Below are 115,343 nucleotides of genomic sequence, written 5' to 3'. Positions count from 1 at the left end.
CCCCGAAAAGGAAAAGGACTTTGTCCGTAAGACTATCGCCTTCACCAAGGCATGGCAGCTGCTTAGCCGTTTGCCGATCAAGATTCGCCGCGTGACCCCGGGTAAGGGCGTTTCTATCGAAGCGAACGACGATAACCCGCTGACTCGCATCACCTGGAACGGCCGCCTCGAAGACAAGTTCATCTTCCGTAGCGCCGTGAAGGACCTGGTGGTCGCTCTCGCCCTGAAGCACTGGCTCATCTACGGTGATCCGATCCAGGATTTCGAATGGCTCGTGGAAAACGAACTCAATTTCAACGATTCTATCCTCAAGTACGCGGCCCGCATTTACACCGACGACTTGAAGGGAATCCTGATTTCCGAGTTCAAGGACAATCCGGCTTATTACGACACCATCACCACTATCGACAAGGATAGCGGCGAATCGGTGGAACGCCGCCTGTGGAAGGGCTTCAGCAATACCGCCACTTACGACAAGATGATGGATCTCCTGTGCAAGAAGAACCCCACTTGGGAAAAGTGCCGCGGCGGAATCGAAGCTTTCATCTAATCGATTCCTACAAACTTCTTCCATCTTTATTATTTAAACAAAAAGAAACAAAAGCCGTTGACTAGCTCAACGGCTTTTTCTAATTTTGGCTACGAAAATCTTACAGTACAGGAGTTCTTTACAAAATGTGGAACGAAAAGTATATCGCTAAGCTGGATAGCTACCTGGCTCAGGCCCAGGCGGCAGGTGGGGCTGCCCGTGTCGATAAGCAGCACCAGTCCGGAAAGTGCACGGCCCGCGAACGCATGGAGATGCTGTTCGACGAAGGTACGTTTGTTGAAGTCGGTGCGCTCCGCAAGTCGAGCAACCGCGTGCTCAAGGAAAGCAAGGTCGTCCTGGGTGACGGCGTCGTAACCGGTTACGGCAAGGTGAATGGCCGTCTGGTGTTTGCATCCTCCCAGGACTTTACGGTGGGTGGTGGCTCCTTGGGCCAGTGCCACGCCGAAAAGATTTGCCGCGTGATGGACATGGCTGTCGAAGCCGGTGCCCCGTTTGTCGCCATGAACGATAGCGGTGGAGCCCGTATTGACGAAGGCGTGTTCTCGCTCGCAGGCTATAGCGCCATCATGGCCCGTAACGTTTGGGCTTCTGGCGTGATTCCGCAGATTGCTGTGATCATGGGCCCCTGCGCTGGTGGCGCCTGCTATTCTCCGGCTCTTAGCGACTTCATTTTCATGACCCAGAACACGAGCCAGATGTTCCTCACGGGCCCGGCTGTTGTGAAGCAGGTGATGGGTGAAAACATCACCGCCGCTGAACTTGGTGGCGCTCCGGTGCATACTTCCAAGTCCGGCGTGGCTCACTTCATGTACGAAGACGACAAGAAGTGCCTCGAAGGTGTCCGCAAGCTCCTCAGCTACTTGCCGCAGAGCAACCGCAAGGAATCTGCCGAATGCAACTGCAAGATTGCCGAAGCCGCCAAGAACGACGAAGGTTTCTTCAAGAAGCTGTTCTCCAAGTCCGAATCGACCGAAGTTGCCGCATCCTTCGACAACAGCGCCTCTATCCAGGACATCGTTCCGGATAACTACAAGCAGGCTTACGACGTGAAGTCCGTGATTGCCGCCTTTGCCGATGCCGACAGCTTCTTTGAAGTGCAGAGCGACTGGGGCAAGAACGTGGTGATCGGCTTTGCTCGCCTGAACGGTGAAGCCATCGGTATCGTGGCTAACCAGCCGAAGGTGCTCGCTGGTTCCTTGGACGTGGACGGTTCCGACAAGGCAGGCCGCTTTGTTCGCTTCTGCGACGCGTTCAACATTCCGCTCCTCGCCCTCGCTGATGTTCCGGGTTACATGCCGGGTTCCAAGCAGGAATACTCGGGCATTATCCGCCACGGTGCAAAGCTCCTTTACGCCTTTGCCGAAGCGACCGTGCCGAAGGTGACGCTCATTCTGCGTAAGGCTTTCGGTGGCGCCTACATTGCCATGAACAGCAAGGACGTGGGTGCCGACTACGTGTTCGCCCTTCCGATTGCTCAGGTGGCCGTGATGGGTGCCGAAGGTGCTGTGGAAATCATCAACAAGAAGGAAATCGCCGCTGCCCCGGATCCGGTGGCCGCTCGCGCCCAGTGCATTGCCAAGTACGAAGAAGAGCTGATGAACCCCTACGTTGCCGCTTCTATGGGCGTGGTCGACGAAGTGATTCACCCGGCCGATGTTCGCAAGCGCCTGATTGCCGCTTTTGACGCCTTGAAGACCAAGGAACAGAAGCGCCATTGGAAGAAGCACGCGAACATTCCGCTGTAGTAAATATCGTGAGTCGTTTGTGGCTCACTATACAGACCGCGCGAGCTGCAAATAAGTCGGTTCTTACGATTGGCTCGCGCTCTCGCCACCACGACTCGTTAAGACGAGTCGTTTGTGGCTCACTATACAGACCGCGCGAACTGCAAATAAGTCGGTTCTTACGATTGGCTCGCGCTCTCGCCACCACGACTCGTTAAGACGAGTCGTTTGTGGCTCACTATACAGACTGCGCGAGCTGCAAATAAGTCGGTTCTTACGATTGGCTCGCACTCTCGCCACCACGACTCGTTAAGACGAGTCGTTTGTGGCTCACAGTACAGACTGCGCAAAAAAAATTATTTCTGATTTTTACCCTCGACTTTGTCGGGGGTTTTTCTGTTAGCGGATTCGCTGAAGGGAAATACGAATCGTCCGCGCAGTACGCAGCCGGGGGCACCGGGGTCGCATTCCTTTTTGCGCTTGTTGCAGAAGGTGTTTCGCAGATGTCTACATTCGTAACTCATGTTTGTAAGTATAATAAAATATTTTGAAAATCATCATTCTGCATTTTCGCAAATAATTGAAATGGACTGTTGAAAAATAATTCTGAATTTGAAAATCCGAATTCCGAATTAACTAAATTTGTGCCATGCGTTACGGTGACATTTCTAATTTCCAGAGCGGCGTAGCCGTTCCCCTCTTTAGCCTTTACAGCAAGCAGAGCATCGGTATCGGTGAATTTTTGGACCTGATTCCGTTTGCACGCTGGACGGCCTACTGCGACTTCAATATTATTCAACTTTTGCCGGTGAATGACACGGGCGCTGAGTCCAGCCCCTACAGTGCGAGGAGCGCCTTTGCCCTGAATCCGGTGTTTATCAATGTGCAGTCGGTGGAAGGTTCTTCGGAGTACGAAGAGGAAATTCAGGACGCCAAGGCTGATTTTGAAAAGCTGGGTAAGATTGACTATTACCATATTTCGACGTGGAAGCGCTTTATCCTCCGCAAGATTTTTGATAATCGTTATGACGATTTGAAAAAGGACAAGGTGTTGCAGCGCTGGATTGATGACAATGCCTGGGCGAAGTCGTACTGCGTGTATTGCACCCTGAAGTCGCTGAATAACGAATGCAGCTGGAAGGACTGGAATGACTACCGCGATCCTTCTGCAAAGGATATTGAAAAGCTCTGGAAGAAGTTCGAAAAGGATAATCTCTTCCAGGCATGGATGCAGTTCGAAGCCGAAAAGCAGTTCGGTACTGCCGTTGCAGAAATCTCCAAGATGGGGATTCGCCTGAAGGGCGATATCCCGATTCTTATCAACGAGGATAGTGCGGATGTCTGGGCCGACCGCAAGTATTTTTCGCTCGACGACCGTGCCGGCGCACCTCCTGACATGTTCAGCTACAGCGGTCAGAACTGGGGTTTCCCGACTTACCGCTGGGATGTAATCGAAAAAGATGACTTTGTATGGTGGCGCCGTCGCCTTGCTCAGGCAAGCAAGTTCTACCACGCCTACCGCATTGACCACGTGCTCGGCTTCTTCCGTATCTGGTCGATTCCGCAGAAAGAAGTGACTGGCATTTTGGGATATTTCAATCCGTGTGTTCCGCTTACTTGGGACAAGCTTTCTCAGTCCGGGTTCATTCGTGAAACGCTTGAATACCTGCGCCGTCCGAATTACGGCATAGACCAGCTGCGTGAGTTCCTGGGCGACGATACCGAACGACTGGTTCCTGTTTGCTTTACGCAGCTGGAAGGTCATCCGGATCGCTTGATCTTGAAAGAGGAATATTCTTCGGAAAAGGCGATTCTTGGAATGCCTGAACCGCAGGAAGTCAAGGACAAGCTGCTCAAGGTGTATTGGAACCGCGTGTTCGTGCCGTCGGGTGACGAAAACACGTTCTACCCCTACTGGTACTGGTACAATGCTCCGGTGTTCTTTACCTTGCCTGAATACGAACAGGATAGGCTGCGCAACATTATCAAGGATAACGAAAATGCGCAGAACAGCCTGTGGGAGGCGAACGCGACGAAGCTTTTGACGGTGCTTTCGCAGGAAACCGACATGCTGGTTTGTGCCGAAGACCTGGGTGCCGTGCCGCCTTGCGTACCGTCCGTTCTCAAGAAACTCAACATTCTTTCGCTGCGTATTGAACGCTGGGCTCGCAACTGGAATGCTCCGTATTCTCCGTACTACGAAATGGACGAATACCCGCGCTTGTCCGTGTGCGCCACGAGCTGCCACGATACCTCGAACCTGCGTGGACTGTGGCAGGAAAGCGATTTCGACCGCGACCTGTACTGGTCCCATGCGCACCTGCCGGGAAATGCTCCTGCCGAGATTACGCCCTCAGTCGCCCGTGCCATTTTGACGCATGTGTTCACGGCGAATAGCTTGTTCTGCATCTTGCCGGTGCAGGATTACTTTGCTCTTTCGGCAAGCCTTTCCAAGTGCTCTCCGGAATCGGAACGCGTGAACGTGCCGGGTACGGTGGGTGGTGCCAACTGGTGCTACCGCATGCCTTGCTCGGTCGACGAACTGATGGACTATGCTTCGCTTAGCTCCGATATCCGAATGCTCGTGGATGTGCGCAAGCGCCGCCCGATGTGGAAGATCTAGGATGTTCGCTCCTGCTTGGGTTAAAGACGCCATTTTCTATCAGATTTTTCCGGACCGCTTTTGCCGTTCGGAGCGTTACCATGCCGTAGGCAAGTTCGTGGAGTGGGGAAGTAAGCCCACTCGCGAAAACATGTTTGGCGGAAACCTTGCGGGTATTGAAGATAAACTAGAGTACATTGCGGGCCTCGGCGTAAACGCGATTTACCTTTGCCCGATTTTCAAGAGCAATTCGAATCATCGTTACCACACGGTGGACTACTTCGAGATTGACCCGGTGCTCGGTACGCTCGAAGATTTTGACCGGCTTGTGAAGAAGGCGCACAAGCTGAAAATTCGCGTGATTCTGGATGGCGTATTCAACCATTGCTCGCGAGGATTCTTCCAGTTCAATAGCCTTATGGAACTGGGGCCGAATTCGCCGTATGTGGACTGGTTCCATGTAAAGGGTTGGCCGTTGAACGCCTATTCGGGGAAACCCAATTACGAATGTTGGTGGAATTTCCCGGCACTTCCGAAGTTCAACACGGACTGCCCCGATGTGCGCGAATACCTGTTCTCGGTGGGCGAGTACTGGATGAAACGTGGCATTGACGGTTGGCGCCTCGATGTTCCGAACGAAATTGACGATGACAGTTTCTGGCAGGAGTTCCGCCGTCGCGTGAAGGCGGTGAACCCTGATGCCTATATTGTCGGTGAAATCTGGGACGACCCTCTGCGTTGGCTGAAAGGCGACCTGTTCGACGGTGTGATGAACTACGTTTTCCGCAAGGCGGTGATGCAGTTCCTTTTCGACGAGAATCCGATTGATGTTGCGGAATTCTGTGAACGGGTGCGCGGGGCCTTCGTGGAAGGCCGTGGCGACATCCCCATGAACTTGCTCGGAAGCCACGATACGACCCGTCTCGGGTCGCAGCCGCGCACCAGCATCGAACGCATCAAGCTCGCCTATGCGCTCCTCTTCTTTATGCCGGGCGCCCCTTGCATTTACTACGGCGAGGAACTTTCGATGAAAGGCGGCAAGGACCCCGATAATCGCCGTAGCGTTCCCTGGGAAAATCTGGGCGAAATGCAGAAGAAGCCGATGTATGAATTTATTCGGCAGATGGTCGATATGCGCAAGAAAAATTCTGTCCTTCGCGACGGGAGCCTGGATATCCGTTGCGAGGATAATCGCCTTGTCGTGGAGCGCAGGGGCAAGGGCGTCTCGATGACGCTCACCGTGGATGTCGAAACTTTTGCCGGCGATCTGCCCTTTACGATCGAAACAAAAAAGATCTGAAGCTTTCTTTCCCAAAATTTGGTAAAAAAAAGTTCTAAATAGAGTTTTTTTTTGTTAAATACGCAAAAATTGTTTATTTTTAGACCAAAAATAAGAAAAAACCTCTTTTGGAGTAGATTTTTATGAAAAAGCAGTTGTTGGCTCTTTGTGCGGCCGCTTTGATGATGTCCGTTACCGGCTGTAACGATAAGATGGATCCGAACGATCCGCAGTCCGTGCGTAAGTACCTGACCAAGCAGCAGATTCCCTTTACGCCGAACCAGTTCGTGTCGTTTGCCGCAAGTGGCGACACTGCCAAGATGACTCTTTTCCTGCAGGCTTCTTTTGAAATCGACGCTCCGGCAGACAATGGCAACAACGCCGTGGCTATTGCCGCCAATAAGGGCAACATGGTGGTTCTCGATTATTTGTTCAGTCATGGAGCCAAGGCCGATGTTAAGAATGGCAACGGCGAAGCCGTGATCGACAATGCCGTGATGATGGGCAACAAGGAAGTCGTGAACCGTCTTCTGACTCAGCTCAAGTCCGAAGGTGCTGAAATGCAGTCTCTCGGTACCGCTGTGCTTCTCGCCGCAAAGACCGGTAAGGTCGATATGCTCGAAGTTCTGGCCGATGCCGGTGCTCCGCTCGACTCCCGCAGTGCAGACGGTTACTTGCCGATCCACTGGACCGTAAAGAACGGCCAGTACGACGCCATGATGTTCCTCATCAACAAGGGTGTAGACGTGAACGCCAAGTGCGGTCAGGGCTACTCTGTGCTTGACTGGGCTACCAATGAAGGTTATACCCGCTTGATCAAGGCTCTTAAGAAGGCCGGCGCCAAGAACACTCCGCAGTACTTCAAGGATTCCAAGAAGTAATTTCGCTTGCGTCATTCCCGCGAAGGCGGGCGGACAGCACTTAGCAACTTGTTGCTTAGTGCGCATGGCCACCTTGGTGGGAATCTCCTGTTTTTAGCGGATTTTCGCATTTATCTCACATGGAACCGTGGTCTAGTGGCTGCGGTTCTTTGTATTTTTAGCCCTATGAAATTACACTTGTTGACTAGGATTTTCCTTTGTCTGTGCCTTGCGGGAGCCGTATCGCAGGCCCAGGAGACTGTGGAAAGCGTTCGTCGCCAAATCAAGGCGGTGGAGGCGGAAACCGCTCGCGAGAAGTCGCTTCACGACGCCGAAAAGAAACGCCATTCCGAGTTTGTCGAGGTCGGGCGCAAGAAGGTGCAGGCCCTTGCTTCGCAGAACAAGACCTTGAAGGCCGAAATCGATTCCCTGAAGGCTGAACTCAAGAACCTTGCCGATGCCCGTCAGAAGGCTATGGGAACGGTCAAGTACTTTGAAAACCGTAAGGCCAAGTATGGTGAATCGCTTGCGAAGGTGATCGATTCGCTGGTGCCGGTGTTCGAGTCGGATTTTCCTTACCGCAATGAAGAAACGGTCAAGAGCGTCCAGGAAATTGCGAACCAGCTGCATAAGGGGCTCATCGAAGCGGATGACGGCCTGAACCGTGCGCTCGAAGTCTTTTATGACCGCATCCGTCTCGGTTACACGACCGAAGTCTACAAGGGATTCCTGCAGGTGGATGCCCGCAGCGTTCCGGGAACTTATTTGCGCTATGGTGCAGTCGCGTCGGTGTTTGTGAGTAACGACGGTAACGACGTGCTGTGGCTTAATCGGACAGGCGATGGCGGTTATGCCTGGAAAAACGTGTCCGAAGATTTAGCGATGCGTTCGATACTTAAGGATGTGATGAAAGTTGCCGAAGGAAAGACCGCTCCGAGGCTTGTGACGATTCCTGTCGCCATTCCGAAGGAGGCCCAGTAGATGAAAAGCGCACTTAAGCCTTTATTAATCGCTGCATTCGCAATGCTCGCGCCTCTTTCTTTTGCGCAGCAGAATGCCGATATCGATGCGGTGAAGAAGCGTGCCGCGCTCAACAGTGCTAAGGCGGACCTCGAAGAAGCCCGCAAGAAACGTGACATGGCTGTCGCTGCTCGCTGGAAGGACCGCGAAACGGCGAACCAGGAACGCGAACTCTTTAACGAAAAGTATAACGAAAGCAAGGAAAAGGTCGACGCCCTGATGTCGGATCGTGCGCGTCTGTTCGAGGACGTGCGTGTGGCCCGCGAGGACTTGGCGCAGGTCAAGTTGCAGGCGGAAAAGGCCCGTGCCGAATATCTGTCGCTTGCGGCAGGCCCCGAACGCCTGGAAACGCTTTCGAAGTTTGCGGAACAGGGAATCCCCTTCAAGATTGCGGAGCGCGTCGAAGCGCAGAACAAGGTGAAGAAGGAAATGGGCCTCTACCGCGACGACCCGGTACGTATTGCGACGGCGCTCTTGAACGTGGCGAAAGGCGAACTTGCCTTTACCCGTGAAATCCAGCTGGAAAATGCGGAACTCGTTTTCGGATCTGCCGTGGCAAAGGGAAACCGCTTGCGACTGGGTGGCCTCTATGCGATGCAGATGGCAAATGCTGTCGATATCAACGGCTTGCATCCGGCGGCGCTGATGCTCCCGGTGGCGGGCGAAAAGAAGCGTGCCTTTAGCTGGCAAGAAAATTTGACTCCCGATACGAAGTCCGAAATCAGCAAGGCCTTTACAAGCTCGAAGGATTCCGCTTATTCGATGGTGCCTGTCGATGTGCTCTTGAGTACGGAGCTTTCTTCGGAAATGGCGAACCATCAGGAAAAGACATGGAAGGATGAACTCCGCGAATTCTTCAAGAATGGCGGCATCCTGATGTATCCGATTGTGACGCTGTTTGCACTTGGCTTGTTGGTTGCCTTGTGGCGTTTCGTGTGGCTCATGGTGGTGGGCTTCGGTGGACTTTCGACAAGGCGCTGCATCAAGGCCTTGAAGAAGGGCGATATCGATACGGCCCGTCAGCTGTCGGCAAAGGTTCACGGCAAGGTGGGCAAGGTGCTCAAGACGGTGCTTGCCAAGAATTACGCGGGCCGCGAAGGAGCCGAGAAGGCACTCGAAGAATTGTTTAGCGCCGATGTCCCGAAACTGGAATCAGGCCTCACCTGGATTTCCGTGTTTGCGGCGACCGCTCCGTTGCTCGGTCTCTTGGGTACGGTGATGGGTATGATCGAACTTTTCGACGTGATTACGATGCATGGTACTTCTGACCCGAAGCTTTTGGCGGGCGGTATCTCGATTGCTCTTGTCACGACGGAAGCGGGCCTTATCGTTGCAATTCCGCTGCAGCTGATTCATACCTTCTTGATGAACCGCGCCGATGCCCTGCGCACCCGCATGGAAAGTGCCGGTCTCACCGTGCTGAACGCCCTCTGGATCAAGGAAAAGTAGTTGGAAGCCGTCAATCAAATATCGGTCATCGAAGCGGCCATGGCTATCGTGTTTCGCGGTGGCTGGGTGCTTGCCCCTATATTTATTCTGGGGTGGTTCGGCTGGTTTCTGATGATTGAACGCTACGGTTATTACTTTATGCTGAGAGGCGGAAACATAAACGGCCTCGGCGGATTCTGGCGTACATTAAAAAAGAACGGTGAAGAGGCCGCCTTCAAGAAACTGGAACGCCGCCGCTACGGATATTTCTATGCGCTAGCTTCGGATGTTCGCAACTTCCGCGATCAGGGGCCTGTTGCGGTTCGCAATGCGATGGAAGAAACGCGCCACCGCATTTCGGTGAGCCTGTCCCGGTCGTTACGGACGATTTCTACTTGTGCGGCGATTGCCCCGATGCTTGGCCTTTTGGGTACGGTGTCCGGCATGGTGCATACTTTCGAGACGATTCAGCTTTTCGGTTTCGGAAACCCGGTGCTGTTGGCCGACGGTATTTCCGAAGCTTTGCTCACGACGCAGGCGGGTCTTTTGGTGGCTTTTCCGCTGATGCTTGCCTACAATTTCTTGGCGAGCCGCGTTGAAAACGTCGAAAAACAGGCGTGGAGCGAAGCCCTTAAGTACGAGTCTTATGTGTTTTCCGCTGATGAAGGTCATCCTGGAGTGAGCGAAGCGAACGACGGGATCCATAGTGAAATTTCTGAGGTGAATTAATGAGTTTTATTCGTAAACGTTCGCAGGATGCAGGCAAGATAGATGTGTCGCCGATGCTCGACATGGTGTTTATCCTGCTCATCTTCTTTATCGTAACCTCGACTTTTACCCGCGAGACGGGCGTTGACGTGACTAAGCCCAAGGCCAGTTCGGCGAAGGACTTGGCGAAGGAAAGCATCTTGATTGGCGTGACGCGTCAGGGCACGATTCACATTAACGAAACTCAGGTGAACTTGACGACGCTCAACACGGTGCTGCGCCAGATGATGGCCGAGGCGCCTGACCGTCCGGTGATTATCGTGAGTGACCGCGATGCTCCTAATGGGGTAGTGGTGGACATTCTTGATGAATGTAATTTGGCCAAGGTACGCAAGGTCTCCATCTCGGCAAATAAGGAGGAGTAAGAGGAACTTAGTACGCTCGTTTCACTCGCTTTGAGCGATGAGGTCGCCTTGCAAGCAAGGCTCTGGGCTAAAGATGGTGCCAATGGCGCGATACTGAAAGCTCAAAGGACCGTAGGTCCGTGCTCATACCTCAAAGGGCGATGCCCGACCCCATACCTCGTAGTCTTATGCTTGATTTTTTCGCTAAATATTTCCGCTTCCCGCTGGCATTGGTGCTTTCCTTTGTGGTGAGCGCGGTGTTCTTCCTTGCGATTCCGGTCATCAATACGTTGTTCTTCGATAAGGGCGTCAAGACGGAAAAGGAACTGGAATCGGTGACGGAAGTCGAGGTTTTAGTGAGCGAAAAGAAGCCCGAAGTCAAGCAGAAGGTGCTGCGGACCGTGATGAACCCGAACCCGTTCAAGATCTCGGCGAACATGGGCGTGTCCCGTAGTCAGAATTTCCAGATGGATCTCTCGCTTGCGCGCGGTGCTGCAGGTGACGGCGTGGCTGTGGGAACGGGCTCGATGGAGAATGTCGTTTACGAAGCTGGCGAGGTGGATGAACAGGCGCAGGTGTTGCGTGAAATCCAGCCGAAGTTTCCCGAAAAGGCGAAACGTATGGGCGTTTCGGGTTACGTGAAGGTCTTGATTGTGATTGACGTGTATGGCGACGTGGCGCAGGCTCAGGTGCTTACGCAGGAGCCGCCCGGATATGGATTTGACAACGAAGCCCTGAAGGCCGTAAGACAGTGGAAGTTTAGCCCCGCGCAGCTGGGCGGTTTCCCCGTGGCGCAGAAAGCCACAAAGGAGTTCCGCTTTGTCAACTAGATTAGACGAAAGAACGGGCTTCGCCCTACAGACGAAAGACGAAAGAAGTTTGAGACGGAATTCTCTCGTCTCTCGTCTCTTGTCTCTCGTCTTGATTTTATTTTATGCGATTCCTCTTTTCGCTGCTGAAGATTATTTCTTCAAGGCTAATGAGTTGTACGATCAGGGAAAATTCAAGGAAGCGGTGCCGCTGTATCGTGCCGCGATTGATGAGGGCCGCTACGAACCTTTCGCCTGGTTCAACCTGGGAAACGCCTTGGTGCAACTCGACCGCAAGCAGGTTGCAATGGTGGCCTACAAGCGCACCGTGGAACTGCTGCCGACATTTGAAAAGGCTTGGATGCTCCTGGGTGACCTCTATTATTTGGGGGGCGACGTAGGCGAGGCCATTGCTGCTTACAACCGTGCTGTCGAACTTGGCGTGGAATCGGACCATGTGCATTTTGCTTTGGCGGAATGTTACTTGAAGGGGCGCGACTGGACGCTTGCGCAGAAAAATTTTGAACGAGCCCTGCAGCTGAATCCGGACCGAATGGATGCGTGGTACGGCCTTGCCGAAGTCTACGAAAAACTCGGCGACTATGAATATGCCATCAAGACGCTTCAGAATGCTCTCCAGATGACGGCTACCGCAGGCGCCGATGTGCACTTTACCATGGCCTACTATTACCGCAGCATGGATTCTACGCGGCAGTCCCTGAACGAGATGGAAAACGGAATTTTGATGGATCCGGAAAATGTTTCTGCCCGCCGCTACCTCGCGCAAATGTATGTGCAGAATAATTCTCCGTGGATGGCGATCTTCACGCTCGAAGAAGGCCTCCGGCATAGCAAGGGAAAGGCTGATTTGAATCTTGATTTAGGACAAATTTACTTTACCCAAAAACGCTACGACGAAGCTTTTGAATGTTATATGAAAGCGTGGCTTGCGGGAAATTCCCAAGGACGTATCGGAGCCGAAAATGTAGGTCACGTTTTCTCGAACGCCGGCGATACCGAAAAGGCCGAAAGTCTGTACAAGCGTATTCGCGAAAAAAAATGATTTTTCCGGTGTAGCGCTTGCTTTTACTTGTTGTCATCTATGCGGCCTTTATTGGCCTAGGACTCCCGGATACGGTGCTGGGGGTGGCTTGGCCCTTAATGCAGTTGGATTTGAAGGCTCCGCTTTCGGCGGCAGGGCTTTTGTCGATTATCGTGAGTGCCGGGACGATTATTTCGAGTTTGCATACACCGGGGCTGATGCGGATTCTCGGGACGGGTAAGCTAGTCTTTGTGAGTATCGCCCTTACCGCGGTAGCATCGGTCGGTTATGGCTTTTCGAGTGCTTTTTGGGTGATGTGCCTGTGGGCGGTACCCATGGGAATCGGTGCCGGGGCAATTGATGTATCGCTGAACAATTTTGCGGCCATTTATCTTGAGTCGAAACATACGAGTTGGCTGCATGCGAGTTGGGGTGTGGGCGCTTGCCTAGGGCCTGCGCTGCTGTCTTTGTCGGTGGTGACGGAACATGGATGGCGGGGCGCTTATTACCTTGTCGCCTTGCTGCTTGCACTCATTGCCGTGATGATGCTCTTGACGCTTCCGGTTTGGAAAAAGACGGAAGCACGCGATTCGTCACCGCAGGAATCCGGTGCTGCTGATGTTTCGTTACGCGCGGCTTTGAAGGTTCCTGGAATGAAACTTTCGTTCTGGGTGTTCTTCTTTTATTCGTCGCTTGAAATTTCCACAAGCCTTTGGTGCGGTACTTATTTGGTTGCGCGAGGCTTTGAACCTGAAATTGGAGCGCTTGCGGTTTCGCTTATGTTTGCAAGTGTCATGGTCGGGCGTATTCTGAGTGGATTTTTTGCGATCAAGTTTACGGACTTGCGCCTGATTCATGCGGGCATTGCGCTTGTGGTGCTTGGCTGTTTTGTGCTTGTGTTGCCGCTTCCGCTCTGGTTTACTCCGGTTTGCATTTGCTTACTTGGTTTTGGGTGCGCTCCTGTGTATCCGTCGCTGATTCATGCGACGCCTGCGCGTTTTGGAGAAAAGCTTTCGGGGCGTGCCATTAGTATTCAGATGGCGGGTTCTTATGTGGGGTCTATTCTGATGCCTGCGGCCTTTGGGTTTGTGGCGAGCAAGACTTCTGTAACGGTGTGGCCCGTTGCTTTGGCTTTGTTTGTAGGCTGCCTGCTGCTTTGTGTTTGCTTGCTGGATTATGTGACGCGTAAGAAGTTGCATAATGCCTTTGCGACGGAGCGGATTAAGGATATTCTGCAGCAGGTGGAGAAAATGGCGGAACTTCGTCGGAAACTTCGCAGGGAAAGACGTCGAGCGAAAAAGAAGAAGCTGGCGGTGGCTCGGGTGAAGAGACGGGGAAAAAATTTGTAGATTGCCGCGGAAAATTGGGTTTGTACAGGCTAAAATAGTGGAACGGAGTGAGGCCGCCTGTACTGGGGTGAAAAACGGTGGTGGATGCGTGGAGCGAGATAAGACAAAAACCTCGCATGGCTTCGGCTTTTACCTTCCTCAGCAAAGCGAGATAAGACAAAATGTTCATTTCATTTCACATTTTGCCCTTCGGGTTACGCCTGCGGCGTAATCTCTAACTTGCCCAAAATTCGCTACGCTCATGGGGCAAGTTAGTCGAACTCACGACTTCGTCGCTCGTTCTCAATCCCGCCAAATTCATATAAGACAAAAAAGACACCCTAGAAGGTGTCTTTTTGTCTTATCGGAATAGCGAGATTGCCGAAACGGTCTTGTTATTCCCGTTTCGCCCTTCGGGCTTGCCGGCAACGTTGTTGCCGGTCAAGGCTTCCGCTCTGCGTTTCACTTCATTCACTTAGAGCGTAATCGAACTCACGACTTCGTCGTTCGTTCTCAATCCCGCCAAATTCATATAAGACAAAAAAGACACCCTAGAAGGTGTCTTTTTGTCTTATCGGAATAGCGAGATTCGAACTCACGACCTCTTGCTCCCGAAGCAAGCGCTCTACCAGGCTGAGCTATATTCCGGTTCGGTGGTCCAATTATAGCTAAAAGTGCGGAAATTTTAAAGGGTAACGGAGCAAAAAAAGTGAAAAAAGGTTCTTTTTTTACTTTTTGCGTGCCTTTTGGGGGCGTCCTTCGGGGGCTGGACGGGGTTTTCCGAGTATCATGATGCTCGAACCCGCGTTGTCGGGTTCGACTTTGTAGAGTTGGATGCGGTTGCTCCATTCGGAACGGACCTTGCGGTCGATGATCCGCTTGACGTTCCCGTAGCTGGGGTTTCCGCCGCCGTGGATGACCCGGAGTACCTTGAGGCCTGCAATCATCAGGTCATCGATGCGCCGTTCGACGGCTTCTGCCGCCTCGTCGGATGTCATGCCGTGGAGGTCGATTTCATCTTCGGGGATGGGGAGTTCCCAGGCGCTGGGATTACGGCGCATCTTGCGCCCGCGCGGGGACCGCGCGGGACGTTCGGCGGCGGCATCTGCAGCCTCCTTCTGCATTTGGGCGTCCTTGTCTTCCATGTGGTGGTTCTTGATCCACTCGAGCTGAAATTCTTCTTCTTGATTCAACGACATAATTTATAATCCCGCGCGAGCTGCAAATAAGTCGGTTCTTACTCTGGGCTCGCGCTCTCGCGACCATGCCCGGCTTTCGCCCGAGCACTTGTCGCTCACATAGCTCCGCGCGAACAGCAAATAAGTCGGTACTTACTCTGGGTTCGCGCTCTCACGACCGTGCCCGGCTTTCGCCCATGCACATCATAAAGATAGTTTTTTTCGGAAATTCTGTAAAATTCAGCGTTTTGACGGGGGTGTTGGTTGTTTTACATAGATTTTACTTTAAATCTTTAAAAATCTTTCTAATATTGTAATAAAATAATGAGGTTATTGTGGTAAAAACGTTTTTTTTAACTCTTTGTGCGCTTTTAGTGACATTGGCGCTTGTGGGGTGTGGAAAAAACGATGTTTTAGAAAACAAGGTGTTTTCGGTTAATGACCTTGGAAACAAGAGGGTTGGTGTCATTAAGGGGACCACGGCCGAGGCTTATGCGTCTAATTTTGGCGGAGATTCTGCCAAAATGCAATTGCAGTCCTTCTCGACGCTTTCGGAAATGGTGGAGGCCCTGGAGCAGGGTTCGCTCGATGCCGCTCTGAGTGACGATGTCCCTGCCAAGGTCGTCGCTAGTAAGGACCCGTCGATTCAGATATTGGACGAATCCTTTATGGAGGAATCGTATGCGGGGGTTGTTGCGAAAGAAAATCTGGGGTTGCTTGATTCGGTCAATCTTGCCCTGATCCAGTTGCGTGCCATGGGTGTTTACGACTCTATTTTTGCATCTTATGTTGGTGGAAATAAGAAATACCGCGTCAAGCAGGAATCCGTCAAGGGGCCTGTTCTGAAGGTGGCGACCTGTGCGAAATTTCCGCCGTTCGTATTTTACGATGACAAGAAGCAAATGATGGGCATCGATGTTGAAATCATTCGTTATGTCGCAAAGCATTTGGAACGCCCGGTAGAAATTATCGATATGGACTTCGAGAATATTATTGGAGCTGTTCGGGATGGCAAGGTGGACTTGGGCTTTTCAGCGCTTTCGGTGTCCGAGGAACGTCGGCAGATTATCAACTTTACGGATTACTATGCAACGTCTAGGATAATTGTGGTTGTGCGTAGTGGCCAGGAAAAATCATTTTTTTCGCGCATAAAGGAAATGCTGTTTGGGTATTAGGAGAGAACATGAAAGCTAAAAATCTAACAATGAAGAGTCTTTTGATTTCTGCAGCCCTCCTTGTAATTGGGGTTCTGGTGGGTTGCAACAAGTCAGAAATTCCCGCGAATCGAGTGTTCTCGATAAACGACCTGAGCCATAAGAAGGTCGGGGTTCTCGAAGGGACAACGGGAGAGGTGTATGCGGCGGAATACGGTGACGATTCTAGCCGAATTCACGCTCAAGTTTTTACGACGCTTGCAGAAGCCGTAGAGGCTTTGCGCCGTGGTGAACTCGATGCCGTGCTGAGTGACGACGCTCCAGCGAAGGTTTTTGTCGACAAGAATCCGTCCTTGCGGATTTTGAACGAAACCTTTAAGGAGGAATCGTATGCAGGGGTTGTGGCTAAGGAAAAATGGGGCCTGCTCGATACGGTGAATGTCGCCCTAATCCAGATGCGAGCAATGGGTGTCTTTGATTCGATTTTTAATTCCTATATCGGTGGCTCGGGCAATTTCCGTGTCCAGGCGGATTCTACAACGGGGCCTGTTTTGAAGGTGGCAACGAATGCGGAGTTTCCTCCGTTTGAGTACCGTCGCGACGGCCATGTTGTGGGAATCGACATTGAAATAGCACGTTACATTGCCGACTATATGGAACGTCCGCTCGAAATTCTGGATATGGATTTCGATGATATTATAGAATCGGTTCGTTCGGGCAAGGCGGATATTGGACTTGCTGCGTTGTCGGTGACCGAGGAACGCGAAAAGGTAATCAACTTTACGGACCATTATGCAACGTCTAAAGTTGTCGTCATGGTGCGCAATGACGAAGACGAAGAATCGACTTTCCAGCGCATCAAGGACACTCTGTTCGGTAGTTAGGGTTCCCTGAATTCCTTTACGGAATTTATTTTTGAATTACCGAAAGTTTCCGTGGTAGTTCCAGCTCCATTGTTCGGGGTGCTCGGAAATCCACTTTTCAGTTTCTTTAGCAATGCTTGAAACGAGTGCGCTGCGCTCGTTTTTTTGCGATTCGCTAGGCGCCTGGTGCATCTGGATGGAATCGAATCTTGGCGGATAGTAGCTTTCGAACCGGATGACGATACGTCCCTTTGGGGAGTGTTCGGTCCAGGTGCGGAAAGTCACGACGCCTGCCCCCATCTGATTCACTTTCTGTATCAGCCGCAGGTAGAGAGTGCTACTTTGTCCAAAAAGTTCGACGGAATTTCCCTTGGTGTTCTTGCCTTGGTCGAATACCATCGCAAGAATTCCTTTGGTGTTGAACAGGTCGCGAATGAGCTTGCCGGTTTCTTCGGGGTGGTATTCGGTGAGGTGCGGGTCGCTGCGGAGGTCTTTGAGCACTTCGCGGAAGGCTTCGTCGCCTACGGAGTCGGTAATCAGGTGAACGTGTTCGCTGTAGCGGCAGAGGCTACGGTGCAAAAGTTCGAATGCGCCCTGGTGAATGCTGATGCCTGCAATCGGCTTGCCCGCCTTTGTGCATTCCGCAACGGCGTTGCGGATAATGTCTTCGTTCTCGTAGACAATGCGACGTTCGACGCTTTTGAAACGGGCGAGTCCCCGGTAGGAATCGAGGGCATTCCAGAAGATTCCCTTGAAAACGTCTCGTGCGGTTACGTTCGCTTTTAAATAGGCCTTCGCGTTTGCGAGGTGCTTTTCGGTGCGCCCGTACGCCCGTTTGGTGTGGAGCGCCTTGTAGACAGGAAATGCAACTGCAAAAAGTGCCGAATAGAATATGTTCGGCACTCTCAACAAAACGTTCACCAGAATCTTGTATGTTTTACTCTTCGTCAAATTCCAGAATGTTTCTTCCGAGTTCGCGTTCGAATACGCGGCGGCTGAGTCCTTCGCCGGCGTAGCTCAACGTGGGCGAAACTTCGTACAACTTGTTCGGATTTACTTCGACGTGCGCCTTGCGAAGCCATTCGCGGTGGAGTCGGCCGATCATTTCGCGGGCCGTTTTCGGGGAATCGTTTCCTTCGGCGTTCTTCACCGGGCTGAATTCTTCTTCGCGTACCACGCCAAAGGGCATCATCGTGCCCAGCTGCGGAAAGGCATCGAACAGGAACTGCTCGAACTTCCAGCACTTTTCGATACCGCAAACGGTCTTGCGGGCCGTGTGCCACGGGAGTTTGCTTGTCTGCAACTTGCGGAGACCGTCAATTTTGAACAAGTGAATGGCGATGTTGCCTCCGTCAAAAGTGAGGCTCCCGTCGGCGTTCGTCATGTCGCGGTAGTTTTCGGGCAGGTCGCTGTATTCCACCACGCCGGGCTTGTTGTTTTGCAGGGCGAAAATGCCCACCTTTTCGTTCGGACCGGCCTTGTGCACCACCTTGGATGCCGACATGCTGCGTCCTTCGCTAGCGAGCGCTCCGATAAAAGCCGGGTCGCAAATGCGGCAGAGGGCGTTATCGACGCTGTAGAGGAATACGTAGCGGACACCCTTTTCAATTAACCAGGCGAGTGTGCCGCTCTGGGCGAGCGCCCTGAAGCATCCACCGTTTCCATCGGGAACGAGAGCCAGTCGGTCGTTATCGATAACGGCCTTACCTTCGGGGGTCAAGGCGCAGATTGTGCCCTGCTCAAAGAAACGAATGTTTTCGCGGGCGTACCCGAAAAAGTTGTGATCGGTAAAGAAGTTGACCGTAGCTTCGTGATTCAGCGGACTTGTCATGATGCACCACGGAATCGCGTGGCCTACCTGGGCGGCCAAGTTCTGCAAGCGTTCTGCCTGCAACTGGAACAGGCTCTTGTGACTCGGAAGGCCGATATCGAACATGCCCTTCGGACCGTCAAATCCGAGGCGGGAACCCTGTCCGCCTGCAACGAGGAATGCTGCCACCTGACCCTTGCCGAGGAGTATTTCTCCGGTTTCTTTCCAAAAGTCGTAACGCAAGTCGTCGGTTGCAATCTTGAACGGCATCGGCTTCAAGTCGCCCGACACGTTATCGTCGAGCGAGGCGTTCGATTTTTCGGTGTAAAGCGCCTTCAGTTCTTCCCAGTCCTGGCTTGCAATGTCGCGCTCCAGGGCCTTGCGGGCATCACCGCTCAAAGATTCCAATTTCGCAGCAAGTTCTTGCTGCCCCGCTGCATTCAAAGTTTCGATCACGTTGTTCATGTTGTATAATATAGAAATGTATTGTTGGCTTTCGTTTACACAAAAGCTATATTTCTTTATATGAGGATTTTCCTATTTATTATTATATGCTTTATGCTAGTTGCTGAAGCATTTGCAACTCATGTGGCAGTCCTTGAAACGGGGGCCGATGGCATCGCAAAAGAATCGGTATCTTTAACAGACCGTCAGTATTTGACGAATGTGTTGCGAGAACAAGCCGTCAAGGAACTTCCTGCAACCCAGAATTATACAATTATGACTCGAGAAAACATCCAACAGATGTTGCCTCCGGGTAAAGCGATTGAAGATTGCGAAGGTAGTTGCCTTGTAGAAACGGGAAAGAATATTTCTGCGGATTTTGTTTGCCAAATGCGGGTTGGTAACTTTGATGGTGAACTCACGCTGTCTGCGGAACTATATGAAACGGCTGGCAATAAACTTGTTGCAAGTTTTAATGGTCAGGGAACCAACTTGAAAGAACTGTTGGAATTGATAAAAAAACAGTCGCCTGAATTTTTCAGAATCGTCAAAGAAATGTCTCAACCTGTTCCTGTAGTACAGGAAATTCCTGAGAAAAGAGATACTGTCGAGACGATTGTTCGTGAACCGGAAGACAATCCTTACACATTGATTGCTCAAGCGAATGAACCGAATAAAAGCGATTCTGTGCGGGTTCTTGCACAAGATGCTTATGATGAACTCGATGAAAAAGATAAAGTGGGCGAAAGCGTTCCTGCTAATGTAGATGCTGCCGAAACAAGCGAAATCCATTGGCTTCCGCTGGGTATTAGCGCTGTAGCGACAGTGACTGGCGTGGTACTTGCCGTTGTTGGGAATAGCCAGGCAAAAAAGGCTGCTGATAAGGGTGGCGATACTGTCGGTGAACTTGAGAAAAATCGAGATGATGCTGAATCGGGGCAGAATCTTCGCACGGTGGGTGTAGGGCTTGCTATTGTCGGTGCTATTGGTGTTTGCCTAAGCGTTGCGTTCTAGGAGGCGGAGGAATGATGAAGTCGAAATTTGGAATTAAGAATTGGGCGAAATTGTCATTCGTCTTTGGTCTATCGTCTTTCGCCTTGCTTGCTGCTTGCACCGATTACGTTGATGAGATCGACGATCAGATCGATGAATTGAAAGAATTGCAGGCTTTGAATACGGGTTTGTTCAAGTCTTCTTCTTCGTCTCGCGGTAATTTCATTGTTGAAGGGTCGTCATCGTCTTCTCATATTGACTTAGCTTCTTCGGAATCATTGGTGAATAGTAGCAGTGAAATAGCGATTCCCAAGAGTAGTGCCGGTTGGGTGATTAAAAGTTCCTCGTCTTCGGTAGGAAGAACTGACCCGGTAAGTTCTTCTTCTGCAGCTGTGGTTGTGACGGGTCTTGGTAGTTGTGCTCCGGCTAAGGCAACGATAGAGAAGAACGGTTCTGTTGCGTGGAACTTTACCCCGAATTTGTCGGAAGGTTCGATGCAGGATTTCCTTGGCGCATCCTATTCATGGAATTTCGGTAGCGACGGTGATGGTACGGGCATGACCTCTTCTCCGGTCACCTATGCAACATCGGGTAAGCACCTAGCGTTGTTGACCGTGACAATGGGCTTGAAACAATCAGTGATAGAATGTTCTCCGCTGCTGGTGAACGGTGATCCAATCTCATATTGTGAATGCTCGACTTCTGCTGCGGAGATTGACTATGCCGCACAACCGAATGCGGTTTGGACGGTGTCGGGGTGTACATCTGCATCAAAAATTACCGACTATGTTTGGAATGACTCTGAAACAGGCATGTCTTTTACCCACACCTTCACAGCAAAGGGTGAGACGCAAACGCCGACTCTTAAAGTTATGAATGCCGACAGCACTGTTGTTGATGTGATATGTCCGACTGTAACTGCGACGGCCTCGGGGCCATCTACCTGTCCAAATATCACTGTGAAAAAAAATGGTGCGAGAGGTAGTGGCTTTGCTAGCCGTTATTGGGACTGCTGCAAACCTACTTGCTCTTGGCCAGAAGTAACTAGCTACAATTCAAAACAATGTACTGACAAGGGTAGGACTCCAAATACGAATTGGAATGAACTTAGTGTTTGTGAAGGTGGCAATCAAATGACTTGCATGAGCCAAAGCCCGTTTACGATTGATGGCTGTGAAGGAATTGGATTTGCTTTTGCCGCTGTTTCTGAAATCGATGGAGGTGCCTGCGGTAAATGCTATCAGCTTACTTTTAATGGTGCGGGTAAATACTCCACTGATGCTAATCATAAAGCCATTGCAGATAAGAAACTTATCGTCATGACAACAGACTTTAGCATTACTCAAGGCCAATTTGATATCAAGATTCCAGGAGGAGGAATGGGGGAGTTCTTCGAAGGTTGCTCTAGCATGGGTTGGGGGGCTCAGGGGATGAAATATGGCGGTCTTCTAGGCGATTGTGAAAAGGACTCTGGTTACGATCCAACAAAAACGCTCTCTTGCCTTAAGGAAAAATGCAAGGGCTCCTTTGAAAACGATACTGAGGCTATGCAGGGGTGCTTATTCCTCGCCGATTTCATGCATGCAGCGAGCTCTCCGTTACTCAATTATGTCGAAGTGGAATGCCCTGATGTGCTAATAGAGAGATATTGATGTGATGCTTGCTTTTCGCGAGCCGTGTCAAAATTTACCCAATGCTAAAACCATAGACATTTGAAAATCGAAATAAATAAAAAGCTGCAAACAATTTTTTGCAGCTTTTAACATTTTTAATCAAACTGTTGTTATCACTAATTTAAGGGGTTTTAGGGGTGTTCCCTAGGAGAGGGGGTGATGTAAGACTCGGCGAAAGCCTAACCGCTAAGCGAACTTTCCGCAGCCGAAGGCGAGGACCTGTGAGCGTGCGGCTTAGGCTGAGTCGAGGCTGGAATCAGGGGGATTCTTCCCCTACCTTATCCCGAAGAATACCACCATGCTGAAGATGAGGGCAAAGATGCTCACCAGGTGCATACGCCAGACGATCTTGGAATTCATCAGCGGCTTGCTCGGGAAACGGCCTTCCCACTTCTTTTGGTAATGATGGTGGAGTGGTGCGCAAAGGAAAATGCGCTTGCCTTCGCCGGATGTTTTCTTGGTGATTTTGAACCAAGTAATCTGGAGCAAAACGGAGCAAGCTTCGGCAATGATGATGATGCACACGATGGGGAGGAAAAGCCCTGCCTGAACCAGGATGAACATAATGCCGATCGCAGCGCCGAAGCCCACGGAACCGGCATCGCCCATATAGATTTCGGCGGGAGGACTGTTAAACCACAGGTAAGCGAGTAGGGAACCTGCAATGGCGGTTGCAAGGGGGAACAGTTCGTCGCAGCCGGGCAGGTACGGAACGCTCAGGTACTGGCTGAAGATGAAGTTGCCGCTCACGTAAGCGACAAGACCAACAAACACCATGCTCGTGAGAATCGGAACCGAAACGAGGCTGTCGAGACCGTCGGTAAAGTTTGTGCCGTTGGCAGAGGCCGCAATCACGAACGTCATGAAGGCAACGAAAATCCAGTTGGGGAGATGCAGTTGGAAAACGTCGATGGGGAGGAACGGTATCGTGAGGTCACCCTTGAGTTCGGGGATGAACTTGTAGCAGAATATGGCGACCACGAGGCTGAACAGGAAATAGAGGAACAGGCGCAGGCTGCTGGAAATGCCGTCGGCCTTGTCCATATAGTCGGCGGCCTTGATTTTTCCGAGCTTGACTAGGCGCTTGGCCTTGACCTTTGCGATATCGTCGATGGCGCCCACCGCCGAGAACGCGGCGAGAATCACCAGGGTGGATATCGTGTAGCCATTCATTTTGCAGACCAGGAGCGAAACGATTTCGACGACAACAACGAGCAAGAGGCCTCCCATAATCGGAGGGGATTTTGATTTGCCGTCCTTGTCGAAGTCGCTGGTAGCGTCAAGGCTTTGGAGCTTACGGATGTAAATCGGCATAAAGCACATGACTAAGATAATGGAAAGCATGGCGGCTGCACCTGCACGGAACAGACGACCGTCGAAAAGATCAATGCTGGTTAAATGATAAAGCCACTGGCAAAGCATAGTGAGTTAGAAGTAGGAAATAGACAGTCGGAAAATGTTGTGTCATCCTGAGCTAAATAAACAAAAAACGTAAAAGTACACAAAGCGCGATGGACGGCGTAAAGATAAAATATTGTGGTATGCTTGGCTTTGGGTAGTCAAATTTTTCTACATTATAGGGTATGAGTGAATTCCATATCGATTGCCCGCACTGCGGTACATCTTTTGATGCGCAAATCCAGGGAGATGGCGCGAACATGATGGTGTTTTGCTGCGCCCGCTGCAAGACGCCCTTGATGTACTATCATGGAGAGGTCGCGGAACTCGATCGTGAAGAATTTGCCGGACTCCGCAAGAAACTCAGCCGTGCCATTGACGCCGTTGTCAGCAATGGCGGTGCGATGGGTGCCGTGGCAGAGGCTCTCAAGAAAATGGTCGATGCGTCGGAATCCTTGGCGGAAGAACGCGCCCTGGAAAAAAGCGACAGTCTGCCTAGTCCGCGCGAAGGTTCTGCTCCCTCGGAATTTGAAAGCGCTGCAGAAAACCTCTCGGCGAATATGGCGGAAGGTATACCTCAGCGACCCAGTGGCGATGCTGAATCGAGAAAGGATGCCGAGTCGATTTCTGACGATGCGCTTGCCGATTTGCAGAAAGACCTTGACGAACTTGACGTCGACAGTTTCTTAGAGAAATTGTAGTTTAAAACAGACACACGGTGTCATCCTGAGCGGAGCCCCGTAGGGGCGTAGTCGAAGGATCTCTAGGCTCAGCCAACTGATTACTATGCTTGAATTCTTTATAGCGGCGCTGGTGGTGGGCGTTGCTCCCGGTCCAGATAATTTGTTTGTGCTTGCGCAAAGTGCGACGCATGGGGTGCGGGCTGGCTTTTGCATCATTTTAGGGCTTTGCTCGGGAATTGTCGTGCAGATTTGTCTGTTGGTTGCTGGCGTGTCTGCCCTGATTGCCGCGAGTCCGAGGGCCTTTTTCGTGATGCAGTGCCTTGGTGCGGCGTACCTGCTTTACCTAGCCTACAAGAGTTTTCGGGTACGTACGGGGGTGGTGAAATTGGACGAGGAAATTTGTCATTCTGGAACGAGCCAGAATGGCGAAGTGACGGAATCCAGGGATGCGATTGCGAATGAAATTAGCTTTAAAAAGCTCTACCTTCGCGGCATTGTCATGAATCTCACGAATCCGAAAGCGGTGCTTTTCTTGCTGTCGTTCATTCCGCCTGCCGTCAAGACGGAACGTCCGATTCATCCGAGCCTGCAGACGGCCATTTTGGGGGCGGAATTCATTTTGGCAACGTTGATTGTTTTTGGCACGGTGGCGGTGTTGGCGGGTTCCGTCAAGAAATTCCTGCGAAATTCACCAAAGGCGAACCGCAACATCAACTGGTTTAGCGGCTGCGTGTTTATTGCCCTCGCTATTGCGCTGTTCTTGTTTTAATAACGTCATCGCGAGGGGTGAAACCCCGAAGCGATCTAAAGTTGCTTTTCGATTAGCCCAAGAATCTTTTCAATCGCCGCTTCGGGGGTGTCGTTGGTGTCACCGCCGGCGGCACGGGTGTGGCCGCCTCCGCCGAATTCACGTGCGATGGCGTTCACGTCCACGATGTAGTTGCTGCGCAGGCTAATCTTATACTTGCCGTTGACGGGGTAGAGGAACAAGGCCACTTCGGTGCCGCCGACTTCGCGGATGGTGTCGATGACGTTGGACAGTTCCACCGGCGTCACGTCGAAACGCTGCATGTCTTCGGGGGTGATGTGGGCGTAGACCACTTTACCGCCGAGCCCGAGCTTGCAGTTTTCCATTACGAATCCGGTCACGAGCGTCTGCTTGTAGGTGCGCGTGTAGTACGTCTCGTTGACGATTTTCGCAAAGTCGATTCCCTTTTCGATCAAGTCGCCGACCACCTGCATGGTGCGCTTGCCGGTACAGCTGAACTTGAAGGCGCCCGTGTCGTGCACAATCCCGAGGTACAGGGAATTGGCGGTCTCGCGGCTGACTTTTTCCTTGTCGAGGTTCACGTACAGGACTTCGCTTGCGGAACTTGCCTCGGGTTCTACTAGGTTCAGGGTGCAGAGGTTCAGCGGGTTAGAAATGTGGTGGTCGATATTGATGCTCTTCTTGGCGGTCTGCAGGCATTCGGCTCCGTTTGCACCCACGCGCTCGAAACTCGGCGTATCCATTAGGAATACGAGGTCATAGGGGAGGCCTGCGTTATTTTCGGAGGTGTAGAGAGGCTTGGCGTCGCTTGCCCCGCGTAAAATCTTGTAACTTTCGGGAAAGTTTTCGAGGTACAGGTCCGCATGAATGCTCGGATAGTTGTCCTGGATGTAGTTGTAGATTCCCGTAGTGGAACCTACGCAGTCGCCGTCCGGGCGAACATGTCCGAAAATAGCTACGGTTTTGGCTTCTTTCAAAAAATCTTCGATTGTCATGTAAGGGAATATAGTAAACTAAACTCCGCGCGGCGATCTCTATGCTCGATCATTTTTTGTATTTTATACGGTGATGAAACGTTTTTCCCTATTTGCTCTTGTCTCGGCTTTTAGCCTGTTTGCGACGTCGCTTGCGTTTGCGTTTCCCGCTCCGCAGGCACGTAATGGTTTTAGCAACATGACCGTAACCACGGAATATTCCGAACTCCTCAAGGAAAAGAATGCCCGCAACGATTCCTTGCTCCCTGCGCTCGATGGCGACAAGGCCTTTGCCGAAGTACTTCGCCTGAATCCGAACTTCTGGAGCTTGGGGGGCGTCATCGATAAAGAAGAATCGCTTGTGACGAAACTCAATGCGAAGGTCGTGTTTATCGACGGTATCCGCGAAGATCCCTTCTGCGAAATCGACAAGAATGTCGGCAACACCGCTGGCGAATGGAATGTGCGCTTTGGCGTGGACTTTGTGTCGGGCGGATCCAATACGGTGCATATTCACGTGCAGCAGTGCTTGGATTACGTGCGCGACCAGCTCGGTTATGCCATCAAGAAAGGCGACAAGGTAGTCTTTGTCCCGCCCAAGAAGGTGCTCGACAAGATTAAGGAAAGCGAAATTCCCGATGCCATTGACATAGACCTGCAGCAGACACTCCTGAAAGCCCACGAGGACGTGAACCTGACGGGAAAATGCCCCAAGGATATCGAAGCGTACATCATCTTGATGAATGTCTACGAACAGGTGAAAAATCAGAAGATGGACTACGTGGTTATCAACGACCAGCTGAACAAGCAACGCAACGGGGCGGGCCGCGTGCAGAGCTGCGCCTTTAGCCGCGAATGGAACAAACGCTACCACGAAAGTGCAAGTTTCGAATGTGACATCGACAATGACCGCTGCACCTACCGTCAGGAAAACGACGGCAATTCTGACTGGGCGATTAACTACGAAAACGACCGCTTCGAGTACATTAACAAGAAGTTCCTTTTCTTTAACCTGAATCCGAAAAGCATCCACAAGGGCGGCACTATGCTCGACCTGCGCTTGCTCCGCCTTTCCACGAACTTGTGGCTCGAAGCCTACTTGAACATGAAGGGCGACCCCGTGACGCTCGGCCTTATCATCGTCCCCGGCGGCGACAAGTCTATGGATGACTACGACGACGGCGAAAGCGATGAAGACGAAGGCATGATGTTCGAGTAACGCTGCTCGCTCGGCTGCGTGTCATCCCCGCGCTCTTTAAATGTCATCACCGTATTCTTGAATGTCATCCCCTCTTTTCTTGTTTGTCATCCCCGCGCAGGCGGGGATCTCCCTTCTTGCGAAAAAGTTGCATTTATTCTAGAATTCGGTTCCCGAATTTCTTCTCAAAATCGATCACGAGCTTGTGCGGCTCCGGGAAGTAATGCTTTAAAATATTCATCCCGATGGTATACAATTTTTTCGGAACGCCGAACACGGGTTCTGCGATTCCCCCTGCGATGCAGGCGAGAGTGTCGCTGTCCCCGCCGAGTGAAACGGCGTTGCGGATGGCGTCTTCGTAGTCCGTGGCTTCGAGTACGCAGCGGATCGCCTGCGGGACTGTTCCTTGGCAAAGGGCCGCTCCGGGGTAAGCCCAACTGTATTCTGGACGCAGCTCGTCTAGCGTAAAATTCAAATCGTAGCCGAATTCGCTTTCCATGGTCGTCTTGATTTCGTCTTTGCTAGCTCCCTTGCGTGCCATAAAAATGGCAAGTGCCGTCGCCTGCGCACCCTTGATGCCTTCGGGGTGATTGTGCGTACATTCCGCGGATTCCTTCGCCTTGGCAAGAATTTCTTCTTTAGTGTTGAATGCCCAACCCACCGGCGAGATGCGCATCGCAGAACCGTTACCGCAACTGTCGTAGGGCTTGCCCTGTCCCGTAGCGCGGGCATCGATGACATACCTGGTGAAACTGCCGCCGTATCCGCCAACCGGACAATCGTACTTGCTCGCGTATGCCACATAGTATTTCCATGCTTCGCCCCCGCGCATAATCCAATCCGCCGTCGCGAATGTCAAAATGCTGTCGTCTGTGGGCGAAATGCCGTCCTTGATCAGCTCAAAATCTTTCGTCTTGATGTTGTCAAACTCGTAAATCGACCCCACCGTATCACCGATAATTGCACCTATCATAAATTCTCCTATTTTTTTACTCCTATAATATCGCTTTTTATGGGGATTTTGTAAAGGGGAGGGGGATGAGTGCATTACTTTTTGACTAAACTCGCTTTTTTTGCGATATAAAAGAAGGCTTTTAGGGGAAGAAAAAGAATTTTTATTGTTTTTGTAAAAAAAATGTATATTAGTGAAGGAATTTATAACCATAGGAGATAAAATGGAAAAAATTGGCAAACTAGTTCAAAATGATTTAATTCCGGCAGTTGCAAAGTTGGATGATGCTGAGTTTGCAAAACTGCTTGACGCAGAGAATGCGAGAAGAATTTTTGGGCTTAGAAGTGAGGCTGACACAATTCCTTTTCTGAAATTGCAGTCAGAAGTTAATGAAGATAATCAAAAAATTAGGTATTATCAATCTGCACCAATAAAACGCCCTGATGGGAAGGTTTACTTGATGACATCCCAGTGGTATGACGGCTCATTGAGTAATGTAAAAGCATGGTTGAAAAATAATGAAGCGCGAATAAAGCAGAAAAATGCTGATAAGTTTGTTCACGAAACAGCGAAGACTTCTTCTGATATTGACTGGGAACCTGCAGTAGAAGGCAAACCCCAGTTTGGCATGTTTACGGACATTCGCGATGGACAAAAATACAAATGCTTTAAAATCGGCAACCAAGTTTGGATGGCTGAAAATTTGCGATTTGAAGGAGGATGGGCTACAGTAGAAGGGAACCTTGAAAATTTGGATGATGGTCTTCCTGAAAGATTCCTAAAAGAGGGTGAATCCTTGAAATACACATGGGCAGCTGTGATGAATATGCCTAGTTGCATGAACAAGATTGCATTGCCGCTTTATGATAAAATGGTAACTGAAGGATACGAATCTTCCTGGAACTCCAATGATCCGTTCAAGGGGACTAAATATCAGGGCATCGCCCCGATAGGGTGGCATATTCCATCTGTTTCGGAATTTATGGTGTTAAAAGAAAATATAAAGAATAAGATGGCGAAGCTCGAAGAAGATGCTGAAAAATTGATGGGCGGCTTGTTTGAGGATGGTGTTCCATATGAAGAAGACGATTCAGTCTCACGTCCAGTGTGGTTGTGGACTGTGAATGAAACCGGCTCTGATTCTGCAGTTGTTTTTATTACGACTGGTTGGGAAAATCGTCCCTCGTTGGAAAACAAGTCGAATCACTATTTCCTCCGTTGTATCAAGAACGCTGATTAATATCTGCCAAGATATAGGGGCGATAAATTCGCCCCTTCTTTATAAGTTTTCTAAGGATGAAGGTTATTTGCTATGAGTGATTTTTCGGGGCCTGTTGAGGCGATTGTGGCTTTGTATGAAGCTGGCAAGGATATTTCGAGTATTTACAAAGTGCTTTGGAAAGAGCTAAAAACATACTGGTCGGAATCTAAAATAAAGGATCACCTCAAAATATACAAGTATCTTAAGGCAACAGGCCAGTATCATGCTCCGGCCGATGTTGAACTGTTCGAAGGCGACATCGACGCTCTGTTGGCAGAAATGTCTTCGCAAAAGAATGGTAGAACTAAATCATCTACGCATGCCGGAGAATACGAACCGGAAGATGACTCTGACGAAGAAACGGAGACCTCCGAAGATGTTGGGGATGTAGTAGAACAACCTCGGCCAGTTCGCAGGCTACCCCGTGTTCTAATGACCGAAACTTCATTGCAAAAGAAATTCTTCAAGTGGCTTACCAAGCAGGTTAAGCCGAATGTACTTAACAGTTATAAGACGGGCTTACGCAAGGTTCTCAATGAGGCTCGAATGGAATTTGACGATTTTGCGCCTCTCGCCGAAACTGTGCTACCTGACTATTATGCGGGTGGTGCGAAAGCGAATGTAGGGGATCAGTCGTCTGGTGCGGCCCGTGCATCCGTTCGTAAGTTGGCCGAATTCATGAAAACCCAGGAACCGAAAAAAGAGGTCCCGAAAAAAGCTGTAGCAGAGAAACCTGCTCGAAAGGTGAAGAAAGAGGAGCCGAAGGCGGCTGTTCCTGTAAAAAAGACAAGTTCGAGCAAGTCAAAAAAGGCAAAGGTTCAGGAAGTCACTGAGGTTGAGGAACCGCCCAAGAAGATTTCTCTGGAGAAGAATCCTGCTCGTGAGAAAGTCCTTCCCAAATTGGACAAAAAGGCGGAACAGGAAATCTTTGCCGATCCTTCAAAGTCCTTTAACGCCATGAAAAAAGCGGTATCCGTCATTGCTAAGGGTATTGGAAAGGCTTTGTTTATTTCGGGAAATGGCGGAATCGGCAAGACCTATGCGGTCAGCAGTGTGCTGGAGGCCTATGGCCATAAGCGCCCGGTGGATTACAATATCCTGAAGACGAAGTGTACGCCGATTAATGTCTATAAGTTTCTTTACAAGAATCAGAACAAAATTTGCGTATTTGACGACTGTGATTCCGTTTTGCAGAATGTGGAGGGGCGTTCCGTGCTCAAGAGCGCCTTGGATTCCGACGACGTCCGCGAAGTGTTTTGGGGTTCCGATAGCAAGGATGTTGTAGATACGACAGATTGCATGGATAATGATGAAGTTGCCGAATGCTTGGAACGTTGGTCTAAGAAGCATGATGGTCGCATGGGAATGCCAAACCATTTCTTCTTCAATGGCTCGGTAATCATTATCTCGAATATGAAAAAGAGTGAAATCAAGAAATTGGATGAAGCTCTTGTAACCCGAGCTACGTCAATAGAGGTCCTGCTCACAAATTCCGAAATTTTGGATAGGCTAAAAGGCCTTTTGAATAATTTCAAGATAACCGATGCTGCTGGGCGCGACATCTCCGACAAAGCAAAGAAAAAGAAGGTTTTTGACTGGATTAGTTCCAAGGAATTCCTGAACGACCCGCGGATGGAAGGCAAATCACTCAACTTTAGGCTGTTCATCAACACGTACAAGGCTCTGTATGCCGGTGATGATGAATCTGACGACTGGAAACAGGCTGCTTTCCAGGGATAAATTTTGAATATGATTTAGAATTATAAAACAAAAAGGAAAATACCATGCAGGAAAATCAGTTTAAAAAGTGGCTTGAAAGCAAAGGACATAACAGTCGAGTTGTCTCTAGTGTCTTGTCTCGCTGTGGAAAGATTGAGAGTGAGTTAAAGCTTGATCTGGATAAAGAATTTATAACTGATCAGGGAACAAGTCTGTTGGAAAAACTGAAGTATTCTGCAGATGATGAGCGGCATTCTCGTCCGGCGCCTCGAGGATTAATTGTGAATGGAAGTATTCGCAAAATTTTGGCTTCTTTAAAAAGTGCAGCGAAGTCGTATATGGATTTTAAGAAGGGCTCATCAAATAAGGTGACTTCCAATCCCAAATCAAAGTCTTCCGCGACCGTTAAGGCAATTGATAAGAATGATGTAGTTGACTTTGAGTATTTGAAGAAAGCCTTTGGCGTCTGGCTTGATGAAAAAGAAATCCTGTCAACTGCGGCTTCTATAGCATCGTATCGCTCCTATATAAATCAGTTGCACGATGGCTATAATGAAAAAAATGGATCGGGTTCTTTTGAAAATGTTATTTCCGCATACAAAAGTAAGTCGAAAAAGGATATATCAAAAGCATATGTTGATGTTATTGTTTTTATAAATGAGCAAAAACAGGTAAATCGTAAAAAGTGGACTGATATTGGCAGCGGTTTTAATCAGTTCGATTCGTTCTTGAATGAAGAATTTGATGTCGAAGGATATGAAACTGATGAGAAACGAACGAAAAGTGTAAAGGAAATAACATATCCTGAAGTTACTCCGCAAAAGATTACTAAAGAAAAGAAAGTACGTGTTTCAAGAGAGATAAGCACGGCAGATGGTGTCCTTGAAGAGTTCTCTCAGAAAGAACTGTTTAATATTTTTAAGAACCGTTTGAAAACGCAGAGTCGTTATTACCCAGCAAGTGTTGATTTGCTGTTTCCAGTTAGATTGATTACGGCCATATTCCATAAGGCGAAAGACAAAGCGTTTAATGAATGGATGGTGTCTGGATTGCGTGATATGGTCGTATTGGGAAAAGACGAAGCCTATCGTTTTGAAGATGTTGAGAAAATGTGCTTCTTGAACGATAAACGCGTAATGGTTGTCTTGAAAAATTCAAAAGTATTTGAATTGTATACTTATAATGCGGATGGAAAAAAGGTTGTTCCTCTTCGTACTCAATATAAGGGTGATATTTCTATAGATCATATAGTCTCTTTGGCAGAAAAAATGAAAAAACATAAGAATGAATTGCCTGCCTTTAGAGAAATGACGCAAATCTATCATGAATTTGAAAGGGCTACTGCAACAAAGTTGAATCCTAGGGCCGAACGAACTTGGAAAAACGACTTGCTGAAAAAGTATTCTAGTGAATTGTGTTCGAAAAAAATGCGTAATGCAATTCTGAATGATTTGAATACTTTGGATTTGCATTACGTTTTGATGGATCAGCGCGAAAATTCTAAGAAAGGAAAGAACTAGTAAGGGACTGAACAACGGAAAGAAGGGCAAAAATGAATCAAAATTACCTAGAACAATTAACCAGGGATTATATTCAGAACTATCTGCGCAACGAGTACATGGACGATCTCCGCTTCATATTCCAGAAGGATTATGAATATGAAAATGGACGCTGCCCTTGGCTGCGTGATTTTAATGCCGCTGATGCGAAATCTAAAATTGATAATCGTGCTGAAACTGATCCGCTGAGGCATTTCGTCTTTTCAAGCATTTTCCTGTATCAGTTGATGGCCTACATCACGATTAAGGACGATATGAACCACAACGGTTATAAATCTCCCAATGAAGCCGCATATGAAGAGTTCATGGACTCTGACAAATTTCAAGAATTTCTTGACCATTCAGGATGGCCTGATTTTGGTTTGGATATATGGCAAGAATTTTCGGCAAAATATTCACAGAAAAAGCTCGATGGCTTGAATGAACTCTTGGATCGTTATGGTCTGGTGATCCCTTTTCTTAATTACCGGTTTCAACTCGCAAGTATCTTTGATGTGTTGCAGAGATTGCTACAAGAAGAACTGTTCCGCCTAGACATTTCCAATGATGTAAAATCACGTATCGTCGACTGTGCAAATGAAAATACTCAAAAAATGCTGTCTATTTTGTTAAATACAAAGACCCCCGTTATTGAGGATTATTTGCAGCATGAATACAAAGAAGATATTAAGAATATCTTTGAGGATAGGGAAAAAGGGTGGTTCGGCATCGATGATTATGAACGGACTGAAAAGTGGCCTGATGCCGAAAAAAGGAACTTGGCTTTGTCCGAAGCAAAGCCCGGTCGTCACTTTGTTCTATCTAGTGTTCTTTTGTTCCATTTCGCAGTTGGTGTTGCGATTAATGATGAAAGGTATTATAAGCATACCTTCTCCGAAGGGATTGATGAATTCTATGGAACGTTGACGGGGTGGCCTCGGATAGGGTTGAACTATTGGAAAATACTTTCCAAAAGAGACCCCGAAGTGGGATTCCAAGCAAAAGACGTCCATTATATCTTAAACCTTCTTGGTTTGATGCGTAATGTTTTTCCCGATAGGTCAAGTGAATTCGTTTTGTCATGTATCTTCGATGCAATGCAGGGGCTGTTGGACGATGCCTTGCTCAAATGGAATATCCCGGATGAGGCTAAGTCGGGTATTTCAACTAGGGTTCAGTCCCATCTGAACGGAATCATGGCTGTTTTGAAGGTTGGGTACAATTCAGATGAACAGAAATAAGATAATAATGATGTAGGCAATCCGGCTTCGAGAAAATCTAAATTTGAAATTTTTTCTGATGTAGAATTTATGGATGTTTAATTGAATTCAATTTGGCAACCTTTAGCCCCCTCTCTGAGGGGGCTTTTCTAATGTCAAATTCTGACTTTACAAATATGGCTTTTTTTACTATATTTGCTCGGCTTTTATGAGTTTGATTTTTTAATTGTTTAATATAAATTGTTGGTTTTTGTTAGAGAAAAATTTTAGGATTTTTCGAGTTTTTCACTGTATCCCCCAAATTTCAATCTTTTTTCCAAAAAAAATTCAAAAAAAGGAGTCGCACTATGGTTAAGGTTATCGCTCGCGATAGAAAGCATCTCATTCAACTCATCGACAAGGCTGTTGAAGAAAATGGTCCCGAATGCGATTTGAATTTTATTGACGTATCGCAGGTGACGGACATGAGCGGGTTGTTCGATCCTGTGCTCGGTTGTTATGACCGTGATGAAGATGTTGGCCCAGTTGATTTTGCTGAGCTAAATAGAAAGGCGGAAAAGAGGAGCATGTTCAATGGTGACATTAGCCGGTGGGACGTGTCCAACGTGGAGAATATGTTCGGATTGTTCAGCCATTCTCGATTCAATGGCGATATTAGCAAGTGGGATGTATCCAGTGTACAAAGTATGAACGGCATGTTCTGCAGTTCTATGTTTGATGGTGACGTTAGCCAATGGAATGTGTCAAACGTGTTGGTTATGGATAGAATGTTTATGTACACCAGGTTCCATGGAGACATTAGCAAGTGGGATGTGTCGAATGTAATGTACATGGCGTCAATGTTTGAAAGTTCGCGTTTTAACGGTGATATCAGTCAGTGGAATGTATCTAAGGTGACGGATATGAATCTGATGTTTTCTGAATCTATTTTCAACGGCGATATCAGTAAGTGGGATGTGTCGAATGTGGAGAATATGAAGGAAATGTTTGGTACGTCCGCGTTCAATGGCGACATCAGCAAGTGGGATGTATCTAAGGTAACGGATATGAGTTTGATGTTTTATGACTCTGTATTTGAAGGCGACATCAGCCAGTGGGATGTGTCGAACGTGACAAGTATGAGATCTATGTTCTATAATTCACATTACAAGGGTGACATCAGCAAGTGGAATATGTCGAAAGTGGTTAGTAAAGAGTATATGTTCGGCAGTGATTATGATTTTTAACTAACATTATATATAATACTAAAAAACCGCTGGCGTTCATTCCAGCGGGCTTTTTTTATTCCGGCTGTTCAGGCCGGAATGTTGCAGGGGAGTTTTACCCCAAGTATGTCAGTCCCTTGTAATTAAACTTCACGATATCGATGTTCATATCGGCCTGTTCGATCAGTTTGTCCTTCCATTCGCCCATGGGAGTGTCGCTTGCGATGAGTTGGTTCAGACGCTGGCCGAACAGAATTTCTTCGCGGGTGATGGTTGCCGCATCGGAGCGGGTGCAACCATTGATGTGCGCCTCGATGGGGTTGCTGATGAACATCGACGAGAAAAATCCGTTCAGGTTGACACTCTTGGCGAACGACGATGCGTAACACCAGATTCCGATGACGTGTTTCGCCTTGATGTAGCGCACGTTCCTTTCGGAAACGAGAAACTGTTCGCCGTGCATTTGCGGCGACAGGAGTCCGCTGGGGTAGCCGTGGCCGCATAATATAAGTGTGTCTTTTTCGGCGAGAATGGCGGAATCCACTTTTTTGGCCCAGGGACCATTGTGGTTGTTGACCTCAATGACTTTCACATTCGGGAGCCCTTCCCAGATGTGCTTGAGAACCAGAGTGTCTGTGTCGCCCATGTTAGAAAAGATGACTGTACAGGAATTCATAATAATCTCCATTTTTTTTCTATATCGTTATAAATGGAGATTTTGTCTAAATGACAATTCCTGACAATTAGCCCCCTTTACAAATATGGCAATTTTTACTATATTTATCTAGCTTATGGGTTTGGTATTTTAATTTTTTAATAAAAATCGCCGCTTTTTAATTTGTCTGAAATTTGAAAATTTCGGGGTTTTACCACTATATCTACTCAAAACCCCTTATAACTCTCAAAAATTTTTTCAAAAAAAGTTTTTTTAATAGGAGATCCATTATGGAAACAACAAACACCAACAACATCCGTTCTTTTCAGCGCTTCTTCGACGAAGACAGGGAAGTCGTCTACAACCTGTTCGATGCGTTTATCGCAAAGACCATTCTCGAAGGTAAGGCGATTGATTTCTCGAAATACGCTGTTGACTACTATGGTCAGGTAGAGTTCGCGACGCTTGAAGACGAAAACGGTCAGCCGGTTTTGTTTTCGAAACTGCTCTGCGGTAAAAAGGGTGACGAAGCATATAAAAAGAGCGTTGAGTTTATCATCAATGCTCCAGCAGCCGTTCTGCGGGAATTTCTCAAGAATGCCGATTGGAAGGCTGCTCATAAGGGTGAGCTCGTTTTGATTGCTCATCTGCACTGGCTGTGGTCTCTGGGTATGTCCGGGGTCAAGACGTCGTGCGGCAAGTTCGGCAAACTTGCCGGTATCAAGGAAGACTGGATGGGCGTTCTGAATGGCTATAATCCGGAAGAGGGGCTGTGGGATGCCTACATTTCTGCGATGGGTCTGAAAAAGGAGCTGCTGCTGGTCTATTCCATTCTGCATCGTTTTATGACTTGGCCGAACAAGCCTGAATTCAAGAATGTAGACGAAATCAAGTCCGCTATGGTTGACTTCGTCTTTAAAACGCGAATTGATTTGAATGCTCCGGTTCGAAACGGCATGCTGCATCTGTGCGATCCTGATAAGTATATCAATATCTATGATTACGAAATGAAAATGGAATGGATTGAGCATCATTCATCGTTGCTGCGCTATTATAAGTCAAGCAGTTTCAGTACGCTGCAGGAACAAGATAGTGTCTACTATTCTAAGCGCATTGGCCGTGTGGAAGACAATATTGTCTATCGTGCAGACCGTACCGAGGACAGGATCCGCTATATCATGGATCGGCTCTGTGGTGTGGAAATGGGGTAGCCACCCCCTTTTTTCCTTGCTTTTTTTTTGAAAATTTTATATATGTTTCAAATGAGAGGTCAAAATGGGCGAATCCAACAATGTTAATGCTAAAGTGTCGGGACGTTTTGCTGTTCCGGGGCAGGAAACGGTTTATAAGTTGTTCGACGCTTTTTTGTCGAAGACCGTTTTGGAAGATCGTCTAGTCGATTTCTCGAAACCGCCCGTTGAGCGTGAAGATGGTTCTGTTGAATTTGAAACTTTGAATGCTGCCGATGGTACTCCAGTTCCGTCTTTTTTGGAGCTGATCTTGGGGCAGACATTCGTCCGGTTTAGTTTCTCTGCAAGATCGATCAAGAACAGTGGGATGTCGCAGGAGGAATACAAGCGTTATTTCGATGGCTACAATACAAAGTGTGTACAGTATAGGGACGATGTTTGCAAATTTTTAGATGAAAATTTGCTTGAAAAGCCGGAGGAACCGATCGAACCTATGTTCAATCCGCCAGTAAGACCGGGGGACTATAAGGAAATAGTGGTCCCCAAGCGCAAAAAGAAGGATACCGACGAAGAATACCAGGCGAAAATGCTCAAATATGAGCAGGATGTCAAAGAACGCGATGAAAAGAATCGGGTTCGCATGGAAAATTTCGAAAAGAGGTATAACGAATACATGGAGCGCTACGACTCCCGTTTGAAGGAATATGAGGAGCGAAAGACATTGTATTCGGAGGAACTGAAGGCTTATCAGGAATGGCGAGATTCGTTCATTGAAAAGAACAAGGTCTATTTGATGATTGCGTGCCATCTTTATTGGCTTTGGTCCTTGGGGGCGAACAATGTTGCTCTCGGTTGTGGCGCGTATGGACAATTGATGGATCTTGAAACTCCGGCTTATCCTGATATGGGGGTGTGGAATGTCCAGGTGCTTGGAATGCGAAGGGACCTGAAGTTGATTTATTCCATTTTTGAACGCTTCTTGTCCTGGCCGAGGCGCCCGAAGTTCAACACGGTGGCCGAAGTGAAAGCCGCTCTGGTGGATTATATCTTGAAAGTCAGAAAGGATTCTTCGGCACAGGTCCGCAACGGGCTTCTGCACCTATGTGATCCGGACAAGTTCACGAACATGTACACTTATCAGGAAAAGGTGGAGTATGTGTTGATGCATGATTCAGCCCTTCAGGGGTTTCGTGCGGGCGATATGTTCGAAATGAACCGAAACGATTCTGTCTGCTTTTCTAAAAAGAATGTGGGTGGCAATAGGTTCGAAGGTGATTATCAGGGGCTTAGAACCGAAGATAAAATCCGCTATATTAAAGGATGATGCCTGCCTAATTTGCGGGTAAAATTGAATTATGAAAAAAGCCGTCGGCGAAAATGCCGGCGGCTTTTGTGCTATGTCCGAACATTTTAGAATCCCATCCTTCTTTTATTTTCAACTCCTTCTTTCGCCTCGATTTCACGTTCGAGCGCTTTTGCGATGCAGTCGGCGGAGAGCCTGTGTGCGGGCATGTAACGCAGCTGGTTGTAGACGGCGCCGAAGTCGCCCGGAGCGAGATTCGTCATGCGCTTGACGTACTCGGGACATTCGAGCTTCGGGAAGAACGAATCCCAAACAGTTTCGATGCCTTCGCGGGTGAGATAGTCGAACTTGACCTTGATGGCGAACCGGCGACGGGATGCATTGTCGAGACGTCCGTTGAAATTTGTTGCGGCAATGAAAATGCCGTTGAAATTTTCCATCTGCGTCAGCAGTTCGTTGACCTGCTGCACTTCGAAATTGCGCTCGGCATTGTTGCGGTCGCTGAGAAAACTGTCCGCTTCGTCGAAGAAGAGTATTGCCTTGCTCTCTTCGGCTTCGCTGAATGCCGCCTTGATGTTTGCTTCAGTTTCGCCGACGTACTTTCCGAGCAAATCGCTTGCTCGCTTGATGACCAGATTCCTGTTCAGACTGCGGGCGAGATACCGTACGAATTCGGTCTTGCCGGTACCCGGAGCGCCATACAGGAGAATGTTTAGCGACTGTGCGGCGGAACTCCCGTCGAGATGGTCCCAGATTCCGTTGAAATTTGTGGCGATTTCCAAAATGTCGGTGATATTCTGGTCTATGTTGAGTCCGGAGAGTGTGTACGCAGGGGAGTGTGTCGTCTTGTCGCGAGTGTTGTCGCAGGAGATGTTCAGCAGATTGGCGTGGGCGTCGAGCGTCCTGCGGATAATGTCTACGGGATTGACTTTTTTCTGCTTTGCCGCGGGAATGGCGTTCTGGACGGCTTTGGTGTAGCCGCCTACTGTCACGGGGTATTCCGCGGCAATGGACTTCACTTCTTCTTCGCTGATCAGATGCGGAACGTGGAATGTTTCCAGCACAGACTGCAACTGCACGGCGCGTTTTTCTGCCGTGAAATTCTGGAATTCCATCGAATAGTCGAACCGGCGACAGGTGCTTTCTTCGACATGGTCCATGGAGTTAGATATCCAGATGATCGGGGTGTGGACGTCTTCCATGAGCATGTTGAGCGCGCCCTTTTCAAAACTGTTCAGCATCTGGTCCGCTTCGTCGACCAAAATGATGGTTTTCGCATTTTCGTTGTTGATGGCAATGAAACGGATAGCGCGCACACGGCGACGGAGTATGGTGTCGGAAAGATTGGTGAGATCGTTTCCGTAACGTTCGCTCTTGTCGCTTGTCTTGGTGACATACATCGGAAGCCCGACTTCCTGGGCGAGCGCCTTCGCGAGTTCCGATTTTCCTGTACCTGCACGACCGTAGAATAGAATGTTGAGTGGCTTCTTGTAATCGTGATTCTTGAGCAGATACACGAGTGTTTCTGCTTCGGGGCGGTCCTTGGCGAGTGTCTTGAACGGAATTTTGGGGGCTTCGGCCATTTCGACGTTGCTAATCCTAGTGATTTCGCTTTGTCCATTCAAATGGAAAATGATGTCGCGTTCGAGATCGACTTCTTCGTTAATGAGACCGAGCTTTGCGAGGAGCGATTCGCCGTTGAGCAAATCGGACACTCTCTGCTTGGAGAGTCCGGTCGCGACAGAAATCAAATCGAAGTCCTTTTCCATATAGCGGCTTCGATTTCCCGTGGAGGGGCCCTTCTTTTTAGCCGTGACTTCCATTTCGTCGTATTCCTGCAGCCAGAGATACAAGATGATTTCGATTTCGTCATCTTGCAGGTGGGACAGATTTTGCAATTTTTCGATTCGTTCCATGGTGGTGTCGTTTTCGGCGACACCCTTGTTGAGCTCGTTCCATGCGAACTTCAGGAACAGCGGAATGACAGTGTTCTTGAACTTTTTCCATTCTTCTTCGGTGAATACGTCGCGGGTGAGATGCTTGATGTTGTTGATGCAGTGCTTCACCTCGAAGTGGTAGTCTGCGCTCGGGTACTTCTTTAGAAACTGGCGACCGTGAGGCCCGCAGTAATTTACCTTAGACGCGACGGAGGCGGGAAGCCGCAGATTTTGCTCTTCGATCTTAGCGAGTGCGTAGACGAGTTCGGTCTGCGTTTCAAAGTTCATCAGAGCGACGATCGGCTCGATGTTCAGGTAGTCGGAGTCCGTCTGCAGAAAACGGACCCAGTACTCCATGATTTTGAGCAGAGCGAAGCTCGGACCTGCATTTTCGGCGGGAGCTGCTTTGCAGTTGAGTTGTTGGGCGATGTTTTGGAAATAGTTTTTCTTATTCATGAGTTACCTTTTTTTGAAAAAAATTTTGGAAACTCATACCCGGTTTCGAGAGGGTACAATATCCCCAAAAATTTTTTCATGGGGTCTCAAAGAATTTTATGGAAAATTTTTTATTGAAAATTGATAAATGCGCGATTTTGGTGCGCAACCATAGCCCATATATAGTAAATTTTGGCGTTTTTGTCAAGGGTTCGGCATTTTGGAATGTTTTCTTGACAAATTCAGTTGCCGAAACGATTAAATATTATATATTTAGGTCGAATGGATTTACAAGGAGAATTTATGAACAAGTTTATCAAGGCTTCTCTTGTTGCTGCAATGCTTGCTGCTCCGATCATGGCCGACGAAGAATTCGGCGGTATCGGCGTGACGATTTACCAGACCCGCGACGGCGTCAAGGTGGCGGAAGTCATTCCGGGTACTCCTGCAGCGGAAACCAAGCTCCAGGCTGGCGATGTGATTATCGCCGTCGACGGGGTGAGCCTCAAGGGTAACGACATTGAAAAGTCCAAGGAACAGCTCCGTGGCCAGGTGAACAAGCCGCTCGAACTCACCTTTGTAAGCGGAGTCGATACGATGACGGCAACGCTTCGCCGTGCCCAGATTACCGTGAAGGATCTGCAGAGCGAAAGTGTCGAAGCTTGGTACGGTGACAAGAAGGAATTCAACTCCCAGGAACTTGAAACTTACGCAAGCGCGACCGAAGGTGCCAAACAGCTGGTGGCGGTCCTCAAGCGTGGCTCTCTCGTTGCTGAAGACGAAAAGGTGAACGCCAAGGAACTGAACGGCATTTATGTGGAACGTGCCGATGAATTTGCTCCCAAGGCATCCAAGAATGTGAACAAGCCTGCTTCGGCAATGCTCAAGGGCTTTAGCCGTAAGGCAGTGAGCTTTGATGCCAAGTCTGCCGGTACTGCTATCGTCACCATCTTGAACTCCGATGGTGCTGAAGTGGCAAATCTCCGTGCCGACAACGCCCAGCCGGGCTTCAACACGGTACGTTGGAATGGCGAAAATGTTCCGAGTGGCCGTTACCTGGTCCGCATCGACCTCAACGGTTCTGTCTCTGGCAAGAACGCCGTGCTCAAGTAATTGGCCGCCTTTAGTTGCGGATTGATCGCTAATATTGCAGATGCCACCCTCGATTAAATCGGGGGTGACGTTTTTTATAGAAAAACATTTTGTACAACGTAAAATAGGGCGTATAAAAGTGACCTTTGGAACGTTTTTATATGCCCCGTCTTAAAAATCGGCTAGAGATCCTGCTCCTACGAACCTAACTCTACTAAGGCAACAAGTTGCCAAGTATCGTATATCGACTACGGGCAAAGCCCGGAGTTTACCCTGAGTTTACCGAAGGGCCTGGATGCCACGTTCGTGCCTCTTTCTACTATTTCCTATATTTGCCGCAACGTGATTTTATCTGGAACCCATCGTAATCTGTGGGCATTTTTGGCATTATGGCTTGTTGCCTTAGCCGCTCCGACCGCTTTCGGTCAGGAGATGACCCGCTTTGAACTCGAAGAGCGCGAGCAGGTCGAAGAGGATACCACCGAAGTCGACTGGATGAACGATACGACTGGGGTGGACACGATTGAATACCGTGCGGTGGACCTCGTTTACGATGTGGACAAGTCGACTTTCAACTTGAATAACAGCGCACAGCTCAAGTACCGCACGGCGACCCTGGATGCCGACACCATCTTGTTCGACCAGGAAAACAGTATCCTGGCTGCAAGTGGCGATCCGATTTTGCGTGAGTCCAAGAATCCGTCGCTTTCGGGAATGCGGCTCAAATACAACATGAAAAGCCGGATCGGCGAAATCTATTATGCGACCACGTATCAGGACAACCAGCAGTTGAATGGTATGGAGGTTCGTAGACTCCCGGATCAGCGAATTCAGATTGCGCGCGGTGACTTTAGTACCTGTAACGACTCGACGCACCAGCACTTCTACTTTTACGGACGCCGCATGGTGGTGAAGCCCAAGGAGACCATTACCGCGCGCCCGGTGGTGCTGAATATTGCCGATGTGCCGGTGGCGGTGCTTCCGATGATTGTTGCTCCCCTGAAGAGCGGACGTAAGTCGGGTCTTTTGACTCCCAAGTTCGGCGGTGACCAGAAGCAGGGCTACTACATGAGCAATATCGGCTTCTACTACGCACCGAATGATTACTGGGATGCAACGGTCAAGGGCGACATTATCGAAGGTGACGAGGCCCGTTTTGAACGTTCGACTCTCACGGGCGAAGTCCGCTACAAGAAACGTTACGTGCTCGACGGAAACCTTTCCTATACGGCGTACCTCGAAGAGTTTGACATGGCGAACAGTGGCTACGATATCCGCTTTGCGCATAACCAGAACTTGACTCCCGACGGAAAGCAGACGTTGAGCGGCTCGGGTTCGTTTGTTTCTAGCCAGAGCATTCGTAAGGACAAGGCCCTCGATGCCGAAACCATCTTGAACCAGCAGGCGAATGCCCAGCTCACTTATTCGGGCAAGTTCGGTACCAACAAGAGCTTGACCGTGAAGGCGCGCCAGAGCCACAACCTGGTGACCGACATGATGGAACGCGAAATTCCCGATATCCAGTACCGTATGAGCGGACAGCTTTTTACGTTCGAGTACGACGAGGACGAAGAAGCTTACGAAGACGGTTCGTTTATCAGCTACATGGAAAAGTTCAACTATAGCTTCAATAACCGTTTCAACTATTACACGCGTCGTGCCCGCGATACGGTGAACGTGAAAGATACGACGGCGGAATACGTGGGTTACACGGGTACCTATTCCGTAGATTATTCGGGATCGATTTTCGATGTCATCAACCTCACGCCGCGTGCGACCTTCACGGGTTACTGGACGGGAACGGGCTGGATCAATCCCGAGGATTCCCTCAAGTACCGTAGGCGTTACATGAGCCTGGACCCTGAACATGACGAATACGGTCAGGTCGCCTATAACCACAATTACAGCATTACGGCGGACACCAAGCTTTACGGCATTTGGGTGCCTGAAATTGGACGCTTCACGGGTGCAAGGCATGTGCTTTCGCCGAGCGTGTCCTATACGTATGCGCCCGAAATCGATACGGTGAAAAAGTTTGCTCCGCACCCTCTCCTGGGGCAGACTCCTTATCAGATAGAGCAGAAAACGGTCGGCTTCGGACTGAACAACGACTTCGATATCAAGTACCTCAAGGTGGTGGGCCATGCTGCCGATACCACCAAGGGCGATACGGCGAAGGCGGTCGAGGATCAGTACGGTACACGCCGCCTCCTGACGACGCGTCATAATGTTTCGTATAACTTTGCGGCGGACTCGTTGCAGTTCTCGGACATTACGTCTTCGTTCGGTTTCCAGATCTTGCCGGACTACTTGTTCACTATCTATACGCGGCATAGCGTTTACCACAAGTTCAGCGATGACCCGAACAAGGTGCAGGTGCCGGAACTCACTTACTGGGGTTACGATTTTTCGAAGCGCTTTAGCTGGAGCGGCGAATTCAATGGGGGCCTCCCTTCGCAGATGGGCAAGTACGAAATGCTCAAGTGGACTTTTGGCTTCGACTACAGCTACAGTTTTAGCAGTACGCGTGTAGCGAAGGACTTGTTCCAGGATCAGGTGTCGCATTCTACGGGAATCAGCGCGAGCCTGCAACCGACGCGCAACTGGGAAATGACTTACAGTACGCGCTACAACTATAACGAAGGCCGTTTCGTGACGCATAGCTTTACGTTCAACCGAGTGTTGCATTGCTGGCAACTTGACTTTAGCTGGACCCCGACGGGACCTGCCGCGGGCTGGAGTTTCTCGATTTACGTGAGGGATCTGCCGGACATCAAGCTGAACGCGGGTAGCACGGAAACGAATTAGCGATGAGGGCGCACCTGTGGTGCTTTGAGCAGTGAGGGCGGTCGCAGAAAGCTCCCTCTGAGTAAAAAAGGATGCTATGATGGGAAAAACGAAAGTGATTTTAGCGAGTGGTTCGCCTCGGCGCAGAGAGATTCTGCAACTGATCGGCGTGGATTTTGAAGTGGTTGTCTCGAACGAAGAAGAAAAGCCTGCTTCGACGAACCCGCTGGATTTCCCGAAGGAAATCGCCTCGATCAAGGCGCTCTCGGTTTCGCGGAAGCGCCCGTCCGAAATTGTTCTGGGTTTCGATACGCTTGTGTTCCTGGATAACCGCCCCCTGGGAAAGCCGCACGATGAAGCGGAAGCCTTAGAAATGCTTCAGGAGCTGAACGGCCGGTCGCACAAAGTAATGACCGGGGTGGCGGTCGCCCACGGTGGCAAGGTGCTTTCGGTCGGATGCGAGGAAACGGAGGTCATTTTTAGAAATTGCTCCTTACAGGAACTCGAAAATTATGTAAATTCTAGGGACCCGATGGACAAGGCTGGCGCCTACGGAATTCAGACCGCAGGGGCGAGGCTTATCAAGGAGATTCGGGGGTGCTATTACAACGTTGTGGGGCTGCCCGTTGCGCGTATGCTCCAGATGCTGAGTGATTTGAAGGTAGAGGTATAATGTCGATTCCGGCAGAAGAAAAACGTCCCGATGAAAAGTTGGGCGAATTTATTGCAAGGGTCCGCGAATCTCGCGGAATGACTGTTGAGGAACTTTCGGATGCGACCAAGGTTGCCGTGTCCTATATCAGGTCTATCGAGGCGGGTCAGTGGAAGGCTTTCCCGGTGGCTGCCTACGTGCGCGGATATTTGCGTTCCATCAGCAACAAGCTCAACTTGAACGCGGATCAGGTTCTCAAGGCCTTTGGTTCTGAGATTGGCGCTCCGGTTGAAAATGACTATGAGAATGTTTCGGGCGAACAAAAGATTGCTCCGCTGAAAGAAGGCGAAACCAAGAAAAAGAGCATGGCGGTTCCTGTCGTAATCGTCGTTCTTATACTGGCGTTCCTTGTTGTTTCCCACTTCCTGGACTTGGAATCGCTCGCCCTCAAGCAGACGGCTGAACAGCAGCCCGAAGAAAAGGTGCCCGCGGTAGTCGAAGATACGATGACTCAGGAAATTCCCGACGGAGCCGAGGCTGTTCCGGTCGATTCCCTTGTGGCAGATTCTACGGCAAAGGACTCTTCGGCGGATCAGTTCTCTTTGAAGACTACCGTGATGAGCCAGGCGGAAGTCGATTCTGCGGTCAAAAAATCCGACCTGCCCGCTTCTGCGACGATTTTCATTTCTTCGGATTCCAAGAAGAATGCTGAAAAAGCCGAAGCCCCGAAAACGAACAAGACGAACTTTGTGCTGGTGGGTTCGGGCGAAGCCCTTTCGTGGGTAGGACTCAAGCGCCGTGAAGATTCCAGTTCTTTCTTGAAAGAAGCGAATATCTCCCGTGCCGGCGTGAAAATGGTCTACAATACGAACGACACCTTGTGCGTGACGATTGGCGACCCGAAGGCGATTGCGAAGATGCTGCTGAACGGCGAGGAAACTCCGCTTCCCGAAATGAAGTCTGGCCGCGTCACCCGTTTCCGCGTGTTCGGTGGAATGATTGTAAAGTAAGGATTTATTATGCGTAGCACGACGATTACCCGAAAAACTTCAGAAACCGATATTTCCCTGTCCTTGAACCTGGACGATTCCACTCCGGGTCAAATCAGCTCCGGTAACGGTTTTCTGGACCACATGCTGAACCTGTTCCAGGTCCATGGCGGAATTCACCTGGATTTGACCTGCAAGGGCGATGTCCACGTGGATATGCACCACAGCATGGAAGACATTGCGATTGTGCTCGGCCAGGCTCTGGTGGAATGCCTTGGCGACAAGAAAGGAATCGAACGCTACGGCTTCTACTTTGTTCCGATGGACGAGGCCTTGAGCCGCGTGTGCATCGACTTCAGCAACCGTATCGGTTTTGTCTGGAACGTGAAACTCCCGGCTGCGATGGCGGGTGGCATCGAGGCTTCGATGTTCGAACACTTCTTCAAGAGCCTCTGTGAAAATGCCCGTATGAACCTGCACGTGGAACTCTTTTACGGTAACGACAACCATCACTGCCTCGAATCGATTTTCAAGGCCTTTGCCCGTGCCGTTGCGATGGCCGTTTCTCCGAGCCGTAACGTGAAGGGAATCCCCAGCAGCAAGGGTGTCCTGTAGAAATTCATGAAGGCCCAGCCGTAGATTTCGGTTGGGCTTTTTTATGTCCGCTGGATATGAAAACGGCTCCCCAATGGGGAGCCGTTTTAAATGTCCTGGAATAATTCCTGAAACTTACTTGATGGTGCTCGTCAGGCGGAAGGCGAGACCCACGTCGCTCATTTCGTTTTCGCTATAGACGCTGAACTGGAGCTTGGACTTGCCGATGCTTTTCACCCAGGCAACGGTCCATGCCCAATCGTCATAGGTGTGTTCCGTGGCGGCGTAGAGGTTGTCGCGCTTGTTGATGTATTCCCATTCCACCATGAGGTGGCTCATGAGGGTGTTGGCGATTCCGCTCTTGGGGGCAAGATCAAGGCCCAGGTAGAACGGCTGGTAGTAAATGCCCGGCTGGAAATACTTGGATTCGGGAGCGACGTAGTTGTCGGCCTGTGTATTGATATCGTCGTCTTGCGTGTAGATGCAGGCGTATTCACCGTAGGCGCGCAGGAAAGAAAGCAGGTCGTAGCTTGCGTAGGCGGCCATGCGGTGGGTCACGTAGGCGGTGTTCTGTACCACGTCAACCAGGTTGGAACGGTAGGCGACCTTGACTTCCAGGGGGAACGTGAACTTCATGTCGTCTTCGACGCGGATGTAGCCTTGGTTTGCGGTGCCGTTCTTGGCGGCGACCATGGCGTTCAGCTGGTTCAGGCCGTGCTTCCAGCCGAGTTCCAGTGCGTTGTGGCTATAGTCGCGCATCCAGAGGCCGCGCTTGGTGAGGTCCTTGTCTACGTAGGTACCGAAGTTGGTGGATTGCGACCAGTCGGTTTTCCAGCGACCGATTTTCAGGTTCACGAGGTCGTTTTCGCTGACGTTCCACTTGTAGTTCACCCAATAGAGATCCGCGAGAATCTTGTCGTAGCTGCTTGTTTTGCCGTCGCCGTCCTTAATCTTGTTGCCGAATTCGGGAGCGAAGATGCGGAGCATGATGGTTCCGTCCAGGTTTTCGCTCTTGTACTGTCCGCCGATGTTGGCGCGGATCCAGCCGCTGCTGAAGTTGTTGTCATCGTCCGCGATGGACTTGGTGACCTGGGTCTGCACGTTGCCCTTGAGGGTCATGTTGTCGGTGACATCGGCTGCGAAGGCCGTCGTGGCAAGTCCTGCGATGAGTGTCATCGCCGCGAATTTCTTGAATTTCATGATAACTCCTTGGAGTGATGCAATTTTCGCGCAAAATTTAGAATTTTGAATGCTTTTTGCAAGGACGTTTTATCGAACGTTTTTCTATTTTTAGCCGCGTTTTTGAACATTTCCCTTTTTTGAAGGTTGATTTATTCTATGAAAAATATTGTGGTGCTGCTTGCGGCGTTCTTTTTGCTTTCGATGCCCGTTATGGCGCGCGATCTTCTGCCGAACAAGACTCATGCCGTGTTGACCGTGACCTATACCAATTTTGACGATGTTCCCCAGGCAAAGAAAAGACTCGTCTTCATTGGACAGAAAAATCCGAAGAACAAGGTGTCCGTTGTAACCGACGAAGAAGGCGAAGTGACCTTCCATATTCCCCGCGAAGAGACGTACACCATTTTTTGCGAAAGCATTACGGGACTGTTCGAATGTGGCAATACGCCCTATGTTTCGCCCACGGCGAGTACGGGTGGCATAACGGTCGCCTTCGATGATACCCGCGTGGAACTGAAGGGCGTGAATTTCAAGGCCGGGAGCGCTGAGCTGGAACCGGAATCGATGGAAATCCTGGATGCCGCGGTGGCGGGAATCAAGCGTAACCCCAAGGCAAGAATCGAAATCCAGGGGCATACCAGTTCCGAGGGTGACGAAAACATGAACCAGACCCTTTCGGAACAGCGTGCATACGCCGTGTTCCTCTACATGACTTCCAAGGGAATCGACAGGGGACGTCTTTCGGCAAGTGGCTATGGCTCTTCTCAGCCCAAGGCAGACAACAGCACCGAGGCGGGCCGCATCAAGAACCGTCGCATTGAACTTCGCGTGCTGAATGACGACGAAGTCGAAGTGGAAGTGAAGTAGAATTCTACTGATTACCGGTAGACTCGGATGTAGTCGACTAGCATCTCGTTCGGAAATTGCGAGTCGTCTACTTCGAAGCCTGGCCAGTTGCCTGCAACGGCAACGTTCAAGATAAAGAAGAAAGGCTTATGGAAAGCGTCGGTTCCGCCGGCGCTTTTTCCGTTGGCGTCTAGTTCGATGCTCATTTCGTGGTACTTGAAATCGTCTACGTACATGGCGATCTTCTTCTCGTTCCAGATGAGTTTGTAGGTGTGGAACTGAGTGATATCGAGCGTTAGGCTTGTTCCGTAATAGTCTTTGGTTTTGTTGCCATATTCGACATGGTTTCCTTCGTAAGCCCAGTGGTTCGTGCCGTAGACGATGTTTTCGTCGTTTACTGTTTCGATGATGTCCGTTTCGCCGCAGGCGGGCCAGCTGACGTCATCGATGTTTTCGCCAAGCATCCAGAAGGCGGGCCAGATTCCCTTGCCTACGGGGAGCGCGATGCGGGCTTCTACGGTGCCGTAGGTGAAGCTGAACTTTCCTTTGGTGATGATGCGGGCCGAGGTGTAGTCGGAACTTTCGTAGCGTTCCTTGCTTGCGCGGATGTGGAGAATGCCGTCTTGCACGTAGGCGTTTTCGCTACGGGCGGTGTAGTTTTGCCATTCGTTGTTGCCCCAGCCGGTGGCGCCTGTTTCGAAAGTCCATTTGCTTGCGTCAATGGCGGCTCCGTCGAATTCGTCGTTCCAGAGGTTTGGGGAAGAACTTGATTCAACGTTTTCGAGTGAACTCGAAGAGTTCGTGGCCGTCCAGGATGAATAGCTGGATTCGGGACTTGCCTTGCTGCTAGACGATTCGGAAAGCTCGATGGCTGAAGACGGTGACGCTGGGCGAGCATCGGAAGACGATTCCGATTCGGTAAAGGAACTGCTCGAATCGGAAGAATTTTTGTCGGCGGGTTTGGAGCCTTCGTCGGAACTACTGGATAATTGAGTTTCGGCAAAATTTGCCGGTTCTGTGGCCGAGCTGTCGTCGGATGAACACGCGGCAAGGAATGCCGTAGCGGCAATCGCCGAAAGAGAAACGAGCATTCCTTTGCGCATGGGATTAGTCCTCGGGGGCTTCGGGAGGAACTCTCGCGATAACGCCCACAGTCGCGCGAGTCGCCTTGACAAGGTCAGCGGGCGCGACTTTCAGCTGCAAGCCACGTTCGCCTGCACTCACGTAGATGTAGGGGAACTGCATCGCGGTTTCGTGAATGAAAATGGGAAAGTTCTTCTTGAGTCCAAGCGGACTGCAACCGCCGCGGATGTAGCCGGTCAGCGGTGTCAAATCCTTGAGCGGAACGGTGTCGATTTTCTTGTTGCCGCTCACCTTGGCGGCTCCCTTCAAGTCCACTTCGAGGTTCCCCGGCACCACGCAAATCAGGTAGCCGATCTTGTCGCCGTGCACAAGAATCGTCTTGAAAACCTGGTTGATGTCTTCGCCGAGGCTGTCGGCAACGTGCTGTGCGCCCAGGTCGTTTTCGTCGACCTTGTAGGGGATAAGCTCGTAAGAAATTTTCTGGCGGTCTAGAATTCTCGCCGCGTTCGTCTTCTTGATTTCCATAAAAATGTCCTTTGGCCCAAATATAATATCGTGAGCCATAAGCGGCACGGCGTAAGCGTGCCGTGATGGCGAGAGCGAGGCGATATCACATTTTATAATTGCAATAGAGCCGAGCGGTCATATAAGAAAGGTCGCGATAGAAATCGCGACCTAATCTTTCGTCTGTAGCGAACGCAGTGAGCGTTCTCTAGTCTCCCGTCTAAACTACAGCTTGATGCTGCAGCCCTTGGCGTTCCAGATTTCTTCGGCGTACTGCTTGATGGTACGGTCGGAGCTGAACTTGCCCATGCGAGCGACGTTCAGGATAGCCTTTTCTGCCCAGGTCTTCTTGTCCATGTATTCCTCGGCGACCTTCTTCTGCATGTCCACGTAGCTGCGGAAGTCTGCGCAGAGCAGGTAGTTGTCGTTGGTGAGGAGCTTGTCTGCAATGTGCTTGAAGAGGTCCGGACGGTCGGGGCTGAAGAAGCCGGAACCAATCAGGTCGATCACGCGGCGGAGATCGTCGTCCTTTTCGTAGAAGTCGCGCGGACGGTAGCCCTTGGCGAGGAGGTCGGTCACTTCTTCAACGGTGAGACCGAAGATGAAGATGTTTTCGTCACCGACTTCTTCCTTCATTTCGACGTTGGCGCCGTCGAGCGTACCGATGGTGAGTGCGCCGTTGAGGGCGAACTTCATGTTACCGGTACCAGAGGCTTCGGTGCCTGCGGTGGAAATCTGTTCGGAGAGGTCTGCCGCCGGAATGATCTTTTCGGCGAAAGACACGCGGTAGTTCTCGAGGAACACCATCTTGAGCTTGCCCTTGCAAACCGGATCGGCATCGATGATGGCTGCCACGGCGTTGGCAAGACGGATGATCTGCTTGGCCATCCAGTAACCCGGAGCGGACTTACCACCGATCATGATGGTACGCGGCATGATTTCCTTGCCGTCTTTCAGCTGGATGTACAGGTGAATGGCGTGCAGAATGTTCAGGAGCTGGCGCTTGTATTCGTGGATACGCTTGACCTGCACGTCGAAGAACGTGTTCACGTCGACATCCACGCCCTGCGTTGCCTTGAGGTACTTGGCGAGGCGTTCCTTGTTCTGCTTCTTGACCGCCATGAATTCCTTCTGGAATTGGGCGTCCTTCGCGAACTTTTCGAGCTTCTTCAGGTCGTCCAAATCCTTGACCCAGGATTCGCCAATCTTGGAAGAGATGAGCTCGGACATAGCCGGGTTTGCCTTGCGGACCCAGCGACGCGGCGTCACGCCGTTCGTCTTGTTGTTGAACTTTTCAGGCCACAGTTCGTAGAAGTCCTTGAAGAGGGTGGTCTTCAGGAGGTCGGAGTGGAGAGCAGCCACGCCGTTCACGGCGAACGAACCCACGATGGAGAGGTAAGCCATGCGGACCATCTTGCAGCCGCCTTCTTCGATGAGGCTCATGCGGGCGAGGCGAGCATTGTCGCCGGGCCACTTGAGGGACACCTGACGCAGGAAGCGAGCGTTGATTTCATAAATGATCTGGAGATGACGCGGCAGGAGCTTTTCGAAGAGGCTGACCGGCCACTTTTCGAGAGCTTCGGGCATCAAGGTGTGGTTCGTGTAGGCAAACGTGTGCGTCACGATTTCCCAAGCTTCGTCCCATTCCAGGTTTTCTTCGTCGAGGAGGATACGCATCATTTCGGCGATAGAGATTGCCGGGTGCGTGTCGTTCAACTGGATGGCGACCTTTTCAGGGAACACCTTCCATTCGCCTTCGTGGAGCTTCTTGAAGCGGCGGATGATGTCCTGCAGAGATGCAGAGCAGAGGAAGTACTGCTGCTTGAGGCGCAGTTCCTTACCGTTCATGGAGGCGTCGTTCGGATAGAGAACCTTGGAGATGGTTTCGGAAAGTTCCATGTCCTGCACAGCGGCGATGTAGTCACCGTTGTTGAAGTAGGAGAGGCCGAAGTCGTCGGTGGACTTGGCGCTCCAGAGGCGCAGGTTGTTCACGGTGTTGTTCTTGTAACCCGGAATCGGAGTGTCGTAGGGGAGAGCGAGCACGTAGTCCTTGGTTTCCCAACGGTTACGGAGTCTGCCCTTTTCGTCCATCCAGCTTACCACGTAGCCGTACATCGGAACCTTGACTTCGTTCGACGGACGGGCGATTTCCCACGGGTTGGTGAGGCGCAGCCAGTTATCCGGCTGTTCTTCCTGTTCGCCGTTCACGATCTTCTGGCTGAACATACCGTATTCGTAGCGGATGCCCATACCGGTGGCCGGGAGTTCGAGCGTGGCCATGGAGTCGAGGAAGCAAGCGGCGAGGCGGCCGAGGCCACCGTTGCCGAGGCCGGCATCGACTTCCTGTTCGCGGAGTTCTTCGAGCGTCATGCCGAGTTCATCGAGAGCTTCGGAAACGGCGCTTTCGACGTCGAGGTTCAGAACGGAGTTACCGAGGGTACGGCCAATCAAAAATTCGAGGGACAGGTAGTAGACGCGCTTCACGTCTTTCTGGTAATAGGTTTCCTGCGTCTTGATCCAGCGGTCTACGAGGCGGTCGCGCACGGCGTATGCCACGGCGAGGAACTTTTCGTGGTCGGTCACGGTCGCGCTGTTACGGGCGAGCGTGTGGTGGATGTGGTCGGTAAAGGCTTTGCGGAACGATTCCGCGTCGTTGCCGAGCACGGTCACTTCTTCTGCTTTCTTGAATGATTTTGCCATAAGAGGGTCCTATGGGTTTAGGGTTAAAATTTTTCTAATTCAAGTTTAGAAATTTTTACGGGTGTTGTGCAGATTGTAGCGTTTTTTTTGAGCCTTTTTCTATATTCAAAGTATGAAAGTTGCTGTTCTTGGCTCTACCGGCTTAATTGGAAAAAATGTCCTGAAATTGCTATCTCGCCTTCCGCAAGTGGTACGCGTCTATTGTCCCGTTCGCGAGTGTCCAAACATTGCTAGTTTCGGCATAATGGAAGGGGCTTCCAAGTTTGATTTCGAACAAGTTGACTTTGAACAAGCTAATGGGGATGCCCGTGAAAAGTTCTATGCCGGTTTTGTAGGGTGTGATTCTGTAGTCTGTTGTCTAGGAACGACGCGGAAACAAGCGGGTGGCAAGGCCGCGCAAGAAAAAATAGACTTGAGACTTCCGCTTACGTTGGCTGCCATTGCCAAGAAAGCGGGAGTGAAGCATTTCCTGTGTGTGAGCGCGCAAGGGGCCGACAGTCATTCATTCTTCTTTTACAATAAACTAAAGGGAATGCTCGAAGAGGGACTGACCTTGATCAATTTTGAGGCGCTTACGCTCGTGCGTCCGTCGCTATTGCTCGGTAAACACAAGGATAAACGCTTTGGTGAAGAACTGCTTCAAAAAACAATCGGCGCACACCCTGAATGGATTCCCGTCTATGTGCGCCCGGTGCATGCCGAGACGGTGGCGGCACATCTGGTGGCGTCCCTGTTGAGACCACCTACGGATCATATCTGCGCAACCGACGGCGTGAAAGGCAAGCGGATTATCTACAACCGCGTACTCGCCCAGACGAAAGTGGATGATTTGTTCTAGCGACTACTTGAACTTCCAGAATTTGTACAGGTATTTTGTAGTCTGCACGGGCGTCTTGAGGAAGGCGCTCTTCTTGTATCCGCTCAGGGCGAATCCCTGCAGAACCTTGTAAAGTCCGATTTGCTCTTCGCGGTTGATGGCTAGCAGGAACCTGCGGAACTTGTATTCAAAGTCATGCATCTTGCCGAAGTAGTCGTAGCAGCGTTTTTCATACTGCTTTAGGAACGGCTTCGAAAGGTCGCCTGCTTTGAGGCCCTGGTCCACGTATTCGGCGCAGAAGCGGCCGGCGCGCATCGCGGCAGCGATGCCACCACCCGTAAGCGGGTTGGTGTGGTGGGCGGCGTCGCCGACAAGGGCAAAACGGTCGAGCGTGTAGTTCTTGAGAACGCTCGAAACGGGGATGAGTCCGCCGACAGTGTGGTTGACCTTAGAACCGGGGAAAAGTTTTTCGAGCCATTCGAGAGTCACTTCCAGAATGTTCGGACGGTTCGCTCCATTCACGAGGAATCCTGCGCCGAAGTTCGTGACGTTCGACTTCTGCTTCGGGAAACTCCAGATGTATCCGTCGTTGATAAAGTCGTGACCTTGCCAGAAGGTCAGGTAATCGGGCTTGGTCAAGATTCCTTGCACTTCAATATCGACACCGGTGCAGGTCGTATTGGGCTTCTGTCCGCAGTCAAGTCCGACTATGCGGCCAATGCGGCTTTCGACACCATCTGCCGCGATAACCATCTTCGCAAAGATTTCCTGCGTGGCGGTTTCGGTGACAGAGCCGTTACCATCGCCTTTACCGAGAACAACGCGAACCATGCGAGTATCGCCTTCGACATCGCTCACGTAGTCGGCGCGAGCGCAGGTCTCCACCTGGGCTCCATCGTCGGCCGCTAGCTTTGCAAGCCACGGGTCAAAAATTTCACGGTTCAGCATGATGCCCGTTTCCGGCTGCGGAGCTTCGATGTTCACGCCGGCGGGGCCGTAAATGTAGAGACCGTTGATAATGCTTTCGATGCAACTGTCGTCAATTGGACCGTAGGTCTGCAAATCCGAAAGCTTGGTGCTCGCTTCGCCACAACGCACCGGGTAGCCAATCTTTTCGCGTTTTTCGAGGAGCAGAACCTTGTGGCCTGCACGGGCGAGGTTTCTTGCGGCAACAGATCCGCCGGGGCCTGCGCCAATCACGACGACATCGTAACGGGAATCAAGCATCGTTCACCTCCGTGAGTTTCAGTGCGCCTACAGGACAGGCCCTGGTGCAAATGCCGCACCGGATGCATTTTTCGGAATTAATCTGCAAGTCAAGGCCGTACATGTCGAGGGCCATTTTGGGGCAAATGCCTACGCATCCCGCACAGGCGAGACAAACCTTTCTGTCGTGAACAAGCTTCTTCATTAGAGACGAATATAGAAAAGTTACTAAGACGAGAGACAAAAGACGAGAGACGAGAGAGGCTCTGTAGAAGAAAAATGAAGAAATCTTTCGTCTTTCGTCTGTAGGCCCGTAGGGCCGTTCTTTAGTCTAGTACACCACTTCGCCGGTCAGGCGCTTCTGGAATTCGTCGTGAATAAGCGGCTTGTCGAACAGGAATCCCTGAACATTGTTGCATTGAATGCTCTTGAGGTATTTAGCCTGCTTTTCCGTTTCGACTCCTTCGGCGATCACTTCTTTCTTGAGCTCGTTTGCCATTTTCACCACGTTGCGGATAATGACTTCGTCCTTCGAATTGGGAATGCCGATGTTGTTGAGGAGCGACTTGTCCAGCTTGATGGTGCTGATGTTGAAGTCCTTGAGAACGTTGAGCGTCGAGTAACCAGTTCCAAAATCGTCAATAGATACGGCGATGCCATTTTCGTACATCGCGTTCACGAATTTCTGCATGGCGACGGTGTCGTCGAAATCGGAAACTTCGGTCAATTCCACTTCGACATACTTGCTTTCGATATCGTACTTGCGCATAATGCTCAGCACATGGTCGGCAAGTTCCGGATTTTGCAGGTGGAGCTTTGAAAAGTTGGTCGAAATACGTTTGGGCTCGATGCCTGCGTCAAGCCATTGACGGATATCGGAGCAGGCTGTTTCGAAAACGTAAAAGTCGAGGTCGCAAATGGTGCCTTCGCGTTCCAACACGGGAATAAAATCCATGGGGGGGACAATGGTCCTGTGGCGGATCCAACGTACCAGCGCTTCCGCGCCGCAAACACGTTTGGAAAGCAGGTCTACCTTCGGCTGGTAGAAAACGACGAATTCCTTGTTGCGGATGGCGTTGTGGAATTCGCTGGAAATTTCTTTCTGATGCATCGAGCGGATGAGCATGTCCTTGGTAAAGTACATGACGTCGCGCGTTTTGATGGTCCTTGCCGCTTGCAATGCTGTGGCGGCGTTGTTCAGCACGTCCCCGATTTCCACCTTTTCTTCGACGGGGTAGACGCCCATGCGTGCCTGGATGCGAATATTCATGGGCTTGGGGCCCTGGCTAAGGGACAGCTCGCAGATGCTGAACTTGGAAATGAAGCTTTCCTGGCGTTCTTTTTTGACTAATGCGAAAAAGTTGTCGCCGCCGAGTCGGGCGATAATTTCCGTTTTGTCCATGAATAAGAGAATTTGTTGTACATACATCTTGAGGGCGAGGTCGCCCATCTGGCTGCCCATGGACTTGTTGATGTACTTGAAATTCTTGAGGTTGATAAAGTAGGCGGTGTAGTCCTTCAGGTTTTCGCCGATCGTCATCTGGCAGAACATAAAGATGCCTGCCTGATTGTAGGCCCCGGTCATGGGGTCGGAAATGGCGGCCTTGCGGGTGTTGCCCATGAGGCGTGCGCGGCCGGAGAGGATAAAGGAGTCCCAGCTAAGAATCTGGATGAACTGTTTTTCGATGTCGTTAAAGGTGTGCCCTGCGATTGGGTGGGCCTGGAAGGTGAACGACCCGTGTTCCCCCGTACTCATGGTTTCGGAAAAATCCGTGGCTTCTGGAATCTCTGGAAGCCTTTCCTTGTCGTGGTAGACCGTGAACTGGCCAGAAATGCCGTTGGGCGCGAACTGGCTTGCCGGTATATAGTATATGCAGTTGATGTAACCGACGTTTGTTCTTTGGGTAAGGGTGGAAATGTGTTTTGACAGCATGGCAAAAAGTTCATCGGTAGTAAATACGGGCCCCAGGAATTTGGACCTGAAGTCAAGGTACATGCTGTTTAGAATAGAATAATCCATTACATCCTCAATAGACCGAAACGGCGTGAAATTTACAAAAAAACTACATCCATAGCAAGTTGAATGTAAAATAAATAGGTCCGTTTTTTTTGGTGTTGGGGTGCATTTCCCGTATTCAGGAGGGGGCTCCGCTTCGTGGCAGGCTTTTATTTTGTTAGATTTATCTAATTTTCATTCTCTTGAAAATCTACCACGGCCTACAGTCTGCGGCCTACGGTCTACTTCTTAAAATTCTATCTTTTAGCCCGCATTTTATGAGGTAACCTCCTATGAGTAATGAGGCAGAAAAGCCGAATTTCATCACGACCTCGCTTGACTTCCTAGTCAATTGGGGCCGAACGAACTCCCTGTGGCCGTTCCCTTATGGTACGGCATGTTGTGCAATCGAATTCATGAGTACCGAAGTGGGCCGTTACGACTTGTCCCGTATCGGGTCGGAATACGTGCGCTTTACGCCGCGTCAGTCCGATGTGCTGCTGGTCGCGGGAACCATTTCCTATAAGCAGGCGCCGATTCTCAAGCGCATGTACGAACAGATGGCTGAACCCCGCTGGGTCATCGCCATGGGTGCCTGTGCAAGTTCGGGCGGATTCTACGACTGCTACTGCACCGTGCCGGGTATCGACCATATTATCCCGGTAGACGTGTATATCGGTGGTTGCCCCTCCCGTCCGGAAGCGTTCTTCGAGGCGATGTTTGACCTCCAGAAGAAGATCAAGGACGAGTCCTACATGAAACAGCGTGCCGAACGCGTCAAGGACCAGCTCGAAATGATCAAGGCGAAGACCGAACAGGCTAAGGCGGAAGCCCGTGAGTTTGCTCGTGAAAAGCGCGAGGAAATCAAGGAATTTGTGGCCGAAAAAGAACAGAAACTTGTGAAGAAGGCCCAGTTCTGGAAGGAGTAATGATGGAAGCCAATGAAATGACTTTTGCAGAAACGGTCGTTTCTGTCCTCACCTCCAAGTTTGGTGGTAAGAAGGACGATGCGGCCAAGTGGGATGCCTGCGTGGTGGTCCCCAAGGAATACCTGCACAATGCGGTTGAATTTTTGAAGAACGACAGCTCCACCCAGATGGATATGCTTCTGGACCTTGCGGGTATCGACTACCTCACTTACCCGAACCATGAGGGCCCTCGTTTTGCGGTCTCGTATGCTTTCAAGAGCACCAAGAATCCGGGACACCGCGTCCGTCTTAAGGTGCTGGTCAGCGAAGCCGACCTGAAGGTGCCGACCGTTACTGATTTGTATGCAAGCGCGAACTGGCTCGAACGCGAAGTTTATGACCAATACGGTGTCAAATTCGAAGGCCACCCCGACCTGCGTCGCATTCTGAACCATGTTGAATTTGTGGGCCATCCGCTTCGCAAGGATTATCCTGCCCAGAAGCGTCAGTGGCTCTCGACGACCGATTTCTTGATTCCGGAACTCGAAAAGCGTCTGGAAGACAAGGGCTACAGGGTTATCCAGCGCTCCAAGGAAATCATGCCTGTCGAAGAAGAATATCTTGAAGGGAGTATCAGAGAATGATCGTACTTGACCCGAATGGCGAAAAGATGAACCTGATGGCCCTGAACGTGGGCCCGACGCATCCGGCGACTCACCACTGCGTGCGCCTGCTGGCTGCTCTCGATGGCGAAACCATCGTGGCCGGTGTCCATGAAATTGGCTTTATGCACCGCGGCTTTGAAAAGATGGTCGAACGCGGCACCTGGCAGCAGGTGATTCCGTACACCGACCGCCTCAACTACTGCTCTGCAATGATGAACAACATTGCGTTCTGCCGCGCAGTCGAAAACATGTACGGTATCGAAATCCCGGAACGTACCAAGGTGCTCCGCGTGATTGTGAACGAACTCTCCCGTATCAACGACCACTTTATTTGCGTCGCTGCAGCTTTCCAGGACTTGGGCGGTACGACTCCGTTCATGTACGCCTTCAACCCGCGTGAAGAAATCATGCTGATTTGGGAAAAGCTCACGGGAGCACGCCTCACCAACAGCTTTGCCCGCATCGGCGGCCTCTACCGCGACAGCTACGACGGCTTCGAAAACGACGTACTCGCAGCTTGCAAATCGGTGGAAAAGGCCCTCAAGGACCTGCATGCCTGCTTGGACCGTAACCGTATCTTCCTCGACCGTACCGTGGGTGTCGGCAAGATTTCTGCCGAACGCGCCATCAGCTACGGCTGGACCGGTCCGTGTCTCCGTGCCACGGGTGTCGAAAGCGACCTCCGCAAGGATGAACCTTACTACGACTACGAAACCTACGACTGGGAAGTCGTGGTCGGCACACAGGGCGACGCCAACGACCGTCTGCAGGTGCGCCTTGCCGAAATCGAAGAATCTGTGAAGATTGTGCGCCAGGCCCTGAAGCGCCTCGCTCCGGGCCCGGTCGACATCGTCGACCCACGCATCCGCGTGCCCGCGCACAAGCTTGCCTACCAGGACATGGAAGCCCTTATCGGCCGCTTCAAGAGCGTGTACGAAGGTATCCGCGTGCCCGAAGGCGAATACTACTGCGCAAGCGAATGCGCGAACGGCGAACTTGGCTTTACCATCGTGAGCGATGGTTCTGGCCACCCATACCGCATCAAGGTGCGTTCACCTTCGTTTGCCCATGTGTCTGCATTTAACGAACTCGTCGAAGGCCTTACCCTTGCCGACTCTATGGCAACACTGCCTGGCCTCAACATGATTGCTGGAGAACTTGACCGATGACACAACATATTCAAGGTGCAGTTCAGTTTGTATCGAATAACCACTTGAAGTTCGACGGTCCGAGCGAAGCGATTCCCGCTCTCCCGGATCCGGGTCAGACTTTTGGCTACGTGAACAAGGCTGTTCCGCAGCCCGCCCCGAAGGAAGTGCTTGCAAAGCTTGACACTCCTGAAATCAAGGAACGTTGCGCCGACTTGCTCAGCCGTTACCCGGTGGGCCAGGGCGCTCTCCTCGAAGTCCTTTGGCTGGTGCAGGGCGTGTTCGGTTGGGTTCCGACCGAAGGTATCCGCTGGGCTGCAAACGTCTGCGGTTGCGCTCCGGCTCATGCTCTCGGCGTCGCTACTTTCTATACCATGTATAACCATGCCCCGAAGGGCAAGTTCCTGTTGCAGTTCTGCCGCAACATCAGCTGCGCTATCAAGGGTGCCCAGCCGCTCATCAAGTATGTGGAAAACAAGCTTGGCATCAAGAGTGGCGAGACGACTCCCGATGGCATGTTTACCGTGCTCCAGGTGGAATGCCTCGGTAGCTGCGGCAACGGCCCGATGATGCTCGTGAACGATGACTTTGCCACCGACGTGGTCGACGGTCAGCTCAAGATGAAGCGCGGTACGACTCTTACCGAAGCAAGCATCGACCGCATTATTGACTGGTGCAAGGCTCACGCGAACAATGTTCCGAAGCATGACGTGCTCGGTGGTGTGGTGAAGGGCCACGGCGGCCATCCCGGTGCTCCGGGCGCTACGGCTAAGCCGCAGGTCGCTGACTATGCTCCGCCTTCTCCGGTTCTGAACGTGAAGGCCGAAGCCGACGAAAACGGTGCCACCCTCACTTGGAAGGGCGCTCCCGAATTCACGAAGATTGTCGTCGAAAAGAAGGATGGTTCTTCCTGGGTCGCTGTCGGTGAACCCGGCGTGAAGGACAAGGCTTTTGTAGACGCTGCCGGTAAGGTCGGTGACGTGTACCGCATGATTGCCACTTCGGGCGAACGCACTGCAAAACCTTCCAAGGAAGCGGTTACCACCCAGAAGCCCGCGACCGTAGAGGAGGCTAAGTAATTATGGCTGAAGTAGTAAAAGTTTGTACAGGAAATTTTGGCAAGGGCGCCCAGGACATTGAAGTCTACAAGAAACTGGGTGGCTACGCAAACATTTCGGATCGCTTGTTCAACATGAGCCAGTTCGAAGTGATTGACTACGTACAACGTTCCGGTCTCCGTGGCCGTGGCGGTGCAGGCTTCCCGACCGGTATGAAGTGGAGTTTTGTTCCGCGTAATTCCGGCAAGCCCGTGTATATCGTGGTGAACGCTGACGAAGGCGAAGGCGGTACGTTCAAGGATCACTTCCTGATGATGGAAGATCCGCACCGCCTCATCGAAGGCCTGATTATCGCGGCTTGGGCGCTCGGTACCCGTGCGGCTTACATCTACTGCCGTGGCGAGTTCCTGCCCTGCATCGAGAGCATGAACAAGGCGCTGAACCAGGCATACGCTGCCGGTTACCTCGGCGAAAATATCATGGGCACCAAGTTCTGCTTCGATATCTTCGTGCATCGCGGTGCAGGCGCCTACATCTGCGGTGAAGAAACTGCTCTTATCAACTCGCTCGAAGGCCAGAAGGGTCAGCCCCGCCTGAAGCCGCCTTTCCCGGCGGTGAGCGGTGCATGGAAGTCTCCGACTTGCGTGAACAACGTGGAAACCATCATGGCTCTCCCGTGGATTTTCCAGCATGACCCGAGCGAATACGCTAAGATGGGTACTCCCCGTGCAGGCGGTACCAAGGTGTTCTGCATCTCGGGTGATGTCAAGAATCCGGGTGTGTACGAAGCTCCGCTCGGCACTCCGATGATGACGATGATTAATGATTATGCCGGCGGTGTCGTGGGCGGAAACCTGAAGGCTGTGCTTCCGGGGGGTTCTTCTTGCGCTCCGCTGAATGCAGGCGAATGTGCCGTGGCCACCATGGACTACGAATGCCTTGCCTCGATGAAGACGATGTTCGGTTCGGGCGCCATGATCGTGATTAACGATACGCACAACATGGCTGAACTCCTGAACGTGCTCGGCAACTTCTACAGCCACGAATCTTGCGGCCAGTGCACTCCGTGCCGCGAAGGTACGGGCCTTCTGCACCGCATTCTGAACCAGATTGTGGAAGGCAAGGGCCACGATGGCGACGTGGAACTGATGCAGAGCCTCTCCGGTGGATTTGGCGGCGTGACGATTTGCCCGCTGTCTATCTCGCTCGGTGGCCCGGTGTCTAGCTACACTGCAAAGTTCAGAGCCGACTTTGATGAATTAATCGCAAAGAACCCCGACCACGCCAAGCCGCGTGTTCAGGAAAACTATCGTCCTGGAATTTTCTGGTAATAATATGAGTAACTTCTACAACATGCCGAAACTCCCGACCGAGAATAGCCCGAAGGTGGAAATCTTCGTGGACGACAAGGCCGTGATGGTTCCTGGCGATACGAACCTGCTCGAAGCCCTGAAGGCTATCGGGATTGAAACTCCTCACGTCTGTTACCACCCGTATTTGCCGGTGTCCGGTAACTGCCGCCAGTGCCTGGTGGAGCAAGAAGGCCCGCGTGGCCGTATGCTCGTGATTGCCTGCTACACGCCGGTTATGCCGGGTATGAAAATCTACACGCCGGCCTCCAGCGCCCGTGTGAAGAATGCCCGCAAGGCAACGCAGGAATTCATGCTGGTGAACCACCCGCTCGATTGCCCGATTTGCGACAAGGCCGGTGAATGCACCCTGCAAGAGAACTACATGGAAGCGGGCCAGAACGAATCCCGCATGCGCCCCGAATACGGCAAGAACTACCACGGCAATCCGGCCCATCAGTTTATCGATGCAAAGGGTCAGCTCCGTGGCGGTAAGCACGTGGACCTCGGTCCCCGCGTTTTGCTCGACGAAGAACGCTGCGTGCAGTGCGACCGTTGCGTACGCTTTATGCGTACGATCGCCGGTTCCGAACAGCTGCAGCTTGCCGGCCGCGCCGACCATACCTACATTACGACGTTCCCGGGTGAAAAGCTCGATCACGAATACGACTTGTGCGTGACCGATGTTTGCCCCGTGGGTGCCATGACCGCGAAGTACTTCCGTTTCCAGAAGCGTGTATGGCTCTTGAGTCACACGCCGACGGTTTCGATGGATGACTCTCTCGGTGCTAACATTTGGCTGGATCATGCCGATGGTCACATCTACCGTGTGATGCCGCGTTGCAACCCCGAAGTGAACCGCAGCTGGCTCTCTAATACGAGCCGCCTCGCTTTCCAGGAATTCGACAAGAACCGTCTCCCGGCGATGGGCTTCCACGTGATTCAAGAAGCCCTTGCAGAAGCCAAGAAGAATGGGGGCAAGGTCGCCCTCGTTGCCGGTGGCTCCTGCACCATCGAAGACCTCGCTGCGCTCCGCATGCTGAAAGAAGCCTTGGGCGACTCCGCCGAACTTTTCGGCGGGACCTTCAAGAAGGTTGGTGCCCCCGATGGCATTGCCATGAGTGGCGACCCGCTTGCAAACCGCGCCGCATTCAAGCTGCTCGGTATTCCCGATGACAACCTCGACAATCTCGTTGACCGTTGCAGAAAGGATGTCGTGAAGGGTGCTCCCGAATTCAAGGTACTCCTCACGGTGAATATGGATATCTTCGGCGAAGGTGGTGCCGCTGTCGCCGCCCTCGAAAAGATTCCGACCCGAATCGCTCTCACTCCGTTCAACGATGCGACTGCACAAAAGGCAACGCTTGCCTTCGGTATCCGCCACTGGAGCGAAGTCCAGGGTACCATGGTGAACAGCCTGAACATTCTGCAAAAGTTGAATGCATGCCCGGTATGCCCCGATGAAAAGATCCGCGCCGCTTACGATGTTCTTTCGGAACTCGCCGGAAGCAAATTCGAAAGTGCGTTCGAAGCCTTCAGACATGCGGGCGAATATGCAGGCGTGCTTGCAGGACTTTCTTACGATACCATCAAGAGTACAGGCAAGTTGCTCGAAGGAGGTAACGCCTAATGGATATCATCGAATCCAAAACCTGGGTGGAATGGCTTATCACGATTGCGAAGTTCGGCTTCTGCTTCGTGCCGGTGCTCTACATCCTGTTGTTGATTCCTATGGAACGCCGTGGTGCGGGTTTCATGCAGGACCGTCAGGGCCCGAACCGCTCCTACATCAAGGTTCCGTATTTTGGTAAGGTCCGCCTGCTCGGCTATGTGCAGAACATGTGCGACGGTACCAAGTTGTTCTTCAAGGAAATGTTTGCTCCGAAGGGTGCAAAGAAGTTCCTTTACTACGTGGCGCCGGCAATCCCGTTTGCCATCGTGTTCCTTTCTCCGTGCGTGATTCCCTGGTTTGGCCCGATGGTCTTTGAATGGGGTGGCCAGGTGGTGCGCATTGCAGGTCCGATCGTGGATTCCGAAGTGGGCATTCTGCTCCTGTTCGGTTTCAGTTCGCTTTCCGCCTATGGTGCCGTGCTTGCGGGTCTTAGCTCCCGTTCCAAGTACAGCTACCTCGGTTCTTTGCGTACGACCGCGATGACGATCAGCTACGAAGTCTGCCAGGGCCTTTCGATGATGGGCCTCCTGGTGCTCGCGGGCTCCTTCAGCCTCACCGATATCGTGAGCTGGCAGGAACACCACGTGTGGGGCATTGTCGCCCAGCCGGTGGCATTCTTCTGCTTCCTCATTGCGACGATTGCCGAAACGGGCCGTGCTCCGTTCGACGTTGCCGAAGGTGAACCTGAACTCGTTGCCGGTTATCACACTGAATATGGTGCCATGCAGTTCGGCCTGTTCTACATGGGTGAATACTCCCACATCTGCATCAGCAGCCTTCTGGTGGCGACCCTCTTCCTGGGCGGCTACTCGGTCCCGTTCGTGCCGACCGAAACCATCCAGGCTCACATGGGTGGCTCGCTCGCTATCCTCTGCTGGGTGCTCGCTTTCTTCGCTCTCGCATTCCTCCATATGATTTACCGCTACTCCCGCAAGCTCCGTGCTGCGGCCCAGGTAAACAAGATGGAAATCTTGCAGGAATATAAGCTTTACAAGGGTATCGGCTGGATCGCCGCCGTGGTGCTTATCTGCGCCGGTGTTGCCTCCTGGATGCTTTACAACCCGCAGGTGACTATGGTGAACGGTGTTGCCGTGAACACCTTGGGTGCTGCCCTCGGTACGGCTCTCATCCACCTGCTGGTGCTCCTGGTGAAGAGCGTGTTCTTCTGCTGGGTGTGGATCTGGGTCCGCTGGACGCTTCCGCGCTTCCGCTACGATCACATTATGCACCTTGGCTGGAAGATTATCCTGAATATCGCGATTTTGAACCTCGTCGTGACCGCCGTGGTCGCGAAGCTCTTGGGAGGTAACTAATGGCCCGCGTTATTAGACAAAGACCCATGAACTGGGTAGAACGCCTCTACATCTTCGAGGCGATTCGCGGCCTGTGGACGACGCTCAAGCACGCCGCCCGTGGTCTTTTCCGCTACGAAACTCTGCCGACCATTTCCTATCCGGAAGGTCAGCCCGAAGTCCGTAGCACTTACCGTGCAAAGCACCGCCTGATGCTTCGCCCCGATGGCAGCCCCCGTTGCGTTGCCTGTGGCATGTGCGCTGCGGCTTGCCCTGCCCACTGCATTTATATCGAAGCGACCGCCAGTGACGATCCGCGTATCGAAAAGAAGGTGAAACGCTTCGACATTGACCATCTGACTTGCGTGTTCTGTGGCCTTTGCGTTGAAGCCTGCCCGGTCGATGCGCTCCGCATGGATACCAAGGAAATCATCTTTGAACACCGCACCCGCGACGAATTCGTGGCAAACCTCAAGACCCTCACTGCTTGGGACCCGAAGGATTACCCCGATGACGAACAGAGCCAGAAGGCTCCGGGTGGTACAAAGAATGCCCAGGCCCGCGCGGTCTGGGGAATGGAGGTAAAGTAATGCTTGCCCTGATTTATTTCATCGTTCTTGCGGTGATTGCCGTGGTGGCGGCCTTTGGCGTGCTTTTCTCGAAGCATCCGCTTTATGGTGGCCTTTCTCTGATTCTTACCATGCTCTCGCTCGCGGGTATTTATGGCCTGTTGGGAAGCCCCTTTATCGGGGTTGTCCAGGTGATGGTCTATGCCGGTGCAATCATGATGCTTCTCGTGTTCGTGATTTCGGTCTTGAACGCGGCGAAGGACAATAAGACTCCCATGTTCGACGGTGTTTCCATTTTCGTGGTCATCGGCGTGCTTGTCTTGGCCGGCCTCGTGGGCTTTGCCCTCGTGATGTCTCCGATGGGCTTCGACGTTTCCACGCTTCGCGGCTCCGTCGAGATGACTTCTTCGAACTTGTTCAATACGGCCCAGACGGGTCCCGGCTACTTCGTCCTTTTCGAAGTGCTTGGCTTGTTGCTGCTTTCTTCGATGGGGGCTGCGGTCCTCATGGCGAAAAAGCACCTGGGTTCCGAAGCTTCTGAAGAAGCTGTTTCGGAAGAAAAGGAGGATAAGTAATGGAACTCCAACCGATCTATATCCAGATTCTTGCCCTGGTTATCTTTAGCATCGGACTGATTGTGGCTCTTTCCCGCCGCAACGTGTTCTTTGTGCTGATGGGTGTTGAGCTTGCCCTGAACGCAGTGAACCTCAGTTTCGTGGGCTTTGCCAAGACGCTTCCTGCCGATTTGAGTGTCGCGGGCCAGATTGTGCCGCTGTTCTCGATCGCCGTTGCCGCTGCCGAAGCTTGCGTGGGCCTTGCACTCGTGATCCTCATTTTCCGCAACCGTGAAAGTGTCGATTCCGACAACTATTCCAATATGAAGGGGTAAGCAATGACAAATTTACCGCTTTGGATCATTCCTCTTTTCCCGCTTCTGGGAACGATTCTGCTCGGCACCATAGCCGTTGTCTCGTCGGGTAGCAAGAAGGGCCCTTCCGAAGGTTTCGTGGGGGCGCTCTCGGTGCTGTTCCCGGTGCTTTCGTTTGTGAGTGTCGTGTTGCTCGCCTTCGGCATGCCCGAAGAAGGCATCCGTCAGACGCTCTGCAACTGGATTGACATCCCGATGCTCAAGGTCGATATCGGATTCCTGTTCGACGGCCTTTCCCGCGTGATGCTCCTGTTCGTGACCGGCATCGGTTCGCTTATCGCGCTCTACTCGATTGGTTACATGCACGGTGACCGCGGCTTTGCCCGCTTCTTCGCCTACATCAACCTCTTCCTGTTCAGCATGGTGGTGCTCGTTCTTTCCGATAGCCTCTTGCTCACCTTCCTCGGTTGGGAAGGCGTGGGCCTCTGCTCCTACCTGCTTATCGGTTTCTGGAACCATGATCTCAATAACTGCAAGGCTGCAAACAAGGCCTTCATTGTGAACCGCGTGGGCGATATCGGGTTCCTGCTCGGTATGCTTTGTCTTGCAACTCTTGGCGGTTCCGCGATCCTCAACTACGATGCCCTGAACAAGTTCATCGAGATGTTGATTGCCGGTGGCCATGTGCAACTGGCGACTCCGATTATCGCGGTTGCAGGTCTTCTGTTCTTCCTGGGTTGTACTGGTAAGTCCGCCCAGATTCCGCTCCTCACCTGGCTTCCGGATGCCATGGCGGGTCCGACTCCTGTGTCTGCCCTTATCCATGCCGCAACCATGGTGACCTCGGGCGTTTACCTGCTCGCACGTCTTTCCCGTATGTTCACGGTGATTCCCGAAGTGCTGATTATCGTCTTGATCGTGGGTATGCTCACGGCTTTCTGGGCGGCTGTCGCAGGCCTTTTCCAGAACGACATCAAGAAGGTGCTTGCCTACTCGACCATTTCTCAGCTCGGTTACATGTTCATGGCTGCGGGTGCTTCGGCATTCGACGCCTCTATCTTCCACGTGTTCACTCACGCCTTCTTCAAGGCTGCCCTCTTCTTGGGTGCCGGTGCCGTGATTCATTCCCTTGCAGGGGAACAGGATATGCGCCGCATGGGTGGACTTCTCAAGAAGACTCCGGTTACGGCCTGCGTGATGATTTTTGCATTCCTTGCGATTATCGGCTTCCCGGGCTTTGCCGGTTTCTGGTCTAAGGACCTGATCCTGGAACGTCTCTATACGAACGCTCCGTGCGGCGAGTTCTTCTACGTGGTGGGCCTCCTGACCGCCGTGATTACGGCAGTCTACATGGGTCGCCTCATCATTATGACCTTCTTCGGCGAATACCGTGGCCCCAAGGAAAAGGAAGCCCATATCCACGAAGCTCCGGCCAGCATGCTTATCCCGATGGTGATTCTTGCCTTCGGTGCTGTGTTTGCCGGTTACCTGTGGGCTGACTCCATGGGCATCAAGTTCTTTGAAGCGACCCTTGCCCCGGTGGTTGGGGAGGCTCAGAACTACATGCTGGGCAAGCTCGAAATTGCGCACGTGAATCCGCTGGCGTTTGCCTGCTTCGGTACGGCCGCAGCCCTGCTCGGTATGATGATCGCATACATGGTTTATGGACTCAAGCGCCTGCCGCGCCTGCATGCCAAGTGGGGGAGCGCTCCCGAAGGCTTCAAGGCCGACTGGACGTTCTTCTTTGACTACATCCACGAAATTTTCATTGTCATCACGAAGGCTCTCGCCTTTGTTGCGGATATGTTCGTTGACAAGGTCTTGCAGGCCGCTCAATGGACGGTGGGTGCCATTGTCGAAATCGTGGGCGACGGAGTCAGCTCTTTCCAGGCGCGCAAGGTGCGTGTGCAGCTTACGCTTAGCCTGGTCGGTGTCGTCGCGTTAATCGCTGTTGTACTTTTGACTGGAGGATTGTTCTAATGCTGTTGCATTTCCTCGTCTTGGCTCCTTTTGCAGCCGCCATTTTGATGATGGCGACTTCCAAGGAAGACGCGAAGTCTTCTTCTAGGCTTGCCTTCTTGTTCGGTATTGCTTTCGTGGCGATGTCCATTGCCTTGATTGCTTCCGGAAACCAGGCTACGGAGGCCATTGAATGGTTCCGTATTCCGGGTGCGAAGGGATCCGTTTACTACTACCTGTACAGTCACGGACTGGGCGCCTGGATGGTGTTCCTTTCTACGGGCCTTTCCCTGGTGTCCCTGGTTACGGGGCGTAATACCTTTGAAAAGAACTACCGCAATTTTGCGATCGCCATCTTTGCCCTGATGGGTGCCATGAACGGTACCTTCCTCGCGGCAGATGCGGTCCTGTTTTTCTTCTTCTTTGAAGCGATGGTGTTCCCTGCCGCGGTCCTGATTGCAGGCTTTGGCGGTAAAGATCGCCGTAATGCGGCGATGACGTTTGCCATTTACACCTTGGTGGGTTCTGCTCCGATGATGGTTGCCCTGTGGTACCTTCTTACGGTTGCGGATAATTCCTTGGTGCTTTCCTTGGCGGTGGCGCTCCAGAATCTGGACCCCGCGATGCAGGCAACGCTTTTGGCTTGCTTCTTGCTCGCCTTTATGGTGAAGACCCCCGTATTCCCGTTCCACGGCTGGCAGGCGATTACCTACGCCGAAGCTCCGGCTCCGCTTTCGGCAATCCTTACGGGTGCCATGAGCAAGGCGGGCGTTTTCGGATTTATCGCCTGGATTCTCCCGATTTTCCCGCTTTCGATGGAAGTGGTCGATGCCATGATGTGGCTTGGCCTCCTTACCGCTGTTTACGGAGCCCTGATGGCGCTTCGTGCAACCGACGGTAAGAAACTCCTGGCGTATAGCTCCATGGGTCACCTGGGCCTTGCGGTGGCAGGTGTGTTCAGCTTGTCCGAATCGATGCTCCCTGCAGTGCTCGTGCTTCTGGTTGCTCACGGTATCAGCGCCGGTGCGCAGTTCTACCTGATGGGCATTGCGGAACGCTTTGCGGGTACGCGCGATATCGAACAGCTCGGTGGACTTGCTAAGCGCAATCCGGTGTTCGGTTCCTTGTTCGGCTTCTTGGCCGTGCTTTCTTTGGCGGTTCCGGGAACGGCAGGATTTGTCGGTGAATTCACGGTGCTGATGTCCCTGTGGGATATGGGGCCGCTTCCGGCTCTCGTCGTGGGCCTTTGCCTGATTCTTTCGGCGGCCTACATGCTCCGCTTTGTGCAGAAGGTTATCTTCGGTACGCCGGCTCGCCAGTACGAAGATGGCAAGCGCATGACCGCTCTCGAAGGTTCTTCGATCGGCATCATGGGAATTCTCCTTGTGGTGTTCGGTATGCATCCTGCTTTCATTACCAACGCGCTTCAGCTCTTTGACGAGTCCGCCGTGCAGGAAATGAACAAGGTGACGCACCCCTCCGATGCCGCAGCCGATGCGACGGTCGAAGCATCTGTCGATACGACAGGTGACATTGCTGTGGACGAAAATATCGCCGCCGTGGCTCAGCCCATGACCGAAGAAGACTTGCATCAGCTGGATTCCAACCTGAAGGCGAATGGTTTTACCGACGAGGAACGCGCCTCTCTGATTGCACAGCTCAAGGCGATGAGTGAAACCGATGTCGCCGACGCTCAGGAAAATGCGTCTGAATCTAACGAGGCCAAAGTAAACGAGGAGGCTTCTGAAAATGAGTAATATCGTTAATCTCTTGCCGGTCATTCTGATTGCCGCAGGAGCCCTGGTGTCCCTTGCTGCAGAACCGTTCCTTAAGGATGAAAACAAGCACAAGGTGCTCCCCTGGGTTGCAAGTTTCTTTATCGCGCTTGCTCTTGGGGCTTATTTCCTCACGACGACCGATACGTTTATGAACCTCTATGCCATGGATCCGATTCGTCGCGTGCTCGGGGCATCCATTGTGCTCTGCGCATTCCTTGGCATTGCCGGGCTCCAGTGGACGCTTGGCCATGAAAAGTTCAAGGGTGGCGAAGCTTACGGCTTGCTGATGCTTGCAACGAGTGGCGCCCTCCTGATGACCCAGGCGATCGATTTCTTGGCCCTTTACCTGGGCATGGAACTTGCCAGTTTCCCGATTTACGCCTTGGTGGGCCTTCGCCGTAAGGATGTGAACGCGGGCGAAGGTGCTTTCAAGTACTTTGTGTCGGGTTCTATTTTCAGTGCCATCTTCCTTTACGGTGTCGCCCTGATTTATGGTGCAACGGGTTCGACCAGTATCTTTGCCGCTGTGATTGCCGGCCGTGGACTGGTTTACGGCATTGGCGTTCTCCTTGCCCTGTTCGCTCTCCTGTTTAAGGCGGGTGCCGCTCCGGTGCACTTCTGGGTGGCCGACGTCTACACGGGTGCCTCTGTGGCGGTGACGGGCTTTATGGCTGCAGTCGTGAAGGTGGGGGCCTTGGCTGCTCTCGGAACTCTTTGGCTTGGCTCCCTGGTTACCCGCATCGGTTCCGCTCCGGCTTGGAACCTGGCCGAACAGGTGACGATTCATTCCGAAAACAAGAGCCTGTTCTACGTGATTATTGTGGTGTCGGTTCTTTCGATGGCAATCGGCGCTTTTGGCGGTCTCGCCCAGAAGTCGATTCGCCGCATTATGGCTTACTCTGCCGTGATGAATGCAGGCTTTATCGTGATCGGCCTGTTGCTCCCGGACTATGCGACCGAGGGCACGGTGCAGATGGGTGCCATGTATTATTTCCTGGTGACCTACGCGATTGCAAGTGCGGGCGCCCTTACGGGTATTGCCTACCTTGCCGGTAAAGATGACAAGAACGAAACCCTCGAAGACATCCAGGGTCGCGGTCGCAAGCGCCCCTACGTGGCTGTGGCGACGACGGTCTGCTTGGCAAGCCTCGCCGGTATGCCGCCTGTAGCGGGATTCCTTGCAAAGTTCACGCTCTTTACCGACGCCCTTGCGGGTGGACTTGGTATGATCGCGGGAATCGCATTTGGCCTTTCGCTCATTGCTGCGGTATTCTACCTGCGCATCGCCTTTGTGCTCTTCATGCCCTTGAAGGCTGAATGTGCATGCAAGTGCTGCTGCAAGAATACGGTGTATGCCTACTTGCTCCGCTTTGCCGTGACGCTCGCTGCAATCGCCCTGATTGTGATCGGCGTCTTCCCGAAGCTTGCACTGATTGTGTAATAGCAGACGGTAAAAAGTGACGCGAACGTGTCATCCAGGCCCTTCTACTGGCTCAGGGTAAACTCCGTCGAAGGATCTCTAGTTTCAATAGGGGAATGTCGCAAGGCATTCCTCTTTTTGTATCTGCAATGTTTGTCATATTGCTCATCCTGCCTCCGATAAATTATGGCTCTGTATGGAATATAAATTTATGGAGCGTTATTGCGCAAGCCTATGAACTGTACGGAAAGAGTTCTTGTTTGATGGGGGAGGCCTCCCCCTGACTTCTGTTTCGTCAGGCGAAAAGTGACGGAAAAGGTTGGTGAGCCTGCCGAACCATCCGCCACCCCTTCTAACGGGTGTTCATACGCCACACCCGTAACGCCCGGCTTACCCAGTCCACCCCCCCAATTTGTCACGCCTTGTTTTGCCATTGCGCAGAACGCATGACTGCATCGGCTCGACAATAGAACTCGCATGCGATTCTGCTGCTCTCGCCTCGCACGTCATTGCAAGGTCCTTTTAAGGACTGTGGCAATCTAATTCTCGCATATTTACTTATATTATCAGTATAAAGAGTTTTGTCTCTTGTTCTCACGACTGAAACCTAGACAATTTCAAACCCGAGAACAAGGCGAACGCTCACGCATGCATTGGTGCAAGCTAGTGCATCGCTATGTCCATGCCCAGATTCAGTCTGGGTCTTTGGTGCATTGTGCCCTTTATGGGGCGTGGGTCGTGCGTTTATCGGGTTAAGGCTTAGTCTAGGGCCGCAGTCGTGGTAAACGTATTGACTCACGCCTTTTTCTATTGCATTAAAAGCGTGGATTGAACGTCAGGGCAAGAGGCGTAAACAGGAGCCTTGTTTATGCCGAATGTATCAGAGATTGAATCCCAGGTTGCTGCCCTTGTCGAACGTTATCCTGAGGGCGTTGACGAATCTTTTATCTACGATTTGATTCTTGCGTACGGTCTCCCCAAGGCATCGGTTTCAAGACTCCAGAATGGAACGCTGAACCGTGCGACACGGCCCGGTGAGATTAATTGGAAGGATAAACTTCTTTATAAGTCGTTCTTTAAGGGTGAGTTGAATATCGGGGTTGCTCTTGCTACGGCGAAAGCAATCAAGTATAATGAAAGGTTCGTCATACTTACCGATGGCGATTTACTGCTTTGTGTTGATACAAAGAATGGCGATACATTGGAAACGCCTTACAAGGATTTACCCAAACATTATGCGTTCTTCCTACCGTGGGCTGGCATCGAAAAGGCGGAATACATCGATGAAAACCCTGCCGATGTTCGTGCAGCCCGCAAGATGGCGAAACTTTTTGATGAAATCAGGAAAGATAACGAGAATACATCAATTACTCCCCACGATTTGAACTTGTTCCTCTCCAGGTTACTTTTCTGTTTTTTCGCCGAAGATACAGGAATTTTTACGGACAATCTGTTTGTAAATACTCTTTCGAAATCAACCCACGACGATGGTTCGGACTTAGATGAGTTTCTGAGTCGTCTCTTTGTTGTGCTTGATACTCCGGCTGACAAACGAAATGGTTTGCCTGATTATTTGGAAAAGTTCCCTTATGTGAATGGCGGCCTTTTCCGCACACGCATTGAGATTCCGAAGTTTTCTGCCCATAGCCGCAACAAAATTATTGAATGTGGTGAATTGGATTGGAAGGATATCAATCCAGATATCTTTGGCTCTATGTTCCAAACGGTTATCGACGAGGAGCAGCGGAGTAACTTGGGGCAGCATTATACCAGCGTTCCCAATATCATGAAGGTGATAGAGCCGTTGTTCTTGAATGAGTTGCGGGAAGAATTTGAAATTGCGGGATCTAATGTTTCGAGACTGAAAAAATTGCTGATGCGTATACGTGGTATTCGCGTTTTCGACCCTGCTTGCGGTTCGGGAAATTTTTTGATTATTGCTTACAAAGAATTGCGTAAGCTGGAGATGGAAATTCTTTTAAAACTAGGCGAATTAGGCCTTACAGGAATTCATCTTGATCATTTTTATGGAATTGAAATAGACGATTTTGCTTGTGAAACGGCAAAACTCTCTCTATGGTTAACCGAGCACCAGATGAATGTTGAATTCATTAATAAGACTGGTGTACTCTGCCCGACGCTACCCTTGAAAGAAGCGGGGCATATTGTCAAAGGAAATGCGTGCCGATTGGATTGGGAAGATGTTTGCCCTAAAAATGAAGGCGATGAAATCTTTGTGCTGGGAAATCCTCCATATTTGGGAGGAAACTTACTTGATGAAAAACAGAAAGAAGATAGAGAAATTGCTGTAGGCGATGTTAAAGGATTTAAAAATTTAGATTATATTACTTGCTGGTTTTATAAAGGAACGAATTATATTCGCTCAAAGAATAATGCCAAATTCGCTTTTGTTAGCACAAATTCAATATGTCAGGGGGAACAAGTTGCCATTTTATGGCCGAACATATTCGCACTTGGTCTAGAAATTTTCTTTTCTTATGATTCTTTCAAATGGTCTAACAATGCACAACATAACGCGGGTGTTGCTGTGACCGTTATTGGATTGAGAAATAAGAGCAATGCGCCCAAATACCATTATCATGAATCAAGAAAACAATTGGTAAAAAATCAAAATGCCTATCTGTTAGATTATGATGATATAATAATCAAAAAACGGAATAAGAATCTGACATGTTTCTTTCCTCAAATGTGTTATGGGTCAAAGGCTGTTGACAATAAAGGTCTTTTGGCTCTTTCGGAAAATGATAAAAAAGACCTTGTTGTGAGGTATCCAGAATTATGTCAATGTATAAAACGATATATTGGAGCGGAAGAGTTTATTAATGGGGTAAATCGATATTGTTTTTGGATTGAAGATGGCCAATATGAAATTTTAAAAGATAATCCTGAAATAAAAAATCGCATTGAAAAATGCAGGGAATTTCGTTTAAAAAGCCCCAAAAAAGCTACGCAAAAATTAGCTGATACTCCATATAAATTTGGTGAAATTCGATATAAAAATGCTGATTCTATTATTCTACCTGAAACGTCTTCAGAAAAGCGAATTTATATACCGACGGATATTTTTTCTTCGGGGGTTGTTATTTCAAATGCTGCATTCGCAATCTATGATGCTGAATCCTGGATTTTTAGTGTCATAAACTCGAAAATGCATAATGTTTGGGCGCGAAGTGTCGGAGGAACGTTGGAAGAACGTATTCGTTATTCCGTTCAACTTGTTTATAATACATTCCCTTTCCCTCACATCAATGAAGACCAAAAGAATGTCCTTAAACGAAAAGCTTTTGACATTATAGCTGCTCGAGAGAATCATCCAGGAAAGACGCTCGCTGACTTATACGATCCCGAGTCAATGCCCGAAGATTTGAAGGCTGCACACGAGGCAAACGATCTTGCCATTGAAAAATTGTATCGTGCAAAACCATTTTCGAGTGACGAGGAACGTCTTGAATTCCTGTTCAAACTTTATGAACAGATGATTAAGGAAGAACGGGACAAGGAAACATTTTTTGAAGCCCAGAAAAAGTCGGGTATGCGGACAAAAAAGGTTTAATCGGAGGCTAAATTATGCCAGATATTGTTCATTTTGAATATGCTCAGACAGGTAATTCCTCTAGAACGGATTCTATGGGGATGCGTGAAATGCAGGCGAGGGCCTATGCGGCTCGTGCAGAGCAATATTTGTTGCTTAAGTCGCCTCCGGCATCTGGTAAATCCCGCGCCCTTATGTTTATTGCTCTTGATAAATTGTATCATCAGGGGCTTAAGAAGGTAATCGTTGCTGTGCCGGAACGTTCCATCGGATCGTCTTTTGCTCCTACGGAACTACGTAAAAACGGATTCTTTGCTGATTGGACCCCGTCTGATGAATATAATTTGTGCACGGCAGGGAGCGATTCTAGCACAGGAAAAGTCGATGCCTTCAAAAATTTTATGAAGAATGGTAACGAAAAAATCCTTATTTGCACCCATGCGACGCTACGTTTTGCGACGGAGGGCTTTCCAGAAAAGGATTTTGACGACTGCCTGCTTGCTATAGATGAATTTCATCATGTTTCTGCCGATGAATCTAGTCGCTTGGGCGAGATGCTCCGAGCAATAATGGCGAAATCTAGTGTGCATATTGTCGCCATGACGGGTTCGTATTTCCGTGGCGATTCCGTGCCTGTGCTTACCGCAGAAGATGAGGCTAAATTTACCAAGATAACCTACAATTATTATGAGCAATTAAACGGTTATAAGTATCTGAAATCGCTTGGCATAGGGTACAATTTCTATCAAGGAAAATATACAAGCGCCATAACTGAGGTTCTCAATACTGACAAGAAGACGATTCTCCATATCCCGAATGTGAATTCTGGCGAATCAACGAAGGACAAGCGTTCCGAGGTCGATTTTATCCTGGATAGCATAGGAACTGTTGATAAACAGGATTCTGCAACAGGTGTTATTTACGTTCGCCGCAAAAAAGATGGTAAAATCTTGAAGGTTGCTGACTTGGTTGACGATGAACCGCGTAACCGCAATAAGATTGTTGATTATCTGCGAAAAATTGAGAAACCGGACGATATGGACTTGATTATCGCTTTGGGTATGGCAAAGGAAGGTTTCGATTGGCCTTATTGCGAACATGCCCTTACCGTAGGTTATCGAGGTTCTCTAACCGAAATCATCCAAATTATCGGGCGTTGTACCCGTGATAGTGAAAACAAGACTCACGCACAATTCACAAATTTGATCGCGCAGCCCGAAGCGAAGGATGATGAAGTTGTTGTCGCAGTAAATAATATGCTCAAGGCGATAACGGCTTCACTCTTGATGGAACAGGTTCTTGCGCCGCAATGGGATTTTAAGACTAAAGTTTCTGACGATGACGAGGATGAACCGGGGACTATCAAGATAAGAGGCTTCAAGGAACCTACTTCCAAGCGTGTTAAGGCGATTGTAGAGACTGACCTTGATGATTTGAAGGCGACCATATTGCAGGATAAGACAATGCAAACAGCAATGCCGGGGGCGTGTGACCCTGAAGTAATCAATAAGGTCATTATCCCCAAAATCATCCGTGCCAAGTATCCTGACTTGAATGATGAAGAAGTTGAAGAACTTCGCGAACAGGTTGTTGTTGATTCCGTAATTCGCAAGTCGACCATCGAAACGGTAAAGGGGGAAGATGGTGTGGATCGTCGCTTTATTCGAATGGCAAATAAGTTCGTGAATATCGATGACCTTCACATAGACCTTATTGATTCTATAAATCCGTTCCAGGCTGCTTTTGAAGTTCTTTCCAAGTCGGTGACACCTGCCGTGCTGAAAATGATTCGTGAGACGATTGAATCAACCCGTATTGAAATGACCGACGAAGAAGCTCTTATTCTATGGCCGAAAGTTCAAGCTTTTGTCAAGCAGAACGGAAAAGAACCGAACATTGATTCCATGGATTTTAATGAAAGCCGTTTGGCTCAATGCCTGATCTATTTGCGGAAGAAGAAGAGAGAACGAGATGGCCAGTGATATTCTAGATTCTATTTTTGCAAATGATCCTGATGGGCTTTTGAATGTAAAGCCTAAGAGTGCGGCTCCGACGGATTATGACCGCCTTTTGCAGGAGTTGTATGAAATAAACGCGTTCTATGAGTCTCACGGCAAGGAACCATCTTCGGATAGTGGTGATATTGGTGAGTATCGCTTAGCTAAACGTCTAGAGACATTTAGAAACGGAGCGGTGAAGGACAATCAAGCCATATATAATGCTGATATTCATGGCTTGGTGTCAAAACGTTCGGGCGAGTTAAATAAAGAAACTGTTCCTGCGAGTATTGATGATATTCTGGCTGGTGATGACTTAGGGCTGCTAGGGGGAGATTCGTCTATATTTGCTTTGCGCCCTGCGGTAAAGAAAGCGATTGGCCGAGATGAGGCTGATTTTGTTGCTCAAAGAACGCCGTGCAAGGATTTTGCAAAATACGAATCTAATTTTATACGTGTTCAGCAGGATTTGAAGGCGGGCAAAAGAAAACTTATCGGCTCTAAACTTTCTGATTTGAAAGCAGGCGGATATTACGTTTATAACGGTTTGTTGTTCTTTGTCGAAAGTATTGAAATTTCGCAATATGACGGTGTGACGCCTGAGGGCAAACATATTTACAAGAATGGACGAACCCGCTGTATTTTTGAAAATGGAACTGAAGCGGCACTTCTCAAACGATCAGTTGAAAAACTGCTCTACTTGAATGGAAAAACGGTAACGGAAAGCAGCGAAGATGTAGCCAATGAAGTCGAAAACATGCTTGGTGGAATAAACGAGAATGACCAGGCTTGTGGTTTTATTTATGTCTGTAAATCACTGAGTCGTGACCCGAATATTTCTAGCATCGAAAATTTGTATAAAATTGGATTCTGCACGACATCTGTTCAGGAGCGCATTAAGAATGCTGAAATGGAGCCAACATATTTGATGGCCCCCGTTAAGCATGTTACGAGTTGGAAATGCTTCAACATGAATCCTCAAAAATTTGAACAGTTGATTCATAATTTCTTTGGAACCTGCTGTTTGAATGTGGATGTGTTTGATGAAAAAGGTCGTCGCCATGTCCCGAAGGAATGGTTTGTTGTCCCGCTCCCAGTTATAGAACGAGCTGTTGAAATGATAATCACGGGGCAGATCGTCAAATACCGCTACGATGCCAAAATACAGCAGATAGTGGAACGGTAAGTTTTCTTCACCGATTTCCAAAAGACGTTGTACGTAGTGTAATTTAGAAGTGAACCAATTTTGCAAGTGCCACTTGCAAAATTTTATGAAAATAATTTGCCCTAACCTCTTGACAATCATTTCTTCTTGATTTATATTTGCTAGTGCTCAAATGTGTATTTACCTATTTTGAGCTATTGACCGTTAAGCTCCGCCTTTTTATGCTTGTAGGCGGAAGGAGTGAAAAATGAAAGAAAGTAAGTCCTTTAAGGACTGTATCGTGAAACCGGGCGAAATGAGCCCGTACGCAAATCTGCTTGTTGATTTGGCGTTCAAGAAGGCCTTTGACCCAGACAAGCCTACCAGTCGGCAAAATCTCATAAATTTGCTGAATGACTTACTTGAACCGCAACTCAAGTTGCCCATCAAAAACGTATGGACCCGTAATGTGGCGAAAAACCTGAGTGGAAGTAAGGCGTCTCGTACGGCGATTTTTGATTTGCATTGTAAGGACGATGCGGGTGATTTGATTGAAATTGAAGTGCAGATTCGCGAAGTGGATAACTTCATGAAGCGTCTTGCGTTCTATGCGAGCGAGATGGTGGCAAATCAGGCCGAACCCGGTCAGGATTGGGATTACGATATTCAGCCGACTTACGTGATTGCGCTGACGCGTTTCTCGGTTTTCCCCGATGAACGTGCTGTCCATCGGGGGACGGTAATTGATTTGGAAAGCGGGGAACAGCTTGTAGACACCTACAACTTTACCGCTATTGAACTTTCAAAGGTTCCTTTCTTTATTGAAAAGACGTCTAGCGACCTGAGCAAGTGGCTGTTTTTCTTTCGCTATTTGAATCGTCTCAAGGAACTTCCTGCGGAGTTGAACGAAGAAAAATTCAAGGACTTGACAGAAAGCGCAAAAGTGTCTAAGTTTTCCAAGAGAGAGTTCGAGGTTTATCGGGATATGTATCACAAAATCTGGGATCATAACGCCATGAGGCGCGGCATCTTCAAGGAATTCGCGGAAGATATCAATGCGAAGATTGAAGATCGTACTCGTGAAATTGCGAAAAATCTGATAAAACTCGGTGATTCTGACGAGAAAATTGTCGCGGCCACGGGGCTTTCTTTGGAAGACGTCGTTGTTCTTCGTAGCCAACTCGAAATGTAAAGATGATGCCCGCAATTATGACTGCTGATGAAATCCTGCAGTTCAAGATTTAATGTTTTCTACACAAATGTTCACTAAAAATTAGACGGCTTTGCCGTCTTTTTCTATATTGGGGGCATGACCAAATCTATCGAAATCCGCGATGCGCACGAGCATAACCTTCGCCATGTGAACCTTTCCATTCCCCGCGATTCTATCGTGGTGGTGACCGGTGTTTCCGGTTCGGGCAAGTCGAGCCTTGCGTTCGATACGGTGTTCCAGGAAGGCCAGCGCCGCTTTGTGGAGTCGCTTTCGGCGTATGCGCGCCAGTTCATCGGCCGTATGAAACACCCCGAGGTGGAGAGCGTACGCGGTATCTCGCCGACGATTTCGATCGATCAGAAAACGGTGAACCGTAACCCGCGTTCCACAGTGGGTACGGTGGTAGAAATTTTGGACCATTACCGCTTGCTTTTTGCGCGCTTGGGCGTGCCGCATTGCCCCGATTGTGGGCGCGTGATCCAGGCGCAGACGGTGGACCAGATTGTCGATAATTTGTATGTGAGCGACGAGGGGAAGCAGATTACGGTGATGGCGCCGATTGTGCAGGAACGCAAGGGTGAATACCGCAAGGAACTCGCCGAACTCAAGGAAAACGGATTTGTGCGTGCCCGTGTAGACGGGACGATTTACCGCCTGGAAGATGTTCCCGCGCTCGTGCGTTACGAGAAGCATACGATTGAAGCTGTGATTGACCGCCTGACGCTTGAACGCAAGAATATGAGCCGTCTGCGCGAGGCTCTGGAAGGTGCGCTGAAGCTGACCGACGGAAAACTGGTGAGCTTTTTATTGTCGGCGGGCGGTTCCGCAGGTGCGGGGGAGGCGTCGCAGACTGGTGCGAAGGAAGAATATCGCCTGCAGGGGACGTTGCTCGCTTGTCCCAAGTGCGGCATTTCTATTCCAGAATTAGAACCGCGTTTCTTCAGCTTTAACGACCCGAAGGGTCGCTGCCCCGCTTGTAAGGGCATGGGCGAAAGCTACAAGTTTGATCTGGATTTGATTATCCCGGACAAGACGAAGTCCATCAAGGATGGCTGCATCGCGACCATTAAGAAGGATGACGGTACGCTGATTTTCAGCGACTTCGGCCGCCGCAACTTGCGTAACATCGCTAACGAGATGCATTTTTCGCTCGATACGCCGTGGAACAAACTCAAGAAAGCGCAACAGGATGCGGTGTTGTACGGCACGCCTAGCGAATCGGAACGCGGTATCATCCCGATTATGCAGGAATTGTGGGACATGTGGCACATTTTCCACTTCCGCAAGTATATGCAGATTGGCGTTTGCCCTGAATGTCACGGCACGCGAATCAACCGCACGGCGAATGCGGTCACTTTCCATGGTGTGAATCTGACCGAGATGACGGAATGGTCCGTTGAAAAGTCGGTGGATTTTTTCAATAAGGTTGACTTGTCCGAAAAGGAAAAGCGAATCGGCAAGGAAATCCTGAAAGAGATTCGTGGGCGTTTGAGTTTCTTGAATGCAGTGGGGCTGGGGTACCTGACTATCAACCGCAAGGCGTCCACGCTTTCGGGCGGTGAGGCGCAGCGAATTAGGCTTGCAAGCGCTGTGGGTGCCGGCCTGCAGGGCGTACTTTACGTACTTGACGAGCCGAGCATCGGGCTCCACCCCCGCGATAACGATAAACTGCTCGGGATGCTGGAACATTTGCGTGCGCAGGGCAACTCCCTGATTATCGTGGAACACGACGAAGATACCATGCGCCATGCGGACTGCGTGATTGACGTGGGGCCGGGTGCCGGCGTGGAAGGCGGTCGCGTGATTGCGGCAGGAACTGTCGAGGAACTCGAGAAGAATAAGGCTTCGCTGACGGGCGCTTATTTGAGCGGACGCAAGGCAATTGAAATTCCTGCGACCCGCAAGAAGATTGATAAGGATACTCCGAAATTAAAGATTTGCGGTGCCGCCGAAAACAACCTCAAGAATATCGATGTCGAAATTCCGCTTGATGGTGCGCTGACGGTAGTGACGGGCGTTTCGGGCTCCGGCAAGAGTACGCTCATCAATCAGATTCTTCGTCGCGAATTGGCCCGAGTATTCTATAATGCCGAAGAACCTGTCGGAAAATTCGACCACCTTGAAGGTCTCGAGAATATCGACAAGGTGATTGAAATCGATCAGACGCCGATTGGCCGCACACCGCGAAGCAATCCTGCGACTTACACCAAGATTTGGGACGATGTGCGCGACCTTTTCGCGAGCATGGAAGAAAGCAAGATTCGCGGTTACAGCAAGAGCCGTTTCAGCTTTAACGTGAAGGGTGGCCGCTGCGATGCCTGCGAAGGCGCGGGCGTGAAAATCGTCGATATGCATATTCTTCCGAGTGTGCAGGTGACTTGCGATGTGTGCGGCGGCAAGCGCTTTAACGATGCTACGCGCGAAGTCTATTATAAGGGCAAGAACGTTTCTGAAATTCTCGACTTGAGCATCGCCGATGCGGCGGAGTTCTTCAAGGACATTCCGAAGATTGCGCAACCACTGAACCTGCTGGTGGAAGTGGGGCTTGGCTATTTGACTTTGGGCCAGCCTTCAACGACGCTTAGCGGCGGTGAAGCGCAGCGTATCAAGATTGCGTCGGAACTGCGCCGCCCAGGAACAGGCAAGACGCTTTATCTGCTTGACGAACCAACGACGGGCTTGCATTTTGAAGACATCCGCAAGCTTATGGATTGCCTGAATCGCTTGCGTAGCCTCGGCAATAGCGTCGTGATTATCGAACACAATCTGGATGTGATCAAGTGTGCCGACTGGATTATCGACTTGGGCCCGAATGCGGGTATCCACGGCGGTAAAATCATTGCGACGGGAACGCCGGAGCAGATTGCCAAATGCAAGAAGTCCGAGACGGGTAAGTACCTTGCGCCGGTGTTAGCGAAAAAGCATGGCGAAAACCATCATTTTGACCGTACGCTCAAGGGCGGCGAAGACTTGTCGCTCGACATTGAGGTGCATGGTGCTCGTAAGCATAACCTCAAGAACATCGATGTCACGATTCCGCGGCACAAGCTCACGGTGGTGACAGGCGTTTCGGGCTCCGGAAAATCGAGCCTCGCTTTCCATACACTCTTTAGCGAAGGCCAGCGCCGTTTTGTCGAAACGTTAAGTACGTACGCCCGCCGATTCCTCGGACGCCCCGATCACGGAAGCATCGATTCCATTTCGGGCCTCGCTCCGGCCATCGCCATTGACCAGAAGAGTGCGAGCAAGAGTCCGCGCAGTACGGTCGCGACCCTCACCGAAATTTATGACTACTTCCGCATTTTCTGGGCGAGGGTCGGGACCCCGCATTGCCTGAAATGCGGGAAGCCTGTGTCTTCGTACAGCGCGGGCGACCTGATGCAATACGCTTTCGACCGCGACTTGAATAAAATGGTCACGGTGCTTGCCCCGTTCGAAATCAAGGACGTGCTGAAGCTTTCCAAGATTCTCACGGAAAAAGGCTATCGCAAGGTTTACCTCGGCGACAAGCTCGTGGAACTCCCGCTGCCGAAAATTCCGACCCGCGAAAAGCAGCTGTTCGCTGTGGTCGATACGGTTGTGGTGAAAGAAGACAATCGCGCCCGCTTGGTAGAAGCGTTTGAACGCGGCTACCGCGACGGTAACGGAATCTTGTATGTGGAAGACGAAAGCGGAAATCGTTTGGCCTGCTCCGAAAAGCCGGGCTGCCCGGAATGCGGCTGGTACATGGATTCGGCGCTCAATCCGAAACACTTCAGCTTTAACACGCACTGGGGCGCTTGCGAAACTTGCCTTGGCCTCGGTCATTTTAAAGATGGCGAAGTTTGCCCCGATTGCCATGGTGAACGCTTGAAACCGGAATATCTGGCGGTTCGTATCGGCGACAAGAATATCATGGATGTGAACCACATGAGCATCGCCCAGGCGCTCGAATGGTTCAGCAACGAAAACTTTAAGCGAGACAATTTCGGGAAAGACAAAAATCCCGACGGCAAGATGACGGTCGCCGAACCTTTGCTCCGCGAGATTGTAGGACGCCTGAACTTCCTCAAGGGGGTAGGCCTCGGCTATATCGGCCTCGACCGCGCGGGCGACACGCTCAGCGGCGGTGAATCCCAGCGTATTCGCCTGGCAAGCCAGATCGGTAGCGGCCTTGAAGGTGTACTCTACGTGCTTGATGAACCCACGGTGGGACTCCACGAAAGCGATACCGCCATGTTGCTCAATACGCTTTACCGTCTGCGCGACCTCGGCAATACGCTCGTGGTCGTGGAACATGACATGAAAATGATGCAGGCGGCGGACCATATTATCGATATGGGCCCCGCGGCGGGTGAGTTCGGCGGTGAAGTCGTCGCCGAAGGTTCTCCCGAACAGCTCTCCAAGCCATACGCCTTGCAACAGTTCCCGCGCAGCGAAACGGTCAAGTACCTGACGCATACTATCCCGATGGCGAATGAGATTGCGGCAAAGCCCATCACCGATTCCACAGAATTCTACGAATTTGAAAAGCTGAATCATAATAACCTTAAGAATTTGTCTGTAAAGTTCCCGAAGGGCGCCATCAGTGTAGTCTGCGGCGTTTCCGGCTCGGGTAAGAGCTCCATGGTCATGGACGAAATTTACCCGCGCCTCAAAAAGAAATTCCAGGCTCGCGGACGCAAGAAACAGAACGGCGAAGTTCTTTTGGTTGACCAAAGTCCGATTTCGGGAACTCCTCGCAGCACGCCCGCGAGTTTCACGGGCGTGTTTGACGACATCCGCAAGCTGTTCGCCAAACTGCCGCAAGCCAAGTTGAAAGGCTTCGACTATGGGCGCTTCAGTTACAACTTAGCCCGCGGCCGCTGCGAGGCCTGTGAAGGTCGTGGCGCTATCTCGGTGGAAATGCACTTCCTTTCGGACGTGTGGGAAGTCTGCGATGTCTGCGGCGGCAAACGCTACAATCAGGAAACCCTCACCGTCACCTTCAAGGGCAAGAATATTGCCGATGTACTTGACATGCGCGTCGCCGAAGCCTGCGAATTCTTCAAGGACCAGCCGAAAATTTTGCCGAAGCTCGAATGTCTGCGCGATGTGGGCCTCCCGTATGTGAAACTCGGCCAGTCCGTGACGACCCTCAGCGGCGGTGAATCCCAGCGCCTGAAATTGGCTGCGGAACTTGCCCGCAAGCCAGCTCAGGAAATGGTCTACCTGCTCGACGAACCGACAACGGGCCTCCACCTCAAGGATATCCAGATTCTCTGGAATATGCTCCGCAAGCTGTCTGCCCGTGGCGATACCGTCATTGTCATCGAACACCACCCCGATATCATCCGACTTTCGGACTGGAAGGTGGAATTGGGCCCTGTCGGGGGCTCCGAAGGCGGTTATTTGCTCAAAATGGGCCCAAATGACTAAATCCGTTTAGCAAAAATGTTATCTTTATGTGAGAAAAATGGAACATTCTGCGTGTTCCAGTGATTTGAATACAGGAGTTATTATGTCCTTTACTCGATTGCTTCCTTTCTTGCTCTTGTTCTCGGCTCTTGCTTTTGCCGATAGCGACAAGAACTTCAGGATTGCCCCGGTGATGTTCAAGGAGGGGGTCCTGATGCAGCCTATTGCCAATATGGCTATTGTCAAAGAGGGGAATATGATCCTTTCGGAGCCTCCCATGGTTCCGCTCAAGACGAGTATTATGTTCTTGCGCCATAAGAACGGGCCTAAGGAATACCTTTGGTTCTCCGGTTCGATCAATGTCGAAAATTTTGAGAAGCTCCACGCTTTCAGTATGGCGGACAACTACCTGAAAGCCTCCGACGTGATGCTGATGCGTTTCTATGCAACGCAGAAGTCCAGGGCTTTCCAGGATGAGGCGGACATCTATTTCGACAAGGACTATATCTATTCTCCGCGTGTTCCGAAGCTTTACTTTAAGAAGAACGGCCAGTGGCAGGCTTTGCAGGAAACGGACAAGCCGGGCGTTATTACCATCGACTCCTCAATTCCGGATCTTGAAACCACGTCGCTCTCTGTTCGTATGAGAGAGGTCCCGTCTAAGATTTACCCCCTGTCTCCCGGCATGTATGCGTTTTCCTTCTATGCGCCCAACCATCTTCCGTACGTAGATGCCGTTTCGCTTCCCGGTGGCGGCGAAGTCGTGCTTAAACCGGAATTGCCGGTCCTTGATACCGCATCGATGGTCAAGGCGACGACTACTGTGACGATGGCTGAGGTGAATTCCGCTAAGACTCTGGAAGAAACGGAAGTGCTGTTCGACCGCCTTTCCAAGGATGTCCAGCAAACGATCCCGCAGGTGGACTCGAGTAAGTTTGCCAAAATCTACCCGAAGCCGCGCAAGAACCTGATGCTTGGCGTTGCTTCTGACGATAGCGTCTATGTCAACTACATGATCCGCTACGAAAACAAGCGTGAAGAAGCCTTGCTGATGTGGCGCATGAGCCAGATGGGCTCTGCCAGCATCGTGAACCGCGCCATTCGCGCAAAACTCGACAGCTTGCAGGCTCTGCCTCTGCAGGTGTCCTTGACTCCGACAAAGGTGGAACCTGTCTATGAGGATGAATCTTGTGTAGCGTCTAAGCCTGCTCCGGCAGAGGTGGCTCCGGCGCCTGTTCCCGATTCTACGGTGGCCGCAGATTCTTCGAAACAGGTTTCCGACTCGGTGAGTACCGCCGCTACCGAGCAGCCTGCTACGGAACAGCCCGTTGCCGAACAGCCTGCTACGGTTTGTCCCCTGAAGGCGGTTCGCCTGACGTTTGGACAATCGGGTGAACGTTTTGACTTCTCCTGGTCTGGTAACGCCCGTGGGTATTCGGCTGATTCCCTTTATGCGATTCTTGCTGCGGGAGCTTCTGTGCGCGCGGTTGTAAACCTTGAAAACAATAAGCCCGTCTGGATTTATAATCAGGGTGCCTTGACGGGACGTCACCATTACCGCTATGCAGGCCTCTCCTTGGTTATCAGTAATAATGAGGTGGCCTGCCGTGGTGTGTTTGAACTGCCAAATTACATTTTCGACCACTTTGAAGTTCAGGAATGGCTGAACCGTCCTGCTGAAGAATCTCCTCGAATGCTCAAGGAACCCAAGGAAAAGGTCCAGAAGGAAGATGACGGCTTTGCTCTCGATATGGCCTTGAATGTACCGCGCGTCATTCGTGACAAGATTCATGGCAACGTGGCCTTGATTGATTCAGGCTCTTTCCGCTACAAGGGTAAGGTGGTCGCTATGTCCGGATTTGGAATCCAGACGACAGAAGTGACGCAGCAGTTCTTCAGGGAAACGATGGAACGCCTGGATTCGACGAAACAGATCAAGGATAGGTCCGTGTTCAAGGGTGCCCGCGTTCCGGTGCACAACATCACTTGGAACGATGCTTCTGCATTCTGTAAGGCTATTGGCGGCGATCTTCCGACGGAAGCCCAGTGGGAATTTGCGGGCCGTGCCGACAATAACGAAGGTGCCCTCTGGAATCTGGATGCAGAACCCAATCCGGGCGTATATGCAGTCTATAAGGCGAACTCCTATAGCCTAGGCAAGAAAAATCCGGGTTATGGACCGCAGCCTGTCAGTGGCAAAAAGTCCAATGCTTGGGGTATTTTCGATATGTCGGGTAACGTGGCAGAATGGACTCGCGACTCGTACTTCATGTTCTCGCTCTGGGTTGAAGATTCAAACCCGACGGGAGCCATGTTCGGCTCGAACAAGGTATATAAGGGCGGTTCCTGGAAAGACAAGGAAGACGATCTGAACCTGACGGACTACGACGACGAAGATCCGCGTTACTGGTCTGACTGGATTGGATTCCGCTGCGCCTTCCCTCGCTCCGTTTTCGAAGGAAATAAGTAATGGCTGAAAGCCCAAAAGAAAATTCTGTAAAGGGCGCACGAGGAATGCGCCTTTTTAAAAGGCTGACCGCGATTCCTTACCTGTTGGTCGTCCTTGCGTTGTTGATGCCCGTGGCGAATGTTTCCTGCTCCGATGAAAGTGTAATCGCCGAACCGTCGCTGTACGACTTTGCGATGGGACTTGACTTGGAACAGGAACTGAAGGAACCTGCCCTGGGAACGCTTCACAAGATGCAGGAAGGAAATTCTTTCGCGATGAAAAAGTTCAAGCAGAGCATGCCGAATTTCCCAAAAATGGAACCGGTACCGTTCCTGTTTGCGATTGTTGCCGGTGCTGTACTTGCGGGGCTGTTTGCCTGCTTTACTCCGCTAGGGTCCATTGCGATGGGAATGCTTACGATGGTTTCGATGTGGTTTTTCCTGTCGAAACTAGGGCAACTCAATGCGGCGATGGGACTGCCGCTACTGAAGGTTGAACCTGGCGTCGGAATCCACGCGGCAACGTTTATGATTCTCATAGGAACCGCGATGAACCTAGCTAGCATCATTCGGCCGATTGTAGACGAAATTAAGGCGAAACGCGCCGCTAAGAAGAAATCGTAGAATCCCAACCTTATTAAGGTCCCGGTGGTTCGACAAGCTCACCAACCTTTACCAACATCTTAAGGTCCCTGAGCCTGTCGAAGGGCCTAAAAAGAAAGCTCGTTAATCTTATTAAGGTCCCTGAGCTTGCCGAAGGGCCTAAAAAGAAAGCTCGCCTTAAGGCGAGCTGATTTTAATAGGTCTGTTTCCTGATACCTAAAACCTAAAGCCTGGTACCTGAAGCCTGATACCTAATCGGCGAAACCACTAAACATTGAACAGGAAGTACATGATGTCGCCATCCTGTACCACATAGTCCTTGCCTTCGGTGCGGACGAGGCCTGCTTCCTTGGCGGCGTTCCAGCTGCCGTGCTTCAGGAAGTCGCTGTAGCTCAAGGTTTCGGCGCGGATGAAGCCGCGTTCGAAGTCGGTGTGAATCACGCCTGCGCACTGCGGGGCCTTGTAGCCTGCGTGGAACGTCCAGGCGCGGCATTCCTTTTCGCCGGCGGTAAAGAAGGTGCGGAGCCCGAGGATTTCGTAGCCCTTGCGCACCACGGCGTCGAGGCCCGATTCCTTCATACCGAGTTCCTTGAGGAATTCGGCCTTCTCGTCGGGTTCCATGGCAGAAAGTTCTTCTTCGATCTTGCCGCTGATCATGATGACTTCGTGGCCGTTTGCGGCGGCGTATTCCTTCAGCTTTTCCACGTAGGCGTTACCGGTGAGGATGTCGTCTTCCTTCACGTTTGCGCAGTAGAAGAGCGGCTTTGCCGTCAGCAGGGCCAAATCTTTCACGATGAGTTCCATTTCTTCGCTGTCGTGCATCACGGTGCGGGCTGCCTTGCCTTCCTGGAAGGCGTCGCGGAGCTTTTCGCAAGCGGCGAGGCGGGCCTTGGCTTCGGCACCACCCATGCGGGCAGCCTTGGCTTCGGTGGCGAGGCGCTTTTCGACGGAGTCGAGGTCCTTCAAGATGAGTTCGGTTTCGATGATTTCCACGTCGCGGACCGGATCCACGGAACCGTGGACGTGCACGATGTTTTCGTCGTCGAAGCAGCGGATGACTTCCATGATGGCTTCGCATTCACGGATGTGGGTCAGGAACTGGTTGCCGAGGCCTTCGCCCTGGGCGGCGCCCTTTACAAGGCCTGCGATGTCCACAAATTCTGTAACGGCGGGAACGATGGATTTCGGGTTGTAGACCTTGACCAGTTCATCGAGGCGGCTGTCCGGCACGCTTACCATGCCCACGTTCGGTTCGATGGTGCAGAAGGGGTAGTTGGCCGCTTCGGCGCCGGCGTTGGTGATGGCGTTAAAGATGGTGGACTTGCCTACGTTCGGGAGGCCTACGATACCGCATTTAAAACCCATGATAATCTCCGTTTTATGGCGACCCGGAAAACTGGGGTGGGCCGCTCTATTTTTTGCGTTGTAAAGGTAGAAAAAAGCCCTTGTAGGTGACTGAGTGAAAATCTAAATTTACGCCCGATTTTAAGGTGAGTATGGCGAAGACCAATGTAGACATGTTGAATGGCCCCCTGGGTAGAAAGATCCTGTGGTTTGCCGTTCCGATTGCCTTGAGCAGCATTTTTCAGCAGCTGTTCAATTTGACGGATATTGCCGTGGTGGGGCAGTTCGCTGGTGACAAGGCCCTGGCGGCGGTCGGTGCAAATACCTTCGTCATCAATTTGCTCATCAACCTGTTCGTGGGAATTTCTGTCGGTGCGAACGTCGTGGTCGCCCATTCCATCGGCGAACGCAGTTACCGCTCCGTGACCCGCAGTGTACATACCTCGGTGATGGTGTCGTTCTTTAGCGGAATATTCCTTTCGTTCGTGGGCGTCTTTTTTGCGCGCCCGATTCTTTCGGCCATTTCGACTCCGTCCGACATTTTCGACAACGCAGTCCTTTACCTGCAAATCTACTTTGTGGGGATGCCCTTTGCCATGGTCTACAACTTTATTGCGGCGATTCTGCGCGGCAAGGGCGATACAAAGCGTCCGCTATACGTGTTGATGGTGGCGGGTGCGGTGAACGTGGTGCTGAACTTGATTCTTGTAGCGGGCTTTGACATGGGGGTGTCCGGGGTTGCGATTGCGACGGTCTTTGCTACGGCTATCAGCGGAATTACTTTGTTCTATTTTTTGCTGCACGAGGTGGGGCCTTTCAAGCTGGAATTCTGGAAGCTTCGAATCACGCCGCTGTTCCTTAGCCGCATTATGCGCGTGGGGCTTCCGTCGGGGCTTCGGGGCGTCGTGTTCTCGTTTAGCAACGTGTGTCTGCAATCGGCCATCAATAGCCTCGGTTCCTTGACGGTGGCGGCGTCTGCGGCGGCACTCAATTACGAATTCGTGGTGTATTACTGGCTGAGTTCCTTTTCCCAGGCGTGCGTCACCTTTGTCGGGCAAAACTATGGCGCAAAGAATATGGAACGCTGTCGCCGAAGCGTTCGCTGGACTCTTCTGTTGGGATGCTTGTCCACCATTGTGCTGAGTGCCCTTTGTTGCATTTTTGCCTACCCGTTGCTTTCGGTGTTTACGTCGAATGCCGAAATTATCGAAATCGCATCCATCCGCATGTATGTGGTGGTCGGGCTTCTGTTTATCAACGTTTTCCTGGATGTGTTTTCCGGGGCACTTTCGGGAATGGGCAAGTCTCTTGCCCCCGCGCTTACGTGTATGGCGGGGGTGTGCGGTTTTCGAATCCTTTGGGTGTTTTTCGTTTTCCCCAGGTATAAATCCTTTACTTCGTTGATGGTGGTTTATCCGATAAGCTGGGTTATTACGATTTCAGTGATAGTGGGCATCTATTTTTACCACGTAAGGCATGCGAAGTTTTAGTATATTTCGGATAATGCGTTATAAGAAAATAGTTACCTTGTCTTTGCTGCTTGCGCTTTCTGCTTGTGTCTACGAGCCGGAACAGTTTGTCGCATCGGATAGCGTTTCGTCGAGTTCTAGGGACGCTTCGGAAATCGGAACGCTCTATCCTGTGAACCTCAATATACCTAAGGGATGCAAGCAGATTTGCAATCCGTCGGTGTCTCAGGATACGGTCAACTATCCTGCATCGATGCTGTGGCTGAATTTTAGCGGAACGCTGTGCGTGAAAGCCCCGGATTCTATCTATACGCTTTCGAAGGTGATTCAGCATGACCGCCTTTCCGTTTCCGATACGGCGGGGAATGTCCTCTGGTACCTGATGCGCGATACCGACGCGGGGGATTGTCTTTTCCAGGATCCGGAATGGAGTACGCATCCTGGTTATATCGTTGCGCTGCGGGCCTTCAATTCCAAGGGCGGAAAGGGCTGCAAGGAAAGCGATCTGGATTACGGCATGTTCGCGGTCCGCATGTCCGACAAGAAAAAGTTTTTCTTCTACGACAAGGATATTAGCGAACTTGCGACGCCTCACCTGTGGGTGGAATCGGGGGCTGAACCCGATACAGGTGCAACGGACGCTACCGTGGAAGGTTTCTTCGGTACGAAACAGGTGCGTCTCGTTTACGTGAACAAGAAGGACCAGATTGTTTTTGTGGATTTTGCAAACGGTGGACTCAAGAAGGCTAAAATTCTCAAGAAGCCTTCGGGTGTCGATGACTGGATGATGGACAGTCCGCTTATTTCTCCGGATGGTCATTTCGTGGTGTATAACGTAATTGAACCATCCATGTTGGGCTGGAGGTCATTCGTACAGGAACTGTCCGGCAATTCCAATCCGATTGAAATCGAAAAGACGTCGACGATGATGTCAGAACCCGTGCAACCTCATTGGTTTAGCTATAGGGGGCGTCTCTTTGTGGAATGGACTGAATTCCCGCAGGGTTCTCCGTTCTTGAACAGAAACGATTTGTCGAACCCCTCTGTGCAGGACGGTAGTGCCGGCCGTACGGCGATGCGCGAAATTTCGCTTGTGTCGGGGGCTCCCTCGGACCTTGCGTTTGCCTGGGTTGGCGATGTGGTTGAAATTGCTCCTGTCCCCATGATTGGTGGGCGTTCGCCCGATGGTCGTTTCCTAGCGGCCGGAACGAATTACGGTTACTTGCTTGAACTCCCGTGAGGTAAATGATGAAGAAGAATTTGTTTAGCGGGATTTTGTCGGGGGCTGCCGTGGCGGCTCTCGCAGGCGTTGCTTTTTATGCCGGCTTCAATTCTCCTGTCGAGGTGGCGACTCCGTGGGAGTCTATTGGCGGTTGTGGCGCCGGTGGCTCGGGGGGCGGCTCCGGAGATGGTATCAAGTGGATTGGCCAGGGTGTTTCGGGCGGATATCTTGAAACTGAGGTCTTTACCAAGTACAGTGTCGGCCAGAATTTTTCGGGGTTGACCTTTACGCCGCATTTCTCTATCAAGCCGACCTGGTCTACAAAGCTTGGCGTGTCGATTCCGTGGATGAGCCACAGTGGCGAAGTGCAGTACCGCAGTAACCAGATTCCGACGGACCGCACGACGGGCGGCATGGGCGATATGTCCTTTGATTTCAGCAAGACTATCGGTAGCGGTGGTGCGGCTTCGCTTTCGGCAAGCCTTTCTGTTCCGACGGGGCAGTACGATATCAAGCGCGGAACTGATGCCGCCGAAGAGTTTTTGCCAAGCAGTTTTCAGAAGGGGTCGGGACTTTATTCGCTCACCCTCGGCTGGGACTACAGCCGCGATACCGACCAGGGAATCTGGCTTTACGGACTTTCGTACACGCATCCGTTTGCCATGCACCTGATTTCGGGTGAAAACGAATTTAACGATTCCTACTGGAAGGACTTGGATCACGATGACAAGCGCTTTGAATACCGCTTCAAGCCTTATGGCGAAAACGACCTTGGTGCGTATACGCCACCGTCTGTGGGCGGTTCCATTGCTTACGGTTACCGTGGACGTCCGGGAATCGTGCAGAGCTTCGGCGTGAACTTCTCGATTCCGCTCGGAGTCGCCTGGATTAACTCCGAAAAGGTCGGTACCTACGATCCGCGTCCGGACCCCGATCATCAGGCTTGGTCCGTGGCATTCGCCTATGGTATCGAGTTCTCTAATACGGATTTTCCGGTGTTCCTCGCCGTATCGCTACCTCTGCATGACAAGGCCAATGCGGCTGATCCCGATGACGAATACGACGAAAGCCCCATGCGCAAGTGGGACGCTCCCGACTGGAATGATTTTGGGGAACAGTGGACCATTGCCGTCGGCATCAAGGGAAGCTTCTTCTAGTTAGACAGTGATTAGTAAACAGTGGTTAGTAAACAGGTTGATGATCCTAACCACTAGCCACTAATCACTAGCCACTTTTTATGCTCTAGGGTGAGTTTTCTTGAACGCGGCTCTTAGGCGTTCTGCGTTTACGTGTGTGTAGACTTGGGTGGTCGATATGCTGGAATGTCCGAGCATCTCTTTGACGCTCATGATTTCGGCGCCGTTTTCGAGCAGGTGAGTTGCAAAACTGTGGCGCAGTACGTGTGGACTGGCCTTGCCTTCCCAGCCGATTTCGCGAAGCAGATGCTGGATGTCGTTCCTCAGGGTGCGTAGCCCGAAGGGCTTCCCGTCTTCGCTCAGGAATACGTAGCCCGTAGCCGTGGGGATATGCCCTGCATCAAGCTGCATTTGTTTGTAATTCGCGATACGCCTGACAAAACTTTCGGTGAGGGGAACGATTCGTTCCTTGTTGCCTTTGCCGAGGACCCGTACTAGCAGCTCGTGCTCGTTGATGCGGTCCCAGGTGAGCGTCTGGCATTCCGAAATACGCAGCCCCGAACCGTAGATCAGTTCGAGTAAAATGCGGGCCCGCACTTGCGGAAGGGTGGCGTTTTCGGGGAGTTCCGGAAATTTTTCTTCGGCGAGGTCCTTCTGTCCGAGTACATTTACCAGGCGCTTGGGGCGCTTGGGCATCGGTACATTTTCGGCGGGGTTGTTCTCGGTAATCTTGCTCTTGACCAGGTACTTGCCGAAACTTTTCAGGGCGGCGAGGTGCTCGCAGATGCTTGTGGGGGCAAGCTTCTGTTTCATCTTTAGGTCCCATACGAAGGTCTTGACATTTGTTTCTGAAAATGCGGATAGCTCCGGAACGTTTTCGAACTGCGGAGAGGTTTCTTCCTTGTGGGGAGCGTCCGGTACGGGGAAGGCGCCCAGATGAACCAGGAACTTCGTGAGCGACTTGCGGTAGGTGTCTACCGTTTTCGGCGAGAACCTTCGGCGGTTCTCAATGTAAAGTAAATATTGCTCGATGTGTTCTGAAAGGTTCATGGGCGCATTCTGGATTGGTCTCTGAATCAAAAATAATCTATCTTGGGGGTGCAAGTTATGACATGGACAAGATTTCTAGACTCCTTTACCTGTAAGGGTCACCGTCGCCCGGTGATTCTGTTGTCGTGTGTCTTGTCTGTGGCTTTTTTCTCTCCGTTGATGGCGGCCGACCGCGTCGTGGGTGCGAACGCCACTCTCGACATTGAACCGGGGGCGCGCTCGGCGGCATTGGGTTCTGCGACCATGGCGGTTGACGGGGACTACCTGGGGCTCATGTCCAACCCGTACCAGCTTGCGAACGTGAACTACGCCTGGGCGTCCTTTTCGCATACGGAATACTACGAGGACACCAAGTACGATTACGCGTCTGCCGTGGTTCCGCTCGGTAAGGGCGATGGCCTTGGACTTTCTTTTTCCCGGTTCGGCGCCGACGACATCCCCTATATCAAGGAAGGGGAGCCGCTTCCCGAAGGTTCTAACTACAATACGCTTTCGATTGCCGACTGGGTTTTCTCGGCGACCTTTGGCCACCGTCTGAACGATCGCCTGGAACTGGGTATTGGCTTCCACGGGCTCTACCGTGAAATCGACCAGACGGGTTGGGGTTTCCGTGGCGACGCGGGACTTCGTGTTCGGGCTATCGACGAACTCTACTTTTCGACTTTCCTGAAAGGCTGGACCTCTTCGGCGACCAGCTGGGAGTCGGGCGAGTTTGAGTATTCCTCTCCGGAACTCTATATTGCGGCAAGTTACTCTCTTCCTGTCCCGTACCTTTATGGTCGGTTGAACCTTTACTGGCAGGGTGCGGAACTCTTGCATCGCGAAGCCCGTGACATGGACTTCGAAACGGACAAGGACCGTGGAAAACGTGTCTGGGAAGATCCGCTGGACTGGCTTTCGGGTGGGCATGGCGGTATCGAGTACGCCTTTGATTTCGGTCTTTCCCTTAGGGCGGGTCTTTCGAGTTTTACCACGTTCCAGAGCGTGACTGCGGGTGCGGGTCTAACCATTGCGAAGTTTGTAAAGATCGACTATGCGTTTGAATCGCATCCGGTACTTTCGCCGGTGCACCGGGTCAGCGTGAGTGTAAGCCCGTACCTGTTCTCGCATGCGCCTAGGCAGGGAACTCCGGAGGCCGCCTCCGCTTATAGCCGTATCCTGACCGAAGAAACGGATGAGGATGCCTCTTACGAAGAAATGGAAAAGGAAACCTACGAGGGAGCTCCTCCGGTAGAAGAGGAACCGGTGTCGGAAGAGGCTTTGGATAAAGCATCCGAATCGAATTCCGCACAAGTCCCTGCGGCAGAGACCGTTCCCGAAGAAAGTGAAACTTCGTCCGTTCCGCCTGTAGGGGGTGCCGTTATTGAAACCGACGATGAGGTTCTTGAGTAGGGAATGGCCGTGGCCGGTTTAATGTTGTTTTTTTGATTTTTTTTGTGATATATCGCACACATTGACAAATTTTAGTTTATATTTCTAGTATGCCGCAATTAAAGAACTATCGCGAAGTTGGTGTTTTTGATTTGATTTCAGCCCCCTTGAATCCTATCGGGGCTTTTGATGCTGAGCAGTTTAAGAAAGATGTTCGCGCGCTCCTTGCTGAAAAGAAGGACGAACAGTTCTTGGCGGTCGACCTGACCGGGCTTGACTTTGTCTACAGCGATGCGTACAACGCCTTTATCCAGTTCCAGCAGGAAATGGAAGACCGGAAGGGGCTGTTTGCGGTCCTTACTAACAACAAGACTATTGTCGATGGACTCCGCAAGGCAGGGCTCGACAAGAATATCAAGGTGTTTGCCCTGGAAGCGGACATGATGTCCTTTTCGCTGCATACGCAGGCTCCTGAAAATTCGGCTCCGTCGGAAACTCTCGAGGAACCTTCGGCGGTTGCCTCCCAGAATATCGGAACCGAAAGCGAACCTCCTCGCCACCTGGATAGACATTCCACGGGACAGCACCGTCGCTTTACCAAGAGCTTTAACGCCATTGCGAAAGAAGAGGACAATCCTAAGAAGAAAGGACTGGATGTTCCGTTCGACGAAGAACCTTCCTCGGCAAAGACTGTCATTATCGTAGTCCTGCTTTTGCTCGCTGCAATTGGCGGTGTCCTCGCTTTCTTCTACATCTAGTTCAAGATGCCTGTCGATTTTCAGGAATACAAGGGAAAGCGCAAGCCCATCAATAAAAATCATAAGTTTCCGCTTATACGGCTGCTGGCTCTTGCTGTTGCAGCTTTTTTTGCGTATTGGTCGGGACTCGCTTCGAAAATAGCGAACGCGCTTCCGTTGCCGGGAAATGACGAAGAAGCTCCGGCGGATACATGGGACTACCGGTGCAAGGTCTATGGCGGAAAGCCTTTTGAATTAAAACAGGGACTAGCCCAATGTTCCTGGGTGATCGACGATTCTACGGATGTATCGCTCTTGCCCAATCCGTTCTTGCGCTACGTTTCTTCGCTCCGTACCTCTCCCAAGTCCAAGTTGCATTGGGTGGCCCCCGTGAAGGATTTTGGAAACGTGGTGCTCGTGATGCATGAAGATAGCGTCCGCTCCGTATATTTCCGCTATATGAAAGAAGATTCGAGCTATGTGTGGGTGTCTAAAAGCTCTGGGTGCCGTTTTCCGGGAGTGTGTCCGAGGCTTCCCTTGTCATGGTCTTCGCTCCATATCGCCGAAGGTTTCGACTTCGAGGGTCAGGAATCTCTTTTGGCCATGGACGTCTTTTACGGCATTGGCGAGGCTCCCATTTACCCCGTGCTATCGGGACGCATTCTTGAAATGGGAAAGGATTCCCTGGGCTATTTCGTCGAGATTGATCATGGCTATAATGTGACTAGCAGGACTTCGGGAATGGGTTTCCCGGTAGATTCGCTTGCGGTGGGCGATACCGTTGGACTTAAGACGGTTATCGGTCGAATTTCTCCAAAGGACAGCGCCGCTTTCTTGCTCACGGTGCGACAGAACGGCTTGTTTGTGCGTTGGAACGATTTTTATGCATCGACGCATCCTGTGGTTCCGGATTCGCTTCTATCCTTTGAAAAAAAGATGGGTTTTTAATACTTTTGGTCTCATGAACCGTCTTTGCCCTAAATTCGTGCTCTTTGCGTTGCTGTGGCTTATCTGCGTTGCCGCTTTTTTTGTCGGTTGCGAAAAGGATAGCGATGGCCCGCTCGAAGTGTCGAAAGAGGGCTTTTATTACGATGGAGATGGATTCTTTTTGCAGGCGAAGCTCGATTCTGGCAGGACCATTCATTTGGTGAAGGATACCCTGTATCTGGATTTGGGCAAGATGTGGACATTCTCGAACTGCGCCCTGAAATCGATAAACTTGAATTTCAGCAAACAGGACACCGTCTTGTGGATTTCCCCGACGCTTGCCATACATGCGACGGCTGAAGACTGCGCCGCTCCTTATTACCGCCCCGATACGACGTTGAAGATAACGCTTCCTGTAGACCAGGTGAAAGATATCGGACTCATCAAGGTGAAAAACGATGCGGACTCGGTGATGGATTCGATTCTACTGCGTCGCGGGTCGTTTGAAATCGACACGTTCTATGTGTATATGGATTCTTCGTTTGCCGATCCTAAGGCGTATCCGTTGCGGACAAAGAATAAGAAGAAGGGTGAACAAATTCCCTCGATTTTACGTGTACTCGATTCGATTACGCCCCGTGTCTTTTACTGGCGCATCATGAAATCCACTTGTACGCACCGTGTGGATATGTGCAAGAAAACGCTTCCCGATACGATTTACCCGAAATACTGGGATTTAAACGATACGAACCTTGTTCCGGTGCATTATGTTTGTGCCGATTCCGATTCGGTATACTGCGTCAATTCCAAGTGGGAAAATGATTCGACGGAACTAGGCCGTGTACAGGAACGCCCCGATACCATTTGGCACTACAGCACCTACTATACCGAAAAAATCCCGGAATGCGGAACCTACAATTCCTTTGCGGTCAGTAGCTACTCGGTGGGGCAGCGGGTACGCTTCATAAGGGAATTGATGACTCCCGACGGCGATGAGACCTTCTGCGGGCCAGCATCGCAGAAAAAGTGGATGGTCTACAACCTGCAAAACAATAGGATGGTGCTCGATACGGGTGATGTTGCCATATTGGATACTTTGTCCAAGATATGGAAGAAGGCGACTGTCGCCCCGGACACGTTGAAAAAAGATTAGAACTTAGAATAAGGTCCCTGAGCTTGCCGAAGGGCCGCAAGGTTCGAAGGTACAGAATTCTCTAGATAAAACGACTATGATTGAATATTCCTTCTCTCCTGAAATTGCCGAGGCGGATCGCCCGGTCCTGTTGGAATCCCGCATTTACAAGGAGTGGCTTGAACGTTCCCAAGAAAAGTTCGTGGTCACCAAGGTTCATTTTTCTTCGGCTGATTTTTTACGCAAGGGGCGGCAGCCCCTGTTTATTAAGCTTTCCGCGACGGCAACTCTTCCCGACGGTCGCCCGGTTCATGGAATTGTGCTTGTCCGTGGGAATGCGGTGGGTGTATTGGTGGTGCTGCGTTGCGAAGGAAAGAAATATCTGCTTCTGGTGCGTCAGCCGCGCTTTGCCATCGGTGAACAGGCCTCTCTTGAAATCCCGGCGGGAATTCTTGACTGGACTGGGGATTACCGCAAGGTTGCTCTCAGCGAACTCGAAGAAGAAGCCCAGATAAAGGCAGACGATTCGGAACTTATCGACCTGATGGATTTTTGGTACAAGGGCAAGAGTGAAGGCTTCGCGGCAAGTTGCGGATTGTTGGATGAACGTATTCGTTTGTATGCGATAGAACGCGACGTGACGCCTGAACAGCTAAAGGCGATGGATGGTCGCGACCAGGAGTATACCGAGGAAATTGAGTGGATCAAGACCGTGGTGCTCCCTTACGAAGAAGCCGCACACGAATTTATCGACGGAAAGAACCTGATTGCGCTGTTCCTGTACGAACGCTGGCTCGATTCTAGACGAGAGAACGCTTCGCTACAGACGAGAGACTAGAGGTTTTACCAATTGCCGAGATTGTTGACGGTGAGTCCGATAAAGAAGACCGTCAGGTACCCGTACCAGAGACCGGTGAGTACGTAGTTCAGCTTACGCTTGTAGGCCTTGGGTTCATTCTTGTTTTTTTCGCGGATGACAAGGATGTTCTTGCGTAAAAAATAGGCGCAGCCGGCAAGTCCGACCAGGGAAGCAATCATCAGAAGTACGTAAGCCATGCGCCAAATATAGCTTTTCCCCCCCCATTTTAATCAATCCCGGTTGCCCAAGGTCAAAAAAATTTCTCTATTTGGTATGTACTGACGTTCGTGGGTGCAATTTTCGCTTGAATGAGCAAAAGTCGGGCCCGTATGCGAACGCCGTTTATTATACGAGGTCTATTTGGTAGCCCAGAAATTGGATACACTTATCGCCCAGGCGTGCGAATCCGCCGGTGTCACCTTGGTGGAACAGGATATGTTCCGCGCCGGTAAACGCAAGACGCTTCGCCTTTACATAGACAAGCCCGAAGGGGTCACTATCGACGATTGCTCGAATGTGAGCCGTCATTTGTCCGATGCTCTGGACCTGGACCCAGACATTATTGAAGGTGCCTACACGCTTGAAGTGTCGTCGCCGGGGTTGGACCGCCCCTTGAAGTCGGTCGCCGATTTTACCCGCAATATCGGACGTTTTGTGCGGGTGACCCGCAGTACAGGAAAGCCCGTGGTCGGTAAGCTTGTTGCTGCAGACGAAGAAAATTTGACGCTCACCCTCAAGGGGAATGCTGGCGACGTTGTCGTGCCCCGTTCCGAGGTGCTGGTGGCGAAAGTGGATGTACAAATTTAATAGGAAGGTCATGTTATGAAGAACGAACCGAAGGTGAACTTGCTCGAAGTGCTGAAAAGTGTTGTCGAAGCCAAGGATATGGATGATTCCGTTGTGCTGAATGCGCTGAAGGAAGCGCTTGTCACGGCAGCCCGTAAGTACTTGCACATCGAAAAGAAAATCGATGTGGATTTCGACATGGAAACCAACGAGGTGCATGTGTACCTGCGTGTGGACGTGGTCGACGACTATCCGGACTACGACCCGAACATGACTGCTGCCGAAGTGGAAAAGCTCGACCAGGGTTATATGCTGGTCGAAGAAGCTCGCGACTTCAACGAAGACGCTCAGGCGGGCGACTTCCTCGAAATGGAAATTCCTATTTCTGCATTTGGACGTCAGGCCATTCAGACGGCAAAGCAGCTTTTGAACCAGCAGATTCGCGATGCTGAACGTCAGAAGATTATGGACGACTACCGTGGCCGTATCGGTTCCATGGTCAGTGGCGAAGTGCTGCGTAACGAACAAAATAACATCATCGTGAAGCTCGGCAAGAAGACCGAAGCGATGATTCCGTATCGTGAACAAATTAAGCGTGAACGCTGGGAACAGGGTAACTCGATTAAGGCCGTTGTCGCCCGCGTGGAAGAATCTTCCAAGAACGGTGCACAGGTGATTCTCTCCCGTGCAAATGGCGACTTCCTCAAGGAACTGTTCCGTCAGGAAGTTCCCGAAATTTACGAAGGTTCCGTGGAAATCAAGGGCGTTGCCCGCGAACCGGGTTTCCGCGCCAAGATTGCCGTGCATGCCCGTGACGAAAAGATTGACCCGGTCGGCGCCTGCGTTGGCATGAAGGGTGCCCGTGTCCAGACGATTGTCCGTGAATTGGGCAACGAACGCATTGACATTGTGCAGTGGGATGCAAACCTCGATACCTTTATCGAACGCGCTCTTACTCCGGCTAAGGTCGTAAAGCAGATTCCCGTGCCGGAAACGCGCCGCGTGGTGGTGATTATCAGCGACGAAAACCTGGCTCTTGCGATTGGCAAGAACGGCCAGAACGTGAAACTCGCTGCCGAACTGGTGCAACGCAACCTGGATGTCTTTGGCGAAAAGGAATGGTCCGAAAAGGATGACGAAACGAAGGCTAGGATTACATCTCCGTCTGCCGCCGACTTGAACCAGAACCGCAGGGCTGCACGCTAAGTTTTAAAAAAGGAACATTGGAAGCTATTCATGGCTATTGAAGATCAAATTAAACCGGTAGATTGGGCTGAATCCCACGGTGTCAAAGTCGACGTCGTGATGAAGTTGCTGCGCGATGCGGGCGTTACTGTCCGTACTCACATGTCCAAGGTGGATGCCGCGGACTATGAGAAAATCGAAGCGGCCGCCGAAAGCGAACGTCAGAAGGCCGAAGCCCGCAACAAGAATCTGAAAAAGGCTACGCCTTCCGATGCTTCCAGTGGTTCTTCGGCAAAGAAGAAAGAATCCGCGACTGCGGGAAATGGAAAGCTCAAGGTGACGCTGATTAAGGGCAAGAAGGCTACTGTAAAGCCTGCCACTCCTGCAGCAAAGCCCGCTCCCGCAAAACCGGCTCCAAAGGCTGAAACTCCGGCTGCAACACCTTCGACCCCGAAGGTCGAGGCTCCTGCCGCAGCTCCGAAAGTAAGTGCTCCGGTGGAGGCTCCGAAGGCCCCTGTCGCCGAAGTGAAACCCGCTGCCCCTGCAGCTCCTGCTGCATCGAAGGCCGAAGCTCCTGCCGCTGCCCCGCAGGTGAGCGAAACTCCGAAGGCTCCTGCCGCCGAAGTAAAGCCCGCTGCCCCTGCTGCTCCCGCCAATGTGGCTCCGAAGGCAGAAGCTCCTGCTGCGGCACCGGCTGCAAAGCCTGCAGTTCAGAACGCTCCGGCAAAGCCTGCCATGGTGACCCCCGGCATGGAACTCAAGCAGCCTCCGATGAAGGCTCAGGTGTTCAAGCCCGACGAAGCGATTCTCGCCCGTATCAAGAAATCCCAGCAACAGGCCCAGGCAAACCGTGGCGGACACCGCGGCGGTGGAAACCAGCAAGGCTACACGGGTACATTTGGTCGTCTTTCCAATAACGGCGACAATCGAAACGGTGGACGTCGTAATGACAACCGTAACGGCAATGGTGGTAATGGCGGCAACAATGGCGGTCGTACCTTTACGGGACGCGCCAGCGGCTTTACCGGCAGTTCCATGCAGGATGCCTTTAACGCAAGCAATGGTGGCGGCCAGGGATTTGGCGGCCAGAACCAGGGCGGCAAGGGTGGCAAGCAGCAGAACGGTCGCCACGGCCAGAACGACAAGAACCGTCGCGGCAATGGCAAGGACCGTCAGGACCAGCAGAAGGAAATCCAGCAGGAAGTCGTTCGTCAGAACGTTTCCCGCGTGATGGCTGACCTGTCCAAGAAGCCTGTCAAGAAAGTTTACCGCAAGGAGCATAACGACAATACTCCGGGCGAAGAAAAGAAAATCCTCAAGACTTCCGACTTTATTACCGTGGGCGAACTCGCTGGCCTTATGGACCAGATGCCGGCCCGCGTGATCGCGAAGTGCATGGAAATGGGCATGATGGTGACCATCAACGCCCGCCTCGATTTTGAAACCATCCAGCTCTTGGCTGACGAATTCGGTTACGAAGCCCAGCTGATGGAAGAATACGAAGAAGAAGTGCTCGGCGTGGAAGAAGAATCTTCTGAAAACCTGAAGCCGCGTCACCCGGTGGTGACGGTGATGGGCCACGTTGACCACGGTAAAACTTCTTTGCTCGACTGGATTCGTAAAACCCATGTGGTGTCCGGCGAATCGGGTGGCATTACGCAGCACATCGGTGCATACGAAGTCACGACCAAGCAGGGTAAGGTGACCTTCCTCGATACTCCGGGTCACGAAGCATTCAGTGCTATGCGTGCTCGTGGTTCTCAGGTGACCGACGTGATCGTGCTCGTGGTGGCTGCCGACTCCATGGTGATGCCGCAGACGGTTGAATCTATTGAACTTGCTAAGCGTGAAAAGGTGCCGATGGTCGTGGCTATCACGAAGATCGACTTGCCGACCGCTAACCCCGACAAGATTCGCGCCCAGCTCGCTGAACGCGGCGTGGAAGTGGAACAGTGGGGTGGTTCTACCAGCTGTATCGAAGTTTCTGCACGTACGGGCCAGGGTATGGACGACCTCTTGGAAACGCTCGCCCTCGAAGCCGAAGTGCTCGAACTCAAGGCTAACCCCGATGCTCACGCTCGCGGCGCCGTGGTGGAATCCAAGCTCGACGTGGGTAAGGGTTCTATGGCCACGATCCTCGTGCAGAACGGTACGCTCCATGTGGGTGACCCGTTTGTTTGCGGTATTTACGCTGGTCGTGTCCGTGCTATGTTTAACGAACGTGGCGAACAGATGAAGGAAGCTCCTCCGTCTGCTCCGTGTCAGGTACTCGGCTTTGACGGTACTCCGCAGGCCGGTGATGACTTGATCGTGGTCGAAGATGAAAAGACCGCACGTGAAATTGCCTCCAAGCGCCGTATGGCTGCTCGTGAACGCGACCTGCGTTCTCGTAACGTGAAGACTTTGGAAGATACCTTCAACGATCGTAAGGAAGGTAAGCTCTCCGAACTCAACCTTATTGTTAAGGCCGACGTGGGCGGTTCTGCAGAAGCTCTTGCAGCAAGCCTCGAAAAGCTTACCAACAAGGAAGTGCGCGTCAACATTATCCGCAAGGGTGTGGGTACCATTACGGAATCCGATATCTTGCTCGCTACGACCGCACAGGCAATCATTATTTCCTTCCATTTGATGCCGTCGCTCTCTATCCGCGAAATGGCCCAGAAGGAAGGCATCGAGATCCGCAACTACCGCGTGATTTACGACTGCATTGAAGATATCACCAACGCTGTGGAAGGCCTCTTGAAGCCGACCATGCGCGAAGAACTCTCCGGCGAAGCAGAAATTCGCCAGGTGTTCAAGATTCCGAAGATCGGTCTCATCGCAGGCTGTATGGTTACCGACGGCGAAGTCGACCGTACCAGCCATGTGCGCGTGTACCGCAACGGTGTGGAACTCGGTACGACCGTGGTCCAGTCCTTGAAGCGCATGAAGGACGACGTCAAGTCTGTCGCTCGTGGCTTTGAATGCGGTATCGGTCTTAAGGGTTACGAAGACATCAAGGAAGGCGATAGCTTGATCTTCTTCAAGGAAATCAAGGTTGCCCGTACCCTGAAGGATGTCGCTCGCGAAGAAGCCGAAGAAAAGGCGAAGAAAGCCGCGGAAGAGGAAAGTGCAACGTAGAGATGAGGTCGTGCTTCGCACTTTGAGGTGTGAGGTCGCGACTTTTGGTCGCTCTGAGAAGATTCAGGCGCCAAAGGCGCGATTATAAAAAGCTCAATCCTCAAAGGGAGTCGTAAGACGACCGTCCTCAAACCTCATACCTTTTAGTATCAATGAGTAGAAGAACTGACAGATTGGACGAACAGTTCCGCGAGGAAATCGGCAAGCTCTTGCAGAAGGGCTTGAAGGATCCTCGTGTGAGCAGCCTCGCAAGCATCACGCGCGTGACGATTACCGATGACCTGAGCTACGCCAAGGTCATGGTGTCCGTGATGGGTTCCGACAAGGAAAAGCGTGATTCGCTGATTGGCCTCAAGAATTCGGCGGGTTATATCCGCACTGTTTTAGGCAAGGCGCTTAAGATCCGTAAAATTCCGGAACTGAATTTTGTTCTGGATGAAAACCTGGAACACGCCATGCATATCGAAAGCATCTTGGCCGAACTGAAGCAGAAAGGGGACCTCTAGTTGAGCAATTCCGGCTTCGTTCTTTTGGACAAGACTGCTGGCGAAACTTCTTTTAAGGCCCTTTTCCCACTGAAAAGGGTCTTTTCTACGAAACGCGTAGGTCATGCGGGTACGCTTGACTTGCGCGCGTCTGGCTTGATTATTGCGGCGACCGGCCGCTGCACGCGTCTTTTGCCGTTTGTCGAGGCGAAGGACAAGTGCTATAGTTTTAGGCTGCACTTGGGCTACGAAACCGATACCCTCGAGTGGGATGGCGAAGTCGTCGCGCAGGATGAACGTGCTGTTGATGTGGCTTCGGCTGACGAACGTCATCCTAGAGCCGAAGGCGTTGTTGTGGCTCCGGCTGCAAATTGCACGCTCGCATGGCCTCGGCCTTCGGCCGATGAATGCTCGCTTAGCGATTCGCAGCCTATGCCAGATAAAGACATTGGCATCCAGGGCGATGTTGCTAGTAAGGTCCCTGAGTTTGTCGAAGGGCCGAAAGATGGAAAAAATGAAAGTGTCATCCTGAGCGAAGAGCCGGAGGCTCGTAGTCGAAGGATCCAGGGCGTTTCTCGCGAAATGCTCGAAGCGGTGCTCCCGCAGTTTGTTGGCGATATCGAACAGGTGCCGCCGAAATACTGTGCCGTCAAAATCAACGGTGTCCGTGCAAGCGACTTGATGGAGCGCGGCCGCAACATTGAATTAAAACCCCGCAAGATTCGCATTAGCGAACTCAAGGTGATTGGCGAGGGAAATGTAACCGAGGGCTGTTCCGGCAAGGAATTTGCGACATTCGACTTGATTTGCGAATGTTCCAAGGGAACATACATCCGCGCTCTTGGACGCGACATCGGACGAGCCCTCGGGACCTACGCCTGCGTATCGCAGATTCGCAGACACCGCATCGGTAACGTGACTCTCGATAAGGCGGTGCGTGGCGAGGACTTGACCCGAGAAAACCTGTTGCCGGTCGATGCGGTGCTCGATTTTCCGGTGGTGCGCCTGACCGATGAACAGGTGGCCGTCATTCGCCAGGGCAATTGGCTCCCGTGGAAAGAGAAAATCGAGGGCGTAGGCCCCGAGGGCCATGTGTTTGTCGCGAATATGCAGGGCGAAGTCCTGAGCCTATGTCACTATGAACCGGGGCGCATTAAGCCGAAGTTCTACTTAGGGGAAGATGAATAAAAAAGGTGATCCCCGCCTTCGCGGGGATGACAGTGTAGGGCTGCGGGAATGACAGAAAAGAGACTGGCATGATAGTGATGGGTCGCGGGAATGATAAATGAGGTAAAAATGAAGCGTGCGGTAACGATGGGAAATTTTGACGGATGCCACCTGGGACACCAGGCGCTTTTCCGTACGCTCAAGGCCGTTGCCGAAGTGAACGGCTGGACTCCGACGGTTATCAGTTTTGAACCCCATTCCAATTACGTTCTGCGTGGCCCCGGCGATCCGCTGCTTTTGACGACTACCGAAGAAAAACGCGAATTTATCGAGAGCCTTGGCCTTGATTTTTTGGTGCTTCCTTTTACTCCTGAAGTGGCGAAGCTTCCGTTTGACGATTTTGTTAGAAACGAACTTATCGAAAAGCGTGGTGTGTGCGCCATGTTCTTTGGACATGACCATTGCTTTGGTGCCGGTGGCAAGGGGAACTATGAGACGATTACCGCGGCTTTCCCCGAACTATCGACGGCGATGCTTTCGATCGTGCTCCATAAGGGGGAACGCGTGAGTTCTTCTGCCGTGCGTAATGCGCTGTTGAATGGCGACGTGTCGCGAGCGCAGACTTATCTGGGGCGCCCTTATCGTTTGTCCGGAACGATTGTTTCGGGAAAGCGTCTTGGACATACGATCGGCTTTCCGACAGCGAATCTTCAGGTGGAAAAGTACAAGTTCCTGCCCAAGCGTGGCGTGTATGTGGCGACGGCGCGCCTTCCGGGTGTCGTCGATGCCGATGGCGCCCACGATGAACGCGTATTCCGTGCCGTGGTGAATATCGGTACGCAGCCTTCTACGGGAAATCAGCAACTTGCAATCGAGGCGTACCTGCTTGACTTTAGCGAGGACATTTATGGTCGCCCGATGGTCCTGGACCTGATGGCCTACTTGCGCCCTGAAAAAAAATTCCCGAGTCTGGACGATTTGGTCCGCCAGATCGGAATGGATGCCGATACCGCACGCAACTACAACGGTAACCACTGGGCTGAATAAATGGCAGAATAAATTAAACCCCGGCATCACTGTCGGGGTGTTTTGCAGGGTGTTCTCGCTAGGGTGTGATTACTTCTTCAGCAAGTCACGGATTTCGGTGAGAAGCTTTTCTTCGGCGGAGGGTTCGGGAGGTGCCGGAGGTGCTGCCGGGGCTTCAGCTTCTTGCTTGCGCATGTTCTGCATGAATCCGAGGAACTTCTTCATCACGAGGAAGACCACGATGGCGACGATGAGGAAGTCGACGATTCCACCGATGAAGTTGCCGTAGGGAATTTCGACGCCGGCAGCTGTGGTGTAGGAAAGGGACTTGAGGCCTTCGCCGGCATCTTTGCCGCCCGCCATGGCGATGATGGCTGTAACGCCCGGCATCACGATGTCGTTTACGAAGGAAGTCACGATTTTACCGAAAGCACCACCGATGATAACACCGATGGCCATATCGACGATGTTTCCCTTGAATGCGAAGGCCTTGAATTCTTCGATCAGGGATGTTGCTTTACCTTTGATACCCATATTGGATCCTTTTGTTGAAGTTAAGATAAAAATATGTTTAAAATATCGCTTTGGCAAGAGGGTTTTCTAAATTTGGAGTGCTATGTCATGGTTTATTCTGGCCCTTCTGTCGGCGTTTTTTCTCGGGTGCTACGACCTTGCCAAGAAAAAGTCGGTGCAGGACAATGCTGTCCGTGTGACGCTTTTTTTGTGTAGCGCCTTTTACGCCCTTTTTATGTCCCCGATGCTTTTTACGGGACATTGCGAAAGCCTTCCCCTTCAAAGTCACGTGTACTTGTTCGGTAAGGCGGCGATTGTGGGGGGAAGCTGGATCTTGACCTACAATGCGCTTGCGCACCTGCCGCTGAGTATCGCGACGACGATTCGCGCCCTGGCTCCGGTTTTCACGATCTTTATTGCCGTCACGTTCATGGGGGAGCGCCCCTTTGCTCTCCAGTGGGTGGGGGTGGCAATCTGTATCTGCTCGTATGTGGGCTTGAGTTTGGCCGGCCGCAAGGAAATGGGACATTTCTTTAGCAACGGCTGGGTGATTTGCATGGTGCTCGGGACAATCCTTGCGGCATGCAGCGGCGTTTACGACAAGTTTATTTTGCAGCGTATGAACTTTGATCCCCTGACGGTGCAGGTCTGGTTCAGTATTTACATGATGCTCTGGCAGTTTGTCATCTGTGCCGTTACCTGGTTTCCGCGGCGCCACAAGACAACTCCGTTTCAGTTCCGTTGGTCTATGGTGCTAGTCGCCGTCCTCTTGATTATCGCGGATCGCTGTTACTTTGTGGCGGTGAGCGACAAGGACGCGCTGATTTCGATTATTACGGTGTTTCGCCGTTCGAGTGTGCTTATTTCGTTCTTCGCGGGACTCCTGTTTTTCAAGGAACGCAAGAGCAAGATGAAATTTGTCGCCCTGCTCGGCGTGATTGTGGGTATTTGTCTGATTGCTTTGGGAAAGTAGATGATTGGCATAACAGGTTCAATAGGGGCGGGAAAGTCGCTAGTCGGTCGCATTTTGCGTGACCGAAATATTCGCGTGATTGACGCTGATGTTGCCGTGCATCATTTGTACCGCGATGATGCCGGTTTACGCGCTGCAATTGCCGATGCCTTTGGAACGGACATGCTTACCGAAAAGGGTATTTGCCGTAGCCGCATGGCCGACCTGATTTTTAAGGATTCGTCTGCGAGGGCGCATCTTGAATCGCTTGTGTATCCGGTGCTGACATCTTACCTGCTTCGGGAAAATCCCGCTTTTGTGGAGGCGGCGCTTCTTGAAAACGTTCCCGAACTAGTGAAGGCCCTCGATGAAATCTGGGTGGTGACTGCAAGCGAGGAGGTGCGCCTGAAACGCCTTGTGGAAAACCGCAACTTTAGTAAAGAGGATGCATGCCGCCGCATTGAACTGCAGCGGGTTCGCGATGGCGAAGGTTTTTGGCGAGAGCTTTTCCCTGGAAAGAAAATCCGCTTTATCGACAATTCCGGCGACGAAAATACGTTGCGGACTGCGGTCTTGAAAATGCTATAAAAATGCGGCACCGAACGGCGCCGCATTTTGGTGTATGGAGGAGGGATTGGGAGGTTCTTGTTCTGTTAGCGGATACGTTTTCCGCTCATGTTAAAGTATTGGATGTTGCCCTGGGCGTCGGTTTTCTTGACCTGAAGTCCTCCGTTGCGGAAAATCAGCTTGTTCGTTGTGCTCAGGGGCTTTGAAGTCGGCTTACTCTTGGAAATTTTGTCGACGGTATAGGCGTTTGAGGGGAGTTCCGTAATGTCGTAGCTCTTGCCGGTAGCGGCAATGGCCTGCAAGCTTCCGGCGAGGTAGGCGAAGGGGGCGTTCCAGTTGATGGCGACTTCGTTGGTGGCGTAGCTGCAGCTGTTGTCGTAATAGGATTTGGCAACAGCCTTGTTGTCGACCATGTTTTTCGCGCAGTCGTTCGCGGTGTAGTTCGGACCTCCGACGAGCATTCCGGGAATCGGTGCGTCGATGCCGTCAGCCTGGCTCGGACGGTGGTGCGGATCCTTGGCGGAGTTGACGCCGTAACCGGTGAGGTACGAAATGTCCATCGGGTTCCTGCCGAGCAGGTAGTCGAGAAGTCCCGTGGCGGCATCGAGGTATTTTTGGTCCTTAGAAAGGATGTAGGCGTGGATAAGGATCATTCCCTTGTTTGCCGCAAAGCTGTTGGAACCCCAGTTGAAGTCGTTTTCGGTCATGGCGACGCCGTATCCGTTTTCTGCGAGGAGTTCAATGTAGTTGTCTGCCAGGTAATAGATGCAGGCGGTGGCTGAATCGACAAAGTCCTTCGGGAAGATTTCGGGGTTAGTGGCGATTGTCATTGCTGCAAGGGCGTTCGTGCTTTGCCAGCTCTGAAGTCTCCAGCGTCCGGAAACGAGGGGGAAAGCTTCGATGACTTCCGAGAAAACGGGGTTTTTGGAAATGCGGTACAGTTCCGCGTTTGCCCAGATTTTTTCATCGCTTGCGTTACGGTCTTCGTAGGTGCCGGTGTTGACGCCGGAAGGCTGCGTAAAGTAGGCCGTTTGCATGTTGATGGCCCACCAGCGAGCCTTGGAAGCGGCTGCTGCGCACTTGGTTGCAAAATCCTTGTCGTAGGGGTAGTAGATGTCTGCAGAAAGAGCCATGACGGCTGCAAAATCCCAGGTGGCCTGTGTCGATTTGCCAATCGCGTAGCGAGGTACGACATCGCCTGCGGGCATGACGGTTCCGCTGAATTTCAGGGTGGTCAGCTTGTGGAAAACGCCTCCGTCGGTCGTATCTTGCATGGTGAGCATCCATTCCAGATTCCAGCGGATTTCATCGAGAATGTCGGGAACGTCGTTTCCGCTTTCGGGAATGTTCAGGTTGAGTTTCTTGAAATATTCCTTGTTGTGCTGGTAGAGCTGCAACAGCGTGTAGGTGGTAATGCCCGAGTTCACGATATACTTGCCGTAATCGCCCGCGTCGTACCAGCCCTTGGCTCCGTTGAAACGGGCTTCGGAATTGTCGATACCTGTCGAAATGTGGTATCTGACGGCGGTGTCGAGGTGCCCTGCGGGGCGGGCGTAAATTCCTGCGTATTCCTCGGTGAGTTCGGTCGAGGAACGTTGATAATAAAAGAACTTGAGGGATGCCTTGGTAATATCTTCCAAGGCGTTGTCTGCTACGGTAATGGGGTGACCGATGGGGGAGCCGTCAATGTAGGCCTGGTAACTTCCGGCTGTTTTGATTTCTGAAAAATCGACGAGCGATGCGGCCGTATCTCCTGCGGGAGCCCATGCCTGGGCGGCAGGAACCGTAGTCTTGAGGACTTCGGTACCCGAGGCGTCCTTAAAGACAATTTCAGACCCTTCGGCTCCGATGACAGCCATTTGTTTTTGACTCTTTGTCAAGAAACCGACCTGGTTCTGGTAGGCGGTGGCGGCGAATAGTCCTGTTGCGCTAAGTGCGGTTAGCGTGAGTGCCGAAGCGAGTGCTGTGTGAATATTTTGTTTGATGCCCATACAACCATCCTTTTGTGTTTGTCGTAAATCTAAACCATTTATTTCGGGGGTGGTATAGGGGGCGCTATAGAAAGTGGTTACGCTTGAAAACTACAATTGCTAATAATAAAAGAAGGCGTTCTTGAGGTCTTCTGCAAAATTCTTGGCGCCGCAGGTGTTGTCGCTGGGCGTTGACCCATGCGTACTGGAATAACGAGGGTCGTCATCGGAAAATCGAATTTTGATATGGTTGTTCGTATGATGATCGCACTTGATTCCGAATTTGCCAAGAATGTCCGTATTTCGGAGAAAGTTGTTTTTGCGGCTTGCGTTGAGCAGTTGTGAAACGTCTTGCTTGTATGCCTCGTAGCGTCGTTCCGCATCGGAATTTGCCGATATGAAAGCCTTCCATATATCTTGTGATCTTAATTTACATGAATTGGCTTTCCCCGAATAGTTTTCCGTTGCAAAGTGGAGGGCACTCATTAGCGCAATCTCGAATTCTCCGGCAAATTTTTCCGATTCCTGCTCAGGGGGGATTACGATTCCGGTGCGTTCCTGCCGTTGCCTTAGGGAACTTACCTGTGCCTGTAGGTTTTGAATATGCCAGTCGGCATCCTGGAGGCGCTTGCCGAAATTTCGGTTGTCGTCTTCGAGTAGAATCTTTTCCTGGTTGTTGTGCTCAAGCATCTGGTTGGTGAGCTTCTGAATTTCTTCGATCTCTTCGTTTTTCCTTTCGATCGCGAAATCCTTGGAACGCTTGAGCCGTTCGATCTTTTGCTGTAGCGTTTCTATTTCGCGGTCCCGTTTCAGGGTGGCCGAATTGCTTGTGCTCAGGAGCGCTGCGTAGGCCTTTTCGACGGACTGGAGCTTTTCTTGCAACTGTTCCAGGGCCTTGTCCTGACGGGCAACCTTATCTTCGAGTTTTTCGCGTTTCGCCTTTTTGGCTCCCTTTTTCTGTTCCTTTTCGGTTGCAAACCTTTTTAAGTTGACGGTTCCCTTCTCGGTATGGATAACTTCCTTGATGACTTTTCGTGTAGGATCTTCCTTGCGCCCGCAAAGGTTTATTTTCCATTGGGTGTCAGGACCGCTTGACAAAAATTTTGGAACATGGATGGGCGGCGTTTGGCGAATGACTAGTTCACGGAAAATTTTAAGGCAGACGGTGATGGGGTTTGTCCGGAACGCTTCGCCCATGGATACCGTGAATATTCGTGTTTCTGGTTTGCTTGCGAAAATATTGAAAATGTCGAGAACTTCGTTGATAATTCTATTTACTTTGTTCTTATCCGTGTCGAAAACGGAAATGAAAATTCGGGCGTGCTTTTTCTTGCTTTGACTGCGCAGTACAAAACGGATGTTTGCTTCGGGGGAAAGCCGCCGAAATTCGCAGGCGATGATGGAGGTTGAACCGATTTGCGTAATATCTGTCCATTTGCCGGTCAGGTCGCATCCGGAATGGATAAGGTCGGTCAGGTTGTCGTTAAAACTTTTAGAAAGGTCAAGAGTGTCGATGTGGTTGAATTGCCAACCGAGATTGATGATCTTGTAGATGTCCTGTATGGGAACGTCCCTGAGTTCTATTTCGGTAAAGAGAGTGTACGGAAGAGGTCTGTCTTGTGAAATTTCGCCACAGAGAGTGATGAATTTCTTTTCGAAATAGGGGTCGAACGATTGAATTTTGTACGAGTTTTTCATAGGGGCCTTGATGCTTGGTGGCGGCTATAGTTAGAAAAGCTTTTTTGTAAAAACAAGAGAAAAAAGATTTTACCCTCATTTTGTCAACAGTTGTTTGCAAAATTGAGGGAATTCTCGTTTTTGCCCAAAAACGTGATTATATTTTGTAGTTTTTTCTGCTTTTCATTTCTAATCACAAACTACTAACGGACTTCGTCCTACTGCCAGCTAATAACTATATTTGCTCCGATGCTTCTTGATTTGCGTATAGAAAAACTGGTGCAGGGCGGCGAGGGCCTGGCCTATCTTCCGGATGGTCGCGTGTGTTTTGTACAAGGTGGCTTGCCTGGAGAACTTTGTCGCGTAGAAATTGTTCGTGACAAGAAAGACTTTGCCCAGGGGCATACTGTAGAAGTCATCGAAAAAAGCGATGATCGCGTGCGACCGAAGTGCCCGCTTTATGGAAAGTGCGGCGGATGCAGCTTGCAACACTTGGATAGCGAAAAACAGGCTCTCTTTTACGAAACGGTGACTCGCGAAAATTTCAGGCGTCTTACGCGTACGGAACTGCCGGAAAATTTCAAGGTGCATACGGGACCCGCCTGGGGGTACAGGAATCGCGCTCGCGTGGTGATTTCTGCATCAAAAGACGGTCGTGTGCATTATGGCTTCCGTATGCAAAAGAGTAACGGCATTATTTCGTTTGAAAGATGCCCTGTATTGACCTCTGCGCTGAATGAGTTTTTGAAAGAAAATGCTTCGAAAATTTATGATGAATTTGTCCTGAATTCCGAGAACTCCGATAAGAAAAAACCGAATCGCTTTACGAACCGCAAGGCCAATCGGAATACATCCAGGATTGAATTGGATGTCAATCTGTTTGACAATGGAAATGGCAAAATCAGCTATTATTATAAGGGAATGCCCGCCTCTGATTTCGAAAAGAATGCCGTGTGCGTCGTCGAAATCGCAGGGAAGAAAATCCGTTCGGATGCGTCTGTGTTTTTCCAGAGCAATCTCTCTCTGTTGCCGGAACTTGTAGATGCGGTGCAGAAGGCCGTCGATGAAGGCATTGCAAATGGCGAGGCGAGCGACGCATGGCTCATTGATTTGTTCAGCGGCGTTGGCTTTTTTGCGGCCCTATTAAAAGATCGTTTCAAGAAAATCACGACCGTGGAACGTGACGAGGGTTGCCTGAAACATGCCAAGGTGAATTTAGACGAGAATCTGAATAAATTAATTGAAAATGTTTCCGCCCCGGCCGAGGACTGGCTTTCCGAAAACGTGGTTAATGTTCCTGCAACCTTGATCGTGGATCCTCCAAGGACGGGGCTTCCGCCGAGTTCCTTAGAGGCGATCGTGAAAAGTTCCGTTAACAGACTTATCTACGTTTCGTGTGATCCGGTAACGTTTGCCCGCGACTACGTGAAGTTCCGTGAGGCCGGGTTTAGCCTGAAAAAGGCTGAAGGGTTCGCCTTTTACCCGCAGACCCCCCATTTGGAAATGATGTCTGTGCTTTCTCGTTAGCCGAAAAATCTGGAATTTGCTAGTTTAACCATAGATTTGTACGAGGAGGCTTGTATGAAAAAGTGGTTGCTTTCCGCAGTGGCAATGTTGAGTTGCCTGTTTGTTGGTTGCTCGGTCGAAGAAACGGCGATTGTGTGCGGCAGGGAATGGAATCCCAATTTGGAAGTCGTTGCCGATACGACGAGCGAATTCGAAATGAAGGACCAGTTGATTGTGCAGTTCCGCTACGGCAAGAATTTTGATTTTGCCAAGTTGAAAACGACTTTCTACGAAGGTACGCTTGAAAGCAAGGGTGCTGAAATTTGGAGCCACGAGGTGGCCGTGAGCGAAAAGATGGGCGTCTATACGTTGCAAGGAAAGTCTCGCCACGGAGGACTCATGACCGCTCGAGAGTTGTGCCGCAAGAAGGAACCGGGACCCGTTGTGATCGAAGTGAGCGGTGACGGAAAGGTTCTCTTGTCCAAGCAAATTTTATTGACTAAGAATCGGTAATTCATGAAAAAGATGTTATGCGCAGTCGCAGCTGCCCTTGTACTTGGCGGTTGCGGTGAATCCAAAGTGAACGTGAACTACAAGGTATCGGCTCCGGTCGATGTGGAACTTTACGCGGAAGGTTATTTTTCGACAATTGATTTGAAGGGCGAAGAAAAGATGGGAACGGTGACTGCCGCATACGCGAACCTCACCTATTCTAGTGTGGGGGATTCGCTCAAACTCCATCGTGAATACGTGATGGACAAGTCCCGTGGCTACCTCAAGAACTATATGCCGTCTGAACTTGCCTGGCGCGTAAAGTCCGTGGACATGACAGCGATTGACCGCGAGGTAAAGAACGTGGAAGGTCTCGATGACGGCTATGATTCGCTTCTTTCGCGGATTCCCATGCCCGAGGTCTGGCGTAAGCAGCTGCTGAATCCGGATTATAAACCTCACCTGAAACGTCTCGAAAAGCACCGCTGGGAAATGGACCACATGCTGCTCGGTGAAGTCCCTACCAAGGGTAACATCACGCAGATGCTCAAGGATCAAGGACGCTTGAACTTTGCGCTGATTCAGGTGGATTCCGTGGTGGTGAAGGGCTTTGAAAATCGCGACCACCGCCACTGTCTAGACTACATTGTGTACCTGAAGGAAACGGAAAATTTCCCATACTATATCTGGGAGCAACACGTGAATAGCGGTATCGTTCCTGAAAAGTTCCAAAAGTACAACAAGGGACTCAAGGCTGAATACCAGACCCAGTTCGAGGTGATGATTGATCCGACGACGGGTGTGCCCTGCCAGGAACGCGAAGTCAAGGTCGGTACGCACACGATGGTGAATCCCGATACGAAGGATACGGCTACC

At 51.1% G+C, this 115,343-nt stretch carries 93 protein-coding genes and 1 tRNA gene (2 of these 94 cut by a window edge); 72 read left to right on the top strand and 22 right to left on the bottom strand.

The annotated features are described in order from the left end of the window. From Q0W37_RS00925 to Q0W37_RS00870, 12 genes are all read left to right on the top strand, one after another. Window positions 1-550: the 3' end of an AIPR family protein gene (locus tag Q0W37_RS00925; protein WP_297697876.1), read on the top strand. 1,346 nt of this gene lie to the left of the window's left edge; the window shows 550 of its 1,896 coding nt (coding positions 1,347-1,896); its start codon lies off the left edge, out of view; its stop codon occupies window positions 548-550. Window positions 551-675: 125 nt separating this feature from the next. Continuing rightward, the gene (locus Q0W37_RS00920; protein ID WP_072800406.1) at window positions 676-2,295 is read left to right on the top strand and encodes an acyl-CoA carboxylase subunit beta; all 1,620 of its coding nucleotides are present in this window, start codon (window positions 676-678) and stop codon (window positions 2,293-2,295) included. Between the two features lie 628 nt (window positions 2,296-2,923). Next, the gene (locus Q0W37_RS00915) at window positions 2,924-4,897 is read left to right on the top strand and encodes a 4-alpha-glucanotransferase (protein ID WP_297697874.1); all 1,974 of its coding nucleotides are present in this window, start codon (window positions 2,924-2,926) and stop codon (window positions 4,895-4,897) included. Between the two features lies 1 nt (window position 4,898). After that, a complete protein-coding gene (locus tag Q0W37_RS00910; RefSeq protein WP_297697872.1) occupies window positions 4,899-6,176 on the top strand; it encodes a glycoside hydrolase family 13 protein in 1,278 nt (425 codons plus the stop codon). Window positions 6,177-6,298: 122 nt separating this feature from the next. Then, window positions 6,299-7,036 (top strand): ankyrin repeat domain-containing protein, encoded by a 738-nt coding sequence (locus tag Q0W37_RS00905; RefSeq protein ID WP_297697870.1) that lies wholly within the window; start codon window positions 6,299-6,301, stop codon window positions 7,034-7,036. Window positions 7,037-7,201: 165 nt separating this feature from the next. After that, window positions 7,202-7,996 carry a DUF3450 family protein gene (locus tag Q0W37_RS00900; RefSeq protein WP_297697868.1) on the top strand — a complete coding sequence of 265 codons (795 nt, stop codon included), beginning with the start codon at window positions 7,202-7,204 and terminating at the stop codon, window positions 7,994-7,996. Then, on the top strand, window positions 7,997-9,484 hold the full coding sequence (locus Q0W37_RS00895) for a MotA/TolQ/ExbB proton channel family protein (RefSeq protein ID WP_297697866.1): 1,488 nt from the start codon (window positions 7,997-7,999) through the stop codon (window positions 9,482-9,484). Further along, window positions 9,485-10,192 (top strand): MotA/TolQ/ExbB proton channel family protein, encoded by a 708-nt coding sequence (locus Q0W37_RS00890; RefSeq protein ID WP_297697865.1) that lies wholly within the window; start codon window positions 9,485-9,487, stop codon window positions 10,190-10,192. Then, window positions 10,192-10,596, top strand: a complete 405-nt coding sequence (locus Q0W37_RS00885) for a biopolymer transporter ExbD (protein ID WP_072978215.1) — start codon at window positions 10,192-10,194, stop codon at window positions 10,594-10,596. The genes Q0W37_RS00890 and Q0W37_RS00885 overlap by 1 nt, the downstream gene beginning before the upstream one ends. Before the next feature lie 167 nt (window positions 10,597-10,763). Beyond that, entirely contained in the window at window positions 10,764-11,405 is a 642-nt protein-coding gene (locus tag Q0W37_RS00880; RefSeq protein ID WP_297697863.1) for an energy transducer TonB, read from the top strand. Further along, window positions 11,395-12,447, top strand: a complete 1,053-nt coding sequence (locus Q0W37_RS00875; RefSeq protein ID WP_297697861.1) for a tetratricopeptide repeat protein — start codon at window positions 11,395-11,397, stop codon at window positions 12,445-12,447. The genes Q0W37_RS00880 and Q0W37_RS00875 overlap by 11 nt, the downstream gene beginning before the upstream one ends. 17 nt (window positions 12,448-12,464) lie before the next feature. Beyond that, window positions 12,465-13,775, top strand: a complete 1,311-nt coding sequence (locus Q0W37_RS00870) for a sugar MFS transporter (protein WP_297697859.1) — start codon at window positions 12,465-12,467, stop codon at window positions 13,773-13,775. A gap of 553 nt (window positions 13,776-14,328) precedes the next feature. Here the strand turns inward: Q0W37_RS00870 and Q0W37_RS00865 are convergent. Continuing rightward, window positions 14,329-14,402, bottom strand: a tRNA-Pro gene (locus Q0W37_RS00865). An 80-nt stretch (window positions 14,403-14,482) separates the two neighbouring features. Beyond that, a complete protein-coding gene (locus Q0W37_RS00860; RefSeq protein ID WP_297697857.1) occupies window positions 14,483-14,953 on the bottom strand; it encodes a Smr/MutS family protein in 471 nt (156 codons plus the stop codon). A 404-nt stretch (window positions 14,954-15,357) separates the two neighbouring features. Between Q0W37_RS00860 and Q0W37_RS00855 the strand changes: the two genes are divergently transcribed. Together Q0W37_RS00855 and Q0W37_RS00850 are read left to right on the top strand one after the other, a co-directional pair. Continuing rightward, window positions 15,358-16,107, top strand: a complete 750-nt coding sequence (locus Q0W37_RS00855) for a transporter substrate-binding domain-containing protein (RefSeq protein ID WP_297697855.1) — start codon at window positions 15,358-15,360, stop codon at window positions 16,105-16,107. Between the two features lie 8 nt (window positions 16,108-16,115). Further along, window positions 16,116-16,970: a transporter substrate-binding domain-containing protein gene (locus Q0W37_RS00850; RefSeq protein WP_297697853.1), complete on the top strand. Its 855-nt coding sequence runs from the start codon at window positions 16,116-16,118 to the stop codon at window positions 16,968-16,970. Window positions 16,971-17,006: 36 nt separating this feature from the next. On the opposite strand, the gene Q0W37_RS00845 is transcribed toward Q0W37_RS00850, so the two are convergent. Both Q0W37_RS00845 and Q0W37_RS00840 read right to left on the bottom strand, forming a co-directional pair. After that, on the bottom strand, window positions 17,007-17,900 hold the full coding sequence (locus tag Q0W37_RS00845) for a lauroyl acyltransferase (protein WP_297697851.1): 894 nt from the start codon (window positions 17,898-17,900) through the stop codon (window positions 17,007-17,009). Beyond that, a complete protein-coding gene (locus Q0W37_RS00840; protein WP_297697849.1) occupies window positions 17,887-19,224 on the bottom strand; it encodes a UTP--glucose-1-phosphate uridylyltransferase in 1,338 nt (445 codons plus the stop codon). The genes Q0W37_RS00845 and Q0W37_RS00840 overlap by 14 nt, the downstream gene beginning before the upstream one ends. Before the next feature lie 93 nt (window positions 19,225-19,317). Here Q0W37_RS00840 and Q0W37_RS00835 point away from each other — a divergent pair, with 93 nt between their 5' ends. Together Q0W37_RS00835 and Q0W37_RS00830 are read left to right on the top strand one after the other, a co-directional pair. Then, window positions 19,318-20,217, top strand: coding sequence for a hypothetical protein (locus Q0W37_RS00835; RefSeq protein ID WP_297697847.1), 900 nt, complete (start codon window positions 19,318-19,320; stop codon window positions 20,215-20,217). An 11-nt stretch (window positions 20,218-20,228) separates the two neighbouring features. Further along, a complete protein-coding gene (locus Q0W37_RS00830) occupies window positions 20,229-21,848 on the top strand; it encodes a hypothetical protein (protein ID WP_297697845.1) in 1,620 nt (539 codons plus the stop codon). Window positions 21,849-22,142: 294 nt separating this feature from the next. Here the strand turns inward: Q0W37_RS00830 and mraY are convergent, their stop codons facing one another. Then, window positions 22,143-23,291, bottom strand: coding sequence for a phospho-N-acetylmuramoyl-pentapeptide-transferase (gene mraY / locus Q0W37_RS00825; protein WP_297697843.1), 1,149 nt, complete (start codon window positions 23,289-23,291; stop codon window positions 22,143-22,145). A gap of 161 nt (window positions 23,292-23,452) precedes the next feature. Here mraY and Q0W37_RS00820 point away from each other — a divergent pair, with 161 nt between their 5' ends. Together Q0W37_RS00820 and Q0W37_RS00815 are read left to right on the top strand one after the other, a co-directional pair. Continuing rightward, window positions 23,453-23,968, top strand: coding sequence for a hypothetical protein (locus tag Q0W37_RS00820; protein ID WP_297697841.1), 516 nt, complete (start codon window positions 23,453-23,455; stop codon window positions 23,966-23,968). An 85-nt stretch (window positions 23,969-24,053) separates the two neighbouring features. Next, window positions 24,054-24,719, top strand: coding sequence for a LysE family translocator (locus Q0W37_RS00815; protein WP_297697839.1), 666 nt, complete (start codon window positions 24,054-24,056; stop codon window positions 24,717-24,719). 35 nt (window positions 24,720-24,754) lie between these two features. Here the strand turns inward: Q0W37_RS00815 and Q0W37_RS00810 are convergent, their stop codons facing one another. Further along, window positions 24,755-25,696, bottom strand: coding sequence for a bifunctional oligoribonuclease/PAP phosphatase NrnA (locus Q0W37_RS00810; protein WP_297697837.1), 942 nt, complete (start codon window positions 25,694-25,696; stop codon window positions 24,755-24,757). A gap of 91 nt (window positions 25,697-25,787) precedes the next feature. On the opposite strand from Q0W37_RS00810, the gene Q0W37_RS00805 reads away from it, so the two are divergent. Beyond that, the gene (locus Q0W37_RS00805; RefSeq protein ID WP_297697835.1) at window positions 25,788-26,912 is read left to right on the top strand and encodes a hypothetical protein; all 1,125 of its coding nucleotides are present in this window, start codon (window positions 25,788-25,790) and stop codon (window positions 26,910-26,912) included. A gap of 133 nt (window positions 26,913-27,045) precedes the next feature. Here Q0W37_RS00805 and Q0W37_RS00800 read toward each other — a convergent pair whose 3' ends face one another. Continuing rightward, window positions 27,046-27,864, bottom strand: coding sequence for an ADP-ribosylglycohydrolase family protein (locus tag Q0W37_RS00800; protein ID WP_297697833.1), 819 nt, complete (start codon window positions 27,862-27,864; stop codon window positions 27,046-27,048). Window positions 27,865-28,066: 202 nt separating this feature from the next. Between Q0W37_RS00800 and Q0W37_RS00795 the strand changes: the two genes are divergently transcribed. The 5 genes from Q0W37_RS00795 to Q0W37_RS00775 all read left to right on the top strand — a co-directional run bounded on the left by Q0W37_RS00795 (window position 28,067) and on the right by Q0W37_RS00775 (window position 34,807). Beyond that, window positions 28,067-29,083, top strand: coding sequence for an FISUMP domain-containing protein (locus Q0W37_RS00795; RefSeq protein WP_297697831.1), 1,017 nt, complete (start codon window positions 28,067-28,069; stop codon window positions 29,081-29,083). 72 nt (window positions 29,084-29,155) lie between these two features. After that, window positions 29,156-30,844 (top strand): hypothetical protein, encoded by a 1,689-nt coding sequence (locus Q0W37_RS00790; RefSeq protein WP_297697829.1) that lies wholly within the window; start codon window positions 29,156-29,158, stop codon window positions 30,842-30,844. 44 nt (window positions 30,845-30,888) lie between these two features. Further along, window positions 30,889-32,343 (top strand): hypothetical protein, encoded by a 1,455-nt coding sequence (locus Q0W37_RS00785; protein ID WP_297697827.1) that lies wholly within the window; start codon window positions 30,889-30,891, stop codon window positions 32,341-32,343. A 32-nt stretch (window positions 32,344-32,375) separates the two neighbouring features. Beyond that, window positions 32,376-33,602 (top strand): hypothetical protein, encoded by a 1,227-nt coding sequence (locus tag Q0W37_RS00780; protein WP_297697826.1) that lies wholly within the window; start codon window positions 32,376-32,378, stop codon window positions 33,600-33,602. Window positions 33,603-33,928: 326 nt separating this feature from the next. Next, window positions 33,929-34,807 carry a BspA family leucine-rich repeat surface protein gene (locus Q0W37_RS00775; RefSeq protein WP_297697825.1) on the top strand — a complete coding sequence of 293 codons (879 nt, stop codon included), beginning with the start codon at window positions 33,929-33,931 and terminating at the stop codon, window positions 34,805-34,807. Between the two features lie 94 nt (window positions 34,808-34,901). On the opposite strand, the gene Q0W37_RS00770 is transcribed toward Q0W37_RS00775, so the two are convergent. Next, window positions 34,902-35,462, bottom strand: coding sequence for a hypothetical protein (locus tag Q0W37_RS00770; protein WP_297697824.1), 561 nt, complete (start codon window positions 35,460-35,462; stop codon window positions 34,902-34,904). Window positions 35,463-35,731: 269 nt separating this feature from the next. Between Q0W37_RS00770 and Q0W37_RS00765 the strand changes: the two genes are divergently transcribed. Beyond that, a complete protein-coding gene (locus Q0W37_RS00765; RefSeq protein ID WP_297697823.1) occupies window positions 35,732-36,652 on the top strand; it encodes a hypothetical protein in 921 nt (306 codons plus the stop codon). Between the two features lie 64 nt (window positions 36,653-36,716). Further along, window positions 36,717-37,955, top strand: coding sequence for a hypothetical protein (locus tag Q0W37_RS00760; protein ID WP_297697822.1), 1,239 nt, complete (start codon window positions 36,717-36,719; stop codon window positions 37,953-37,955). Between the two features lie 86 nt (window positions 37,956-38,041). Here the strand turns inward: Q0W37_RS00760 and Q0W37_RS00755 are convergent, their stop codons facing one another. Next, window positions 38,042-40,327 carry an ATP-binding protein gene (locus Q0W37_RS00755; RefSeq protein ID WP_297697821.1) on the bottom strand — a complete coding sequence of 762 codons (2,286 nt, stop codon included), beginning with the start codon at window positions 40,325-40,327 and terminating at the stop codon, window positions 38,042-38,044. 282 nt (window positions 40,328-40,609) lie between these two features. Here Q0W37_RS00755 and Q0W37_RS00750 point away from each other — a divergent pair, with 282 nt between their 5' ends. The 5 genes from Q0W37_RS00750 to hisB all read left to right on the top strand — a co-directional run bounded on the left by Q0W37_RS00750 (window position 40,610) and on the right by hisB (window position 46,441). Further along, entirely contained in the window at window positions 40,610-41,419 is an 810-nt protein-coding gene (locus tag Q0W37_RS00750; RefSeq protein ID WP_297697820.1) for a PDZ domain-containing protein, read from the top strand. Window positions 41,420-41,779: 360 nt separating this feature from the next. Next, complete coding sequence (locus tag Q0W37_RS00745; RefSeq protein WP_297697819.1) at window positions 41,780-44,206, top strand: putative LPS assembly protein LptD; 2,427 nt, start codon at window positions 41,780-41,782, stop codon at window positions 44,204-44,206. 76 nt (window positions 44,207-44,282) lie between these two features. After that, on the top strand, window positions 44,283-44,858 hold the full coding sequence (locus Q0W37_RS00740) for a nucleoside triphosphate pyrophosphatase (RefSeq protein ID WP_297697818.1): 576 nt from the start codon (window positions 44,283-44,285) through the stop codon (window positions 44,856-44,858). Beyond that, complete coding sequence (locus Q0W37_RS00735; protein WP_297697817.1) at window positions 44,858-45,847, top strand: helix-turn-helix domain-containing protein; 990 nt, start codon at window positions 44,858-44,860, stop codon at window positions 45,845-45,847. Before Q0W37_RS00740 ends, Q0W37_RS00735 begins: the two co-directional genes overlap by 1 nt. Window positions 45,848-45,856: 9 nt before the next feature. Then, a complete protein-coding gene (hisB, locus tag Q0W37_RS00730) occupies window positions 45,857-46,441 on the top strand; it encodes an imidazoleglycerol-phosphate dehydratase HisB (protein WP_297697816.1) in 585 nt (194 codons plus the stop codon). A 114-nt stretch (window positions 46,442-46,555) separates the two neighbouring features. Here hisB and Q0W37_RS00725 read toward each other — a convergent pair whose 3' ends face one another. Then, window positions 46,556-47,620: a hypothetical protein gene (locus tag Q0W37_RS00725; protein ID WP_297697815.1), complete on the bottom strand. Its 1,065-nt coding sequence runs from the start codon at window positions 47,618-47,620 to the stop codon at window positions 46,556-46,558. A gap of 138 nt (window positions 47,621-47,758) precedes the next feature. On the opposite strand from Q0W37_RS00725, the gene Q0W37_RS00720 reads away from it, so the two are divergent. Then, window positions 47,759-48,469, top strand: coding sequence for an OmpA family protein (locus Q0W37_RS00720; protein ID WP_297697814.1), 711 nt, complete (start codon window positions 47,759-47,761; stop codon window positions 48,467-48,469). A gap of 11 nt (window positions 48,470-48,480) precedes the next feature. Here the strand turns inward: Q0W37_RS00720 and Q0W37_RS00715 are convergent, their stop codons facing one another. The 3 genes from Q0W37_RS00715 to Q0W37_RS00705 form a co-directional block, all read right to left on the bottom strand. Continuing rightward, complete coding sequence (locus Q0W37_RS00715; protein WP_297697813.1) at window positions 48,481-49,551, bottom strand: glycoside hydrolase family 16 protein; 1,071 nt, start codon at window positions 49,549-49,551, stop codon at window positions 48,481-48,483. A gap of 4 nt (window positions 49,552-49,555) precedes the next feature. Beyond that, the gene (ybaK, locus tag Q0W37_RS00710; protein WP_297697811.1) at window positions 49,556-50,056 is read right to left on the bottom strand and encodes a Cys-tRNA(Pro) deacylase; all 501 of its coding nucleotides are present in this window, start codon (window positions 50,054-50,056) and stop codon (window positions 49,556-49,558) included. A 204-nt stretch (window positions 50,057-50,260) separates the two neighbouring features. After that, entirely contained in the window at window positions 50,261-52,735 is a 2,475-nt protein-coding gene (locus tag Q0W37_RS00705; protein WP_297697810.1) for a glycogen/starch/alpha-glucan phosphorylase, read from the bottom strand. 112 nt (window positions 52,736-52,847) lie between these two features. Here Q0W37_RS00705 and Q0W37_RS00700 point away from each other — a divergent pair, with 112 nt between their 5' ends. Continuing rightward, window positions 52,848-53,573, top strand: coding sequence for an NAD(P)H-binding protein (locus Q0W37_RS00700; protein ID WP_297697808.1), 726 nt, complete (start codon window positions 52,848-52,850; stop codon window positions 53,571-53,573). A 3-nt stretch (window positions 53,574-53,576) separates the two neighbouring features. On the opposite strand, the gene Q0W37_RS00695 is transcribed toward Q0W37_RS00700, so the two are convergent. The 3 genes from Q0W37_RS00695 to Q0W37_RS00685 form a co-directional block, all read right to left on the bottom strand. Beyond that, window positions 53,577-54,779, bottom strand: coding sequence for an NAD(P)/FAD-dependent oxidoreductase (locus Q0W37_RS00695; RefSeq protein WP_297697806.1), 1,203 nt, complete (start codon window positions 54,777-54,779; stop codon window positions 53,577-53,579). Further along, a complete protein-coding gene (locus tag Q0W37_RS00690; RefSeq protein ID WP_297697804.1) occupies window positions 54,772-54,963 on the bottom strand; it encodes a 4Fe-4S binding protein in 192 nt (63 codons plus the stop codon). Before Q0W37_RS00690 ends, Q0W37_RS00695 begins: the two co-directional genes overlap by 8 nt. 126 nt (window positions 54,964-55,089) lie before the next feature. After that, the gene (locus Q0W37_RS00685; RefSeq protein ID WP_297697802.1) at window positions 55,090-56,778 is read right to left on the bottom strand and encodes a bifunctional diguanylate cyclase/phosphodiesterase; all 1,689 of its coding nucleotides are present in this window, start codon (window positions 56,776-56,778) and stop codon (window positions 55,090-55,092) included. Between the two features lie 269 nt (window positions 56,779-57,047). Between Q0W37_RS00685 and nuoB the strand changes: the two genes are divergently transcribed. The 20 genes from nuoB (at window position 57,048) to Q0W37_RS00585 (ending at window position 87,795) form a co-directional block, all read left to right on the top strand. After that, window positions 57,048-57,683: an NADH-quinone oxidoreductase subunit NuoB gene (gene nuoB, locus Q0W37_RS00680; RefSeq protein ID WP_290994803.1), complete on the top strand. Its 636-nt coding sequence runs from the start codon at window positions 57,048-57,050 to the stop codon at window positions 57,681-57,683. Further along, on the top strand, window positions 57,683-58,306 hold the full coding sequence (locus Q0W37_RS00675; protein WP_297697800.1) for an NADH-quinone oxidoreductase subunit C: 624 nt from the start codon (window positions 57,683-57,685) through the stop codon (window positions 58,304-58,306). Before nuoB ends, Q0W37_RS00675 begins: the two co-directional genes overlap by 1 nt. Further along, on the top strand, window positions 58,303-59,496 hold the full coding sequence (locus tag Q0W37_RS00670; RefSeq protein WP_297697798.1) for an NADH-quinone oxidoreductase subunit D: 1,194 nt from the start codon (window positions 58,303-58,305) through the stop codon (window positions 59,494-59,496). The genes Q0W37_RS00675 and Q0W37_RS00670 overlap by 4 nt, the downstream gene beginning before the upstream one ends. Further along, window positions 59,493-60,554: an NAD(P)H-dependent oxidoreductase subunit E gene (locus tag Q0W37_RS00665; RefSeq protein ID WP_297697797.1), complete on the top strand. Its 1,062-nt coding sequence runs from the start codon at window positions 59,493-59,495 to the stop codon at window positions 60,552-60,554. Before Q0W37_RS00670 ends, Q0W37_RS00665 begins: the two co-directional genes overlap by 4 nt. Window positions 60,555-60,556: 2 nt before the next feature. After that, complete coding sequence (gene nuoF / locus Q0W37_RS00660; protein ID WP_297697795.1) at window positions 60,557-61,864, top strand: NADH-quinone oxidoreductase subunit NuoF; 1,308 nt, start codon at window positions 60,557-60,559, stop codon at window positions 61,862-61,864. Window positions 61,865-61,868: 4 nt separating this feature from the next. Then, a complete protein-coding gene (locus tag Q0W37_RS00655) occupies window positions 61,869-63,512 on the top strand; it encodes a 2Fe-2S iron-sulfur cluster-binding protein (RefSeq protein WP_297697793.1) in 1,644 nt (547 codons plus the stop codon). Beyond that, window positions 63,512-64,867 (top strand): complex I subunit 1 family protein, encoded by a 1,356-nt coding sequence (locus Q0W37_RS00650; RefSeq protein WP_297697791.1) that lies wholly within the window; start codon window positions 63,512-63,514, stop codon window positions 64,865-64,867. The genes Q0W37_RS00655 and Q0W37_RS00650 overlap by 1 nt, the downstream gene beginning before the upstream one ends. After that, window positions 64,867-65,436: an NADH-quinone oxidoreductase subunit I gene (locus tag Q0W37_RS00645; RefSeq protein WP_297697789.1), complete on the top strand. Its 570-nt coding sequence runs from the start codon at window positions 64,867-64,869 to the stop codon at window positions 65,434-65,436. The genes Q0W37_RS00650 and Q0W37_RS00645 overlap by 1 nt, the downstream gene beginning before the upstream one ends. After that, window positions 65,436-65,990, top strand: coding sequence for an NADH-quinone oxidoreductase subunit J (locus tag Q0W37_RS00640; RefSeq protein WP_297697787.1), 555 nt, complete (start codon window positions 65,436-65,438; stop codon window positions 65,988-65,990). The genes Q0W37_RS00645 and Q0W37_RS00640 overlap by 1 nt, the downstream gene beginning before the upstream one ends. Beyond that, the gene (gene nuoK / locus Q0W37_RS00635) at window positions 65,990-66,304 is read left to right on the top strand and encodes an NADH-quinone oxidoreductase subunit NuoK (protein WP_297697785.1); all 315 of its coding nucleotides are present in this window, start codon (window positions 65,990-65,992) and stop codon (window positions 66,302-66,304) included. Before Q0W37_RS00640 ends, nuoK begins: the two co-directional genes overlap by 1 nt. Window positions 66,305-66,307: 3 nt before the next feature. Then, window positions 66,308-68,263, top strand: a complete 1,956-nt coding sequence (gene nuoL / locus Q0W37_RS00630; protein ID WP_297697783.1) for an NADH-quinone oxidoreductase subunit L — start codon at window positions 66,308-66,310, stop codon at window positions 68,261-68,263. Continuing rightward, window positions 68,263-69,999: a NuoM family protein gene (locus Q0W37_RS00625; RefSeq protein ID WP_297697781.1), complete on the top strand. Its 1,737-nt coding sequence runs from the start codon at window positions 68,263-68,265 to the stop codon at window positions 69,997-69,999. The genes nuoL and Q0W37_RS00625 overlap by 1 nt, the downstream gene beginning before the upstream one ends. Continuing rightward, window positions 69,992-71,461 (top strand): NADH-quinone oxidoreductase subunit N, encoded by a 1,470-nt coding sequence (locus tag Q0W37_RS00620; RefSeq protein WP_297697779.1) that lies wholly within the window; start codon window positions 69,992-69,994, stop codon window positions 71,459-71,461. Before Q0W37_RS00625 ends, Q0W37_RS00620 begins: the two co-directional genes overlap by 8 nt. Before the next feature lie 847 nt (window positions 71,462-72,308). Beyond that, window positions 72,309-75,014 carry a DNA methyltransferase gene (locus tag Q0W37_RS00615; RefSeq protein ID WP_297697777.1) on the top strand — a complete coding sequence of 902 codons (2,706 nt, stop codon included), beginning with the start codon at window positions 72,309-72,311 and terminating at the stop codon, window positions 75,012-75,014. Between the two features lie 14 nt (window positions 75,015-75,028). Further along, complete coding sequence (locus tag Q0W37_RS00610) at window positions 75,029-76,975, top strand: DEAD/DEAH box helicase (RefSeq protein ID WP_297697775.1); 1,947 nt, start codon at window positions 75,029-75,031, stop codon at window positions 76,973-76,975. Continuing rightward, complete coding sequence (locus Q0W37_RS00605; protein ID WP_297697773.1) at window positions 76,965-78,176, top strand: GIY-YIG nuclease family protein; 1,212 nt, start codon at window positions 76,965-76,967, stop codon at window positions 78,174-78,176. The genes Q0W37_RS00610 and Q0W37_RS00605 overlap by 11 nt, the downstream gene beginning before the upstream one ends. Window positions 78,177-78,402: 226 nt before the next feature. Then, window positions 78,403-79,326 carry an Rpn family recombination-promoting nuclease/putative transposase gene (locus Q0W37_RS00600; RefSeq protein WP_297697770.1) on the top strand — a complete coding sequence of 308 codons (924 nt, stop codon included), beginning with the start codon at window positions 78,403-78,405 and terminating at the stop codon, window positions 79,324-79,326. A 117-nt stretch (window positions 79,327-79,443) separates the two neighbouring features. Then, window positions 79,444-84,744 carry an excinuclease ABC subunit UvrA gene (gene uvrA, locus Q0W37_RS00595; protein WP_297697768.1) on the top strand — a complete coding sequence of 1,767 codons (5,301 nt, stop codon included), beginning with the start codon at window positions 79,444-79,446 and terminating at the stop codon, window positions 84,742-84,744. A gap of 82 nt (window positions 84,745-84,826) precedes the next feature. Then, the gene (locus Q0W37_RS00590; protein ID WP_297697766.1) at window positions 84,827-87,193 is read left to right on the top strand and encodes an SUMF1/EgtB/PvdO family nonheme iron enzyme; all 2,367 of its coding nucleotides are present in this window, start codon (window positions 84,827-84,829) and stop codon (window positions 87,191-87,193) included. A 44-nt stretch (window positions 87,194-87,237) separates the two neighbouring features. Beyond that, window positions 87,238-87,795 carry a hypothetical protein gene (locus Q0W37_RS00585; RefSeq protein ID WP_297697764.1) on the top strand — a complete coding sequence of 186 codons (558 nt, stop codon included), beginning with the start codon at window positions 87,238-87,240 and terminating at the stop codon, window positions 87,793-87,795. A gap of 246 nt (window positions 87,796-88,041) precedes the next feature. Here Q0W37_RS00585 and ychF read toward each other — a convergent pair whose 3' ends face one another. Beyond that, the gene (ychF, locus tag Q0W37_RS00580; RefSeq protein ID WP_297697762.1) at window positions 88,042-89,139 is read right to left on the bottom strand and encodes a redox-regulated ATPase YchF; all 1,098 of its coding nucleotides are present in this window, start codon (window positions 89,137-89,139) and stop codon (window positions 88,042-88,044) included. Between the two features lie 131 nt (window positions 89,140-89,270). On the opposite strand from ychF, the gene Q0W37_RS00575 reads away from it, so the two are divergent. From Q0W37_RS00575 to Q0W37_RS00565, 3 genes are read left to right on the top strand one after another with little or no spacing between them, the layout of a single operon-like run. Further along, entirely contained in the window at window positions 89,271-90,608 is a 1,338-nt protein-coding gene (locus tag Q0W37_RS00575; protein ID WP_297697760.1) for an MATE family efflux transporter, read from the top strand. Between the two features lie 13 nt (window positions 90,609-90,621). After that, entirely contained in the window at window positions 90,622-91,827 is a 1,206-nt protein-coding gene (locus Q0W37_RS00570) for a hypothetical protein (RefSeq protein ID WP_297697759.1), read from the top strand. Window positions 91,828-91,832: 5 nt separating this feature from the next. Then, complete coding sequence (locus tag Q0W37_RS00565) at window positions 91,833-92,966, top strand: hypothetical protein (protein WP_297697757.1); 1,134 nt, start codon at window positions 91,833-91,835, stop codon at window positions 92,964-92,966. Between the two features lie 78 nt (window positions 92,967-93,044). On the opposite strand, the gene Q0W37_RS00560 is transcribed toward Q0W37_RS00565, so the two are convergent. After that, entirely contained in the window at window positions 93,045-93,995 is a 951-nt protein-coding gene (locus Q0W37_RS00560) for a tyrosine-type recombinase/integrase (protein ID WP_297697755.1), read from the bottom strand. 57 nt (window positions 93,996-94,052) lie between these two features. Between Q0W37_RS00560 and Q0W37_RS00555 the strand changes: the two genes are divergently transcribed. From Q0W37_RS00555 to Q0W37_RS00535, 5 genes are all read left to right on the top strand, one after another. Beyond that, on the top strand, window positions 94,053-95,387 hold the full coding sequence (locus tag Q0W37_RS00555; RefSeq protein ID WP_297697753.1) for a hypothetical protein: 1,335 nt from the start codon (window positions 94,053-94,055) through the stop codon (window positions 95,385-95,387). An 89-nt stretch (window positions 95,388-95,476) separates the two neighbouring features. Beyond that, window positions 95,477-96,124, top strand: coding sequence for an STAS domain-containing protein (locus tag Q0W37_RS00550; protein ID WP_297697751.1), 648 nt, complete (start codon window positions 95,477-95,479; stop codon window positions 96,122-96,124). Window positions 96,125-96,130: 6 nt separating this feature from the next. Then, window positions 96,131-97,051, top strand: coding sequence for a peptidase M23 (locus Q0W37_RS00545; protein ID WP_297697749.1), 921 nt, complete (start codon window positions 96,131-96,133; stop codon window positions 97,049-97,051). 13 nt (window positions 97,052-97,064) lie between these two features. Beyond that, window positions 97,065-98,183: a hypothetical protein gene (locus Q0W37_RS00540; RefSeq protein WP_297697747.1), complete on the top strand. Its 1,119-nt coding sequence runs from the start codon at window positions 97,065-97,067 to the stop codon at window positions 98,181-98,183. Between the two features lie 76 nt (window positions 98,184-98,259). Beyond that, window positions 98,260-99,000 (top strand): NUDIX domain-containing protein, encoded by a 741-nt coding sequence (locus Q0W37_RS00535; RefSeq protein WP_297697745.1) that lies wholly within the window; start codon window positions 98,260-98,262, stop codon window positions 98,998-99,000. Window positions 99,001-99,005: 5 nt separating this feature from the next. On the opposite strand, the gene Q0W37_RS00530 is transcribed toward Q0W37_RS00535, so the two are convergent. Then, entirely contained in the window at window positions 99,006-99,218 is a 213-nt protein-coding gene (locus Q0W37_RS00530) for a hypothetical protein (RefSeq protein WP_297697743.1), read from the bottom strand. A gap of 163 nt (window positions 99,219-99,381) precedes the next feature. On the opposite strand from Q0W37_RS00530, the gene rimP reads away from it, so the two are divergent. The 6 genes from rimP (at window position 99,382) to ribF (ending at window position 106,811) form a co-directional block, all read left to right on the top strand. Continuing rightward, a complete protein-coding gene (gene rimP / locus Q0W37_RS00525) occupies window positions 99,382-99,828 on the top strand; it encodes a ribosome maturation factor RimP (RefSeq protein WP_297697741.1) in 447 nt (148 codons plus the stop codon). A gap of 15 nt (window positions 99,829-99,843) precedes the next feature. Then, the gene (gene nusA, locus Q0W37_RS00520) at window positions 99,844-101,013 is read left to right on the top strand and encodes a transcription termination factor NusA (protein WP_297697739.1); all 1,170 of its coding nucleotides are present in this window, start codon (window positions 99,844-99,846) and stop codon (window positions 101,011-101,013) included. A gap of 30 nt (window positions 101,014-101,043) precedes the next feature. Then, window positions 101,044-104,112, top strand: coding sequence for a translation initiation factor IF-2 (infB, locus tag Q0W37_RS00515; protein WP_297697737.1), 3,069 nt, complete (start codon window positions 101,044-101,046; stop codon window positions 104,110-104,112). A 152-nt stretch (window positions 104,113-104,264) separates the two neighbouring features. Then, on the top strand, window positions 104,265-104,618 hold the full coding sequence (gene rbfA, locus Q0W37_RS00510; RefSeq protein ID WP_072976600.1) for a 30S ribosome-binding factor RbfA: 354 nt from the start codon (window positions 104,265-104,267) through the stop codon (window positions 104,616-104,618). Next, window positions 104,619-105,785 carry a tRNA pseudouridine(55) synthase TruB gene (locus Q0W37_RS00505; protein ID WP_297697734.1) on the top strand — a complete coding sequence of 389 codons (1,167 nt, stop codon included), beginning with the start codon at window positions 104,619-104,621 and terminating at the stop codon, window positions 105,783-105,785. A 108-nt stretch (window positions 105,786-105,893) separates the two neighbouring features. After that, a complete protein-coding gene (gene ribF / locus Q0W37_RS00500) occupies window positions 105,894-106,811 on the top strand; it encodes a riboflavin biosynthesis protein RibF (protein WP_297697732.1) in 918 nt (305 codons plus the stop codon). Window positions 106,812-106,880: 69 nt separating this feature from the next. Here the strand turns inward: ribF and mscL are convergent, their stop codons facing one another. Then, window positions 106,881-107,324 (bottom strand): large-conductance mechanosensitive channel protein MscL, encoded by a 444-nt coding sequence (gene mscL / locus Q0W37_RS00495; protein ID WP_297697731.1) that lies wholly within the window; start codon window positions 107,322-107,324, stop codon window positions 106,881-106,883. 82 nt (window positions 107,325-107,406) lie between these two features. On the opposite strand from mscL, the gene Q0W37_RS00490 reads away from it, so the two are divergent. Both Q0W37_RS00490 and coaE read left to right on the top strand, forming a co-directional pair. After that, window positions 107,407-108,276, top strand: a complete 870-nt coding sequence (locus tag Q0W37_RS00490; RefSeq protein ID WP_297697729.1) for a DMT family transporter — start codon at window positions 107,407-107,409, stop codon at window positions 108,274-108,276. After that, the gene (gene coaE / locus Q0W37_RS00485; RefSeq protein ID WP_297697727.1) at window positions 108,277-108,843 is read left to right on the top strand and encodes a dephospho-CoA kinase; all 567 of its coding nucleotides are present in this window, start codon (window positions 108,277-108,279) and stop codon (window positions 108,841-108,843) included. Between the two features lie 65 nt (window positions 108,844-108,908). Here coaE and Q0W37_RS00480 read toward each other — a convergent pair whose 3' ends face one another. Next, a complete protein-coding gene (locus Q0W37_RS00480) occupies window positions 108,909-110,813 on the bottom strand; it encodes a glycoside hydrolase family 9 protein (protein WP_297697725.1) in 1,905 nt (634 codons plus the stop codon). 99 nt (window positions 110,814-110,912) lie between these two features. Next, window positions 110,913-112,490, bottom strand: coding sequence for a hypothetical protein (locus tag Q0W37_RS00475; protein WP_297697723.1), 1,578 nt, complete (start codon window positions 112,488-112,490; stop codon window positions 110,913-110,915). A gap of 228 nt (window positions 112,491-112,718) precedes the next feature. Here Q0W37_RS00475 and Q0W37_RS00470 point away from each other — a divergent pair, with 228 nt between their 5' ends. The 3 genes in view from Q0W37_RS00470 to Q0W37_RS00460 are tightly spaced (at most 54 nt apart) and all read left to right on the top strand, a layout consistent with a single transcriptional unit that may run on beyond the window. After that, window positions 112,719-113,996 carry a class I SAM-dependent RNA methyltransferase gene (locus Q0W37_RS00470; protein ID WP_297697722.1) on the top strand — a complete coding sequence of 426 codons (1,278 nt, stop codon included), beginning with the start codon at window positions 112,719-112,721 and terminating at the stop codon, window positions 113,994-113,996. A gap of 54 nt (window positions 113,997-114,050) precedes the next feature. Further along, window positions 114,051-114,488, top strand: coding sequence for a hypothetical protein (locus tag Q0W37_RS00465; RefSeq protein ID WP_297697720.1), 438 nt, complete (start codon window positions 114,051-114,053; stop codon window positions 114,486-114,488). A 3-nt stretch (window positions 114,489-114,491) separates the two neighbouring features. After that, window positions 114,492-115,343 carry the 5' portion of a hypothetical protein gene (locus Q0W37_RS00460; RefSeq protein WP_297697718.1) on the top strand. Its footprint extends 60 nt past the window's final position, so the window shows 852 of its 912 coding nt (coding positions 1-852); it begins with the start codon at window positions 114,492-114,494; its stop codon lies beyond the right edge, outside the window.

Source organism: uncultured Fibrobacter sp. (assembly GCF_947166265.1).
GTDB lineage: Bacteria > Fibrobacterota > Fibrobacteria > Fibrobacterales > Fibrobacteraceae > Fibrobacter.
The sequence above is the reverse complement of the archived record's forward strand: the minus strand, read 5'-3'. Positions and strand labels throughout refer to the sequence as shown.

Bases quoted from the DNA above. Each gene is read 5' to 3' on its own strand.
- Q0W37_RS00690 (WP_297697804.1), bottom strand. From the start codon at position 54,963: ATGAAGAAGCTTGTTCACGACAGAAAGGTTTGTCTCGCCTGTGCGGGA.
- Q0W37_RS00725 (WP_297697815.1), bottom strand. From the start codon at position 47,620: ATGAAATTCAAGAAATTCGCGGCGATGACACTCATCGCAGGACTTGCC.
- Q0W37_RS00550 (WP_297697751.1), top strand. From the start codon at position 95,477: ATGCCGCAATTAAAGAACTATCGCGAAGTTGGTGTTTTTGATTTGATT.
- ribF (WP_297697732.1), top strand. From the start codon at position 105,894: ATGAAGCGTGCGGTAACGATGGGAAATTTTGACGGATGCCACCTGGGA.
- nuoB (WP_290994803.1), top strand. From the start codon at position 57,048: ATGAGTAATGAGGCAGAAAAGCCGAATTTCATCACGACCTCGCTTGAC.
- Q0W37_RS00600 (WP_297697770.1), top strand. From the start codon at position 78,403: ATGAAAGAAAGTAAGTCCTTTAAGGACTGTATCGTGAAACCGGGCGAA.
- nuoF (WP_297697795.1), top strand. From the start codon at position 60,557: ATGGCTGAAGTAGTAAAAGTTTGTACAGGAAATTTTGGCAAGGGCGCC.
- Q0W37_RS00750 (WP_297697820.1), top strand. From the start codon at position 40,610: ATGAACAAGTTTATCAAGGCTTCTCTTGTTGCTGCAATGCTTGCTGCT.
- Q0W37_RS00735 (WP_297697817.1), top strand. From the start codon at position 44,858: ATGTCGATTCCGGCAGAAGAAAAACGTCCCGATGAAAAGTTGGGCGAA.
- Q0W37_RS00560 (WP_297697755.1), bottom strand. From the start codon at position 93,995: ATGAACCTTTCAGAACACATCGAGCAATATTTACTTTACATTGAGAAC.
- mscL (WP_297697731.1), bottom strand. From the start codon at position 107,324: ATGGGTATCAAAGGTAAAGCAACATCCCTGATCGAAGAATTCAAGGCC.
- Q0W37_RS00860 (WP_297697857.1), bottom strand. From the start codon at position 14,953: ATGTCGTTGAATCAAGAAGAAGAATTTCAGCTCGAGTGGATCAAGAAC.
- nuoK (WP_297697785.1), top strand. From the start codon at position 65,990: ATGGAACTCCAACCGATCTATATCCAGATTCTTGCCCTGGTTATCTTT.
- nusA (WP_297697739.1), top strand. From the start codon at position 99,844: ATGAAGAACGAACCGAAGGTGAACTTGCTCGAAGTGCTGAAAAGTGTT.
- Q0W37_RS00720 (WP_297697814.1), top strand. From the start codon at position 47,759: ATGAAAAATATTGTGGTGCTGCTTGCGGCGTTCTTTTTGCTTTCGATG.
- coaE (WP_297697727.1), top strand. From the start codon at position 108,277: ATGATTGGCATAACAGGTTCAATAGGGGCGGGAAAGTCGCTAGTCGGT.
- Q0W37_RS00815 (WP_297697839.1), top strand. From the start codon at position 24,054: ATGCTTGAATTCTTTATAGCGGCGCTGGTGGTGGGCGTTGCTCCCGGT.
- Q0W37_RS00540 (WP_297697747.1), top strand. From the start codon at position 97,065: ATGAACCGTCTTTGCCCTAAATTCGTGCTCTTTGCGTTGCTGTGGCTT.
- uvrA (WP_297697768.1), top strand. From the start codon at position 79,444: ATGACCAAATCTATCGAAATCCGCGATGCGCACGAGCATAACCTTCGC.
- Q0W37_RS00625 (WP_297697781.1), top strand. From the start codon at position 68,263: ATGCTGTTGCATTTCCTCGTCTTGGCTCCTTTTGCAGCCGCCATTTTG.
- Q0W37_RS00705 (WP_297697810.1), bottom strand. From the start codon at position 52,735: ATGGCAAAATCATTCAAGAAAGCAGAAGAAGTGACCGTGCTCGGCAAC.
- Q0W37_RS00695 (WP_297697806.1), bottom strand. From the start codon at position 54,779: ATGCTTGATTCCCGTTACGATGTCGTCGTGATTGGCGCAGGCCCCGGC.
- rbfA (WP_072976600.1), top strand. From the start codon at position 104,265: ATGAGTAGAAGAACTGACAGATTGGACGAACAGTTCCGCGAGGAAATC.
- Q0W37_RS00675 (WP_297697800.1), top strand. From the start codon at position 57,683: ATGATGGAAGCCAATGAAATGACTTTTGCAGAAACGGTCGTTTCTGTC.
- Q0W37_RS00570 (WP_297697759.1), top strand. From the start codon at position 90,622: ATGCGTTATAAGAAAATAGTTACCTTGTCTTTGCTGCTTGCGCTTTCT.
- Q0W37_RS00640 (WP_297697787.1), top strand. From the start codon at position 65,436: ATGCTTGCCCTGATTTATTTCATCGTTCTTGCGGTGATTGCCGTGGTG.
- Q0W37_RS00915 (WP_297697874.1), top strand. From the start codon at position 2,924: ATGCGTTACGGTGACATTTCTAATTTCCAGAGCGGCGTAGCCGTTCCC.
- Q0W37_RS00905 (WP_297697870.1), top strand. From the start codon at position 6,299: ATGAAAAAGCAGTTGTTGGCTCTTTGTGCGGCCGCTTTGATGATGTCC.
- Q0W37_RS00830 (WP_297697845.1), top strand. From the start codon at position 20,229: ATGATGAAGTCGAAATTTGGAATTAAGAATTGGGCGAAATTGTCATTC.
- Q0W37_RS00700 (WP_297697808.1), top strand. From the start codon at position 52,848: ATGAAAGTTGCTGTTCTTGGCTCTACCGGCTTAATTGGAAAAAATGTC.
- Q0W37_RS00715 (WP_297697813.1), bottom strand. From the start codon at position 49,551: ATGCGCAAAGGAATGCTCGTTTCTCTTTCGGCGATTGCCGCTACGGCA.
- Q0W37_RS00555 (WP_297697753.1), top strand. From the start codon at position 94,053: ATGACATGGACAAGATTTCTAGACTCCTTTACCTGTAAGGGTCACCGT.
- Q0W37_RS00835 (WP_297697847.1), top strand. From the start codon at position 19,318: ATGCTAGTTGCTGAAGCATTTGCAACTCATGTGGCAGTCCTTGAAACG.
- Q0W37_RS00685 (WP_297697802.1), bottom strand. From the start codon at position 56,778: ATGGATTATTCTATTCTAAACAGCATGTACCTTGACTTCAGGTCCAAA.
- Q0W37_RS00590 (WP_297697766.1), top strand. From the start codon at position 84,827: ATGTCCTTTACTCGATTGCTTCCTTTCTTGCTCTTGTTCTCGGCTCTT.
- Q0W37_RS00665 (WP_297697797.1), top strand. From the start codon at position 59,493: ATGACACAACATATTCAAGGTGCAGTTCAGTTTGTATCGAATAACCAC.
- Q0W37_RS00820 (WP_297697841.1), top strand. From the start codon at position 23,453: ATGAGTGAATTCCATATCGATTGCCCGCACTGCGGTACATCTTTTGAT.
- Q0W37_RS00880 (WP_297697863.1), top strand. From the start codon at position 10,764: ATGCTTGATTTTTTCGCTAAATATTTCCGCTTCCCGCTGGCATTGGTG.
- Q0W37_RS00470 (WP_297697722.1), top strand. From the start codon at position 112,719: ATGCTTCTTGATTTGCGTATAGAAAAACTGGTGCAGGGCGGCGAGGGC.
- Q0W37_RS00655 (WP_297697793.1), top strand. From the start codon at position 61,869: ATGAGTAACTTCTACAACATGCCGAAACTCCCGACCGAGAATAGCCCG.
- Q0W37_RS00605 (WP_297697773.1), top strand. From the start codon at position 76,965: ATGGCCAGTGATATTCTAGATTCTATTTTTGCAAATGATCCTGATGGG.
- infB (WP_297697737.1), top strand. From the start codon at position 101,044: ATGGCTATTGAAGATCAAATTAAACCGGTAGATTGGGCTGAATCCCAC.
- Q0W37_RS00530 (WP_297697743.1), bottom strand. From the start codon at position 99,218: ATGGCTTACGTACTTCTGATGATTGCTTCCCTGGTCGGACTTGCCGGC.
- nuoL (WP_297697783.1), top strand. From the start codon at position 66,308: ATGACAAATTTACCGCTTTGGATCATTCCTCTTTTCCCGCTTCTGGGA.
- Q0W37_RS00920 (WP_072800406.1), top strand. From the start codon at position 676: ATGTGGAACGAAAAGTATATCGCTAAGCTGGATAGCTACCTGGCTCAG.
- Q0W37_RS00620 (WP_297697779.1), top strand. From the start codon at position 69,992: ATGAGTAATATCGTTAATCTCTTGCCGGTCATTCTGATTGCCGCAGGA.
- Q0W37_RS00465 (WP_297697720.1), top strand. From the start codon at position 114,051: ATGAAAAAGTGGTTGCTTTCCGCAGTGGCAATGTTGAGTTGCCTGTTT.
- Q0W37_RS00895 (WP_297697866.1), top strand. From the start codon at position 7,997: ATGAAAAGCGCACTTAAGCCTTTATTAATCGCTGCATTCGCAATGCTC.
- Q0W37_RS00885 (WP_072978215.1), top strand. From the start codon at position 10,192: ATGAGTTTTATTCGTAAACGTTCGCAGGATGCAGGCAAGATAGATGTG.
- Q0W37_RS00650 (WP_297697791.1), top strand. From the start codon at position 63,512: ATGGATATCATCGAATCCAAAACCTGGGTGGAATGGCTTATCACGATT.
- Q0W37_RS00805 (WP_297697835.1), top strand. From the start codon at position 25,788: ATGAAACGTTTTTCCCTATTTGCTCTTGTCTCGGCTTTTAGCCTGTTT.
- Q0W37_RS00610 (WP_297697775.1), top strand. From the start codon at position 75,029: ATGCCAGATATTGTTCATTTTGAATATGCTCAGACAGGTAATTCCTCT.
- Q0W37_RS00645 (WP_297697789.1), top strand. From the start codon at position 64,867: ATGGCCCGCGTTATTAGACAAAGACCCATGAACTGGGTAGAACGCCTC.
- Q0W37_RS00670 (WP_297697798.1), top strand. From the start codon at position 58,303: ATGATCGTACTTGACCCGAATGGCGAAAAGATGAACCTGATGGCCCTG.
- Q0W37_RS00780 (WP_297697826.1), top strand. From the start codon at position 32,376: ATGAATCAAAATTACCTAGAACAATTAACCAGGGATTATATTCAGAAC.
- Q0W37_RS00535 (WP_297697745.1), top strand. From the start codon at position 98,260: ATGATTGAATATTCCTTCTCTCCTGAAATTGCCGAGGCGGATCGCCCG.
- Q0W37_RS00475 (WP_297697723.1), bottom strand. From the start codon at position 112,490: ATGAAAAACTCGTACAAAATTCAATCGTTCGACCCCTATTTCGAAAAG.
- Q0W37_RS00840 (WP_297697849.1), bottom strand. From the start codon at position 19,224: ATGAACAACGTGATCGAAACTTTGAATGCAGCGGGGCAGCAAGAACTT.
- Q0W37_RS00785 (WP_297697827.1), top strand. From the start codon at position 30,889: ATGCAGGAAAATCAGTTTAAAAAGTGGCTTGAAAGCAAAGGACATAAC.
- Q0W37_RS00850 (WP_297697853.1), top strand. From the start codon at position 16,116: ATGAAAGCTAAAAATCTAACAATGAAGAGTCTTTTGATTTCTGCAGCC.
- Q0W37_RS00545 (WP_297697749.1), top strand. From the start codon at position 96,131: ATGCCTGTCGATTTTCAGGAATACAAGGGAAAGCGCAAGCCCATCAAT.
- Q0W37_RS00800 (WP_297697833.1), bottom strand. From the start codon at position 27,864: ATGATAGGTGCAATTATCGGTGATACGGTGGGGTCGATTTACGAGTTT.
- Q0W37_RS00585 (WP_297697764.1), top strand. From the start codon at position 87,238: ATGCGCCTTTTTAAAAGGCTGACCGCGATTCCTTACCTGTTGGTCGTC.
- Q0W37_RS00755 (WP_297697821.1), bottom strand. From the start codon at position 40,327: ATGAATAAGAAAAACTATTTCCAAAACATCGCCCAACAACTCAACTGC.
- ychF (WP_297697762.1), bottom strand. From the start codon at position 89,139: ATGGGTTTTAAATGCGGTATCGTAGGCCTCCCGAACGTAGGCAAGTCC.
- Q0W37_RS00615 (WP_297697777.1), top strand. From the start codon at position 72,309: ATGCCGAATGTATCAGAGATTGAATCCCAGGTTGCTGCCCTTGTCGAA.
- Q0W37_RS00740 (WP_297697818.1), top strand. From the start codon at position 44,283: ATGATGGGAAAAACGAAAGTGATTTTAGCGAGTGGTTCGCCTCGGCGC.
- Q0W37_RS00575 (WP_297697760.1), top strand. From the start codon at position 89,271: ATGGCGAAGACCAATGTAGACATGTTGAATGGCCCCCTGGGTAGAAAG.
- mraY (WP_297697843.1), bottom strand. From the start codon at position 23,291: ATGCTTTGCCAGTGGCTTTATCATTTAACCAGCATTGATCTTTTCGAC.
- Q0W37_RS00775 (WP_297697825.1), top strand. From the start codon at position 33,929: ATGGTTAAGGTTATCGCTCGCGATAGAAAGCATCTCATTCAACTCATC.
- Q0W37_RS00900 (WP_297697868.1), top strand. From the start codon at position 7,202: ATGAAATTACACTTGTTGACTAGGATTTTCCTTTGTCTGTGCCTTGCG.
- Q0W37_RS00795 (WP_297697831.1), top strand. From the start codon at position 28,067: ATGGAAAAAATTGGCAAACTAGTTCAAAATGATTTAATTCCGGCAGTT.
- Q0W37_RS00760 (WP_297697822.1), top strand. From the start codon at position 36,717: ATGGGCGAATCCAACAATGTTAATGCTAAAGTGTCGGGACGTTTTGCT.
- Q0W37_RS00565 (WP_297697757.1), top strand. From the start codon at position 91,833: ATGATGAAGAAGAATTTGTTTAGCGGGATTTTGTCGGGGGCTGCCGTG.
- hisB (WP_297697816.1), top strand. From the start codon at position 45,857: ATGCGTAGCACGACGATTACCCGAAAAACTTCAGAAACCGATATTTCC.
- Q0W37_RS00770 (WP_297697824.1), bottom strand. From the start codon at position 35,462: ATGAATTCCTGTACAGTCATCTTTTCTAACATGGGCGACACAGACACT.
- Q0W37_RS00765 (WP_297697823.1), top strand. From the start codon at position 35,732: ATGGAAACAACAAACACCAACAACATCCGTTCTTTTCAGCGCTTCTTC.
- Q0W37_RS00910 (WP_297697872.1), top strand. From the start codon at position 4,899: ATGTTCGCTCCTGCTTGGGTTAAAGACGCCATTTTCTATCAGATTTTT.
- ybaK (WP_297697811.1), bottom strand. From the start codon at position 50,056: ATGGAAATCAAGAAGACGAACGCGGCGAGAATTCTAGACCGCCAGAAA.
- Q0W37_RS00790 (WP_297697829.1), top strand. From the start codon at position 29,156: ATGAGTGATTTTTCGGGGCCTGTTGAGGCGATTGTGGCTTTGTATGAA.
- Q0W37_RS00480 (WP_297697725.1), bottom strand. From the start codon at position 110,813: ATGGGCATCAAACAAAATATTCACACAGCACTCGCTTCGGCACTCACG.
- Q0W37_RS00490 (WP_297697729.1), top strand. From the start codon at position 107,407: ATGTCATGGTTTATTCTGGCCCTTCTGTCGGCGTTTTTTCTCGGGTGC.